Raw genomic sequence first — 112778 nt, 5'->3', positions numbered from 1 at the left:
CGGGCGCGGATCAGCGCGGCTGGTCGCGGCGCGAGGCCAGGCGGTCGGCCAGCCGGGTGGGTTCGGGCAGGCGATAGCCGGCGAGCCAGCGCATGACCAGTTCGGCGGCCGTGTCCAGCGAGACGCGATGGCCGGGCGAGACGATCAGCGGGTTGCAGCGCGGCTTGCTGCGCAGCGCCCAGCCGATCTGTTCGCCGCGGTGCAGGAGCGGGCTGCGGTCGCCGCGCTCCGGGCCGGGTTCCTCGCAGCGGCCGACCAGTACGCTCTTGCCCACGCCCAGGCTGGGCAGCCCGGTGGCCACGCCGAAATGGGCCGCGATGCCCAGCCGCCGCGGGTGGGCGATGCCCTGGCCGTCGATCACCGCCAGGTCGGGCGCGTGCGACAGCATCGCCAGTGCCCCCAGCAGCGCCGGCAACTCGCGGAAGCTGAGCAGGCCAGGCACGTAGGGCATCGCCGTGGGCACCCGCGCCACGTGCGACTCCAGCGGCTGCAGCGTCCGCGCATCCAGCAGCACCACGGCCGCACGGGTGACGGCGCCCTGGTCCTCGAAGCCGACGTCGAACCCGGCCAGGGTCCGCAGCGGCGTGACGAAGCCATCGTCCAGGTTCACCTGCGCGGCCAGTTGCGCCTGCAGGGTGCGGGCGCCGGCGAGGCTGCCGTCCCAGCCGGGGAAGGGGTCCGTTGCGTGATCCAGCGCCATGCACGGATTATGGACCCGGCGGGTGAAGCACGGGCGATTGCGCGGTCGCGAGGGACGGCCGCGGCCAAGCGCCGGCCAACCTTACGCCGGCACCATGCCGCTACAATCCCCGGCCCGTCCCTTCGTCCGCACCGGAGATCCCCACAGTGACCCGCAAGCTTGTCCTGCTGCGCCACGGCCAGAGCCAGTGGAACCTCGAAAACCGCTTCACCGGCTGGGTCGACGTCGACCTGACCGAGCAGGGCCGCCGCGAGGCCGCCGCCGCCGGCAAGCTGATCGGCGCGGAGGGCCTACGCTTCGACGTGGCGTTCACCTCGACGCTCAAGCGCGCCATCCGCACCCTCAACCTGGCTCTGGGCGAGATGGACCAGGACTGGCTGCCGGTGCATAAGAGCTGGCGCCTGAACGAGCGCCACTACGGCGCGCTGCAGGGCCTGGACAAGGCCGAGACCGCGGCCAAGCACGGCGAGGAGCAGGTCAAAGTGTGGCGCCGTTCCTACGACATCCCGCCGCCGCCGATGGCGCTGGACGACCCAGGCCACCCGGCCAACGACCCACGCTACGCCGGCCTGGACCGCAACGCGCTGCCGTCCACCGAATCGCTGGCCACCACCCTGGACCGGGTGCTGCCGTACTGGCACGACGCCATCGCCCCGCAGCTCAAGTCCGGCGCCACGGTGCTGGTGGCCGCGCACGGCAACTCGCTGCGCGCGCTGTACAAGTACCTCAACGGCGTGTCCAAGGAAGAGATCCTCGAACTCAACATCCCCACCGGCATCCCGCTGCTGTTCGAGCTGGACGACGAGCTGAAGGTGGTCGCGCACCGCTACCTGGGCGACCCGGAGGCGGCCAGGCGCGCGGCCGAGGCGGTGGCCAACCAGGGCAAGGCGAAGTAAGGCAGCCAGCCCAGCGTCGACGCAGAAGACACCCGGCTCCGGCCGGGTGTCTTCGTTTCGGCCCGCGGCGGGTAATGCGGCCGTGCAGACGGGTAAGGCCGGTGCGGCATGCGCGCGCTTGCTTGTAAAATGAGACCCATTCGCATTTAATTGCGGTGCAAATTCCCGGGGGCGCTCCCTTCGGCTCCCGTCCCGGCAATCGAAAAGGCATTCCCCCCATGTCCCCGAAGCATTCCCGCGGCCCGCGGTCCGCGCGCATCCTGGTTCCCCTCCCTCTGGCCAACGCCGCCCTCCACCTGGCGATCGGGCTGGCCCTCGCCGGCGCGCCGGCGGCCGCGATGGCGGCCGCCCCGGGCGCCGCGCAGGCCGGCGGCGACGCCCGCACCACCGACCTGGACGCGGTGCTGGTCGTCGCCCAGCGCGCCGAGCGCGTCAGCAGCGGCGCGACCAACCTCGACCTGGCGATCAAGGACACCCCGCAGTCGATCAGCGTGGTCAGCGGCGAGCAGATGCGCCAGTTCGGCGCCAGCAGCGTCAACGACGCGCTGCGCCTGGCCACCGGCGTGCAGGTCGACGAATGGGAAACCAACCGCACCAGCTACAGTGCGCGCGGCTTCGACATCCTCAACACCCAGATCGACGGCGTCGGCCTGCCCAACGGCTGGGGCATCGCCACCGGCGCGTTCGATACCTTCGGCTACGAGAAGGTGGAAGTGATCCGCGGCGCCAACGGCCTGCTCACCGGCGTCGGCAACGCCGCCGGCACCATCAACTACGTGCGCAAGCGCCCGACCAACGAGCGGCAGGGCTCGCTCGGCATCGGCTACGGCTCGTGGAACACGCTCCGCGCCGAAGCCGACTATTCGACCCCGTTCACCGACGACGGCCGCTGGGCCGGTCGCGTGGTGGCCGCGCACGAGGACGGCGAAAGCTGGCTGCGCGCCAACGAGAACAGCCGCAACTACCTGTACGGCGTGGTCGATGGCCAGATCGGCGAGAACGGCACCCTGGCCCTGGGCTATTCGTACCAGCGGGCCAAGTCCGACGGCATCATGTGGGGCGCACTGACCTTCATGAACAGCGACGGCACCCAGTCGCGGTGGCCGACCCGCGCCTCCACCACCCAGGACTGGACCTACTGGGACACCACGAATCAGTCCGTCTTCGCCGAATACAGCCACCGGCTCGGCGAGGACTGGCAGTTGAAGCTTTCGTACAACTACCGCCGTGCCACCGGCGACGAGAACATGTTCTACGCCTTCCTGCAGGACACCGACGGCGACGGTGTTGCCGAAGCCCTGGACCCGGCCACCGGCCTGGGCCTGTACGGCTATCCGTGGGGCGGCAAGGACGAGGCGACCGCCCACCTGGGCGCGGTCACGCTCAACGGCCGCTTCCGGCTGCTCGGCCGCGACCACGAGGCGATGCTGGGCGCAAGCGTCGCCAGGAGCGAATCGGACAGTTGGGAACGCAGCGCGGACTTCTCCTCGCCGGCCTGGGGCGCGCTGCCGCCGTTCCCGTACGCGGCCAACGCCATCCCCGAGCCGGCCTGGAGCGAGCTGTCGCTTTATTCGGTCCTGAACCAGCGCCTGAAGCGCGCCTTCGGCGCCACCCGGATCGCCCTGAGCGACCGCCTGAAGGCCATCGTCGGCGCCAACTACGCCGAGTACCGCCGCAACGGCAATTCGTACGCCCTGGCCTTCGACCAGACCACCCGCCATACCAGTCCCTATGGCGGCCTGACCTTCGACTTCAGCGACCACGTCCTCGGCTACGTCAGCTATTCGGACATCTACCAGCCACAGGACCAGACCGACGCGAACGACCGTTATCTGGACGCCAGCAAGGGCGTGAACTACGAAGCCGGCATCAAGGCCGACTGGCTGGACAAGCGCCTGCTGACCACGCTGGCCGTGTTCAAGGCCGACCAGGACGGGCTGGCCACGCCCACCGGCGAGTACAACGAATACGGCTCGACCATCTACGCGCCGGTGGACGTGCGCTCCAAGGGCGTGGAGCTGGAGGCGGTCGGCAAGATCGCCGACGGCCTCGACCTGGTGTTCGGCTACACCGCGCTGAAGCTGGACGGCCTGAATGGCGACGACACCTATTCGTGGGTGCCGCGCCGCACCGCCAACCTGTTGCTCAGCGGCCGCCTGCCCGGCTACAAGGCGCTGTCCTGGGGCGTCGGCGGCCGCTGGCAGAGCGACATCTTCAACGTCGAGTCCAGCGGCCATCCCGTGCGCCAGGGCGGCTACGCGGTGCTCAACGCGTTCGCCGCCTGGGACTTCCTGCCCAATGCCACGGTGCAGCTCAACGCCAACAACGTCGGCGACGAGAAGTACATCAACACCTTGCGCTACAGCGGCTACTACGGCGCCCCGCGCAACTACTCGCTGAGCCTGAACTGGCGGTTCTGATCCGCCGCCCGCCACCGCGCACAGACGCCAGCCCGACGCCATGTCCCGCACGCCCGCCCTCGCCAACGCCTGGTCCCCGCGCCTGCGGCTCGCCGCGCGGGTAGCCGCCGCCATACTCGGCGGCTACGTCCTTGCCTGGGGCTTCATCGCCGCGGCCATGGCCTTGCTGTTCAAGGCCGGGATGGAGTTCCACGACGCCGAGTTCCTGTCCAGCATGCTGGGGCTGCTGCTGTTCCTGGCCGCGTTCCTGTGGACGATCGCCACCCGCCGGCTGGCGGTGGCCTGGCTGGCGCTGCCCGGCGGCGGGGCGGCGATGGCCGCCATCGGTTCGCTGGTGCAGGCCAGCATGGTCTGACCCCGAAGCATGCAGCAGGGAGAGTCCATCGTGTTCCAGAGCTTCCGCCAGGCCATGGCCTGGCTGCATACGTGGTTCGGCCTGGTGCTGGGCTTCGTGCTGATGGCCGCGTTCTTCTTCGGCGCGCTGTCGGTGTTCGACCGCGAGATCGACCGCTGGGCCATTCCCGCCACCCGCATCGAGCCGCAGCCCATGCCCTCGTTCGAACGGGTGCTGCGGCCGGCGTTCGAGCGCATGCAGCCCACCCGCGCGGCCGTGGACGCCATGCGCCCGCGGGTCGATGGCGCCATGCCCGAGCGCTTCGACACCGTGGCCAACTGGAGCGCCTATACCACCCACCGCGACCCGGTGCTGGCGCTGTACGCCGGCTACGAGGTACCCGGCGCCAAGGACCCGGACGAGTGGATCTGGGCCTACGCCACCATCGATCCGCGCGATGGCGCCGCGCTGCCGGACGACCGGCTCAAGGTCGGCAGCGACTTCTTCTATCCCATGCACTACAGCCTGACCCTGGACTGGAAGAGCCTGGGCTACTGGATCGTCGGATTCTCGGCGCTGATGATGCTGGCCGCGCTGGTCAGCGGCGTGGTGATGCACCGCAAGCTGTTCCGCGAACTGTTCACCTTCCGCCCCGGCAAGGGCGGGCTGCGCAGCGTGCTGGACCTGCACAACCTCACCGGCGTGGTGGCGCTGCCGTTCCATTTCTTCTTCGCCTTCACCGGCCTGCTGATCTTCGCCGGCATCTACTTCCCGATCGGCCACACCCAGTTGCACGACCTGCACGACCTGCACGAGCAGGCGGAAGCGCGCGAGACCGGCCTGCCGCACGAGCGCGCCGGCGTGCCCGCGGGGCTGGCGAACGTCGATGCGATGGTCGCCGAGGCGCAGCGGCGCTGGGAGGCGCACGACAAGGCCGGCGAGGTCGGCTTCCTGGTGCTGCAGCACGTGGGCGACGCCAACGGCTACGTCAGCGTCTACCGCGCCGGCACCGACCGCATCGCCCTGGTGGGCGACGGCATCCACTTCGATGCCTCGACCGGCGAGCTGATCCGCGAGGACCCGCCGGCCACGCCGGTCGCCCGTGTCGCGGAGTTCCTCACCGGCCTGCACCTGCAGCATTTCCGCCACTGGCTGCTGCGCTGGCTGTACGTGCTGGGCGGGCTGGCGGGCGCGGTGTGCATCGCCACCGGCTTCGTGTTCTTCGTCGACAAGCGCAAGCGCCAGCACGCCCGTCAGGGCAGCCAGGGCGCGCGCCTGGTCGATGCGCTGGCGGTCGCCACCGTGACCGGCATGGTCGTGGCGGCCCTGGGCATCCTGGTGGCCAACCGGCTGCTGCCCGACGACCTGCCGGCGCGGGGCGGCTGGGAGCGCTGCGCGTTCTGGGCTGCCTGGGCGCTTGCGCTGCTGCACGCCGGCTGGCGCAGCGCGCCGGTGGCCCGCGGCCTCGCCAACCCGGCCTGGCGCGAGCAGTGCGGAGCCATCGCCGTGCTGGCGGTGGCCGCGGTGGCGCTGAACTGGGTCACCACCGGCGACCACCTGTTGCGCACGCTCGGCGCCGGCTACTGGCCGGTCGCCGGCATGGACCTGGCGCTGCTGGCCAGCGCCGCGCTCGCGGCCCTGGCCGCGCGCACGCTCTCACGCCGCGTGGCGGCCACGGCCGCCGGACCGGTGCGCAAGCGGGAGGCCGCGCATGCCTGAGCCCGCCCATGCCGCCTGGCTGCTGGGCGCGGCGCTGGCCGCCAGCGTGGCCGGCATGGGCTGGCTGGCCCTGGCGATGCGGGTCCACGCGCAGCAGGTGTGGGGCACGGCGGTGCCGCCGTCCACGGCCAAGGCCCTGCGAATCCTGGGCGTCCTTGGACTGCTGGCCGCCCTGGCGTTGTGCCTGGCGGCGGACCATGCCTCGATGGCCGTGCTGGTGTGGGTGATGACGCTGGCCGGCGCGGCGTTCACCGTGGCCTTCACCCTGGCCTGGCGGGCGCGATGGCTCGGCGTGCTGGCGCCGTGGGTGCGGGCATGCGGGGCGCGACGCTAGGGCCCGTGCAAAGCGGCGGCGCGGCAACGGGCCCCCGGACTTTTCCGGGGGCCTTCGCCCGGAGGGCTGGACACTCCGCCAGCCCCGCCGGATCGACGACCGGAAGCAGCCTCCTCAGGTCGGCATGAAGCCGCGCGTGGACTTCTTCTCGTTTTTCTCCGCCCGCTTCTCCTTCATCGTCTTGGCGGGTTTCTTCTTCTGTTCCTTCTTCTTGTCCAGGCCCTTGGCCATTGTCGTGTCCTCATGGTTTTCGCGACGCCGGCAGCATGGCACGTTCCAGGGCATGGAGGCGGCATCGCTCGCGAACGCAGGGAGGAAAGCGGCGGCCGATGCGCCCCGGGCGGCTGGCCTCGGGCCGGGCGGGCCATGCCCGGACGCTTGCCGGCGGCCACCGGGAGCGGCGGCAAGCGCAGGAGGCGCGCCCGGCCCGCGCCGGTCCGGCTTTCCCCTGCGCCTGGCGCCCTCGCGCCGCTCGCCTACAATCGCCCGCAGTGGGGGATGCCGGCGGGGCGGTGATGAAGAAGAAGGTGTTCAAGTGGATCGGCCTCGCCGCGGTCCTGTTCGTGGCCGCCTCGCTGCTGTCGCTTTACGCCTACGGCCGCTTCGCCGAACGCGCCCGCGGCCCCGCCTCGCACGCCCTCGACGTGCAGCCCGCCGGCACCCCGCTGGACCGCGCCATCGCGCCGCTGACCTCCGGCCGGCCCGACCAGACCGCCATGCTGATCCTGTCGGACAACCTCGACGCCTTCGCCGTGCGCGCGGCCACGGCCCGCGCCGCCGGACGCAGCCTGGACCTGCAGTACTACATCTGGCACGCCGACTTCACCGGCAACCTGATCTACAACGAACTGCTGCGCGCGGCCGATCGCGGCGTGCGCGTGCGCCTGCTGCTGGACGACCTGAACGTGCACGGCAGCCATTCGGTGCTGGCCGCGCTGGACAGCCATCCGCGGATCGAGGTGCGCCTGTTCAATCCGACCCGCGCGCGCGAGGGCACCGTCGCCCGCGGCGTGGAGCTGCTGCTGCGCTTCTTCAGCCTCAACCGGCGCATGCACAACAAGGCCTGGATCGCCGACGGACGGGTGGCCATCGTCGGCGGCCGCAACATCGGCGACGAGTATTTCGACGCGGCCTCGGACATCAACTTCATGGATACCGACGCGGCCGTGGTCGGCCCGGCGGTGAAGCAGTCCGAGGCGATCTTCGACGCCTACTGGAACAGCGCATCGGCCATCCCGCTGGAGGCGATGGTGCGGGCCGAGCCCGGTGCGCTGGAGCGCCTGCGCGACGGCATCGACGCCGGCCTGCAGTCGGTGCGCGCCGCGCCCTACATCGGGCGCCTGCGCCAGTCTCCGCGGGTGCGCGACCTGCTGGAGGGGCGCGCGCGCATGCACTGGACCGCGGACGCGGCGGTGGTGTCCGATCCGCCGCAGAAGGCCGAGGGCGCCGCTTCGCAGCCGGACTGGATGACCCCGGTGCTGCTGGAGCGCGCCTCGCGCGCGCAGCGCGAGCTGAAGATGGTCTCGCCGTACTTCGTGCCCGGGGCCGATGGCGTGGACTGGATCGCGGGGCTGCGCCAGCGCGGGGTGGAGGTGGGCATCCTCACCAACTCGCTGGCGGCCAACGACGTGATGGCCGTGCACGGCGGCTACGCCGGCTATCGCATCCCGCTGCTGGAGCGCGGCGTGGCGCTGTACGAACTCAAGCCGCACGGCAAGACCGAGGGCAGCCTGTTCGGCTCCAGCGGTGCCAGCCTGCACACCAAGGCCTTCATCGTCGATGGCCGCAGCGGTTTCATCGGGTCGTTCAACCTGGACCCGCGCTCGATCAACCTCAACACCGAGATGGGCCTGCTGTTCGACTGCCCCGACGCGGCGGCCGAACTGGAGGCGCTGTACCGGACCAAGACCGGCGCGCAGACCAGCTACCGGCTGGAACTGGCCGATGGCGCGCTGCGCTGGCACGACGACGCGGCACAGCCGCCGCGCACCTGGGAACGCGAGCCGGAGGCCGGCCTCTGGCGCCGCGCCGCCGCGCGCGCCATCGGCTGGCTGCCCGTGGAGTCGCAGTTGTAGCGGGGGCGGCGGGTGCGCTGGCCGTCGTAGGCGCCGGGGATGGCCGGCGCCCGCCGCCATGCGTGCGCATCGGCCGTTCTTGCTGCCTGCGCCTTCTGTCTGTGCCTTGTCGCCGACTGGAGTCGGCGCCCGCACGTACGGACGCGGCGGTTCCGGGTTGCGCAGGCGGTCGCCGGTGCCCCGGCTTCAGCCATTGGGTGCCAGCGCCGCCAGCAGGCCGCGCGCGGCGTTGAAGCGGTCGGCCGCCTGCGGCAGCGGCAGGCGCACGCGCAGCTTGTCCGGCCCGTCCATCGCGTAGAGCTTGGGTTGCTGCTGGATCAGGCGGATCACCGTCATCGGGTCGACGTCGGGCTTGGACGCGAACACGATGCGGCCGCCGCCCTCGCCCAGGTCCAGCTTGCGGATGCCCAGCGCGTCGGCCTGCAGCCTCAGTTCGGCCACCGCGAACATGTGCTTGACCGCATCCGGCAACAGGCCGAAGCGGTCGATCATCTCCACCTGCAGCTCGCGCAGCGCCTCGGCGTCGCGGGCGCTGGAGATGCGCTTGTACAGGGTCAGGCGGGTGTGCACGTCGGGCAGGTAGTCCTCCGGGATCAGCGCCGGCACGTGCAGCTCGACCTCGGCGCCGCGCGCCTGCTGGCCGGCGTCCAGGTCCGGCAGCTTGCCCTGGCGGATGCTGCGCACCGCCCGCTCCAGCAGCTCGGTGTAGAGGCTGAAGCCGACCTCGGCCATCTGCCCGCTCTGGTCCTCGCCCAGCAGCTCGCCGGCGCCGCGGATCTCCAGGTCGTGGGTGGCCAGGGTGAAGCCGGCGCCCAGTTCGTCCATCGAGGCGATCGCCTCCAGGCGCTTCTCCGCGTCGGGGGTCATCGCGCGCCGGTCAGGCGGCACCAGCAGGTAGGCGTAGGCGCGGTGGTGCGAGCGGCCCACGCGCCCGCGCAACTGGTGCAACTGGGCCAGGCCGAAGCGGTCGGCGCGGTTGATGACGATGGTGTTGGCGTTGGGGATGTCGATGCCCGACTCGATGATCGTGGTCGACAGCAGCACGTTGAAGCGCTGCTTCTGGAAGTCGAGCATCACCCGTTCCAGCTCGCGCTCGGGCATCTGCCCGTGGGCGATGCCGATACGCGCTTCCGGCACCATTTCGGCCAGTTGGCGCTGCATGCGGCCGATGCTCTCCACGTCGTTGTGCAGGAAGTACAACTGGCCGCCGCGCGCCAGCTCGCGCTGGAAGGCCTCGCGCAACTGGGCGTCGTCCCAGGGCACCACGAAGGTCTGCACCGCCAGCCGGTTGGGCGGCGCGGTGGCGATGATCGACAGGTCGCGCAGGCCGGCCATGGCCATGTTCAGCGTGCGCGGGATCGGCGTGGCGGTGAGGGTGAGCAGGTGCACGTTGGCGCGCAGCGCCTTCAGCGCCTCCTTCTGGCGCACGCCGAAGCGCTGCTCCTCGTCGACGATGACCAGGCCCAGGTCCTTGAACTTCACGTCGGCCTGCAGCAGGCGGTGGGTGCCGACGATCACGTCGATCTCGCCCTTGGCCACCTTTTCCAGCTCGGCGGCGATTTCCTTCTTGCTCTTGAAGCGCGACAGCACCTCGACCTTCATCGGCCAGTCGGCGAAGCGGTCGCGGAAGTTGCGGAAGTGCTGCTCGGCCAGCAGGGTGGTGGGCACCAGCACCGCCACCTGGCGGCCGCCGCTGGCCGCGGCGAAGGCCGCGCGCACGGCGACCTCGGTCTTGCCGAAGCCGACGTCGCCGCAGACCACCCGGTCCATCGGCTGGCTGGACTGCAGGTCGCGCAGCACCGCCTCGATGGCGGCGAGCTGGTCGGGCGTTTCCTCGAACGGGAAGCCGGCGGCGAAGCCCTCGTACATGGCGCGGTCGATGTCCAGGGCCAGGCCGGCGCGGGCCTGCCTGCGGGCCTGGATCTCCAGCAGCTCGGCGGCCACGTCGCGGACCTTCTCCTGGGCCTTGCGCTTGGCCTTGCTCCACTGCTCGCCGCCGAGCGAGTGCAGCGGGGCGGTCTCCGGCGAGGCGCCGGAGTAGCGGCTGACCAGGTGCAGTTGCGACACCGGCACGTACAGGCGGTCGCCCTTGGCGTACTCGATGTCGAGGAACTCGCCGGGCATGCCGCCGATGTCCATCGCCACCAGCCCGCGGTAGCGGCCCACGCCGTGGTCCTCGTGGACGATGGGCGCGCCCTCGGTCAGTTCGCCCAGGTCGCGGATGATCGCTTCCGGCTCGCGCCCGGCGCGGCGGCCGCGACGCGGCTGGGTGGCGCGCTCGGGGAACAACTGGCGCTCGGTGAGGACGGCCAGCCGCGGGTCGTCCAGGGCGAAACCGTCTTCCAGCGGCGCCACGGCCAGGGCGAGGCGCTCGCCGCCGGCGAGGAACGCGGGGAAGTCGGCCAGCACCTGCGGGTGCACGCCGGCCGCCTGCAGCACCTCCAGCAGCGCCTCGCGGCGGCCCGGCGAGTCGGCCGCCACCAGCACCCGGCCCGGATAGCCGCCCAGGAAGCCGCGAAGGGTCTCGCCGGCCGCCGGCTGGTCGCGGCCGGCCACCGGCAGCGCCGGCGCCGGCTGGTCGCCCAGGGGCACGGCCTCGGAGATGCGCGCGTGCCCGGGCCCGCAGACCTCGATGCGGATGACCTGGTTCAGGCGCTCGCGCAGCGTGTCCGGAGGCAGGTACAGCTCCTCGGGCGCCAGCACCGGGTGTTCGACGTCGTGCCGGCGCTGCTCGTGGCGCGCGCGGGTCTGCTGCCAGAAGGCGTCGGCGGCGGCGTTGGCGCCGTCGGCCAGCACCGGCAGCACGGACATGGGCAGGTAGTCGAACAGGGAGGCGGTGGCGTCCTGGCCGCCGTGCGGGGCCCTGCCGGCCTTGTGCGGGCCTTCGAAGAACAGCGGCAGGTAGTACTCGATGCCGGCCGGCGCCAGGCCGGCCTTCAGGTCCTGGTACAGCGCGCTGCGCCGGGTGTCCACGTCGAAGCGCTCGCGCAGGGCGTCGAGCACGCGGGCGATGCTGGCCTCGTCCATCGGCAGCTCGCGGCCGGGCAGCATGCGCACCGACTCGGTGCGCTCCAGCGAGCGCTGGCTCTCGGGGTCGAAGCGGCGGATGGAGTCGATCTCGTCGTCCAGCAGCTCGATCCGCAGCGGCGCGTCGGCGCCCATCGGGTACACGTCCAGCAGGCCGCCGCGCACGGCGAAGTCGCCCGGGTCCAGCACCTGCGGCACGTTGCGGTAGCCGGCCGCCTCCAGGCGGCGCTTCTCCGCGTCCAGGTCCAGGCGCTGGCCGGTGGCCAGGTCGAAGCTGCCGCCGGCGATGTAGCGCAGCGGCGGCAGGCGCTGCAGCAGGGTCTGCACCGGCACCACGACGATGCCCTGCTCCAGGTGCGGCATCCGCTGCAGCGCGGCCAGGCGCTGGCTGACGATGTCCGGATGCGGGCTGAAACGGTCGTAGGGCAGGGTTTCCCAGTCCGGGAAGGGCACCACCGGCAGGGAGGAGCCTTCGCCGAGCAGGGTGCGCAGGTCGGCTTCGACCTGGTGGGCGCTCTGGTTGTCGCGGGCCACGAACAGCAAGGGGCCGGGATGCGCCTGCGCGGCGCGCGCCAAGTGCCAGGCCAGCGCCGAGGGCGAGGCCGGCGCGCGCCACCAGGCACGGGCCTGGCCGCGCCGGGGCAGCGGAAGAGGGGTGGACACGGTGGGAGACGCCGACGACAGGGTGAACCGCGCATTGTAGCCGCGTGCCGGGACACGGCCCTGGCATGGCCGTGTCCCGGCACGCGGGGCCGGGTTCGCTTACGTGTCCTGCAGGTCCAGCACCAGCCGTATCAGCCCGGGCGGCACGCCGCTTTCCAGGCTGGGGCGGAAGCCCATCGAGGCGGCCAGGTCGAGCATCGGCGCGTTGTTCTCGGGCGTGTCGCCGTACAGGCGGTCCAGGTAGCGGCCGCGCGACCACTTCACCAGCTTCTGCATCAGGTGCCGGCCCAGGCCCAGGCCGGCGACGTAGCCGCCCAGCAGGATGGCGTACTCGGCCTGGCGCGTGCCGGGCACGATCCGCGCCCGGGCCAGGCCGGCGATCATGGCCTCGCCCGGCGGCAGCGGCTCGGCGCCGACCAGGACCAGCTCGATCCTCGGGTCCGGGCGCGCCAGGTGCGCGGCGGCGGCCTTGTCCAGCCCGTCCTGCCCGGCGAAGCGGGCACGGATCTCCCCGGGCCCGAGCAGGTCGAACGCACCCTGCAGCGGCGCCGCGTCCTCGGGGCGGATCGGGCGGATCAGGATCGCCCGCCGGTTGGGCAGCACGAACTCCTCGTGCCAGGGGGGAAGCCGATTGCGTGGCATGCGGCGATATTCCCACATTCGCGGCGCGGTGGTGGAGTGCGGCGGCTTGCTAGAATCCGCGCGGACACGGTGGAGGGCGCGGCGATGGCGGGCAACGGCGATTCCACCCGCGCGATCTTCTTCGCGCTGGGCGCCAATTTCGCCATCGCGGTGGCCAAGGGCGTGGCCGCCTTCGTCACCGGCTCGGGCGCGATGCTGGCCGAGACGGTCCACTCCCTGGCCGACTGCGGCAACCAGCTCCTGCTGCTGCTGGGCCTGCGCCAGGCGGCGCGGCCGGTCTCGCCCGAGTACCCGCTCGGCTACGGGCGGGCGATCTACTTCTGGTCGTTCCTGGTGGCGGTGATGCTGTTCAGCGTCGGCGGCATGTTCTCGGTGTACGAGGGCGTGCACAAGCTGCGACACCCCGAGCCGCTGCGGCAGTGGGGGTGGGCGGTGGGCGTGCTGGTGTTCGCCATCGTCGCCGAGGGCGTCTCGATGCGGGCCTGCCTGCACGAGGTGAATAAGGCGCGCGGCTCGCGCAGCCTGTGGCGGTGGTTCCGCGAGAGCCGCCAGGCCGAGCTGGTGGTGATCTTCGGCGAGGACCTGGCCGCGCTGCTGGGCCTGATGTTCGCGCTGGCCGCGGTGCTGCTGGCGGTGGCCACCGGCAACCCGCTGTGGGACGCGCTGGGCACCATCGTCATCGGCGCGCTGCTGATCGTGATCGCGGTGCTGGTGGCCATCGAGGTCAAGGCGATGCTGATCGGGCAGAGCGTGGACCCCTTGCTGCAGGCGCAGATCCGCCGGTTCCTGGACGGGCGCGAGGAGATCGCCGAGTTGCTGCACCTGATCACCCTGCAGCAGGGCAACGAGGTGCTGGTGTCGATCCATGCGCGGATGCGCCAGAGCCGGGACGGGGAGCGGATGCTGCGTGAAATCGACCAGGTCGAGCGGGCGCTGAAGCGGGAGTTCCCGGTGGTGCGCTGGAGCTTCTTCGAGCCGGAAGGGGCGGAGCCGAAGCCGGCCTGAGACGGGCGGCCGGGGCATCGCCGACAGCCACAGCGCATCCGGCCCGCCACGTCCGCGCGCGCCGCGTCCGCGCGCGCTGGGTCCGCGTTTCTTATGGGCGCGGCCGGGGCCGCCGGGATGAACCGGGTCGCGGTGGGACCCTCAGCGGGCCTCGCGCTTCAGCCACTCCAGCCGTGTCGAGGCGCCGGCTTCGCCCAGTTTCCGCTGCAGGAAGGGCAGGGCGGGTGCCAGTGCCTCGTCCAGCTTCCACGGCGGATTGAGGATCGCCATGCCGCTGCCGTTGAGGCGCAGGGGCGAGTCGTCGGGGCGGACCAGCAGCTCGGCCAGCAGCGCCGAGCGGGCCGGCATCGCCTCCAGCTTGCGGAAGAACGGCAGCAGGCTGCGGCGCTGCTTGACCGGGTACCAGGCCGCGCAGGTCGCCTGCGGCCAGCGCTCCAGCGCTTCGCGCAGGGCGTGCGCCACCAAGGGATATTCGGCGTCCTGCGCCTCGTAGGGCGGGTCGACCAGGACCAGGCCGCGGGCATAGCGCAGGCCGTCGACCCGGGGCGGCAGCAGGGCGCGCACCGCGCCATAGCCGTCGCGTGCGTGCACGGCCACGCGCGGGTCGTGCACGAACAGGGCCTTGAGTTCGGCGGCCTCTTCCGGCTGCAGTTCGCAGGCGGCCAGCCGGTCCTGGTCGCGCATCGCGCGGGCGGCCAGCAGCGGCGAGCCGGGATAGGCGAGCAGGGCGTCGACGGGGTTGTCGGCGGCCACCTCGTGCAGGTAGCGGGCCACGGCCGCTGGCGGGTCCTTCGCGCCGGCCAGCGCCAGGATCCCGGCGGCGGCCTCGCCGGTGCGCCCGGCGTCCTTGCCTTGCAGCAGGTAGCGGCCACGGCCCGCATGGGTGTCCAGGACGAAGAACGGGGCGTCCTTGCGCCGCAGGGCGTCGATCAGGGCCAGCAGGACGACGTGCTTGAGCACGTCGGCGTGGTTGCCGGCATGGAAGGCGTGGCGGTAGTTCATGCCGGCAGTGTAAGCCGGCATGTCCGGCCTCAGCGGATCAGGTCGCGCGCGGCGTGGTCGAAGCGCTCCAGCGCCGCGTGCGATTCGGGCGTGCGGCGCAGCGACTCCACTGCGTCGGCCAGGCGCGGCGCCCCGACCAGGCCGCAACTGGCCTGGAGGCGGTGCAGCCGCGCCCGCAGCGTCGCCGCATCGCCCTTGCGCGCGCTGTCCACCACCGCGGCGTGGGCGCCCGGCAGCTCGTCGAGGAACAGCCGGCGCAGGGCCTTGACGTTGGCCGGGTCGTGGTTGAGCGCGATCGCGGCGGCGGCGTTGTCCCAGTCGGGCAGGGCGACGCCGGCGGCCAGGGCGGTGCGCACGGCCGCGGCGAGGCCGGCACTGGACACCGGCTTGACCAGCAGGTCGCCGAAGCCGGCGCGCAGCGCTTCGGCGCGCGGGCCTGGGCCGGCCTCGGCGGTATGGGCCAGGGCCGGCGGCGGCTGCGGCCAGCGGTCGAGCAATTGCGCCAGCAGCTCCGTGCCGGTGCCGTCCGGCAGGCTCAGGTCGATCAGCCACAGGTCGTACCGGGTGGCCCTGGCCCGGGCCAGGGCGCAGGCCTGCGTGGCTGTCGCGTCGACCCGGGCGGGCAGGGATTCGAGCACGGCGCGGAAATAGGCCTGGCTGATCGTGTCGTCTTCGACCAGCAGGATATGGGGGAGCGTGGGCGGATCGCGCAGTTCCATATGGCTGACTCCTTGTCGGCTGGGCGCATCTTAGCCTTGCCGGGGGCGAAGAATGTCAACGCCGGTCACGGTTCGGGCACGGCGGGCGCCTTCGATCTGAGACAATGGCCGGCCTTGTCCGCCCCGCAGCCCGCGCCACGTGGCCCGATTCGACCGCACCCCCTTCCGGACCGACATCCTCGACCTCAGCCACGACGGGCGCGGCGTGGCCCGCCACGCCGACGGCAAGGCCGTGTTCGTCGACGGCGCGCTGCCCGGTGAGACGGTGCTGGCCGAGCCCACCGCGCGCAGCCGCCGCTTCGACCAGGCGCGCACGCTGGAAGTGCTGGAGGCCTCGCCGGAGCGGGTGGCGCCGCGCTGCCCCCACTTCGGCACCTGTGGCGGCTGCGTGCTGCAGCACCTGGCCGAGGACCGGCAGATCGTGGCCAAGCAGCGGGTGCTGCTGGAGAACCTGGAGCGGATCGGCAAGGTCGCGCCGGAGCGGGTGCTGCCGCCGCTGACCGCCGGCAGTTGGGGCTACCGGCGCAAGGGCCGGTTCTCGGTGCGCCGGGTCGACAAGAAGGACAAGACCCTGGTCGGCTTCCGCGAGCAGGACCCGCGCTTCGTGGCCGACCTGCGCGAGTGCCACACGGTCGTCCCGGAGATCGGGATGAAGATCCAGGCGCTATCGGCGCTGGTCGACGGCCTGCAGGCGCGCGCACACATCCCGCAGATCGAGTTCATCGCCGGCGATGACGCCATCGCCCTGACCGTGCGCCACCTGGTGCCGCTGGGCGAGGCCGACCGCGCCGCGCTGGGCGCGTTCGCGCGCGCGCAGGGTTTCGCCGTCTTCCTGCAGCCCAAGGGCATCGACAGCGTGCATCCGCTGGACGGGGAGGCGCCGGCGCTGTCGTTCCGGCTGCCGCAGTGGGACGTGGAGCTGGCGTTCGAGCCGCTGGACTTCATCCAGGTCAACGCCAAGCTCAACGAGAAGATGATCGCGCTTGCGCTGGAGATGCTCGACGCGCGGCCGGAACACCGGGTGCTGGACCTGTTCTGCGGGCTGGGCAACTTCACCCTGCCGCTGGCCCGGCAGGTGCGCGAGGCGGTGGGCGTGGAGGGCGACGCGGGCCTGGTGGCGCGGGCGCGGGCCAATGCGCAGCGCAACGGGCTGGACAACGCGCGGTTCTTCGCCGCGGACCTGACCCAGGACCAGCGTGGCACGCCGTGGATGCGCCAGGGCTTCGACCGGCTGCTGCTGGACCCGCCGCGCTCGGGCGCCGACGAAGTGCTCAAGCAACTGCCGCTGCGGGACATCGAGCGGATCGTCTACGTGAGCTGCCATCCCGGCTCGCTGGCGCGCGACGCGGGCTTCCTGGTGAACGAGCACGGCTACCGGCTGGTGTCGGCGGGGGTGATGGACATGTTCCCGCACACGGCGCACGTGGAGAGCATCGCGCTGTTCCAGCGCTGAGATTCGCCGCTGCGGGTGGCTTTTCACGATGCCCCCCGGCACCGTGCTTGGCGGGTCTGCGCCACCTTGCCTGCCAGCTTTTCGCCGTATTGCTTCACCGCGTCGATGACGGCGGAGTGGGGAACCGCCAGGATGACGATGTCCCCGGCCGGGGCGGCGCCGAGCGTCCCTGTTGTCAATGATGCCGATAGTGCTCATGCACGACCCATCAGTCGAACTTGACCAAGTCCTTGAAGATCAGTTGACCCCAGCTATTTCCACGTGCCTGCACAAGCAGTCCACCTTCCGAAAGCCCGCCGAGTTCGATCGGCGAGAAACCGAGGTTTTCCGCAAGCGCACCAATCTCCGCTGCGGCGCCGTCATCGTCGCTCGCCAGGAACACCACTCTCCTGCCACCCTGTATGGCCGGATCTTGGCCAAGGACCGCGGCGACCAGATGGTTGAAGCCCTTGACCAGTCTTGCGCCGGTGAATGCCTGCGCGACGACCTTGGAGGAAGGCTGTCCTCCCAGTTCCTCGGGAGGCACGCGGGTGTTGGTCACATCGACGACGATCTTCCCCTGCCAGGTGGGGAGTGCCTTGGCGACATCCGGGTGCGACTCGAAACGGACCGCCAAGAAGACGATGTCCGCCTTGACGGCTTCCGCCAGCGTTTGGGGGATGATCGTGGGCCCGATCGCGGCCGCATCGGCCGCAAAGCTTTCCGGGCCGCGCGTGGTCGCAACGGATACTTCGATGCCGCTTCGGGCAAACGCCTTGGCAAGAGCCTGGCCGATCTTGCCGAAGCCGATAATTGCGTAGCTCATAATGTTTTCCTTATGGTTTACCGTGCCCTAGGGGCTCCGAATGTCGAATGGAGCGACCGGCTGGGCGTGGTGCGTCAGATTTGCGCCAGGCCGCCGTCGGCAGCGACCTCGCTGGCGGTCATGAAACTGCTGTCCCGCGACGCGAGAAAGGCAGCCACGGCCCCGATCTCCGCCGGCTCGGCCATGCGCTGGAGCGGGTTCATCGAGGCGAATACCTTCATGCCCTCCTCGCCCAGCGCTTCCTTCGCGAGTTCGGTCGCCGTCGGCCCGGGCGACAGCACGTTTACCCGGATGCCGGTGCCCTTCAAGTCCTCCGCCCAGGTCCGCGCGAGGTTGCGCACTGCCGCCTTGCTCGCGCTGTAGGCGCTGAATGCCGGGGCGCCCGTGGTGCCGGCGCTCGATCCGGTCAGGATGATCGAACCGCCCTGGTCCATCAGAGGCAGCGCCTTCTGAACCGTGAAAATCGTACCCTTCACGTTTGTGTCGAAGGTTTTATCAATGTGCTCGGCGGTGATCTTGCCGAGCGGAAGCGGACTTCCGGTCCCGGCGTTGGCGAAAACGATGTCGAGGGTTCCGCGCTCGGCCTTCACCGCCGCGTAGAGCCGGTCGAGGTCGGCTGGATCGGAAACCGAGCCCCTCACCGCACGGGCATTGGGTCCGAGGTCGGCTACGGCGGCGTCGAGCGCTTCCTGCCGACGGCCGAAGATGAAGACGAAGGCGCCTTCCTCGATGAAGCGCTTCGCGGCGGCGCGGCCGATGCCGGTAGCGCCCCCCGTGATGACTGCAACCTTGCTTTCGAGCTTTCCCATGACGTTCACCTTTGATTGTATGGACAGCGCCGCTGTTCCCATGGGTGCAGGGAGGCGGTATCTTGTGGACCACCGATCCATATCCTGGACCTCACAAGTGGACCACTGATCCATTTATATGGATCAGTGGTCCACTTGTCAAGGAAATCATGCGAGCCGACGCAAAAAAAAATCGCAGCCAAATTCTCACGGTCGCACGTGACGTCGTCGCCGAGCATGGGGCCGATGCGTCGATGCGCGATATCGCCCGCCGGGCCGGCGTCGGGTTGGCCACACTGCTTCGACATTTCCCGACGCGAGAAGCCCTGTTCGAAGCGTTGCTGTGTACCCATCTCGACGCACTGACGCAGAAGGCGGACGAACTCGAAACGTCGACTTCGGCTGACCAAGCGCTCCTGTCCTGGTTTCGGGAACTGGTGGCATTCACCCAAGGCTATAGGGGCGTTGTCGCCATGATGGCGGCCGCCCACACGAACCCGGACTCCGCGCTTTATGCTTCGTGCGCAGCGGTGCACGAAGCGGGCGCGCGACTACTGCTCCGTGCTCAGGGCGAGGGAACGGCGCGCGCCGATATGAATGGCGACGACCTGTTCGCCCTGATAACGGCCCTCGGCTGGGCGGTCGACCAACCCTCATTCGCGTCACGGGCGGACCGTCTCGTTGACCTCGTTACGAGCGCCATCCTGACAAGCCGGCCTGGCAGCGATGCCAAGAAGACAATGGGTTGACCGCTTTCGTACCGGCCTCAAGGAGCCGCGCATGTCCACCGTCCTCTACGGCTCGCCGAGCACCGCTTCGCTGGTCGTCCACTGGCTGCTGATCGAGCTGGGCGTCGAGCACGAGCTGCGCCAACTGGACTTCGACCGGCGCGAGCAGAAGGCGCCGGACTACCTGGCGATCAATCCGACCGGGCGCGTGCCCACGCTGGTGATCGACGGCCAGGTGCTGACCGAGTCGGCGGCCATCGCCATGCACCTGGCCGACCTGCATCCGCAGGCGCGGCTGGCCCCGGCCCCGGGCACCCCGGCGCGCGGCGCCTACTACCGCTGGATGTGCTTCTGCGTGTACACGCTGATGCCGGCCTACCGGGGCTGGTTCTACCCGCACGAACCGGCGGGCGAGGCGAACGCCGACGCGGCCAGGGCGTGCGCCCGCGCGCAACTGGAGACGGCCTGGCAGCAGGTGGACGACCACCTGCAGGCGCATGGCCCATACCTGCTGGGCGAACGGCCCTCGGCCGCCGACTTCGTGCTGACCATGCTGATGCGCTGGTCGCGCAACATGCCGCGGCCCAGCGACGGCTGGCCGGCGCTGCATGCCCACGCGCGGCGCATGAAGGCGCGGCCGTCCTTCGCCGAGGTCTACCGGCGCGAAGGCATCGCCGACTGGACCTGATCCCCGGCGGAGGATTCCCGCCAGGGCGAGAGCGGCAGGTCGTCGATGTGCCGGATCAGCAGGTCGGCGATGCGCCGGTCGTCCGCCACCGAGGGATGCCAATGGCAGCCCTCCATGGCCAGGCCGCGCACCGGCAGGAAGCTCACCCGCGTTTCTCCGGAGCGGTGCAGCAGCGCCGTCGCTTCCGCCGCCTGGGCGATGATCTCGCCGTCGGCCAGGTCCGTGGCCCAGAGCACGAAATGCGCCCGTGGGTAGCGCGCGCGCAGCGCGCGCACGAAGCCGGCATAGGTGCGCTGGTAGTCGGCATGCAGGGCCTGGCGCGTCTCCCACTTCTCGCCGGGCCGCAGCGGGGTCGAGAAATCGTTGGTGCCCAGGGCGATGACCACGACCTCCGGCTGCCATGCGTCGTCGTTGGCCGCCGAACGGTCGAACAAGACATACGGATAGGCCTGCGGCAGGGTGTCGCCGGAAGCGCCGTCGTAGTTGCGCACGACGCCGCGCCCGGAGATCGCATGGACCCGGTAGTCGGCATCGTAGTGGCCGGCCACCCGCGGCGCGAAGGCGCGGGTAGTGTCGGTGCTGGCCCAGACATCGGCCTGGCTGCAATCGCGGCTGGCCGAGGTGTTGCCGTAGCCGACCGTGTGCGAGTCGCCAATGAATTCGATCCGGTGCGCTCGCGCGGGCAGGGGCCGCGCAGTGGCGCCGGCCGGCAGCAGGAAGCCGTCGAAGCGATTGGCGCCGGCCTGGCTCTCGGTGGCCACGTCGATGCGGACCGTGTGCTCGCCCCGGCCCAGGCCGGCGATGCGGTAGGCGCCGGCCGGCTCGACCAGCGTCTGCACGAGCCGCCCGTCGGCCTCGACGTGGACGATGACCTGGCCCGGGCCGATCTCGAACACGATGCCGTCGCCGTGGAAGGCCGTCTCGAAATACGCGCCGGGCCACTGGAAGGCCGCGCGCTTCACGCCGCCGGCCTCGTCCAGGACGACGCGGCCGCCGCTGGCCATGGGGGCCGGCACGGCGCCCGGGGGCGGGGCGTCGATGCGCGAGACCGTCGGCGATGCGGCGGGCGCGGCCGTGGACCACAGCAGGCAGGCGGCCAGGGCGGTTGCGTGGACGAGCGTCTTCATCGGTGCGGCTTCCCCTGGCGCAATGGGCGCCTATCGTACCGGCCGGGACGGGCCGTCCGCAGGAAAGGCCACGGATGCGCCACCGGCTGTTCCGCGCTGCCGGCCCGGGCCGGCGTCACCCGCCGGGCAGCAGTTCCAGCACCGTTTCCGGCGGCCGGCACAGGCGCGTGCCGCGCGCGGTGATGACCACCGGCCGGTTGATCAGCACCGGGTGGGCGAGCATGGCGTCCAGCAAGACCGCATCGTCGGCGCCGTCCAGGTCCAGTTCGCGGTAGATCGCTTCCTTGTCGCGCACCAGGCCGCGCAGGCCGACGCCGCTGTCGGCGGCCGCCCGCAGCAGCGCGGCGCGGTCCGGCGGCCGGGCCAGGTAGTCCACGATCCGCGGTTCGATCCCGTGCTCGCGCAACAGTTGCAGTGCGCCGCGCGAGTTGGAGCAGCGCGGGTTGTGCCAGATCGTCGCCTGCGCGCCGGCGGGCATCAGAACCACTCCAGCAGGGCGAAGCCCACGCCGACGTAGGTGGCCCGGTGATTGTAGTCGATCAGGCTCTCACCGTAGCCATCGAACACCTGCACGTGGCCGCGCAGCAGGTTGTTGATCGGGAAGCCCCAGTCGAACTGCAGCGCGCCGCGCGAATGTTCGCCGCCGCGCAGCGAATGGCGCGCGGTCAGGCTCAGCTCGTGGCCGTTGCGGTTGTAGACCAGCAGCGCGTCGCCGCGGCCGAGGTAGTCGTCGATGTCCGGGTTGTTGTCCTCGCGCGCGCTTTCCTCGATGCGGTACCACGGGCGCAGCACCAGTGCCCAGTTCTCGCGGTCCAGGCCGACACTGAGGATGACCCGGTTCCAGCTTCGCGAGAGCGGGTCGCCGCGGCCGTTGGACTGGTGGTTCAGGCTCAGGCCCATCATCCGCCCCTTCCAGCCGAACAGGCTGTAGTTGTTGCGGAACACCAGCATGGCCTCGGGCTCGTAGTTGGTCTCGCGGAACGGGCGCGACAACTCCGAGTTGTAGGCCTGCCAGCGCGAACTCTGGGTATAGCCCACCCACACGTCGCCGTTGTCGCCGAACAGGTCCTCGGCGACCTTGGTCTTGAAGCTGAGCTGGAACTTGGCCTCGACCGCTTCCAGGTCCTCCGGGGCGGTCGCGGTGTTGTTCGGGTTCGGCGAGGCGGGGCGCCGGTTGACGTGGCTGGTCCAGAACGCGGGCAGCGCGTAGACCGGCTTGTACGCGCGCAACTGGAAGAGGCCCAGCTTGGAGTCCTTGGCCAGTTCCCAGCGGCTGTCCAGCAGCGAGCCGCGGCCGGCGTTGGCGATGGTGGCCCGTGCGGCCGGCGCGGGGTCCAGGTCGTCGCGGCGGAACAGTTCGCCGGCACGCTGGCGCATGCGCGCGCGCGCGCCGGCGTCCTCTGCCGGTTCGGCGGCGGCGCGTTCGCGGAGGCGCTGCTCCTCCAGTTGCTGCACGGCTTCCTGCGCGGCATCGTCGGCCTGTTGCGGGGTCGAGGCGGCATAGCCGAGCGCGGTGTCGTAGCAGGCCAGGCGCTGCGCCCCGGAGACGATGGCCAGGCAGGCCTGCGCGGTGGCGGGGTGGGCGGTGATCTCCTGCGCGGCCGTGGGCGCGGCCACGCCCGCGGCCAGCGCGCACAAGGCGGGGACGAAGCGGCGGGTCCGGTTCAAGGCGTGCTCCAGGGACGTATGCGCTCGCGCGGGATCAGAAGAACCAGGCCAGGATGAACAGCCCGAGCATGGCGAAGGCCAGCGCCAGCTTCAAGACCGTGCCCAGCAGCAGGCCCAGCCAGGTGGCCAGGCCGACGTGGGCGGCGCGCAGCAAGGCGCGGCTGTGCCACAGCTCGCCGGCGAGGGCGCCGACGAACGGGCCCAGGAGCAGCCCCAGCGGCCTGAACCCCAGGCCGGCCAGGGTGCCCAGCGCCGCGCCCCAGACCGCCAGCGGCCCGGCGCCGACCCGCCGCGCGCCGAGCGCGGTGGCCAGCAGGTCCACCGCCACCGACAGCAGGGTCAGCGCGCCCAGCGCCGCCAGCGCCAGGGCGCCGATCCGCTCGAATCCGCCGGCCCAGGCGGCCAGCAGCATGCCGCCGAACATCAGCGGCAGGCCGGGCAGGGCCGGCAGGACGACCCCGGCCAGACCGGCAAGGATCAGCAGGGCGGCGAGCACGTACCACAGGGCGGAGAGGTCCATGGGAGAAGGCTCACGAGGGGTCTGTGGGGAGCATGGGGGTACGATTGCAATCCCCCTGAACGCGGGTTAAGTTTGGGGCCGCTGCGCTTGGCAAGGTCACCGTGGTCCGTGGCCTGGTGCGGCGGGACCCTCCCGGCGGTCCGCCACGTCTGTTGCACCTCGCGTACTCCTTGCAACCAGCCGCCGCGGCAGCGGCGTAACCACCACCCGCAAAGTTCGAGGAGTCAGCAGTAATGGCAGAGCGCGAGACGGGCACCGTGAAGTGGTTCAACGATGCCAAGGGATTCGGATTCATCAGTCGCGAGAACGGCGAGGACGTGTTCGTGCATTTCCGTGCCATCCAGATGCAGGGCTTCAAGAGCCTGAAGGAAGGCCAGAAAGTCAGCTTCACCGTCGTCCAGGGCCAGAAGGGCCTGCAGGCGGACGCAGTCCAGGCCGCCTGAGCCCGGTCCGGGCCCGCCGTACCGGAACGGCCCGCCTGTGCGGGCCGTTCCTTTTTCCGGGTCGTCCCCGCCGTCGACCGCGCGCTGCGGTCAGCGGATCACGACCTTGCCGTTGACCACGCGCACGTAGGTGTTCTCGCGCACGCCGTCCAGGTCGCGCTGGTTGACGACCACGGTGCGGCCATCGTCCATGCGTACGTGGATGTTGTAGGTGTCGGAGGTCGCGCGCTTCTGGATGGCGTTGCCGGCCACCGCGCCGGCGGCCGCGCCGGCGGCCGCGGAGATGTTCTGGTTGCCCTTGCTGCCGCCGGTCTTGTCGGAGATTTCGTGGCCGGCCACCGCGCCGACGATGCCGCCCAGGACCGCGCCGGTGGCCGACGGCGCGCTGCGGCCGGAGGCGATGGCGTCGATGCGGGTGACGATGCCGCAATCGGCGCAGCTCGTCTGCGAGGGATACGCGGGATAGCCGGAAGGCGACGAGCCGTAGCCGTAGTTGGGCGAGGTCGTGCTGCAGCCGGCCAGGGCCAGGGTGCCGATGGCGGCGAGGCAGAGCATGCGGGACTTCATGGCGCGTCTCCTTGTTGGGACCGAAGCGGCGGGCGCGGGAGGGCAATCCGCCGCGTCCATGCCGCGCATGCTCCGGCCGGCCGCGTGAACGCCGCGCCAACCCGGCCGCGCCGGCACCGCCGGCATCAGCGCCGGTTCAGCGGAAATCGCGATGGCAGGCCTTGCAGTCCTCGCCGATGCGCGCGACCGCCGCGGTCAACTGCGCGCAGTCCTGTGGCGGCGCCGCCAGGGTGGCGTCGAGCGTCGCGCGCAGGCCGCTGGCCGCGGCGGCGAAGCGCTGGTCGTCGCGCAGGCCGGGGAAGGCGGTCTCCACGTCGTTGGCCATGGCGCGCAGCGATTGCAGCCGCGGCAGGGCGTCGTTGGCGGTGCAGCGGTTGGCGGCGACGTTGGCGCGCAGCTCGCGGTCCTGCCTGGCCATCACCTGCATCAGCGCCTCGGGGAAAGGATCGCTCCTGGCCTTCAGCGCGCGCACCAGCATCACCGTGCAGATGGCGCCGATGACCAGCCCGGCGAGGAGCACGAACAGGTAGCGGGCGGCGGACGAGGGGCGGCGGGTTTCCTGGCTGGCCATCTGGCGGGCTCCGGGCGGGTGACGGCCGACATGATAGGCGCTGGGCTGCCCAGGGCGACAGGCGCGCGGCGACGGGCCGCCGCTAGAATGCGGACGATGGACGGGACCTTGCACGAGCGCTTCGCCGGTATCGACCGGCTGTACGGCCGCGGCGCGGTGGAACGGCTGGCGGCGCGGCGCGTGGCCGTGGTCGGCCTGGGCGGCGTGGGCTCCTGGGTGGCCGAGGCGCTGGCGCGCTCGGCGGTGGGCGCGCTGGACCTGATCGACGCCGACGACCTGTGCGTGTCCAACACCAACCGCCAGTTGCCCGCCATCGCCGGGCAGTACGGCCGCGGCAAGGCGGAGGCGATGGCCGAGCGCTGCCGGGCGATCAATCCGGCCATCGATGCGCGGCCGGTGCCGGCCTTCCTCACCGGCGGCAACCTGGAGCAGGTGCTGGGCGGGGGGTTCGACCTGGTGATCGACGCCTGCGACAGCTTCCGCTCCAAGGTGGAGGCCATCGCCTGGTGCCGGCGGCGCAAGCAGCCGGTGCTCACCGTCGGCTCCGCCGGCGGCCGCACCGACCCGACCCTGGTCCGGGTGCGCGACCTCTCGCGCACCGAGCACGACGCGATGCTGGCGCTGGTGCGCAAGAAGCTGCGCGGCGAGTTCAATTTCCCGAAGACGCCGAAGCGCTACTTCGGCGTGCCGGCGGTGTATTCGCTGGAGAACGTGAAGTATCCGCAGGCCGACGGCAGCGTCTGCGGGCTGCGCCCGGCGCTGGGCGCGGATGCGGCACTGAAGCTGGACTGCGGCGCGGGCCTGGGCGCGGCCACGCACGTCACCGGCGCCTTCGCCTTCGCCGCCGCCGGCAAGGCGCTGGAGATGCTGCTCAGGCCGCGTCCTTCCGCGTAGCCCGCCCTATACTGCGCCCATCATGGATCGGAGCGCGGGCGCATGCGGATGGCGACGGGCGGGAGCGGGACGGGGCTGGTGCGCGGGATGGCGGTGTTGCTCGTGCTGGCGGCGATGCTGGCCTCCGGCTGCCGGCGCGACCCGGGCGGGCAGTTGCCGCAGGCCGGCGGCGAGAAGCTCCAGGCCCAGCGCGAGGAAGTGACCGGTTTCGCACTGGTGCGCGCCTGGCCCGACCAGGCCGACGGGCGCCTGGCCCTGGCCCTGGAGTTCTCGCGGCCGCTGGTCGGCACCCAGGACTTCGACAGCCTGCTGAAGGTGGAGCCGGCCGGCACGGACGGCAGCGGCTGGTCGCTCTCGGACGATGGCCGCATCCTGCGCTATCCCTACGTCGAACCGGCGCGCGACTACACCGTGACCGTGGCCGCCGGCCTGGTCGCCGCCGACGGCAGCCGCCTGGAGCAGGCGCTGGAGAAGACCGTGCACACCGGCGAGCTGGACCCGGTGGCCGGCTTCGCCTCGCAGGGCAGCGTGCTGCCGGCGCGCGAGAGCCGGGGCCTGCCGGTGGTGTCGGTCAACGTGCCGGAAGTGGACGTGGAATTCCTGCGCGTGCGCGAGGACGAGCTGCCGCGCTTCTTCTCCGAGTACCAGCGCGGCGGCCAGCGCAGCGGCTGGGAGCTGGACCGCAGCTACGGCGAGCACGTGCCGCTGCGCAAGATGGCCGAGCCGGTCTACCTCAACCGCTTCGTCCTGGGCGGCGAGCGCAACGAGCGCGTGCTCAACTACCTGCCGGTGCAGGAGATCGCCGAGCTGCAGCAGCCGGGGCTGTACTTCGCGGTGCTGCGCCGGGTCGGGCAGTTCGCCGACCAGTACGACACCGCCTTCTTCACCGTCAGCGACATCGGCCTGCATGCGCGCGCCTACCGCGACACGCTGTACGTGCACGCCGCCTCCCTGCACGACGGCCAGCCGCTGAAAGGCGTGGAACTGCGGGTGCTGGACGCCGGAGGCGAGGCCACGCTGAAGTCGGCCACCGACGCCAACGGCAACGCCCTGCTGGACCATCGCCTCGACGCCGCCCAGGTGCTGGTGGCGCGGCGCGGCAAGGACGTGTCGCTGCTGCCGTTCAACCAGCCGGCGCTGGATCTTTCCGAGTTCGCGGTGGGCGGGCGCGCGCAGGCGGACTTCGACGTGTTCGCCTGGTCCGGCCGCGACCTGTACCGGCCGGGCGAGACCGTGCGCATCTTCGCGCTGCTGCGCGACGGCGACGGCCGCGCCCTGCCGGCACCCGCCCCGGGCAAGGACGGCGACGGCAAGGCCCAGCCGCTGTTCCTGCGGCTGAAGCGGCCGGACGGGCGGGTGTTCCTGGAGACCCGGCTGGAGGCGCGCGCGCAGGGCCAGTACGCGTTCGAGCAGGCGATCCCGGAGGACGCGCCGACCGGGCGCTGGCAAGTGGAGTTCCGCACCGACCCGGCCGGGCGCGATGCGGTGCAGGGCATGACCCTGCGGATCGAGGAGTTCCTGCCGGAGCGGATGAAGCTGGACCTGGCCGCGCCGAAGTCGCAGGACACGCTCCGGCCCGGGGAGCCGCTGCAGTTGCAGGCGCAGGCGGCCTACCTGTACGGCGCGCCGGCGGCGGGCAACCGCTTCACCGCGCGCATGGCCCTGGCGGTGGCGCGCCGGCCGCTGGAATCCCTGCCGGGCTATTTCTTCGGCGATCCCACCGTGGAGTTGCCGACCGACCCGCGCGATGTGCTGGACACCGAACTGGACGCGCAAGGCCGCGTCGATGCCAAGCTGGCGCTGCCCGAGGAAGCGGCCAAGGCCGCCACCCCGGTGACGGTGACCGTGGCCGGCAGCGTGCACGAGAGCGGCGGTCGCCCGGTCAACCGCAGCCTGCAGCGCGTGCTGTGGCCGGCGCCGGCGCTGGTGGGCGTGCGCCCGCTGTTCGACGCCGACGATGGCGCCGACGCCAACGCCCGTGCGCGCTTCGAGCTGGTGCGGGTGGACGCGCAGGGCGCGCCGCAGCCGGCGCAGGGACTGCAGGTCACGCTGGTGCGCGAACTGCGCGACTACCACTGGCGCTACGACGACGGCGGCGGCTGGGACTACGACTTCACCCGCCGCTTCGAGAACGTGGAAACGCGCAGCGTGGACGCCGGCGCCAGTGCCGCGCGCTTCGACTTCGCGGTGGAATGGGGCGAGTACCGGGTGGACGTGCTCGATCCGGCCACCGGCCTGACCATGCGCTACCCGTTCCGTGCCGGCTGGAGCTGGGGCGACGACAACCGCGGCCCCGACGCGCGCCCGGACAAGGTCAAGCTGGCCCTGGACCGCACCGGCTACCGTGCCGGCGACACGCTCAAGGTGACGGTGACCCCGCCGCACGCGGGGCGCGGCGTGCTGCTGGTGGAAACCGACCGCCTGCTGTACGTGCAGGACATCGAGCTGCGCGGCGCGCAGGGCAAGGTGGCCGGCACCTTCGAGATCCCGGTGACCCAGGACTGGGAACGGCACGACGTATACGTGACCGCGCTGGTGTTCCGCGGCGGCTCGGCCACCCGCCAGGTCACCCCGGCGCGGGCGGTGGGCGTGGTCCACGTGCCGATGCGGCGCGAGGACCGGCGCGTGGCGGTGGGCCTGAAGGCACCCGCGCAGACGCGCCCGCAGCAGGCACTGCCGGTGACGGTGAGCGTGCCGCAACTGGCCGGGCAGGAGGCGCATGTCACCGTCTCGGCGGTGGACGTGGGCATCCTCAACATCACCCGGTTCCCGGTGCCGGACGCGGCCGCGCATTTCTTCGCCCAGCGGCGCCTGGCCACCGACGCCTACGACGTCTACGGGCGGGTGATCGAGAGCTTCGCCGGCGGCAGCGCGCGGCTGCGCTTCGGCGGCGACATGGCGCTGGAGGCGCTGCCGCAGGCGCGGCGGCCGACCGCGCGGGTGCAGACCGTGGACCTGTTCTCCGGCCCGGTGGCGCTGGACGCGCAGGGCAACGCGCGGCTGAAGCTGCCCCTGCCGGACTTCAACGGGACCCTGCGCCTGTCGGCGCTGGTGTATTCGGGCGACCGCTACGGCAAGCGCGACGCCGAGGTGCTGGTGCGCGCGCCGGTGGTGGCCGAGGCCGGGATGCCGCGGGTGATGGCGCCGGGCGACCGCGCCACGGTCAGCCTGGACGTGCAGAACTTCAGCGGTTCGGCGGGCGGGTTCCGGGTGCGCGTGGAAGGCGAGGGGCCGCTGTCGGTAGGCGAGGGCGAGCGCGGCCTGCGCCTGGACGACGGCGCCAAGGCCACGCTCGAGTTCCCCCTTGCCGCATTGCCCGGCCACGCGGTGGCCAAGGTGCGCGTGCGCGTGGACGGCGGCGGCTACGCGGTGGACCGCCGCTACGAACTGCCGGTGCGCGCGGCCTGGCCGTCGGTGCTGCGCACGCAGACGCGGGTGCTGGAGGATGGCACGCCGCTGGTGCTGGACGCGGGGCTGGCCGAGGGCCTGATCGCGGACACGGTGAACGCGCACCTGCGGGTGACGGCCACGCCTCCGATTCCCTTCGCCAGCGCGCTGCGGGGCCTGCTCGACTATCCCTATGGCTGCGCCGAGCAGACCGCCAGCAAGGGCTACGCGGCACTGGTCCTGGACCCGCAGAACGCGCAGCGCCTGGGGGGGCCGGTGCTGGATCCGGCCGCGCGGCGGGCGCGGCTGGAAGGCGCGTTCGGCCGCCTGGCGGCGATGCAGTCCGGCAGCGGCCACTTCTCCATGTGGGGCGGCCAGGGCGGCGGCACCGAACCGGCGCTGACGCCGTACGTCGCCGACTTCCTGCTCGACGCGCGCGAGGCCGGCTTCGCCGTGCCCGAGGGCGTGCTGCAGAAGGCGCTGGACCGCCTGTCCGAGGATCTGCTTTCCGGCGGCCCGCAGTTCTACGGGCGCGACCGGCGCGAGCACCTGCGCTTCGCCAACCGCGCCTACGCCGGCTATGTGCTGGCGCGGGTCAACCGCGCGCCGCTGGGCACCCTGCGCGCCCTGTACGACCAGGAGAAGGACAACAGCCTGACCGGCCTGCCGCTGGTGCAACTGGGCCTGGCCCTGGCCATGCAGGGCGACGGCAAGCGCGGCGCGGCCGCGATCGCCGACGGCTTCGCCCGCGATCCGGACAAGCGGCCGGCCTACCTGGGCGACTACAGCAGCCGCATCCGCGACGACGCATTGATGATCGCCCTGCTGCACGAACGCGGCCATGCCGATGCCAAGTACGACGCGCGCGCCCTGGACCTGGCCCGCGCGCTGCAGGCGCGGCGCGACGGCGGCGACCGCCTGTGGCTGAGCACCCAGGAACAGATGGCGCTGGCGCGGCTGGGCAGGGCGCTGGAGGCGGGCGACGGCCGCAAGGTCGCCGGCCGCTACCTGGCCGGCGGGGAGGCACTGGCGGTGGAGCCGGCCGGCGCCTTCGCCCGCCGCCTGGACGCGGCCGCGCTGTCGGCCGGGGTGCGCTTCGAGCCGGAGGGCGGCCCGTTCTTCGCCAGCGTGGAGGTGGCCGGCATCCCGCGCCAGCCCCCGGCCGAGGACACGCGCCGGGTCGGCATCGTGCGCGACTGGTTCCTGCCCGACGGCAAGCCGTGGAAGGGCGGCACGCTCAAGGAAGGCCAGGTGCTGGTCGTGCGCCTGACCGTGCAGGCGGAGGCGTCGATGCCCGACGCCCTGGTCACCGACCTGCTGCCGGCGGGCCTGGAGGCGGAAAACCTCAACCTGGGCGATGGCGCGCAATGGGACGGCGTGGAGATCGAGGGCGTGTCGCTGTCCGAACGCTCGGGGGCGGCCGACCTGCGCCACGAGGAGTATCGTGACGACCGCTACGTGGCGGCGCTGTCGCTGCGCGCACGGGGGACCGCGCGCCTGTTCTACCTGGCGCGCGCGGTCACCCCGGGGACCTACGTGGTGCCGCCGCCGCAGGCCGAGGACATGTACCAGCCCACCCTGCGAGGCACCGGCGTATCGCGTCCGGCGCAGATCACGGTGGTCCAGCCCTGAGCGCCGGGCCGTCCGCGACGCGTGCCGCCGGCGCCCGGGCGCGCGCGCCGGGACCATCGATGCCCGCCCGCCTCGCGGCGGGCGGGCGAACACCAGGAGACCTGCCTTGACATCGACCTCCCTGCATCTCTACGTCGACTCCCGGTTCGTCAGCCCGTTCGCCATGCAGGCGTTCGTGGCCCTGCACGAGAAGGCACTGGCCTTCGGGCTGTCGACCCTGGACCTGGACGGCGGTGCGCAGCGCGCACCGGCGTACGCGGACCGGTCGTTGACCGGCCGCGTGCCCACCCTGGTGCACGACGGCTTCGCGCTGTCCGAATCCTCGGCCATCGCCGAGTACCTGGACGAGGTCTTCCCGGGCACGCCGCTGTACCCGCGCGACCCGCGCCAGCGCGCGCGCGCGCGCCAGGTCCAGGCATGGCTGCGGACCGACCTGATGCCGATCCGGCAGGAGCGCTCCACCGAGGTGGTGTTCTACGGGCCGGTCGCCGCGCCGCTCTCGGCGCAGGCGCGCGAGGCGGCGGACAAGCTGTTCTTCGTCGCGGGCCGGTTGCTGGCGAATGGCGACGAAGCGCTGTTCGGGCAATGGAGCATCGTCGACCTGGACCTGGCGATCATGCTCAACCGGCTCGTGCTCAACGACGACCCGGTGCCGCCGAAGCTGGCCGGCTACGCCCGGCGCCAATGGCAGCGGCCCACGGTGCGGGGGTGGGTGGAGATGGAGCGTCCGCCGCGTTGAGCCGGTCCGGTCCGGCGTGGCTGGCGCCACCTCACCGAGGCAAGCGGTGTTCGTTCGGCCGCGCCCGGCGGAACAAAAAAAACCCCGCCTCGCGGCGGGGTTCCCAAGCGCGACGGTCCGGGTGGGATCAGTCGAGCGGGGTGATGTTGGAAGCCTGTGCGCCCTTCGGGCCCTGGGTCACCTCGTAGCTCACACGCTGGCCTTCCTTCAACGACCGGAAACCCTTCGAGTTGATCGCGGAAAAGTGCGCGAACACGTCCGCGCTGCCGTCTTCCGGCGAGATGAAGCCGAATCCCTTGGCGTCGTTGAACCACTTGACGGTACCGTTGGCCATGATGCTGCGTAGTCCTTGCGTTTGACGGAAGTGCGGCGAGCCGCCGCGTCGCGAGTATGCAAAGCCAGACGGCGGCTGACAATGCGCGCCGCCGCATCGGTTTCCGGCGTTACCGGTAACCCGGCCGGCCCCGCCGCTCAGCCCCGGGCCAGCCGCTCCACCAGGTGCGGCAGGCCGGCCGATGCCGCGGCCACGTTGTCCAGCACTTCGGCCAGGGTGATCTCGCCGGCGTCGGCGCAGCCGGCGGCCCAGTTGGCCACGATCGCCAGGCAGGCGTAGTCCAGGCCCAACTCGCGGGCCAGCCCGGCCTCGGGCATGCCGGTCATGCCGACCAGGTCGCAGCCGTCGCGGCGCATGCGCGCGATCTCGGCGTTGGTCTCCAGGCGCGGGCCCTGGGTGGCGCCATAGCAGCCGCCATCGACCACGGGCACGCCGGCGGCCCGGGCGGCGGCCAGCACCGCCTGCCGGAACGCCGGGGCGTAGGGGTGGCCGAAATCCACGTGCAGCGGTTCGCCTTCGCCGTCCCAGAAGGTCGATTCGCGGCCCCAGGTGTAGTCGATCAACTGGTCCGGGCAGGCCAGCACGCGCGGGCCATAGGCTCCGGTGATGCCGCCGACGGTGTTCAGCGCCAGCACCCGGCGCGCGCCGGTGTCCTTCAGCGCACGCAGGTTGGCGCGGTAGTTGACCCGGTGCGGCGGCAGCGCGTGGCCCTCGCCGTGGCGGGCGAGGAAGGCCACCCGGGCATCGCCGATGCGGCCGATGCGCAGCGGCCCGGAGGGCGCGCCATAGGGGGTTTCGAGGTGGCGCGTCTCCACGTCCGCCAGCGCGGCCAGGCGGTAGACGCCGGTGCCGCCGATGACGGCCAGGTCGATGGAACTCATGCGGCGATGCTCCGGGAAGGCGACGAGGGAACGGGCGGGAAGCCGGCGCCGGTCATTCCCGCAGCGCGTAGATGGCCGGCAGGTTGCGGCCCTGCTCGTGGTAGTCCATGCCGAAGCCGAACACGTAGCGGTCGGGCACGTGCACGCCCACGTAGTCGGCGCGCACGCCTTCCACGCAGCGGTCGTGGTCCTTCACGGCGAGGGTGGCGATGCGCACGTCGGTGGCGCCCTGCTCGAGGCACCAGCGGCCCACCTCGGCCAGGGTGTGGCCCTCGTCGAGGATGTCGTCGGCGATCAGCACCCGGCGCCCGTACAGCGAGGTGGCGGGGCGGTGCTTCCATACCAGTTCGCCGCCCTGGTTCTGGCCGCGGTAGCGGGTGGCGTGCAGGTAGTCGAACTGCAGGTCCAGGCCGCGCGCGCCCAGTTCCAGCGCCAACTGCCCGGCGAACGGCAGGCCGCCGTGCATCACCGTCAGGAACACCGGCACGAAGCTGTCGCCGAGGCGGTCGGCCGGCACGTCGCCGATGTAGTCGCGGGCGATGGCGTCGGCGATGCGGGCGATGGCCGCGTCGAGGGCGGGGCGGTCGACCAGCAGGTCGGACTTTTCGAGGACTTCGGAAATCAGCAGGTTCGACATCGGGAGGAGGCTACCGGATAGGAGCGGGGCGGAACCGGCGCGGGCGGCCGGTCAGGCGGCGGATGCCGGCAGGCGCGACTGCGCGCCGGCATGGCGGGCGTCGGCCAGCAGGCCGTCCCAGCCCAGCGCGCCACGGCCGATCAGGCCGATCAGCGCAGCGGTGTTCAGGGCGCGGCCCGCGACCGCGCGCAGGGATTCGTCGACCCGTTCCGGGTGGCAGACCAGGACCACGTCGCAGCCGGCGTCCAGGTGCGCGTCGACCCGGGCCTTGATCCCGCCGGCGGAGAACGCGGCGGCCATGCCGATGTCGTCGGAGAAGACCACGCCGCGGAAGCCGAGCCCTCCGTTGGCGACGGGCTCGCGCAGGATCCGCTGGATCCAGAACGGCGAGTAGCCGGCCGGTTCCGGTGCCACCGCCGGGTAGGCCACGTGGGCCATCATCACCGCGTCGGCGCCGGCGTCGATGCCGGCCGCGAACGGGACCAGGTCCTGCGCGCGCAGCACCTCCAGCGGGCGCGGGTCCACCGCGTCGTCGAAGTGGGTGTCCTCCAGCACGGTGCCGTGGCCGGGGAAGTGCTTGAGCGTGGCGGCCATGCCCACGGCGTGCATGCCGCGCACGTAGGCGCGGGTGAAGGCCGCCACCACCTGCGGATCGTCGCTGAAGGCGCGGTCGCCGATGGCGCGGTTGCCGCGGGCCAGGTCCACCACAGGGGCGAAGCTCAGGTCCACGCCGCTGGCGCGCACCTCGCTGGCCATCAGCCAGGCATGTTCCTCGGCCAGGGCCAGGGCCGCGTCCGGGTCGCGCGCGTACAGCTCGCCGAAGCGCAGCAGCGGCGGCAGCGGGCTGTAGCCGTCGCGGAAGCGTTGCACGCGCCCGCCCTCCTGGTCCACGCAGACCAGTTGCGGGCGCGGCGCCGCTTCGCGGATGGCGGCCGCCAGTTCGGCGACCTGCGCGCGCGAGGCGAAGTTGCGCTTGAACAGGATCACCCCGGCCACCGCGTCGTGCTGCAGCCAGTCGCGCTCCTGCGCGGTCAGTTCGGTGCCGGCGACGCCGATCACGAGCATGCGTGGGAACTCCGGGTCGCGCGCGGTCCGCGCGCCTCGGGCATTGTGGCAGAAGCCGCTGGGACGGTCAGTCGGCCGTGGCCGGAATGGCCGTCCCGGCGGGGGCGGCTGCGGCCGCGACCGCCTTGGGCGCCTGGGATGGCCGGCATGCGGGTATGGCAGTCGCCGGCTGTGCCTGGCTCCTACAACGGCAAGGCATGCCGGTGCTTCGTGGAGGAGCCGGTTTCAGTCGGCGACGGGGCCGAAGCGGCCGGGATGCCCGGTATGCCGCTTGGCGGCCTCCGCTGGAATGGCCGGCCTCGTGTCGCCGCGCCCGCCCGCCCGCCATGCCGGTGCCTACGACAGGCAGCCTTCGCGCTCGGCGGCGCTCCACCGGGAGTACGGCCGCGCGGCCAGCGCCAGGTTGTAGTAGCGCGGCTGGTCGGTGACCTCCTCCCCGAGCCAGTCCGGGCGGGCGAAGCCCTCGTCGGGCGAGTCCAACTCGATCTCGGCCACCACCAGGCCGGCGTTGTCGCCGAGGAACTCGTCCACTTCCCAGAGGTGGCCGGCATGGCGCACGTAATGGCGGCGCTTCTCGACGCGGCCGCCGACGCAAAGCTCCAGGAGCTGGCGTGCGTCCTCCACCGGGACCGGGTAGTCGAACTCGTGCCGGGTACGGCCCAGTTGCCGCGACTTGAGGTTGAGGAAGGCGGACCCACCCTCGATGCGCACCCGTACCGAGGCGTTCTGCGTGCCTTGCTCGATCGCGTCCAGGCCGTTGAGATAGCCTTGGGCCATCGCCTGGACCCGCTCGGCGGCGGCCTTCCAGCCGTCGCCCCGCACCTTGAACTTGCGCTCGATCTCGATGGCCATGGCCCGTCGCGCTACGCTTTCCGAAGGCGGCATGCTAGCGGAGACCGGGCCGCCGGATGCGCCCGGCCCGCGGCGGATCATGGACGCTCCGGCGGCCTTCGTGTATTAAACCGACTCCCCCCGCAGGTTTCCCCGTTCCGGCCCAACGCATGCAGAAAGACTCAGCGATTCGCTTGCTCATCGTCGACGACAGCGTGGAAGACGCCGAGGCGATCGTCAGTGCCCTGCGCAATGGCGGCATCGCGGTGCGCCCGCTGCGCCCGCAGAACGCCGCCGAACTGGCGCAGATGGTCGCCAGCCAGCCGGTCGACCTGGTCATGGCCGCGGACTCGGCGGCCATGACGCTGGAGCAGGTGCGCACCCAGGTGGCGGCCAGCGGCAAGGACGTGCCGCTGCTGGCCCTGGTCGAGGCAGTCGACGAATCCGCCGTGCTCGACGCGCTGGGTAGCGGGGTCCGCGCGCTGGTGCTCAAGCATCGCCCCGAGCACGTGCTGGAGACGGTGCGCCGCGAGACCGCCGACCTGGACGCGCGTCGCAGCCTGCGCCGGCTGGAGGCGCAACTGCGCGAGACCGAGCGCCGCTGCGATTCGCTGATCGCTTCCTCGCGCGACCCGATCGCCTACATCCACGAGGGCATGCACATCCGCGCCAACGACGCCTACCTGGAGATGTTCGGGTTCGAGGAGTTCGAGGACGTGGAGGGCATGTCGCTGCTGGACCTGGTCGGTTCGCAGCACATCGAGGACTTCAAGCAACTGCTCAAGTCGCTGGCCAAGGGCGAGCCGCCGCCGCCGGAATACCTGATGGAGGCGCGCCACGCCGACGGCAGCACCTTCCCGGCGAAGATGGAGTTTGCCACCGCCACCTACGAGGGCGAGGCCTGCGTGCAGGTGGTGTTCCGCCGCCGCGAGGAACTGGACCCGGAGCTGGCGCGCGAGGTGGAGGAACTGCGCCAGCGCGACCAGGTCACCGGCCTGCTCAACCGGCCCACCTTCATGCACCTGCTGGAAGGGGCGGTGGCCCAGGTCGGCCGCGACGGCGGCCAGTACGGCTTCCTGCTGGTCGAGCCGGACCACTACGCGCGGCTGCTGCCGGACATCGGCCTGGACTCGGCCGATGCGCTGGTGGCCGCGCTGGCCGGGCGCGTGCGCGCCACGGTCGACGCGGACGTGAAGGCCGCGCGTTTCGGCGAGCACAACTTCGCCCTGCTGCTGGAAGGCAACCATGCCCGCACCAAGGCCGCGGCCGAGGCCCTGCGCGACGCCTTCGCCACTCACGTGTTCAGCGTGGGCGAGCGCTCGGTGGCGGTCACCGCAAGCATCGGCGGCGTGCAGATCGGTGAGAAGATCGCCAGCGTGCCGCAGATCCTGGCGCGGGCGAACCAGTGCCTGCACGCGGCCGTCGAGCTGGGCGGCAACACGGCCCAGGTGTTCGACCCGGGCGCGGTCGACCGCGCCGAGGAGGAACGCATCGCCCTGTGGGTGGCGCGTATCCGCCAGGCCCTGTCCGGCGAGGGCTTCGTCCTGTACTACCGGCCGGTGCTGAGCCTGCAGGGCGAGCCGGGCGAACTCTACGAGGCGCACCTGCGGGTGGACGCCAACGGCGAGCTGGTCACCCCGTCGGGCTTCCTGGGCATCGCCGAGGAACACGGCCTGCTGGGCGAAATCGACCAGTGGGTGGTGCGCCAGGCCATCGCCGTGCTGGGCGAGCGCGAGCGCGCCGGCCGGCAGACCCGGCTGCTGGTGCGGATCGGCCCGGCGTCGTTCGGCGGCGACGCGATGGCCGCGCTGATCCGCGACGAGCTGGCCGCGCACGGCGTGCCCGGCGAGCGCCTGTGGCTGGAGGCGCCGGAGGCCAAGGTCTTCACCCACTTGCGCAGCGCCCAGGAGTTCCTCGCCGCGGTGGCGCCGATGGGCTGCCGGGTGGGCCTGGAGGAATTCGGCTCGGGCCTGGATTCGTTCCAGTTGCTGGCGCACTTCAAGCCGGCCTTCGTCAAGGTCGACCCGGACCTCACCGAGGAGATGGGCAAGCCGGGCGAGGCGCAGGACAAGGTGCGCGAGATCACCGCGCGCGCGCAGCGCGAGCAGATCGTCACCCTGGCCGGCGAGGTGGGCGAGGCCCAGGCAATGAGCCAGTTGTTCAGCGCGGGCGTGGACTACGTGTGCGGCGACTTCGTCGCGCCGGTGGGCGCGGCGATGAACTTCGACTTCGGCTGAGCCGGCCGCGCGCCGCGGCGGCATGCGCGGCGCCGAGGGAGAACGGCATTCCCGGCTTCCGCCCGCCATGCCCCGGCGGTACCGGGACGATGGCGGCGGAGGGAGAACGCGGACAGCCGGTCAGGCCGCCACGCGCAGTGCCTCGCTCGCCGGCCGCGGCGAGGGTATCGAGGCCCGTGCCGCGGCGAGCGCGTCGGCCCGGTGCTGTGGCGAGTAGGCCACGCCCTCGGCGCGGACGAACTCGACGTCCTCGACCCCGAGGAAGGCGAACAACTGCCTCAGGTACGGCTCCTGGAAGTCGGTGGCCGCGCCGGTGTGCACGCCGCCGCGGCCGCTGGCGACGATCACCCGCTTGCCTCCGGCCAGCCCCTGCGGACCGTTTTCGGTGTAGCGGAAGGTGCGCCCGGCCACCGCGATGCGGTCGATCCAGGCCTTGAGCGTGGACGGGATGGTGAAGTTGTACATGGGCGCGCCGATCACCACGACGTCGGCCTGCAGGAACTGGTCCAGCGTGCGTTCGGCCTCGGCGGCCTGCTCCGGGTCGGCCTTGGCCAGGCTGCCGGCGGTCAGGTGGGGCAGGGGATCGCGGTCCAGGTCGCGGTATTCGAGCCGCAGCCCGTCCACGGACGCCGACCAATGGGCGACGATGGCCGCGCTCAGGTCGCGGGTCACGGATTGGGCGCCCAGGGCGCTGGAATCGATGTGCAGAAGCTTCATGTAGTGTTCCTCCAACCTGCTGGCGGCGGGTGCCGCGTCGGAGGCCACTATCCTTTGTTGCAATTATGGGATAAAGATGATTTTATATCACCGTACGTTCTAGATATGGAGTTAATTCCATGCAGGATCTCAATGACCTGTACTACTTCGCGATGGTGGTGGAACACGGCGGCTTTGCCGCCGCCGAGCGCGCCCTGGGCATTCCCAAGTCGCGCCTGAGCCGGCGCATCAGCCAACTGGAAACCGAGCTTGGCGTGCGCCTGCTGCAGCGCTCCACCCGCCGTTTCGCGGTGACCGACGTGGGCATGAGCGTCTATCGCCATACCCAGACCATGCTCGCCGAGGCCCAGGCCGCGCGCGAGGTGGTGGACCGCCTCAGCGCCGAGCCGCGCGGCGTGGTCCGGGTCAGCGTGCCGGTGGCGCTGGCCCAGCAGCAGTTGCCCAAGCTGCTGCCCAGGTTCCTCGACCAGTACCCGAAGGTGCGCCTGCAACTGCACATCGGCAACCGCCGCGTGGACCTGATCAACGAGGGGTTCGACGTGGCCCTGCGGGTGCGCTCGCGGCTGGACGACGACGGCAGCCTGGTGATGCGCAGCTTCGGCCACATCCAGGAATTGCTGGTGGCCAGCCCCAAGTACCTGAACCGCGCCGGCCGCCCGAAGGACCCGGCCGACCTGGCCTCGCACCTGACCCTGAGCATTCACGAGGACGACGCGCACCAGCGCTGGGAACTGCACGGTCCCGGCGGCGAAGTGCGCCGGGTGGACCTGCAGCCGCGCGTGGCCGGTTTCGATTTCCCGCTGCTGCAGTCCATGGTGAAGGACGGCTTCGGCATCACCATGCTGCCGGAGACGGTCTGCGCCGAGGCCGTGCGCCGCGGCGAGCTGGAAGTGGTGCTGCCGGAGTGGTCGCTGCCGCAGGGCATCTGCCACGCCGTGTTCGCCTCGCGCCGCGGCCTGCTGCCGGCGGTACGGGTGTTCATCGATTTCCTGGCCGAACACCTGCCGCGCCAGATCGAGTCCTCGCGCCTGGACTGCGGCAACTGCGGGCGCAAGGAGGACGCGCCGGCGGCGGAGGCCGCCCAGGCCGGCTGATCGGCGGCCGGGCGCATGCGACAATCGCCGGCGTCAACGAAACGGCGGTAACACAACGCGTTGGCCGTATCCGCTGTGTTGCCGGGGAGTGCCGCTTAGCAGATTCTTGGACGTCTCGATGGAAGCGTGGCCGAGCGGTTTAAGGCAGCGCACTTGAAATGCGCCGAACGCGCGAGCGTTCCGTGGGTTCGAATCCCACCGCTTCCTCCACTACCGCGCACGTTGCCGAATTGCTTGGGGGGACGGGCATGGGTTGCCCGTTCGCTTGGAAATTCAGGCGCAGTAGCCAGGCCGGTCGATGTCGGCGACAAGGCCGAGGCCGGCGGGTTCCCAGCCCAGGACCGAACGGGTTCGAGCACTGGGGGCGGACAATTGCGCGCCGGCAAAGTGGGCGAACCGCCAAAGTGGTCGCGGTCCCTCGGCTCGACCGGTACTCCAGGTCGGCGGCCGATCACTTCTGCGATCTCCTTAATCGGTGTTGGCTGCGTAGTCGCGATCGGTCAGGGGAGGGCCTCGTCGCGCTTCCAATAGCCGGCCGCAGGCAGGCGCGGCCGATCGGCGCTTCTTTCGAGATGGCCGGCCTGCGAAGCGCTGCCACGGCAGGCGATCGCTCAGCCCATCCGCATGGAAAGTTCCACGTCCTCTGCGAACGGCACGGACATGTAGCCCCCGCCCGGTGCGCGGACGCGCTCCAGATATTCCAGGCAGAAGTCGGCATTGTCTGCGACGATGAGCGCGCCGGGTTTCAGGCGGCTTTCCATGAGGCCCAGGATTTCGGGGTAAAGCGGCTTCGCTCCGTCGAGCAGCAGCAGGTCGACCGCCTCGGGAAGGTTGGCGCCCAGCGTTTTCAAGGCATCGCCCTCGCGAACCTCCACCAGGTCGGCAAGGCCGCCTTCGACCAGGTGCTCACGCGCCCGCGCCACCTTGGAGGGCTCGAATTCGCTGGTGATGATGCGTCCGCCGCCATTGTCGCGGAGCGCGGCCGCCAGGTGCAGGGTCGAAATGCCGAACGAGGTGCCGAACTCGACAATGCTTCGCGCGCGCGTGCTGCGTGCGAGCATGTAGAGCAACACGCCCGTCTCCCGCGAGACGGGCAGCCACAGGTCTTTCATCAGCCCATAGAGGTGGAGATATTCCGTCTTGCTGTGCATCAGCCGGTCCCGTTCTTCACGGGAGAGGGCGGACATTGCAGGGCTGGTTGCCGCGTCGGCCTCCGCGAACAAGCGCGCCAGGAGCGGGGCAAGCGGTGCGGTATTCAAGGTGGTCATAGAGAGGCTCCGTTCCGAGAAAAGGTTGCTTCGTCTTGCTCGGTAAAATACGATTGATCCATCGCGTTTTCTAATCGCATTCGTGCGAGCCCAGATGCCGGATCGTCCAGCCGCCCGGATTTCCTTGCGAAAGCAGCCCAAGCAGGCCCGCTCGACCGACCTTGTGGCGGCGATCCTGGAGGCGGCTGTTCAGGTTCTGGCGACGGAAGGCGCACCCCGCTTCACCACTGCGCGGGTGGCCGAGAAGGCCGGTGTCAGCGTGGGGTCGCTCTACCAGTATTTCCCGAACAAGGCGGCCATTCTGTTCCGGCTGCAAAGCGACGAGTGGCGACAGACAGGCCACCAGTGGAAGGCGATCCTTGGCGATACGGCCAGGCCTTCGCTTGAACGGCTGCGACACCTCGTCCATGCCTTCATCCGCTCGGAATGCGATGAGGCTAGCGTTCGCGTGGCGCTGGACGATGCCGCTCCGCTCTATCGCGATGCCCCGGAAGCGCGGGATGCACGGGCGGAGGGCGATTGGGCGATCGAGGCGTTCATGCGCGAGGCGCTCCCTGGCGCGACGGACGAGCTACGCGAACTTGCGGGCGACCTGATCTGCACGACGCTGAGCGCGGTGGGAAAGAGCTTTTCGGGAACGCCGCGAACGGTGCAGGAAATCGAAGGCTACGCCGAAGCCATGGCGGACATGTTCTGCGCCTATCTCAAGACCCTTGACCGCGATCTCTAGAATGGACTTGATCGCCGGAGGGGGGCGTAGGCATAGCGCTCATCGGCAGCCCGCACGTCCCGCTCCCGCGGCTACCCGGCAGCGCAGGCACGCCCCCGGCCCGGTCCCGCCGGCCTTAGGACAGCGGCCGCAGCCACTGGCAGGTGGCGATGCCGGCCACGGTCATCAGCACCGAGCCGCACACGTGGATGCCGATCATCCCGGCGGCCCAGCCCAGCGCGCCGCGCTGGAGCAGCGCCACCACTTCGACCGAGAAGGTGGAGAAGGTGGACAGCCCGCCGCAGAAGCCGGTGATCACCAGCAGGCGCCACTCGGGGGAGATGCCCGGCGCCAGCGCGAACCAGGCGATCGCGAACCCGACCACGTAGCCGGCGATCAGGTTGGACGAGAGCGTGCCCAGCGGCACGTTCGGCAGCACCGCGTTGAACTGCGTGCTCAGCAGCCAGCGCAGCAGTCCGCCGAGGGTCGAGCCGAGGGCGATGGCGAGGATCGGTTTCCACATGGCACTGTCCAGGTTGGGGGACAGGCGCACGGAAGCCCGCGCGGCCCGCCCGGGCCGGTTCGCAGGCATCATCAGCCGCGCGCGCGGCGGTTATCGGAGGAATGCCATCTCCGTCGACCGCACGATACAGAAGGACGCGGCCGTGGTCACCGGTACGGCCGCGAACGTCAGCGCGGGGTGCCGGCCGCGGCGTCCCAGGCGCGCAGCCCGGCTTCCAGCGCGCGCAGTGCCGCCGGCACGTGCCGCGAATCCAGTTGCGTGGCGTCGTCCTGCGGACTGTGGATCACCTGCGTCACCTTCGGCGCCTGCGCCGGCCGGCGCCCGGCGAACACGTCGAGGATGCCGGCGATCTCGTCGCCGCCCACCAGCGAGAACGACACCGCCGGCCATCCGGCCTGGAGGAAGGCGCGGTGGTCGGTGGGCGGATAGGCCTGGCCGGCCTGCAGGCCGATGCCTTCGGCCGCGCTGGACCGGCGCAGCGCCTCCACCAGGGGATCGCCGGCCTCGGGGGCCATCATCCACAGCGTGTCGCCCCAGCCGAACACGTCGAAGTTGACGTACAGCGCCGGGCGCTCCTGGCCGGGCGCGGCGACCCAGGCGCGCGAACCGAGCAGCCCGTGCTCCTCCAGGTCCCAGAACGCCAGCTTCACCCTGTGCGCCGCCAGCGGCCGGGCCTGCAGCGCCTGGGCCAGGGCCAGCACCGTGGCTACGCCCGAGGCGTTGTCGGTGGCGCCGTGACCGACGTCCACCCGGTCGTAGTGCGCGCCGACCAGCAGCAGCGGCGCATCGTCCGCGCCGCCGAGATCGGCCAGCAGGTTGCGGCCGCGCTTGCCGTCCAGTTCGAATTCCTCCGCCCGCCACGCGATGCCCATCGCATCCAGGCGCCGGGCGATCGCCGCTTCGCGCGCGGGCGTGTCGGCGCCGTCGCTGATGCTCGCCACCTGCGTGCGCCACGCCTGCACCAGGTCGGCGCGCGGCGCATCGGCCGCGGCCGGAGCGGCGGCGAATGCGCAAAGCGCCAGGCACAGCGCGAATGCGGCGCATGTGCGCGTGTCGTGCGCGCGCATGGCGCGCGCGTGTCGCGGGGCGATCGTGATCATGCAGAACATTCCGGAAGAGGTCAGGCGAAAGTATGCCCGCAAGCCGGCTTGCCCGGTGGCGGGGCGGGCGATAGGCTGCTTGAAGGGCATACCGAGGGAGCGGCATGACCATTCGTGTATTTCTGGTGGACGACCATGCGCTGGTCAGGACCGGCCTGCGCATGATCCTGTCGGCGGAAACCGGCATCGAGGTAATTGGCGAGGCCGAGAGCGGCGAGGAAGCGCTGCCGATGGTGCGCAGGCTCAAGCCGGACGTGATCCTGTGCGACCTGCACCTGCCCGGCATCAGCGGGCTGGAAGTGACCGAGCGCATCGTGCGCAGCGGTCTGCCGGGGCGGGTGCTGATCGTGTCAGTGCTGGAGGACGGTCCACTGCCCAGGCGCCTGCTGGACGTCGGCGCGTACGGCTACGTGGGCAAGGGCGGCGATGCGCGCGAACTGCTGCGCGCGGTGCGCGACGTGGCCAACGGCAAGCGTTGCCTGGGCAGCAGCATCGCCCAGAACATGGCGCTGGCCAGCGTCGACGGCGAGGGTTCGCCGTTCGACCATCTTTCCACGCGCGAACTGGAGGTGGCGATGCTGCTGGTGCAGGGGCTGCGCCAGGACACCATCGCGCGGCGCCTGAGCCTGAGCGCCAAGACCGTCAATACGCACAAGTCGCGTTTGTTCGAGAAGCTCGGCGTGCAGGACAACATCGCCCTGGCGCGCCTGGCCACCCGCTACGGGTTGATGGATCCGGGCAATTCGCTGTAGGCCATGGGCCGGCGCGTTGCCGGCCGGCCCTTCGATTCCGGCGTGTTGCGATCCGCCGCCGGCCGGCCCCGCTCTCGGCGGATTCCGGCTGGCGGGCGCGGCCCGTCAGGGAGACGGGCGCGGATGCGTGCCGCCTGCCGCCTCGGTTGCGGCCTCATCCTCTTCATCGCCTTCGCCGGCGGCCGCGGCCTGTGCGGTGGCCGCCTGCGCCTGCGCCTGCGCCGCGCCGGCGGCGTCAGCCTGCGCGGCAACCGTTGCGGGCGATGCCCGCTCGGGCTGCAACTGGTCGAACAGGCCGGCGCCGGTGAACGGTGCGGCGGTGGTCGGCGAGGCGTGTTGCTTCCCTGCGTCCGCGTCGGACGCCACGGACGCTTCAGCCGTTGCGCGCGGTTCCGGTTCCGGCGGCTGCACGCCGACGGAATCATCGCTGGAAGCGGTGGCGGCGAGGACGGCGGTCTCGGCTGGAGCGATCGCGGCTTCCGGCTGCGGATCGGCTTCCGCTGGCGTCGGGACGGCGTCTGCTTCCGGCTGCACGTCCGGTTGCGGGCGAGTCGCCGCTTCGACCGCGGCGACGCGCACCTCGGGACGTGGGCTGGCCGCCATCACCGGGCTGGCCTCCGTTTCCGGCTGCCGGTCCACCGTTTCGGTCGGGGTGGGCGCCTCCGGTTGTTGCGGGTGGATCGCCGCCTCGGTCGGAGCGATGTTCGCCCTGCGCCGGCGGCTGGCCGGTTCCCCAGTGGAGGGGCTGGCGTCTTCGGATTGCGGACTGCCTGCGTTCGTGGCCGGCTGCACGGGGGCCGCCTCGACCGGCGCCTGCGCATCGCTCGCATCGCCGGTCGCGGCGGGGGCGGGCGAGGGCCGGGCCGGAGCGGGTGGCGCGGCGGGCACGATGTCGTCGAAGTCGAATTCCGGCTGGCCGGCGATGGTGCTGGCGGCGTGGGCACGGGCCTCGTCGGCGTCGAAGCCGGTATCGGCCTCGTCGCGCGTCTCGTCCAGTTCCTCGGCCGATTCCTGGTCGTTGTCGGTCAGGGCGCCGGTGGCTTCGCCACGGCGGCGGCGGCGGCCACCGCGACGGCCACGGCGGCGACGGCCGCCCTCCGGCATCGTGCCTTCGGCCGTGGCCGGGGCTTCGCCATTCTGGACGGGCGCCGCGGCCTCGGCGGTGGGGGTCTCTTCAGGCGCGGCGGCGGCGGCGTGGATGGCCGGCGTGGCCACGGCGATGGCCGCCGCGGTGGTCAGGGTGGCGGCTTCATCGGGCGCAGGCTGCGCGGCGGTGGCCGGCACGGCGTCCTCGTTGCGCGGACGCGGCGCGGGCTGGGCCTGTGCGGGCCTGGCGGCGGCAGCCGGACTGGCGGCCTCGGCCGGCGCCGGCTTCTGCGGTCGGTTTTGCGGCTTCTGCGCGCCGGCGTTGCCGCCCTTGCCCGACGACTGGCCCGGCTGCGCCGACCTGGACGACTGCGGCTTGCGCTCCTGCTTCTGCGCCTGCTCGCCGTTGCCGGCCTTGCCGCGCTTCTGTGCCTGGCCGCGGTTGCCCTGGCTCTGCGGGATGCCGGCCTCGTTGCTGCGGCCGTCGCGGCGCGGGCGTTCGTTGCGGTTGCCGCCTCGGCCCGCCGGACGGGTGCGCTCCGGGGTGGAGGCGGCCGCGCTTTCGCCGGCACCGAACAGGCGCTTGAAGAAACCGACCACGCCGCCGGACGCCACGGCGGGCGCGGACGCCTGCGCGGCGGCGGCCACTGCGACGGGGGCGTCCTCGCGTTCCTCGCGTACCGGCGCCGGACGCGGCGGGGCCACCCGGGTGACCGCAGGCGGCGGCGGAATGTTGAGCTGGGCCTTGGTCAGGGCGTGCACCGGCAGCTTGCGCGGGGTGCCGCGCTGGTAGCTGGGCCTGCCGCTTTCCTCGCCCAGCTCGTTCTCGCGCAGGCGGGTGACCTCGTAGTGCGGGGTGTGCAACTGCTCGTCGGCGACGATGATGATCGGCGCGTCGTGGCGGTTCTCGATCTCGCGCAGGGCGCCGCGCTTCTCGTTGAGCAGGAAGTTGGCGATCTCCACCGGGGCCTGGACCAGCACCTGCCCGGTGTTCTCCTTCATCGCGTGCTCCTCGGCCACGCGGATGATCGACAGCGACAGCGACTCCACGCTGCGCATGCGGCCGTGGCCCTCGCAGCGCGGGCAGACGATCTGGCTGGACTCGCCCAGGCTGGCGCGCAGGCGCTGGCGGCTCATCTCCATCAGGCCGAAGCGGGAGATGCGGCCGAGCTGCACGCGGGCGCGGTCGTACTTGAGCGAGCCCTGCAGGCGGTTCTCGACCTCGCGCTGATGCTTGGACGAGGACATGTCGATGAAGTCGATCACTACCAGGCCGCCCAGGTCGCGCAGGCGCAACTGGCGGGCCACTTCCTCGGCCGCCTCCAGGTTGGTATGGAACGCGGTCTCCTCGATGTCGCCGCCCTTGGTGGCGCGCGCGGAGTTGACGTCGATCGCGGTCAGGGCCTCGGTCTGGTCGATCACCAGCGCGCCGCCGGAAGGCAGGCGCACGTTGCGCTCGTACGCGTTCTCGATCTGCGATTCGATCTGGAAGCGGTTGAACAGCGGGATGTCGTCCTTGTAGTGCTTGAGCTTGCGCAGGGTCTGGGGCATCACCTGCTCCATGAACTCCCGCGCGTCGTTGTACATCTCCTCGGTGTCGACCAGGATCTCGCCGACGTCGGCGCGCAGGTAGTCGCGCAGGGCGCGGATGATCAGCCGCGACTCCTGGTAGATCAGGAACGGGGCCGGCTTGCTCAGCGCGGCCTCGGCGATCGCGCGCCAGGCGGCCAGCAGGTAGTCCAGGTCCCACTGCAGCTCTTCGGCGTCGCGGCCGACGCCGGCGGTGCGGATGATCACGCCCATGTCGTCGGGGATGTTCAGCGCGTCCATGGCGCGCTTCAGTTCCGCCCGGTCCTCGCCCTCGATCCGGCGCGACACGCCGCCGGCCGACGGCGAGTTGGGCATCAGCACCATGTAGCGGCCGGCCAGGGAGATGAACGTGGTCAGGGCCGCGCCCTTGTTGCCGCGCTCGTCCTTGTCGATCTGGACCACCACTTCCTGGCCTTCGCGCAGCAGTTCGCGGATGCCGGCCTTGTTCGGGTCGACGCCGTTCTGGAAGTAGTCGCGGGAGATTTCCTTCAGCGGCAGGAAGCCGTGGCGCTCGGCGCCGTATTCGACGAAGGCCGCTTCGAGCGAGGGTTCGAGCCGGGTGATGCGGCCCTTGTAGATGTTGGACTTCTTCTGTTCCTTGGACGGCTGTTCGATGTCGATGTCGTACAGGTTCTGGCCATCGACGATGGCCACGCGCAGCTCTTCGGCCTGCGTGGCGTTGATCAGCATTCGCTTCATGGTGCGTTCCTCGCGCGCTCTACGCGCGGAACGCCGGGTGCTCGCGTCCTGGAATCCCGCGCGCTCCCTTCGCGTGTCTGCGGGGGAAGTGCGGGCTTTGCCATCCGTCGCGCAGGCGCGTCCGGAAGGATCGTTATTTCCAGCGCTGCAACACCACGGCGGGCCGCGGGAGCGCTTTTTTCTAATGGTGTTTTGAGTACAGCAGGCCGGCGGCGCGGGCGCCGCACGGGACGTGTTCAGCTACCGGTGCTCTGACCCACCGGGCCATGGCCGGATTTGCCTGCAAGCCGCTAACATGGCCGCCCCGAGGGCGGTGGCCGCGCACTTTGCCGGGATCGCGGGAAGCCGGGGCTTCTGGCCCGACAGCTTCTTCCAGCGGAATCAAACCCTTACATCGCCGGCCGAGTCTAGCAGAATTGACAAGTCAATGACCGACCCCCTTTCCGCCCGGTCCGGCGCCCGCACCGTGAAGGTGCCCGACGACCGCGATGGCCAGCGTTTGGACAATTTCCTGCTGGGCCAGCTCAAGGGCGCGCCGCGCAGCCTGGTGTACAAGCTGGTGCGCAGCGGCCAGGTGCGGGTGAACGGCGGCCGGGCCAAGGCCGAGCGCAAGCTGGCGGGCGGCGACGAGGTGCGCATCCCGCCGGTCCGGCTGGGCGAAGAGGCCGAGCGCGGCACGCCTGCGCCCGGCCTGTTGCAGCGGATCGAGGCGGCCATCGTGTTCGAGGATGCGCGCCTGCTGGTGCTGGACAAGCCCTCGGGCGTGGCCAGCCACGGCGGCAGCGGGATCAGCTTCGGCGCGATCGAGACCCTGCGCGCGCTGCGCCCCGGGCAGACCCTGGAACTGGTCCATCGCCTGGACCGGGATACCTCGGGGGTGCTGGTGGTGGCCAAGAAGCGCTCGGCCCTGTCCGAGCTGCAGGCGCTGATGCGCGAGGGCGGGGCGGGCGGCGGCATCCGCAAGCGCTACCTGGCCCTGCTGGCCGGGCGGATGCCGGACGGCACGATGAGCGTGGATGCGCCGCTGCACGTGGGCCTGCGCCAGGGCGGCGAGCGCCACGTGCAGGTCAATCCCGCGGGCAAGCCGTCGGTGAGCCACTTCAAGGTGCTGGAGCGGCGTGGCGGGCAGTCCTATTGCGAGGTGAGGATCGACACCGGGCGTACCCACCAGATCCGGGCGCATGCGCAGCACATCGGCCATGCCGTGGCCGGCGACGACAAGTACGGCGATCCGGAGGCCAACCGCCGCCTGCGCGACAAGGTGGGCCTGCGCCGGTTGTTCCTGCATGCGGCTTCGCTGGAGTTCGCCCTGGACGAGGGGCGGACGCCCTACACCGTCAGCGCGCCGTTGGCCCCGGAACTTCGAGAGGTACTGGACCGGTTGGAATGATGGCCGTCGGTGGCGGGTAGCCGGTGCGCGCCGGGGCCGGGGCCAGGCGCGCGCCGACGGGAATGCCGGCTTCGGAAGCGGCCCGCGGGACGGCGGGCTCTCGAACGCGGCGTCTTGCGCCTTCGGCGACCCGGGAGCAACCGTCGCCTGCTTTCGCCGGCCGGGACGGCAACCTCGAAGCGCGCGGTCCGGCGGCGCCTCTCACCACTTGAACATCACCAGGCTCACCGCCAGCACGCCCATGCCGCTGACCAGGCCATAGACCGTCTCGTGGCCCTTGGCGTAGCGCTTGGCCGCCGGCAGCAGTTCGTCGATGGCCAGGAACACCATCACCCCGGCGATGACCCCGAACACCGCGCCGAACACGGCTTCGGACAGCACGCTGGACAGCAGGGCGTAGCCGATCAGCGCGCCCACCGGTTCGGCCAGCCCCGACAGCAGGCTGGCGATGAAGGCGTAGTGCTTGCTGCCGGTGGCGTAGTACACCGGCACCGCGATGGCGATGCCCTCGGGAATGTTGTGGATGGCGATGGCGAAGGCCAGCGGCAGGCCCACGGCCGGGTTCTCCAGGGTGGCGAAGAACGTGGCCAGTCCTTCCGGGAAGTTGTGCGCGGTGATCGCCACCGCGGTCATCAGGCCGACCCGGCGCACGTAGTCGCGGTTGTGCTCGCGCAGCGAGGGGTCTTCGGTGGTCAGGCTGTCGTGCGGGTTGGGCACCAGCCGGTCGATCAGCATGATCAGCACCATTCCGGCCAGGAACGCGAAGGTGGCCAGGGCGAAGCCGATGCGCGCGTCGTAGGCGGCGGTGAACGAGGCGATGGACTTGTTGAGGATCTCCGACAGCGACACGTAGACCATCGCGCCGCCGGCGAAGGCCAGGCCGAAGGCCAGCAGGCGCGGGTTGGGCCCGCGCGCGAAGATCACCAGCAGGCTGCCCAGGCCGGTGGCCAGGCCGGCGGCGAGCGTGACCGCCAGCGCGGCGAGGACGGCGGAGGTGGGAATGTCGTGCATGGACCGGGATCTTCCTTGAAGAGGCGGCGTGGATCGGGCTGGGCGTGCGGCCGGGCGCGTCAGCGCGCGCGACCGGCATCCAGTGCGAAGCAGGCGTCCGGCCGCACCGCCGGCGGGGTGAAGTTGACCGGTACCTGGATGGTCTGCGCCACCGGCTCGCCGCCGCGGGTGGCGGCCCTGAACGTCCAGCCCTGAACCGCCTCGCGCGCCCGCAGGTCCAGGTCGTCGTTGCCGCTGCCGCGAACCATGTCGATCCGGGTGGGCGTGCCGGCCGGGCCGACCGTGACCTTGAGCACGCTCTGGCCGCCGATGCCGGCGCACGCCAGCGCCAGCGGGTATTCCGGCGGCGGCGTGCGGATGGCGGCGACCGGGGTCGAAGGCGGCGGCGGGGGCGGGGCGTCGCCGCCGCAACCGGCCAGCGATGCGGCGAGGATCGCGGCGGTCATCGCCAAGGCGGGACGTGCGGACATCGGGCTCATTCCTCCAGCAGTGCGGCGACGCGGGCCGCGCAGATGAAATCGTTCTCGCTCAGGCCAGCGGCGTCGTGGGTCGAGAAGCGCACCGCGCAGCGATCGTAGTGCACGCTCAGGTCCGGGTGATGGTCCTCGCGGTGGGCGATCCAGGCCAGCGCGTTAACGAAGGCCATCGTGCGGTGATAGTCCTTGAAGCGGAAGGTGCGCACCAGTGCGCGCCCTTCCTCGGCCAGCTCCCAGCCGGGAACCTGCGGCAGCAGTTCGGCGATGCGGGCCTGGCCGAGGCGATGCTCGTGGCCGGGCCGCGGCATGCAATGGGCCTGCGCAAGCGGGATGAGATCGGACATGGGCGCCTCCGTCGTGCCTTGCTGAACCGCCGGGCGGACCATCGCAGGGGGGCTGCGGACAGCCGCCGGGTCGGGGCTAGAATACCCGCATGATCAACATTTCCGACACCGCGCAGGCACACTTCCGCAAGCTGGTCGAGCGCGAGGCGATTCCGGGCCTGGGCGTGCGGCTGAGCGCCATGCATCCGGGCACCTCGCGTGCCGATGCGCGGCTGGAGTTCGCCGAGCCGGCCGAGCTGGCCGGCGACGAGTGGGCGGTGGACTGTGACGGCTTCACCCTGTACGTGGCCGCCGACAGCGTGGCCTGGCTGGACGGGGCGGAGATCGACTACGTCTACCAGGGCGCCAGTGCCCAACTGACCATCCGCGCGCCGAAGATCAAGGGCCAGGCCCCGGCCGACTCGGCCTCGCTGGTGGAGCGCGTGCGCTGGGTGATGGAGAACGAGATCAACCCGCAACTGGCCTCCCACGGCGGCCGCGCCACGGTGCAGGAGGTGTCGGCCGAGGGCGTGGTGCTGCTGCGCTTCGGCGGCGGCTGCCACGGTTGCGGCATGGCCGACGTGACCCTCAAGCAAGGAATCGAGAAGACCCTGATAGGCCGCGTGCCGGGCGTGACCGCCGTGCGCGACGCCACCGACCACGACACCGGCTCGGCGCCGTACATGCCGCGCGGCAGTTCAGCCTAGGACGGCGTGCTCCGGTGACGGGGGCGGCGGACATCATCCAGGCGCTGATCGCGCGCGCGCCGGCCCGTCCGTTGGTCGAGCGCAGCACCGGCATGCCCTATGGCTGGGCGCTGTGGATGAAGGCGGCCCCGCCGCTGCCGGGCACCGCCCGGGCCGGCGAGATGGCCGCCGCGCTGCTGCAGCGGCCGCGCACGGCACCCGTGCGCGAACCGGAACTAGGCCCCTGGCACGCATTTCTGGGGCTGTTCCGCCAGGGCTGGCTGCCGGCGCCGCGCGACGAACGGCCGATGCGCTGGGCCTCGGGAACCAGCAGCCTGCTCCTTCACCTGCTCTTCATCGTGGCGCTGGCCTGGATCGCCTGGCTGCAGGCGCGGCTGCCGCCTCCCCCGGCCGAGGCCGGAGGCGGCGGTGAACGAGTCGAGGTGGGATTCATCGGCCGTGGCGACCCCGGCACCCCGCAGGCGGGAGAGGGCGGCCAAGGCGATGCCGCGCCCGCGCCGCCCGCGGCCACCTCGCGGGAATCGGCGCAGGCCGCGCGGGCGGCGGCGGCCGACGCTGCGCCGCCGGCATCGCCCGAGGTGCAGGCCGCCGAGATCACGGCGCCGCCCATCGCGAGGGTCGAGATCGCCGCCGATGCGCCATCGGTGCCCGTGCCGCCCGAGATGCCCCTGGCGGTGCGCGAGGTGCCCGAGCCCGAGATCGCGCCCCCGGCCGCCGAGCAGCCGGTCCAGGTGACCGAGGTCGAGCGCCCCACCCGCGAATACGTGCTGCCGCCCACCACCACGCGCCAGGTGCCGGCCCGCCCGATGCCCGAGGTCCAGGTCAGGCAGCGCGAGGTGGCGGTGGTGGAGATTCCATCCTTGCAGCCGCCGCCGCGCGCCGTCGACCTGCAGGCGCCGCGGCCCGCCGAGCCGCAGTTGCGCCGGCGCGAGGTCGACGAGCCGCTGCCGGAACTGGCGGTGCGCCCGGTGGACTTGCCCGTACCGCGCAGGGATGCCGAATTGCGCGCGCCGGAGGCCGCCGTGCGCCAGCGCGAACTGTCCCTGCCGGCGGCGCCGGACCCGTCGGCCGATGCTTCGGCGGCGGCGCCCTCGTCCGCCTCCGGCCCCGCCTCTGCGTCGGTTGCGGCGGCCAGCGCCGCGCCCACTCCGGGTCGCGCACCGGGCAGCGCCGCACGGGATACGTCCAGCGGCAACGCACCGGCCGGGTCCCGCCCTGCCGCCAGCAGCGGCTGGGAGAGTGCGTTGCGCGGCGACGACTGGGGGCAGTCGTCCACGGGAGAGCGCCGCCCGGGCGGTGCACCGGGACTGTTCGACGGCCAGGGCCGGGTGCGCCTGCCCGGCGAAGGCCAGGGCGAAGGGCCGGGACAGGGGCCGGGGCAGGGGCCGGGCGAGGGCACGGCCGAGCGCGGCGCGCCCGGCGGCGAGAATGACGCCTGGACCCGCGAGCGCATCGAGCAGGCCGGCACCTGGCTCAAGCGCCCGCCGTACGACTACGAGCCGACCCGCTTCGACCGCTACTGGGTGCCGAACGAATCGCTGCTGGCCGAATGGGTGCGCAAGGGCATCCAGTCGGTCGCCATCCCGATCCCCGGCACCCGGGGCAAGAAGATCAACTGCGTGATCTCGCTGCTGCAACTGGGCGGCGGATGCGGCATCACCGACCCCAACCTCAACGAGCAGCCGGCCGTCGCCCGGCCGCCGCCGGACGTGCCGTTCAAGCCGGAACTGCAGGAAGCCGACGGCGCCACGCCGCCTGCGTAGGCTCCGGCCCGCCGGTGCCTGCAACACCGGTTTCCGGGGGCGCCGCCGTCCGGCGTCGCTTGCGCCCGCGCCGGCGGGCCGCCCGGGCCGTGGTGCCCGCACATGCGGGGGTACAGTGTCCAAGCTGCTAGAATTGGCGGCTGTTTTTCACGCCCGCACCGTCGCCATGATCGAACTCAATCCCGTCCGCCAGCGCATCGCCGACCTGACCGAGCGGGTGGTCTCGCTACGGGGGTATCTTTGACTACGACGCCAAGAAGGAGCGTCTGGAAGAGGTCAATCGCGAGCTTGAACTGCCCAACGTCTGGGACGACCCGGAACGGGCGCAGGCGCTGGGCCGCGAGCGCGCCTTCCTGGACAGGACCGTCGGCGGCATCGCCTCGGTGCTGGAGGGCCTGAGCGAATCGGCCGAACTGCTCGAACTGGCCGAAAGCGAGCAGGACGAGGACACCGCCAGCGCGGTGCTGGCCGACGTGGACCGCTATCAGGGCGACATCGAGAAGCTGGAATTCCAGCGCATGTTCTCCGGGCAGATGGACCCGGCCAATGCCTTCGTCGACATCCAGGCCGGCGCCGGCGGCACCGAGGCCCAGGACTGGGCCGAGATCCTGCTGCGCATGTACCTGCGCTGGGCCGAGTCGCGCGGCTGGAAGACCGAGCTGCTGGAGGTATCCGGCGGCGAAGTGGCCGGCATCAAGTCGGCCACCTTCCGTGTGGAGGGCGACTTCGCCTACGGCTGGCTGAAGACCGAGACCGGCGTGCACCGGCTGGTGCGCAAGAGCCCGTTCGACTCGGACAACCGCCGCCATACCAGCTTCACCTCGGTGTTCGTCGCGCCCGAGGTCGACGACAAGATCGACATCGAGATCAACCCGGCCGACCTGAAGACCGACGTGTACCGCTCCTCCGGCGCCGGCGGCCAGCACGTGAACAAGACCGAATCGGCGGTGCGCATCACCCACGTGCCCAGCGGCATTGTCGTGGCCTGCCAGACCGAGCGCAGCCAGCACGCCAACCGCGACCGCGCGATGAAGATGCTGGCGGCCAAGCTCTATGAGCTGGAGATCCAGAAGCGCAACGCCGAGAAGGACGCGGTGGAGGCCACCAAGTCCGACATCGGCTGGGGCAGCCAGATCCGCAACTACGTGCTCGACCAGAGCCGGATCAAGGACCTGCGCACCGGCATCGAGCGCAGCGACACCCAGAAGGTGCTGGACGGCGACCTGGACGAGTTCGTCCAGGCCAGCCTCAAGGCCGGCCTGCAGGTCGGCTCCAAGCGCACCGATGCCGCCTGATCGCCGCTCCCGCGCAGGCGCGAACGACGGCAAAAGACGAATCTGACTCCCGCTTCCGCGGGAGCGACGGGCAAGAGATGAACGAAGCGACCCAACCCCCCCAGCACGCCGACGAGAACCACCTGATCGCCGAGCGCCGCGCCAAGCTCGCCGCGCTGCGCGGCCAGGGCGTGGCCTTCCCCAACGACTTCCGGCGCACCGACTACGCCGGCGACCTGCAGGACCGGTATGCCGATGCGGAGCGGTGGACGGTGGAGACGCTGGAAGCCCTGCCCGTGCGGGTGGCGGTGGCCGGCCGGCTGATGGCCAAGCGGGTGATGGGCAAGGCCAGCTTCGCCCAGGTGATGGACGAGTCGGGGAGGATCCAGGCGTTCCTGCAGGCCAACGCGCTGGGCGAGGGCTACGAGGCGTTCAAGTCGTTCGACGTGGGCGACATCGTGGCGGTGGAGGGCGGGTTGACCCGCACCCGCACCGGCGAACTGTCGGTCAAGGCCGCCTGCGTGCGCCTGCTGACCAAGTCGCTGCGCCCGCTGCCGGACAAGTGGCACGGCCTGAGCGACGTGGAGCAGCGCTACCGCCAGCGCTACGTCGACCTCATCGTCACTCCCGAGGCGCGCGAGGTGTTCGTCAAGCGCAGCCGCATCATCCGCGCCCTCCGCGCCTGGCTGGACGAGCGCCGCTTCCTGGAAGTGGAGACGCCGATGATGCACTACATCCCCGGCGGCGCCACGGCCCGGCCCTTCGTCACCCACCACAACGCGCTGGATCTGCAACTGTACCTGCGGGTGGCGCCGGAGCTGTATCTCAAGCGGCTGGTGGTCGGCGGCCTGGAGCGGGTGTACGAGATCAACCGCAACTTCCGCAACGAGGGCGTGTCGACCCGGCACAACCCCGAATTCACCATGCTGGAGCTGTACGAGGCCTACGCCACCTACCACGAGGTCATGGACCTGACCGAGAACGTGATCCGCGACACCGCCCGGTCGGTGCTGGGCACCGTGCAGGTGGAATGGGACGGGGCGGCCATCGACCTGGAGCCGAAGTTCCGCCGCTGGCGCATGGACGAGGCGGTGCGCCATCACAACCCGGAGATCTCCGCGGCCGACTGCACCGACCGCGAGGCGCTGCTGCGCCATTGCGAGCGGCTGAAGATCCGGGTCAAGCCGGCGTACGGCTGGGGCAAGCTGCTGCTGGAGATCTTCGAGGCCACGGTCGAGCACACGCTGGTCCAGCCGACCTTCATCACCGACCACCCGGTGGAGGTCTCGCCGCTGGCCCGCGCCAGCGACACCGAGCCGGGCTACACCGACCGCTTCGAGCTGTTCATCCACGGCAAGGAAATCGCCAACGGTTTCTCGGAGCTGAACGATCCCGAGGACCAGGCCGCGCGCTTCAGGGCCCAGGTCGAGGCCAAGGAGGGCGGCGACGACGAGGCGATGCACTACGACGCCGACTACATCCGCGCCCTGGAGTACGGCATGGCGCCGACCGGCGGCCTGGGCATCGGCATCGATCGCCTGGTCATGCTGCTGACCGGCAGCACGTCCATCCGCGACGTGCTGCTGTTCCCGTACATGCGCCCGGAGCAGGCCGGCTGAGTCTTCGCGCAGGCGCAACCCTGCCGCCTGCCGTGCCGATGGCATGCTTCGTGCTTGCGCGCCGGCGCATCCCATCGCCCCGGAACGGATGCGGGCCGGAAGGCGCCTGCGCCGCGGCCAGGCGTGACATCGACCGCCGGCGCGCTATTCTGCGGGTCCGGATTCGGGTCGGGCAGGGACGGGCAGGAACGTGGACATCGTCATCGTCGACGACCAGGCATCGGCACGCACGATGCTGCGCCACATCATCGAGGACATCGCCTCGGAGCTGGCGGTGCACGACTTCGGCGACGCCCGCCAGGCGCTGGCCTGGTGCAGCGACAACCCGACCGACCTGCTGCTGCTGGACTACCGCATGCCGGGGATGGACGGGCTGGAGTTCGCGCGCCGCTTCCGCCGCCTGCCCAAGCACCGCGACATCCCGATCATTCTGGTGACCGTGGTCGGCGACGAACCGGTGCGCCAGGCCGCGCTGGAATCGGGCGTGATCGACTTCCTGGTCAAGCCGGTGCGCCCGCGCGAGCTGCGCGCGCGCTGCCACAACCTGCTGCAGTTGCGCCAGCAGTCGGAGACGGTGAAGCAGCGGGCGATGTCGCTGGAGCAGCACCTGCTGTCGAGCATGCACGAGGTCGAGGAGCGCGAGCGCGAGACCCTGTCGCGCCTGGCCCGCGCCATCGAGTACCGCGACGCGGGGACCAGCGCCTACCTGGAGCGGATGTCGCGGGTGGCCGGCCTGGTCGCCGAGGCCATGGGCCTGCCCGAGGATGAGGCGCGTACCATCGAGATGGCCGCGCCGCTGCACGATATCGGCAAGATCGCCATTCCCGACGCGGTGCTGATGAAGCCCGGGCGCCTGGACGAGGACGAGATGGCGATCATGCGCCGGCATCCGCGCATCGGCTACGAGCTGTTGTCCGGCAGCCGCAACCGCTTCATCCAGGCCGGCGCACTGATCGCGCTGCGCCACCACGAACGCTACGACGGCAGCGGCTATCCCGACGGCCTGGCCGGCGAGGCGATCCCGCTGGAGGCGCGGATCGTGGCCGTGGCCGACGTGTTCGACGCGCTGATCTCGCCGCGGCCGTACAAGGAGGCGTGGACGATGGACGCCGCGCTGGCCTACCTGTACGCGCAGCGCGGGCGCCTGTTCGACCCGCACTGCGTGGACGCGCTGGTGCGCAGCCGCGCACGCCTGCAACAGATCTGCGAGCAGTACTCCACCGCCTTCGCGCGGCCGGGAGGGCTGGGAGATGCGTGACGCCATCGCCTGGCTGAGGGAGCGGCTCTCGCAACGCGGGGACAGCGAGCATGGCCAGGCGCTGGTGCGGATCGCACTGATCGTGCTGATCCTGGCCTACGTGCTGCTGCCGTCCTCGCGCGGCGGGCTGGCGCCGGAGCAGTACCGCGACGTGCTGGCGATCGTGCTCGGCGGGCTGGTGCTGGGCCTGGGGCTGTTCGTTGCGTTGCTGGCCGACCCGGGCCGCTCGGACGCGCGCCGCATCGCCGGCATGCTCGCCGACTACGGGCTGATGGCCGCCGGCATGATCCGCATGGGCGAGCCGCTGGCCTGGGTCTACGTGGTGGTGATGTGGGTGACGGTCGGCAACGGCCTGCGCTACGGCAACCGCTACCTGCTGCTGGCCGTGGCGATGGCCCTGGCCAGCTTCGGCGCGGTGCTGGTGCTCAACGACTACTGGGCGCGCACCGGCGTGCTGGGCATCGGCCTGCTGGCCGGGCTGGCGGCGATACCGCTGTACCTGTCCAGCCTGTTGCGGCGGCTGACCCGCGCCACCGATGAGGCGCATCGCGCCAGCGAGGCCAAGAGCCGCTTCCTGGCGAACATGAGCCACGAGTTCCGCACCCCGCTCAACGGCCTGGCGGGCATGTCCGAGCTGCTGGGCACCACCCGCCTGGACGAGGAGCAGCGCGAGTGCGTGCGCACCATCCAGGCTTCCACCCGCAGCCTGCTGGCGCTGGTGGAGGACGTGCTGGACATCTCGGCCATCGAGGCGGGCAAGATCAAGCTCTACCCGGAGGATTTCTCCCCGCGCGCGCTGGTCGCCGGCATCGGCCTGATCCTGCAGCCGCAAGCCAAGGCCAAGAACCTGGACTACCTGGTGGTGATCGACGAGCAGGTGCCCGAACTGCTGCGCGGCGACGCCGGGCACCTGCGGCAGGTACTGCTCAACCTGGTCGGCAACGCGGTCAAGTTCACCGACCAGGGACGGGTGCGGGTGGACGTGGCGCCCACGCCCGCGCCGGCCGAGGACGGCCGCGCCTGCCTGCGCTTCGCCATCACCGATACCGGCATCGGCGTGCCCGTGGAGATGCGCGGGCGCCTGTTCGAGGCCTTCGAGCAGGCCGATGCCGGCCTGGCGCGGCGTTACGGCGGTTCCGGCCTGGGCACCACCATCGCCCGCGGGCTGACCGAGGCGATGGGCGGGCGGATCGGCTTCGAGAGCCCCGAAGAGCGGGGCAGCCGGTTCTGGATCGAGGTGCCCTTCGACATCCCGGCACCGCCCGTATCCGTGCCCGCCTTCGACGCGAGGGAAGCGGACGGGGTGGCGGCCGAGGGCGACAACGTCATCGCCTTCGCCGATCCGTTCCTGCGCCATCGCGCCCGGGTGCGCGCCATGCGGCTGCTGGTGGCGGACGATTACGAGGCCAACCGTGCCGTCCTGCAGCGGCTGCTGCAGAAGGCCGGGCACCGGGTCACCAGCGTCGATGGCGGCGAGCGGGCGCTGGACCTGCTGGCCGTGGCCGACTACGACGCGGTGATCGTGGACCTGCACATGCCCGGCGTCAGCGGGCTGGACCTGTTGCGGCAACTGCGGGCGATGCAGTCCGGCGCCGGTACGCGCACGCCCGTGGTGATGCTCAGCGCCGATGTCACCCCCGAGTCGATCCAGCGCTGCGAACAGGCCGGCGCCTACGCTTTCCTGGCCAAGCCGGTGGCGGCGGCGCGCCTGCTGGAGGTGCTGGCCGACATCGCGACCCAGCGCCAGCGCCGCAGTACCGACGCGGCGCCCGCACCCGCACGGGAACGTCGGCCCGGTGCCGATGCCGGCCCGCTGGACCCCTCGGTGCTGGACGAACTGGCCGCGCTGGGCCTGGGCGCCGAGTTCGAGCGCGAGTTCGTCGGCCACTGCCTGGCCGACGCCGCCGAATGCATCGGCGCGATGCGCCAGGCCGGCGATGCCTCCGACTGGGAGCGGCTGCGCGAGCACGCGCATGCGATCAAGGGCGTGGCGGCGAACATGGGGCTGGTTGGCCTGGCCGAGCGAGGCGGCCGGATCATGCGCCTGGCCGACTGGCAGATGCGCGACGAATGGCGCTCGCAGGTGGAAGCGCTGGACGCCGGCCTCGCCCAGGGCCGCGAGATCCTGGCCGTGCGCCTGCGCGGCCAGGGCACGGACGCGCGCGACGGCGGCGAGAGCTGACCGGGCGGCACGCGCAGGCGTGGCTGGAACCGCAGGAGCGGCTTCGGCCGGCGACGAACGCAGCGCCGCGATGGCCACCTCCGGCCATCGCGGCCTCCGGTCTTGCCGGCGCCAGGGCGCCGATACGTGGATATCCGCCGCCGCGGATATCGGCGGCGGGAAGTGTCCCACCCCGGGGGGAAGGACCGGTCAGCCGGCCTCCGCACCGGTCCTGCGGGTCTGCGCACGCACGATCCGCTCCATCGTCCGCAACGACTTCTCGTCCAGCGCCAGCGCGGTATCCACCCAGACCTCGGTGATGCGCATCAGCTCGTCCAGGGCCACCGGCTGGCCGATGGCCCGGACCGCGTTCATCGCCCGGTACGCGTGCGGCGCGCGCTGCTGCCGGCGGATCAGCTCCAGCACGGCGCTCTCGCCCCGGCCCTTGGGCACCAGCACGTCCACGATGCCCAGCCGGTACATCTCCTGGCTGTCGTAGATCTCGCCGCCGAGGATCATCCGCTCCGCCTGGCGCGGGGACACCCGCCTGCACAGGAACGAATAGGCGCCCATTCCCGGGAACAGGCCGAACAGCACCTCGGGCAGGCCCATGCCCACGCCCTCCTCGGCGACGATGGTGTGGCAGGCCAGCGCCATTTCCAGGCCGCCGCCGAGCGCGTCGCCCTGGACCAGGGCCACGGTGTGCATGTCGCCGCCGAAGCCGGTATGCAGGTGGTGCACGCCCTCCACGCAGTGGCGCGCATAGGCCAGCAGCCGCTCGCGGTCGCCGGCGCCGATCAGGCGCATGAACAGGTCCAGGTCGCCGCCCAGGTTGTAGGCCGTGGCGGCCGAGGCCAGGACGAAGTGGCGCAATCGGCCGGCCGCGCGTTGCGGCTGTGCGGTGATCGAGCGCATGTAGCGCCACATGTCCTCAAGCATCTCGAAGCGGCAGCAAGGGCGCACGCCGGGACCTGCATCGGCATGCATGTATAGCCAGTGGGCGCTGCCTTCCGATGGCTCGCGGACGCGGATGGTGGGAAACCGGTCGCTGTGCTGCAGCTTTTCCAGAATGCTCATGGCGTCTTCTCCGAGGGGCGTGAACCCGCCGGTGAGGTGCAGCGGGCTGGGCATTGCGCGGCCATGCTACACCCGGCGAAGCGTGCGAACGCTCTCCCGCGCCGCCGCCATGGGCCGCGGCGGAGCCGAGGAAGGGGGCCGGCCGGATCGGCGCCGCGCATTCCGGCAGGCGCCGTCGGGCGCGTGCCGGCGGCGGCCGGCTCTCAGTGGGCCGTCGTGCCGGATGCGGGCTGCGCGGCGGCCGGTGCGTCGCGCAGCTCCTTGCGCAGGATCTTGCCTACGTTGCTCTTGGGCAGCTCGTTGCGGAACTCGATGTGGCGCGGCTGCTTGTAGCCGGTCAGCGCCTGGCGGCAATAGGCCTTGACCTGCTCGGCCGTCAGCGAGGGGTCCTTGCGCACCACGAACAGCTTGACCGCCTCGCCCGAGTGCTCGTCCGGGACGCCGACCGCCGCCACTTCCAGCACGCCCGGCATCGCCGAGACCACGTCCTCCACCTCGTTGGGGTACACGTTGAAGCCGGAGACCAGGATCATGTCCTTCTTGCGGTCGACGATGTAGACGAAGCCCTGCTCGTCGATCCGGGCCATGTCGCCGGTGTGCAGCCAGCCGTCGGCGTCGACCACCTTGGCCGTCTCCTCCGGGCGCTGCCAGTAGCCCTTCATTACCTGCGGGCCCTTCACGCACAGCTCGCCGATCTCACCGCCGGCCAGCACCTGGCCGTCGTCGTCCTTGACGCACACGTCGGTGGAAGGAATGGGCAGGCCGATGGAACCGTTGAACTCCTTCAGGTCCAGCGGGTTGATGCATACCGCCGGCGAGGTCTCGGTCAGCCCGTAGGCCTCGATCAGGGTGACGCCGGTGACCTGCTTCCAGCGCTCGGCCACCGCGCGCTGCACGGCCATGCCGCCGCCGAGGGTGATCTTGAGCGCGGAGAAATCCACCTGGTCGAAGCCGGGCGTGTTGAGCAGGCCGTTGAACAGGGTGTTGACGCCGGTGATGGCGGTGAAGCGCGTGCCCTTGAGCTCCTTGACGAAGCCGGGCATGTCGCGCGGATTGGTGACCAGGTGGTTGAGCCCGCCCAGTTCCATGAAGACCAGGCCGTTGGCCGTCAGTGCGAAGATGTGGTACAGCGGCAGCGCGGTGATGATGACCTCCTCGCCGCGCTTGAGGTCGTTGGTCCCCAGCCAGGCCGAGGATTGCTGCATGTTTGCCACCAGGTTGCGGTGGGTGAGCATGGCGCCCTTGGCCACGCCGGTGGTGCCGCCGGTGTACTGCAGGAAGGCGATGTCGCCCGGGTCGATGTCCACCTGCGGCAGCGTGTGCCGCTTGCCGGCCGCCAGCGCGTCGCCAAAGCGCACGGCGCCGGGGATGTCGTAGTCGGGCACCATCTTCTTCACGTACTTGAGCACGAAGTTGACGAGGGCGCCCTTGGGGAAGCCGAGCATGTCGCCCAGGCCGGTGGCGATCACCTGCTTGAGCGGCGTCTGCGCCAGCACTTCCTGCACGGTATGGCCGAAGTTGTCGACCACCACGATCGCCGCGGCGCCGGAATCGACCAACTGGTGCTTGAGCTCGCGCGCGGTGTAGAGCGGGTTGACGTTCACCACGGTCAGGCCCGCGCGCAGGATGCCGAAGGTGGCGATCGGGTACTGCAGGCAGTTGGGCATCATCAGCGCCACCCGGTCGCCCTTCTTCAGGCCCAGCTCGCCCAGCAGGTAGGCGGCGAACTGGATGCTGAGCGCGTCGACCTGCGCGTAGGTGAGGGTCTTGCCGAAATTGCGGTAGGCCGGGCGCTGCGCGTAGCGGGAGGCCGAGGCGGCGAACACCGCCGCGACCGAGCGGTACTCGTCGGGGTCGACCGTGGAGGGAACGCCTTGCGGATAGCTCTGCAGCCAGGGACGATCCGTACTCATCTAGCGTCTCCCTCCGGGATGGTGTCGTGTTCTGTGCCGCCGGCCGGCTCGCGTCGCGGCGGTGTCGATGCGAGCATACCGTTACGGATGGAAAACGCGAAGCGGATAGGGAGGGATGCATGGCACGGCGATGGATAGGGCGCGTGGCCCTTGCGACGGCGGTGGCACTGCTGGCGGCGGCCTGCTCGCGGACGCCGCCGGAGCAGCGGCTGCGCGAGCGGATATCGCAGATGCAGGCGGCGCTGGAGGGGCGCGGCGCTGCCGCGTTCATGGATGGCGTGGCCGAGGATTTCAGCGGCAATGGCGGCATGGATCGTGCTGCGTTGCAGCAGGTCGTGCGCATGCAGGTGCTGGCCAACGCCAGCATCGGGCTGACCCTGGGACCGGCCGACGTGCAGCTCCAGGGAGACCGCGCCACGGTTCGCTTCAGCGCGATGTCCACCGGCGGCAGCGGGCGCTTCCTGCCGGAGCGTGCCGGTGCCTGGGAGATCACCAGCGGTTGGCGCGACGAGGGCGGGCAGTGGCGGCTGTACTACGCGCAGTGGAAGCCTCGCTAGTTATGCGATGGGCGCCGCCCGCCCACTGAAGCGGGCTCCCACGGAAGCCCAACCGCCCCGCGTGTTGCGCGGGGCGGGTCTTTCGCCCGTTCCGGCGCCTATGCCGCCTTCCTTGCGGCGAGCTGGCGGAGCACGTACTGCAGCAGGCCGCCGTGGTGGGTGAGCGACGACCGCTTGCGCGGCACTGCCGCGCGGTCGTGGCGAACGCCCCGCGTGTTGCGCGGGGCGGGTCTTCCGCCCGTTCCGGCGCCTATGCCGCCTTCCTCGCGGCGAGCTGGCGGAGCACGTACTGCAGCAGGCCGCCGTGGCGGAAGTACTCCACTTCCTTGGGCGTCAGCAGCAGCACGCTGGCCTGGAACTGGATGGCCGTCCCGCCGGCGCGGCGGGCCACGACCGTGGCGATCCGGGCGGTGCCGTCGGCCAGGCCCGCGATGTCGTAGACCTCGGTGCCGTCCAGGCCCAGCGATTGCGCGGTCTGGCCGTCCCGGAACTGCAGCGGCAGCACGCCCATGCCGACCAGGTTGGAGCGGTGGATGCGCTCGAAGCTCTCGGCGATCACCGCCTTCACCCCCAGCAGGTTGGCGCCCTTGGCCGCCCAGTCGCGCGAGGAGCCGGTGCCGTATTCCTTGCCGGCGATCACCACCAGCGGGACGCCGTCGGCCTTGTACTTCATCGCCGCGTCGTAGATCGACATCTTCTCCGGCGGCTGCGTGCCGAAGTACAGCGTGTTGCCGCCTTCCTCGCCGCCGAAGAACTGGTTCTTGATGCGGATGTTGGCAAAGGTGCCGCGGACCATCACGTCGTCGTTGCCGCGGCGGCTGCCGTAGCTGTTGAAGTCCGCCGGCTGCACGCCGCGCTCCTGCAGGAAGCGGCCAGCGGGCGAGTCCTGCTTGATGTTGCCGGCCGGGGAGATGTGGTCGGTGGTGATGGAGTCGCCGAACAGGCCCAGCACGCGCGCGCCGTGGATGTCCTCGATCGCGCCGACCTCCATCGTCATGCCGTCGAAGTAGGGCGGGTTCTTGATGTAGGTCGAGGCACCGTCCCAGGCGTACAGCTCGTCGTCGGGCGAGTCCATGGAGTTCCAGCGCGCATCGCCCTTGAACACGTCGGCGTAGTTCTGCGCGAACAGCTCGGGCCCGACGGTGGCGGCGATGGTGTCGCCGATCTCCTTGTTGCTCGGCCAGATGTCGCGCAGGTACACCGGCTCGCCGTCGCTGCCGTGGCCCAGCGGCTCGCGGGTCAGGTCGATGTCGATGGTGCCGGCGATGGCGTAGGCCACCACCAGCGGCGGCGAGGCCAGGTAGTTCATCTTGACCTCGGGGTGGATGCGGCCCTCGAAATTGCGGTTGCCGGACAGTACCGACGCCACTGCCAGGTCGTTCTCGGCGATGCCCCTGGACACCGCCTCCGGCAGCGGGCCGGAGTTGCCGATGCAGGTGGTGCAGCCGTAGCCGACCACGTAGAAGCCGAGCTTCTTGAGCTCGTCCAGCACGCCGGCCTTGCTCAGGTAGTCGGTGACCACCAGCGAGCCGGGAGCCAGCGAGGTCTTGACCCAGGGCGCGGCCTTCAGGCCCTTGGCCGCGGCGTTGCGCGCGAGCAGCCCGGCGCCGAGCATCACCGCCGGGTTGGAGGTGTTGGTGCACGAGGTGATGGCCGCGATCACCACCGAGCCGTCGCAGAGCTGGTGCTCGCCATCGTCCAGGCGGATGTTGGATACCGGCTTGGCGGCCAGGCGCTCGGCCTGCGGCTGGATCCCGCCCTCGGCGGCCAGTTCCTGCTCCGCGCAGCCGATCCTGCGGTTGGCGACCAGCCCGGCGACGTTGCTGTGGAAATTCTCCTTCATGTCGCCCAGCAGCACGCGGTCCTGGGGGCGCTTGGGGCCGGCCAGCGAAGGCTTCACCTCGCCCATGTCCAGGCGCAGGGTGGCCGAGTAGTCGGCCGGGGCCTGGCCCGGCTCGTGCCACAGTTGCTGGGCGCGGGCGTAGGCCTCCACCAGCGCGATCTGCTCCTCGCTGCGCCCGGACAGGCGCAGGTAGCGCAGCGCCTCGGCATCGATCGGGAAGATGCCGCAGGTCGCGCCGTATTCGGGCGCCATGTTGCCGATGGTGGCGCGGTCGGCCAGCGGCAGGTGCTGCAGGCCCTCGCCGAAGAACTCGACGAACTTGCCGACCACGCCGTGCTGGCGGAGCATCTGGGTGACGGTCAGCACCAGGTCGGTCGCGGTGGCGCCCTCGGGCATCCTGCCGGTGAGCTCGAAGCCCACCACCTGCGGGATCAGCATCGAGGAGGGCTGGCCGAGCATCGCCGCCTCGGCCTCGATCCCGCCCACGCCCCAGCCCAGCACGCCGATGCCGTTGATCATCGTGGTGTGGCTGTCGGTGCCGAACACGGTGTCCGGGAACGCCCACAGTTCGCCGTCCCCGCGTTCATCCGGCACGACGCGCTTCATCACCACCCGGGCGAGGTTTTCCAGGTTCACCTGGTGGACGATGCCGGTGCTGGGCGGCACCACCTTGAAGTTCTCGAAGGCGTTCTGGCCCCAGCGCAGGAAGCCGTAGCGCTCCTTGTTGCGCTCGAATTCGATCTTGCTGTTGAGGTCCAGCGCGTCGGGGCGGCCGAACACGTCGACCTGCACGGAGTGGTCGATCACCAGTTCCGAGGGGATCAGCGGGTTGATCTGCTCCGGGCGGCCGCCCAGCTTGACCACCGCGTCGCGCATCGCCGCCAGGTCGACCACGCAGGGCACGCCGGTGAAGTCCTGCAAGACCACGCGGGCGGGCATGAAGGCGATCTCGGTATCGGGCTCGCGCTGCGGGTCCCAGGTGGCCACCGCCTCGATGTGCTCGGGCAGCACGCTCACCCCGTCCTCGTGCCGCAGCAGGTTCTCCAGCAGGATCTTCATCGAGTAGGGCAGGCGGGCCAGGTCGAAGCGCTGGCCCAGCTTGGGCAGGCTGGCGTAGGTGTAGGACTGGCCGCCGACATCCAAGCGGCTGCGGGTGGCGAAGGAATCGCGCATGGCGGGCTCCTGTGGCTGAGGGTGCCGCTGGTCGGGGCGGCTGAAGGGTTCAGGGCATTATCGACCGCATTCGATGACAGGGCCGTCTTTGCCGGCGATGCGCCCTGGATCGCGGCGGGCCGGACGGCGGCGGGACGGAGACCATTGTCGCCCGGGATCGCCATGCAGGTTTGAGTATGCATGGAATGGTATGTATCATGATGGCATACCGTCCCTTGCGGAGAGGTCCCCCCATGGAAGCCACCGTCGCCGAACGCGGCCAGATCACCCTGCCCAAGGCGGTGCGCGACGCGCTGGGCCTGACCAAGGGCACCCTGCTCAAGGTCGAGCTGGAAGGCGGGCGCATCATCCTGCGCAAGGACGTCAGCAAGGCGCTGCGCGAGGTGCGTGGCAAGTACCGGCTGGTCGACGGCATGACCCGTACCGACGAGGCGATGCGCGCCATCCGTGGCCGCGCGCCCGGGGACCCGGTCGATGCGTGATGGCAAGGGTCCCGCCAGGGCCACGTCCCCGTCGCGGAAGCCCGGGCGATGATCGCGCTGGATTCCTCCGTCCTCATCGACATCCTGATCGGCGACGACAGATTCGCCGAGGCGTCCGAGGCCTGCGTGGGCGAGGCCCTGGTGCACGATGACGTGGTCGTCTGCGAGGCGGTGGTCGCCGAAGTGCAGGCCATGCTCGACACCTCGGTCAGCCTGATGGACCTGCTGGCGCCGCTGGGCATCCGCTACCAGCCGCTCGGCGAAGCGGCGGCGATGCGGGCCGGGCACATGAACAAGCGTTTCCGTACCCGCGGCGGCCGCCGCGAGCGCGTGGTCGCCGACTTCCTGGTCGGCGCCCACGCCATGCTCCAGTGCAACGCGATGATCACCCGCGACGACGCGTTCTTCCGCGACTACTTCAAGGGCCTGAAGCTGATCGTTCCCAAGGCCTGATCCCGTTTTTCAGATCCCCGTACGCAACTCCCCCGGAGAAACATCCCCATGCTGGAAGCCTACCGCCACCACGCCGCAGAGCGCGCCGCGCTCGGGATCCCGCCGCTGCCGCTGAGCGCGCAGCAGACCGCCGAGGTCGTCGAACTGCTGAAGGACCCGCCGGCCGGCGAGGCGCAGTTCCTGGTCGAGCTGATCGCCCACCGCGTCCCGGCGGGCGTGGACGACGCGGCCAAGGTCAAGGCCTCGTGGCTGGCGGCGCTGGCCTTCGGCAGCGAGCGGAACGCGCTGATCGACCGCGCGCGCGCCACCGAGTTGCTGGGCACCATGCTCGGCGGCTACAACGTCTCGCCGCTGATCGAGCTGCTGGACGACGCGCAGGTCGGCGCGATCGCCGCCGACGGGCTCAAGAACACCCTGCTGGTGTTCGACGCCTTCCATGACGTGGAAGAGAAGGCCAGGGCGGGCAACGCCAACGCCCAGGCCGTGCTGAAGAGCTGGGCCGAGGCCGAATGGTTCACCAGCAAGCCGGAAGTGCCGCAGAGCCTGACCGTCGCCGTGTTCAAGGTGCCCGGCGAGACCAACACCGACGACCTGTCGCCGGCCCCGGACGCGACCACCCGCCCGGACATCCCGCTGCACGCGCTCGCGATGCTGAAGAACAAGCGCGGCGACGCGCCGTTCGTGCCGGAGGAAGACGGCAAGCGCGGCCCTATCCAGGCCATCGCCGACCTCAAGGCCAAGGGCCACCTGGTCGCCTACGTCGGCGACGTGGTCGGCACCGGTTCCTCGCGCAAGTCGGCCACCAACAGCGTGCTGTGGTGGACCGGGCAGGACATCCCGTTCATCCCGAACAAGCGCTTCGGCGGCGTCTGCCTGGGCGGCAAGATCGCCCCGATCTTCTACAACACCATGGAGGACGCCGGCGCGCTGCCGATCGAGCTGGACGTGTCGAGGATGGAGCACGGCGACGTCGTCGAGCTGCGCCCGTACGAAGGCAGGGCGCTGAAGAATGGCGAGGTGATCGCGCAGTTCCAGGTCAAGAGCGAGGTGCTGTTCGACGAGGTGCGCGCCGGTGGCCGCATCCCGCTGATCGTCGGCCGCGGGCTGACGGCCAAGGCGCGCGAATCGCTGGGCCTGCCGGCCACCGATTTGTTCCGGCTGCCGGTGCAGCCGGCCGATACCGGCAAGGGCTTCTCGCTGGCGCAGAAGATGGTCGGCCGCGCCTGCGGCCTGCCGGAAGGGCAGGGCATGCGCCCGGGCACCTACTGCGAGCCGAAGATGACCTCGGTCGGTTCCCAGGACACCACCGGCCCGATGACCCGCGACGAGCTCAAGGACCTGGCCTGCCTGGGCTTCTCGGCCGACCTGGTGATGCAGTCGTTCTGCCACACCGCCGCATACCCGAAGCCGGTGGACGTGAAGACCCACCACACCCTGCCGGAGTTCATCTCCACCCGCGGCGGCATCTCGCTGCGCCCGGGCGACGGCGTGATCCACAGTTGGCTCAACCGCATGCTGCTGCCCGACACGGTCGGCACCGGCGGCGATTCCCACACCCGCTTCCCGGTGGGCATCTCGTTTCCGGCAGGCAGCGGCCTGGTCGCCTTCGCCGCGGCCACCGGGGTGATGCCGCTGGACATGCCCGAAAGCGTACTGGTGCGCTTCAAGGGCCAGATGCAGCCCGGCGTGACCCTGCGCGACCTGGTCAACGCGATCCCGCTGTACGCGATCAAGCAGGGCCTGCTGACCGTGGCCAAGGCCGGCAAGAAGAATATTTTCTCCGGCCGCATCCTCGAGATCGAGGGCCTGCCGCAACTGAAGGTGGAGCAGGCGTTCGAGCTGTCCGACGCCTCGGCCGAGCGTTCGGCCGCCGGCTGCACCGTGCGCCTGGACAAGGCGCCGATCGTCGAATACCTCAACAGCAACATCACCCTGTTGAAGTGGATGATCGCCGAGGGCTACCAGGACGCGCGCTCGCTGGCCCGCCGCATCCGCAAGATGGAGGAGTGGCTGGCCGATCCGCAGTTGCTGGAGCCCGATGCCGACGCCGAGTACGCGGCGGTGATCGAGATCGACCTGGCCGACGTGCACGAGCCGATCGTGGCCTGCCCGAACGACCCGGACGACGTGAAGACCCTGTCCGACGTGGCCGGCGCCGCCATCGACGAGGTGTTCATCGGTTCGTGCATGACCAACATCGGCCACTTCCGCGCCGCGGCCAAGCTGCTGGAAGGCAAGCGCGACATCCCCACCCGCCTGTGGGTGGCCCCGCCGACCAAGATGGACGCCAGCGAACTGACCAAGGAAGGCGTGTACGGCACCTTCGGCACCGCTGGCGCGCGCATGGAGATGCCCGGCTGCTCGCTGTGCATGGGCAATCAGGCGCAGGTGCGCGAGGGCGCGACCGTGTTCTCCACCTCGACCCGCAACTTCCCCAACCGCCTGGGCCGCAATTCCAACGTCTACCTGGGCTCGGCGGAACTGGCGGCGATCTGCTCGCGCCTGGGCCGGATCCCGACCAAGGCCGAGTACATGGCCGACATCGGCGTGATCAACGAGAAGGGCGCGGAGATCTACCGCTACATGAACTTCGACCAGATCCAGGACTACAAGGACGTGGCGGACACCGTGGCGGCCTGATCGCGTCCGCGGTGACGACGACAACGGCCCGGGGAAGCACTCCCCGGGCCGTTGCGTTTCGGGACAGGTGGCCGGCTCCGTCGTGGAGCCGGCCGCGTCGCTTCGCGCTCAGAACGCCAGCCGGTACTGCAGGTTCACCTGGCGGTCGTCGAAGCGGTCGCTGGCGCGGTGGTCGTAGTCCAGCCGCACGCGGTGGCGCGTGTGCGAAGCGCCCACGCCCAGCCGGTACAGGCGGCTGCGTTCGGCCAGGCCGATGCCGTACAGCGGCTGCCACTGCTCGATGCCCACGAAGCTGGCGTCGAACATCTCGCCCTCCGAATGCAGCCGGCGCTGCCACTCGCCGCCCGCGTCCACCGACAGCGATACCCCGTGGCCGAGCCGCCAGTGGCGTTCGCCGCGCAGGCCCAGGTAGCCCTGGGTGCGGGTGGTGTCCCGGTCGGCGGCGCGCAGCCCCAGGCCGCCGGCACCGGCTTCCTGGAAACCGTCGTTCTCCATCCGGGTGTGGTCCATGCCCAGGTACGGCGTCAGCATGCCGCCGGCCAGGTGCAGCCCGTGGCCGGCCTCGACGTTGAGGGTGGAGTAGCTGCCGGACAGTTGCGCGCCCACGCCGTCCACCCCGGTGCCCAGGCGCAGGTTGCGCTGCATCTGCCGCTCGAACTTGCCCACGCCCACGCGGCCCTGGACATAGCGGTCCCCATCCAGCCATCCCGCATACACCTGGCTCTCGTACTGGTAGCCCTGCACCCGGTCGCCCAGGGCCGACAGCCAGCCGTTCTGCTGCTGCCGGCTCATGGCCACGCCGAGCAGGGCATTCCGGCCGGAGGCGACGTCATGGCCGACCGCCTCGCCGCGCGCGGACATGCCCACCGAGTCGAAGCCGGCCAGCGACAGGCCGCCATCGCGGGCGATGTTCGTGGCCCAACTGCCGGCGTCCTCGCTCCCGCCGCGGAAGCGGTCGAAACGGCCGCTGGCCGCCCGGCGGCTGGCATCGATGCTCTCGAAGGTCATCGCCGCCGCCGCACCGTGCAACTGGCCGGACAGGCTGCGCAGGGACAGGGCCGCCGCCTCGGCGTTGGGGGCACCCTGGAAGCGTCCGGCCGCGTCGATGAACGCGCCGTCGATCCCGCCGCCGGGCTGCGCCAGCGCCAGTTGTCCGTCGATGGCGCGCATCGCCTGCTCCATGCGCCCGGCGGCCGCGAGCGTGGGCTGCGGCAGCCCCCAGGCGGTGGCCGCGGCGTTCACGTCCACGCGCGTGGTCAGCAGGTAGGCGTTGTTGGCGTCGTAGTCGAGGCTGTAGTTGACCAGCACGATGTCGGGTTCGGACAGGACCAGGTCCTTGAAGCGGCCATCCACGCCGCCAGTGGCATGTACCACCGCGTCCTTGCCGGTGGTGGCGTAGCCGTCGCGCACGCCTTCGATGTAGAGCGCGCCCTTGGGCTGCGTCAGGCCGTTGCCGAGGTAGGCCTTGCCTTCCACTTCCAGCGGTGCGCCCAGCCAGACGGAAAGAATTCCCCAGTCGGACGTGAGCGGCCAGTCCTGGTTGTAGAAATCGCCCAGTATCCGCATGCCGTCGGTACCGTCGCCGGCGATCAGCCAGCCGGTGTTGACGACCTTGCCGGCAATGTCGCCCACGCCGACGAACATGCCGTCATTGCCGATCCTCACGCCATTGCCCGACAACCCGTTGAACGCGATCAGCATGCCGTCCTCCACCACGGTGGCGCCCTTGTAGCCTCCGTGACCGGCCAGGCCCAGGGCGCCGGTGCCGCGCTTGACCAGGCCGCCGTTGCCCTCGATGTCGTTGAACCAGACCGAGACGTCGCCGTCGCCCAGCGTGACCTTCACATCGCCCCAGTCGAAGCGCGCCGGTCCGTCCACGGCCTTGCCGACATTGAGCAGGCCATAGCCGAAGACTTCATCCGGGCCGGGATCGCCGATGTCGATGGCGGTGCCCAGCAGGGTCTGGCGGACCAGGTCGTTGTCGAAGTAGGGGAAGGCCTCCCATACCAGCGCCGCGGCGCCGGACACCAGCGGCGCGGCGTACGAGGTGCCGCCGCCCCACATGTAGGCCGGGTCGCCAGCGGTGGCGTCCGGCCCGGGATAGACCACGTTGCCGGGCGCGGTCAGGCAGTAGTTCATCGCGATGCCGCAGGCTTGCGAGTAGTTGGTCAGGGTAGGGGTGGGCTCGGTGGGATTGAGCGCGGCCACGGTCAGCCAGCCGCGTTCCAGCGCGGCGGCGCCAAGCGACTTGCTGGGCAGCGCGGCGATGTCGCCGGGCTGCGAACGGTAGCGCGGGTCCTCCCCGGAATTGCCGTTGGCGAAGACCACCAGGCCGCCGCGGTCGATGACGAACTCGCGGTAGGCGTCGACGAACTCGCGGGTGACCAGGGGCGAATCCCAGTACAGCCCGCCCCAGGAGTTGTTGATGATGCGCGCGCCGGCGTCGGCCAGTTCCAGGTTGAGCTGCTTGAAGTAGTTGCCGTAGCCCCGGCCCGGCAGCACCTTGTTGCCCTGGCCGGAACCATCGTCTCCGCCGGGGGTATCGGCGACGCTGCGGGAGGAGACGATCCGCGCTTCCGGGGCCACGCCGCCCGGCCAGATGTCCACCGGGGCACCGGCGGCCAACTGGGCCACGGTGGTGCCGTGGCCGACCTTGTCGTCCACCGACAGGTCGTTGCCGGCGCCGACGTGGACGAAGCTGGCGTCGACCCTGCCGTCCAGGGCGGGGTGGTCGCGGCGCACGCCGCTGTCTATCAGGCCGATGGTGACTCCCTGGCCGGTGTAGCCCAGCGCGTGAGCCGCATCGGCGCCGGTCAGCACCAGGTGGGCATCGATCGCCGGCTGCCGGTTTTCCGGGCCCGTGGCCTGGCCCGGGTCCGGATCGGGGTCCGGGGTGGGGTCGGGGGTGGGATCCGGAGTCGGGTCCGGTGTGGGATCAGGGGTAGGCGTCGGCGTCTGGTTCCCGCCACCGGTCACCGGCGTCGAAGACGGTGGGGTGGGCCTGGCGTTGCCGCCGCCTCCACCGCCGCCGCCGCAGGCCGCAAGGCTGGTGGCCAGGATCGAAAAAATGGCCAGGGCAAGCGTCTTTTGTGTCATGGAAATGCGTCCTCGTGTCCTTGAGTTTGATGGCGTGCTCGCGCCGCCCGTTGCAGGCGGCGGTATCGCTCCGTGCGGGGGCGGCCGCCCTCACGCGCAGGCCCGCCGGTCTCCCGGCCCCGTGCATTTGGTCAATCGTTCCCCGGGGCCGATAATGACATCGCCGCCGATATTCGGCACCCCCCTCCCGCTCCCTTCGAAGGCCCATCCTCCATGTCCGACATCGTCATCGCCGGCGCCAAGCGCACCGCCATCGGCTCCTTCCTCGGCCAGTTCAACGGCGTGCCCACGCCGGTGCTGGGCTCGACCGCCATCGCCGCCGCCCTGGAGCAGTCCGGCGTCCCCGCCGCCGACGTGTCCGAAGTGATCATGGGCTGCGTGCTGCCGGCCAACCTGGGCCAGGCGCCGGCGCGCCAGGCCGCGCTGGGCGCGGGCCTGCCGGCCTCGGCCGGCGCCACCACCATCAACAAGGTGTGCGGCTCGGGCATGAAGGCGATCATGCTGGGGCACGACCTGATCAAGGCCGGCACCGCCACGGTGGTGGTCGCCGGCGGCATGGAGTCGATGAGCAACGCGCCGCACCTGATCCCCAATTCGCGCACCGGCAACCGCTACGGCGGCTTCCAGGCGGTGGACCACATGGCCTGGGACGGCCTGACCAACCCCTACGACGGCCAGGCCATGGGCGTGTTCGCCGAAGCCACCGTGGCCAAGTACGGCTTCAGCCGCCAGGACCAGGACGCGTTCGCCATCGAGTCGGTCCAGCGCGCCCAGGCGGCGCAGGCCTCGGGCGCGTTCGACGGCGAGATCGTCCCGGTCAAGGTCGCCACCCGCAAGGGCGAGGCCGAGTTCGCCAGCGACGAGCAGCCGGGCAAGTCGGACGTGGCCAAGATCCCGACCCTGCGCCCGGCGTTCAAGAAGGACGGCAGCGTCACCGCCGCCAGTTCCTCCTCCATTTCCGACGGCGCGGCGGCCACCGTGCTGCTCTCGGCTGAGGAGGCCGCCCGCCGCGGCCTGCAGCCGCTGGCCCGGATCGTTGGCCACCAGACCTTCTCGCACCAGCCGGAGTGGTTCACCACCGCCCCGGTCGGCGCCATCTCGACCCTGCTGGACAAGGCCGGCTGGAAGGTGGAGGACGTGGACCTGTTCGAGATCAACGAGGCCTTCGCCGTGGTGGCGATGGCGCCGATCAAGGAACTGGGCATCCCGCACGCCAAGGTCAACGTCAACGGCGGCGCCTGCGCCCTGGGCCACCCCATCGGCGCATCGGGCGCCCGGCTGGTGGTGACCCTGATCAATGCCCTGCGCAAGCGCGGCCTGAAGAAGGGCGTGGCCGCGCTGTGCATCGGCGGCGGCGAGGCTACCGCGATCGCGCTGGAAGTGGTTTAATCTTTTTCACGACCTCTTTACGAAAATGACCCCGTGGCCGCTTGACAGCGGATACGGGCTTGTCATCATGTTATTGGCGCGCAATGGCGCGTTGCCCAAACTAAACGACGAGGAATATTCAACATGAGCATCAACAAGCTGCTGATCGCCCTGGCTCTGGGTCTGGCCCTGGCCGCGTGCTCGAAGCAGGAACAGGCCCAGGACGCTGCGGCCGCTGCTGACGCCGCCGCCACCGAGGCCCAGGCCGCTGCCGACGCGGCTGCCGCTGCCGGTGCCGAGACCGCCGACGCCGCCCAGGTGGCCGCCGACGCCGCTGCTGCCGCCGCCGACACCGCCGCCGACGCCGCTGCCGCCACCGCTGGCGCTGCGACCGACGCCGCTGCCGACGCTGCCGCCGACGCCGCCGACGCCGCCCAGGACGTTGCCGAGCAGGCCAAGGACGCCGCCGAAGAGGCCAAGCACTAATACTGCTGGCGCTTCAGCCGTACACGGGGAGGCCGTCGGGAAACCGGCGGCCTTTTCGTTTGTGCGGCCGCCGGGCCGATGGGCCGGCCGGGCCGCGCACCGGGTTCAGCCCCGGCCCTCGAACAGCTCGCGCCCGATCAGCATGCGCCGGATCTCGTTGGTGCCCGCGCCGATGGCGTAGAGCTTGGCGTCGCGCAGCAGGCGGCCGGTGGCGAACTCGTTGATGTAGCCGTTGCCGCCCAGCGCCTGGATCGCCTCCAGCGCCACCTGCACCGCCGCCTCGGAGGCGTGCAGCAGGCAGCCGGCGGCGGCCGCGCGCGAAGCGTGGCCGGCGTCGAAGTCGCGCGCCACCTGGTAGGCGAAGGCGCGGGACGACTGCAGCGCGGTATACATGTCCGCCAGCTTGCCCTGCATCAGGCCGAAGCTGCCGACCGGCGCGTCGAACTGGCGCCGCTCGCGCACGTAGGGCAGGGCGATGTCCAGCGCCGCCTGCATCAGCCCGATGGGGCCGCCGCTGAGCACCAGGCGCTCGGTGTTCAGCCCGCTCATCAGCACGTGCACGCCGTGGTTCACCTCGCCCAGCACGTTCTCGGCCGGAATCCGGCAGTCCTCGAACACCAGCTCGCAGGTGTTGGAGCCGCGCATGCCCAGCTTGTCCAGCTTCTGCGCGGTGGAGAAGCCCGCCATCCCGCGCTCGACGATGAAGGCGGTCATGCAGCGGCTGCCCGCCTCCCTGCCGGCGGTGCGCATGTAGACGATCAGCACGTCGGCTTCGGGGCCGTTGGTGATCCACATCTTGTTGCCGTTGGCGACCCAGGCGCCGTCGCGCAGTTCGGCGCGGCAGGCCATCGAGCCGACCACGTCGGAACCGGCGCCGGGCTCGCTCATGGCCAGCGCCCCCTTCCACTCGCCGGTGCACAGCCGGGGCAGGTACCGGGCGCGCTGCGCGTCGCTGCCGTTGAGGTACAGGTTGGACAGGCACAGGTTGGAATGGGCGCCGTAGCTCAGGCCCACCGAGCCGGAGGCGCGCGAGATCTCCTCCATCGCCACCAGGTGGGCCAGGTAGCCCAGGCCGCTGCCGCCGTGCTCCGGGGCCACGGTCACGCCGAGCAGGCCCAGTTCGCCCAGCTTGGGCCACAGGTCCTGCGGGAACGCGTTGTCCTCGTCGATGCGGGCGGCGCGCGGCGCGATCTCGGCGTCGGCGAAGCGGCGCACCGCCTCGCGCAGGGCGTCGATGTCCTCTCCCAGCCGGAACGTTCGCATCGGACCTCCCCTTCTTGATGGTTTCATCTGTTTCTAGTGTAGCGACCCACCCCGGGCGCCACACGTGCGTTCGCACAACCGGGGTCCCGGCGCGGAAGGACACCCGCCAGGATGCGCCATCGCGATGCTGCGGGGGAATGCCTGCCGGCGGCGGGAAGGCCGGGAACAAGTGCGGGCGCCGGCGTGGCGCATTTCCGCCGAGGGCTGCCGCGGGACGGACCGGGCAGGGGCGGTGGGTCAGCGCTCGCCGCGCAGGTGCCGCATCCGCGGCGTGGCCCGGCCCATCGGCAGCTTGAGCCGGCCGACGGCGGCCAGCCGCGCCTCGGCGATGCGGTCGGCCGCGTACTGCGGGCTGATGTCCTCGCGCTCGGACAGGTCGAAGACCTTGCCGACGTTGTGGTAGATGCTGCGGATCAGGCGCATGGCGCGCTCGCGGTTGTAGCCGTCGATCTCCAGCGAGACGTTCATCACCCCGCCGGCATTGACCGCGTAGTCGGGCGCATAGAGGATGCCGCGGCGATGCAGTTCGTCGCCGATGGCGTGGCTGGCGAGCTGGTTGTTGGCCGAGCCGCACACGATCTTGGCCTTGAGCCGCTCCAGCGTGCGCTCGTCGATGCCGCCTTCCATCGCGCAGGGGGCGAACACGTCGGCCGGCACCTCGTGGATGTCGCCGCAGGCCACCGCCTCGGCGCCGAATTCGGTCACCGCGCGCTCGACCTTGGCCGGGTCCAGGTCGGCGACGAACAGCTTGGCGCCGCGCTCCTTGAGCAGCTTGGCCAGTTCCATGCCGATGTGGCCCAGGCCCTGGACGGCGATGCTGACCTTGCCCACCTCCTCGTGGCCGAACTTGCGCTGCAGCGACGCCATCAGGCCCTGCAGGGTGCCGTAGGCGGTGAACGGGGCCGGGTCGCCGGAGCCGCCGTGGACCTGGTGCACGCCGGTGACGTACTCGGTCTCCAGGTACAGCAGTTCCATGTCGTTGACGTCGGTGCCCACGTCCTCGGCGGTGATGTAGCGCCCGCCCAGCGCCTCCACCGCGCGGCCGAAGGCGCGCAGCAGGACCTCGCTCTTGTCCGTCTTCGGGTCGCCCAGGATCACCGCCTTGCCGCCGCCGATGTTGAGCCCGGCCAGCGCGTTCTTGTAGGTCATCGTCCGGCTCAGGCGCAGGACGTCGCGCACCGCGTCGGCCTCGTTGGCGTAGGGCCGCATGCGCACGCCGCCCAGCGCCGGGCCGAGGACCGTGTTGTGCACGGCGACGATGGCCTTCAGGCCGGCTTCTGGGTTGTTGCAGAAGACCACCTGCTCGTGGCCGGAAGTGGCGAGGGTCTCGAAAAGCATGTCTGGCTCCGCGTCGTGTCGCGTGCGTCGGCGGGCTGGGCGCGACTGTGGCCGTCGGTGGGGAGAGGCGGCGGGCGCCTTTCCCGGGAAACAAAAACGCGACGGGGCCGGGGAAGGGGCATGCGTCGCGGGGGGGCATTCTAACCCCAGTGGCCCGATCCCGGCTTGTCGCCGCTTTCACGGAACGAACGGTCGTGCTATAAATCGCGCCATGATGCCCGCTCCTGCCAGCCGCCGCGCCGCCGGCCCGGCCACCGCCAAGGGCGCCGGCACCCGCGACATGCTGCTGCAGCGCGCCGCCGCGATGGCCGCCCGGGTCGGCCTGGAAGGGGTGACCATCGGCGAGCTTGCCGGTGCGGCCGGCATGTCCAAGAGCGGGGTGTTCGCCCACTTCGGCTCGCGCGAGGACCTGGTGCGGCAGACCCTGGACTGGGTCGCCGCCCGCTTCGCCGAACAGGTGATGGAGCCGGCCCTGCGCCAGCCGCGCGGGATGCCGCGCCTGCGGGCGATCGTCGACGGCTGGATGCGCTGGATCGGCGCGCAGCGGGAAGGCTGCGTGTTCCTCGGCGCGGCGATGGAATACGACGGGCGTCCCGGGCCGATGCGCGACCACGTCTGCGCGCTGATGCAGCGCTGGCAGCAGGCGCTGGAGCGGGCCGTGGCGATGGCGGTGGAACAGGGCCAACTGCGCGCCGATGCCGATGCGGCCCTGGTCGCCTTCGAACTGCAGTCGCTGATGCTGGGCCTGCATCATGGCCGCCTCAACCGGCCGCAGCAGGCGCTGGCCCATGCCCGTCGCGCCGTCGATGGCCTGTTCGCGCGCCACGCGGCGGTGCCGGCCGACGGCATCGCCGCCGCCGCCGGCAATTCTTCTCTCCCCTGATCGAACAGGAGTCCGCCATGTCGACGGTTGCGCCCGCCGCTTCGCCACAAAAAAGAACGGCCGTTCGCCACCCATCCGTGCCGCTAATGCTGCGCTGGGCATTCGCCATCGGCGGCTGGGTGGCGCCGGGCGCGACCCTGCGCCAGGCGTCGCGGCTGTTCGCCACGCCGCTGCCGTCCTCGCGCGGCCGCGCGCTGGCCGCGGCCTGCGACGACGCCGGCATCGGCCGGGTCCACAGCCGCGGCGATGCGCTGACCACCTACGCGTGGGGCGATCCGGCCACGCAGCCCTACGTGCTGTTCTCGCACGGCTGGTCCAGCTTCGGCCTGCGCTGCCGGCCGTGGGTGGCGCCGCTGCGCCGGGCCGGCTACGCGGTGGTCGCGTTCGACCATCCCGGCCACGGCCGCAACGAGGGTGGCGCCGCCAACCTGCCCGCGTTCGCCGCCGCGCTGGCGGCGGTGGCGCGGGCGCATGGAGCGCCGGCGGCGGTGGTGGCCCATTCGATGGGCGGCGCCGCGGCGCTGCTGGCGCTGGTCGAGGGATTGCAGGCCGGCCGGGTGGTGCTGCTGGCGCCGGCCGCCGACCTGCGCGCGGCCGGCCGCCGCTTCGGCCGTGCCCTGGGATTGGCGCCGGCGCTGGTGGCGCGCATGTTCGAAGGCTTCGAGCGCCAGCTCGGCCTGCCGGTGGACAGCCTCGCCGCGCATCGGCACGCGCCGGCGCTGGGCCTGCCGGCGCTGGTGGTGCACGACCTGGAAGACGACGAGGTGCCGTGGGAGGAGGGCGAGCGCTACGCCCGCCTGTGGCCCGGCGCGCGCCTGCTGACCACCCGTGGCCTGGGCCACCACCGCATCGCCGGCGAGCCGGCGGTGATCGAGGCCGCGCTGGGGTTCCTGCGCGGCGAGGCGGTGGGCGAGCGCGTGGTGTCCTCGCCCAACCTGCCGTTCGGCATCGGCTGACCCCGCGGCACGCTCGCACCCCGACCGTTTCCGCCGAAAGGAATAGAATCGGACCAGGTTCCCGCAACCCCGGTGCATGCACGCATGAGCACGCCCGCCCGCGACATCCCCGCCGCCGTACGCGCGCAGCCCGTCCCGCTGCGCTTCGTCACCGCCGCCAGCCTGTTCGACGGCCACGACGCGGCGATCAACATCATGCGCCGGCTGATCCAGGCCCAGGGCGTGGAAGTCATCCACCTCGGCCACAACCGCGGCGTCGAGGAGGTGGTCCGCGCCGCCCTGCAGGAGGACGCCGATGCCATCGCCCTGTCCAGCTACCAGGGCGGCCACGTCGAATACTTCAAGTACATGATCGACATGCTGGCGGAGAAGGGCGCCGCGCACGTCCGCGTGTTCGGCGGCGGCGGCGGCACCATCGCCCCCGGGGAGATCGCCGAGCTGGAGGCCTACGGCGTCGAGCGCATCTACCACCCCGACGACGGCATGAAGATGGGCCTGGTGGAGATGATCGAGGACGTCGTCGCCCGCGCCACCGCCGCCCGCGACCGCCGCGCAGGTGACGACGGGAATGCGGATGCCGCCACTCCCACCGAGCGGACCCGCCCTTTCGCCGCTGTTCGCGGAACCTTAGCGAATGCCACGGCGGCCCCCGCGCCCGGACGCCTGCCCGGCGGTCATGTCGCCAGCCGGCAGGCGTCGAGACCGGCGGAAGCCACGGGCGCCGCCTTCGACGAGGCCGCCATCGGCCGCATGCTGAGCGCGATCGAGGACGGCCGATACGCCGAACCGGAGTTGTCGAAGTTGCGCCAGCAATGGCAGCGCGCCGCCGGCCGCACGCCCGTCGTCGGCATCGCCGGCACCGGCGGCGCGGGCAAGTCCTCGGTCACCGACGAACTGCTCAACCGGTTCCTGTCCAGCTTCCCGGCCATGCGCATCGCCGTGGTCTCGGTCGACCCCACCCGTCGCCGCAGCGGCGGCGCCCTGCTGGGCGACCGCATCCGCATGAACGCCCTGCGCAGCCGCCGCGTCTACATGCGTTCGATGGCCACCCGTCGGCGCAACGTGTCCACCAACGCCGTGCTCAAGGACTGCATCGCCTTCCTGCGCAGCCTGGGCTTCGACCTGGTGATGGTGGAGACCGCCGGCATCGGCCAATCGGATTCGGAGATCGTGGACCTGGTCGACCTGCCGGTCTACGTGATGACCTCCGACTACGGCGCGGCCAGCCAGTTGGAGAAGATCGACATGCTCGACTTCGCCGAGCTGGTCGTGCTGAACAAATACGACCGTCGCGGCGCCGAGGACGCCCTGCGCGACGTGCGCAAGCAGTGGCGGCGCAATCGCAACGCCTTCGCCGCGAAGGACGAGGACATCCCGGTCCATCCCACCATCGCCAGCCAGTTCAACGACCCCGGCATCACCTGGATGTTCGTCAACCTGTGCCGGCTGCTGCGGCAGAACCCCGGCCTGCCCCCCTCCGCGGCGGCCCCTTCTGCGGGCCGCTGCGACTTCGATCCGCGGATCGACACCACGTTGAAGGAGCCTCGCGCCACGGTGCTCATCCCGCCCGCGCGGGTACGCTACCTGGCCGAGATCGCCGAACAGGGCAGGGCGATCAACCGCCGCATCGAGAGCGAGGCGCAGGTGGCCAGCCGTGCCCAGCGCTATTGGGAAGTGCTGCGCGAGCTGGACGACCCGCACCTGCCCGAATTCCTGGAGCCGTACCCCGCTGCCGTGCTGCTGGAAGCGCGCGATTCCCTCCCTGCCGGCGCCCATGCCATGGGCGCTGGCCCCGACGAAACGGCGTCTTCCGGTGCGGCCGCCATGTCGGCCGACGAAGGTGCGGCGACGGGGCCGGGCATCGGGCCGCACACGGATGGGCTCCTGTGGTTGCGCCAGCGCTACGACGACGCGGTGCAATCGCTGTCCTCCGAATCGCTGGCCCTGCTGCGCGGGTGGCCCGCGCGCCTGGGCTCCATCACCGACGACACCGCCGAATACCGGGTCCGCGGCAAGCCGGTCCGCGTGGAGAACTACCGCCAGTCGCTCAGCCACCGGAAGATCCCCAAGATCGCCGCCCCCATCTACCGGGACTGGGGCGAACGGCTCGCCTTCCTCGGCAAGGAGAACCTGCCCGGCAGCTATCCGTATACCGGCGGCGTCTACCCCTACCGCCGCACCGCCGAGGACCCGATCCGCATGTTCGCCGGCGAGGGCACGCCCGAGCGCACCAACCGCCGCTTCCACTACCTGTCCGCCGGGCAGCCGGCCGTGCGCCTGTCCACCGCGTTCGATTCGGTCACCCTGTACGGCGAGGACCCGGCCCCGCGCCCGGACATCCACGGCAAGATCGGCAACTCAGGGGTCAACGTCCCGACCCTGGACGACATGAAGAAGCTGTATTCCGGCTTCGACCTGTGCGCGCCGACCACCAGCGTGTCGATGACCATCAACGGCCCGGCGCCGATGATCCTGGCGATGTTCATGAACACCGCCATCGACCAGCAGGTGGAGAAGCACCTCAAGGCCGACCCGCAGCGCTGGGCGCAGGCACGGCGAAGGATCGACGCCTTCTTCGAAGGCAGGGAACGCCCCCGCTACCACGGCCAGTTGCCGCCCGGGAACGACGGCCTCGGCCTGGCCCTGCTCGGCGTCACCGGCGAGCAACTGGTGGACGCCGGCACCTATGCCGCGATCGAGGCCGATACCCTCAGGACGGTGCGCGGCACCGTCCAGGCCGACATCCTCAAGGAGGACCAGGCCCAGAACACCTGCATCTTCAGCACCGAGTTCGCCCTGCGCATGATGGGCGACATCCAGCAGTACTTCGTCGACCACCAGGTCCGCAACTTCTACTCGGTGTCCATCTCCGGCTACCACATCGCCGAGGCCGGGGCGAACCCGATCAGCCAGCTCGCCTTCACCCTGTCCAATGGCTTCACCATCGTCGAGTACTACCTGGCGCGCGGCATGCACATCGACGACTTCGCGCCCAACCTGAGCTTCTTCTTCAGCAACGGCATGGACCCGGAGTACGCCGTCATCGGCCGCGTCGCCCGCCGCATCTGGGCCCGCGCGATGCGCGAGCGCTACGGCGGCAACGAGCGCAGCCAGATGATGAAGTACCACATCCAGACCAGCGGCCGCTCCCTGCACGCGCAGGAGATCCAGTTCAACGACATCCGCACCACGCTGCAGGCCTTGTACGCCCTGTTCGACAACTGCAACAGCCTGCATACCAACGCCTACGACGAGGCGGTCACCACGCCCACCGAGGACAGCGTGCGCCGCGCCGTGGCCATCCAGATGATCATCAACCAGGAGCTGGGCCTGAATTACTGCGAGAACCCCTGGCAGGGCAGCTTCGCCGTGGAGTACCTGACCGACCTGGTCGAGGAGGCGGTCTACAAGGAGTTCGAGGCCATCAGCGAGCGCGGCGGCGTGCTCGGCGCCATGGACACCATGTACCAGCGCGGCAAGATCCAGGAAGAGTCGATGTACTACGAGCACAAGAAGCACGATGGCTCGCTGCCGCTGGTGGGGGTCAACACCTTCCTGCCCAAGGAACATGCAGGCGAAGTCGCCACCGGGATCGAGCTGATCCGCTCCACCGAGGCCGAGAAGGCCCAGCAGATCGAGAACGTGCGCGGCTGGCAGGCTTCGCGCAACCGGCTGGCGCCGGAAGGGGAGACCGGTCACGGCCATCGGGTGGAGGAGGGCGAGGGCGCCGGCGAGGTGCACGACGGCCACGGCCTGGCGTATCTTCAGGATACGGCGCGCAGGCGGGGGAACGTCTTCGCGGCGCTGATGGAGGCGGTGAAGACGCATAGCCTGGGCCAGATCAGCCATGCGTTGTACGACGTGGGCGGGGAGTATCGGCGGAATATGTAGGCCCCTGCCTCCGTGGGAATATCCCAGCGCAAGCATCCAGCGCAGTCCGGGCAGGCGATGCCAAGTGCGATGAAGTCGGGATCGCATCCTCCAAGTTAGCGCGCAGGCTGGGGTCAAGACCGGCGAACGATTGGACAGACTCGTGGCTTCCGGCCATCTCGAACTCAGGGACGGCAACTACTGCCTGACCGACGCAGGCAAGCAGGCGGGCGGTGAGTTCCGGATGAGCCAGCGTTTCGGCCCGTACTTCCTGTGGTCCGAGACGTTCTCGATCTGACGAAGCAAAGGGATGGAGAAGCCGGCCCCCCGGCGTGGACTCCGCCGTCGGGCCACGGGCATGGCATCCTCGCCGGTATCGGTATCGGTATCGGTATCGGTATTTGGGAGTCGCGGAAAATGAATCTGCTGCAATCCCCGGCAGCAAGGATGGGCATGTCGATCGCCGTTGCCACCGGCCTCTACGGCGTGTCGTTCGGCGCCTTGGGCGTGGCGGCCGGGCTCGGCGTCTGGCAGACGATGGCGCTGAGCCTGCTGATGTTCACCGGCGGCTCGCAGTTCGCCTTCATCGGGGTGGTGGCCGGCGGTGGCGCGGGCCCGGCCGCGTTCGGCGCGGCCACGCTGCTGGGCGTGCGCAACGCGGTGTACGCCATGCAGTTGAACGCAATGCTGCGGCCGCGGGGCTGGCGCAGGCTGGTGGCCGCGCAGCTCACCATCGACGAATCGGCCGCCACCGCCGCCGGGCAGATCGATCCGGACGAACAGCGGCGCGGATTCTGGGCGGCGGGGCTGGGCATCTTCATCCTCTGGAACGTGTTCACCCTGGCCGGCGCCGTGCTGGGCGATGCGCTGGGCGATCCGCGCCGATGGGGGTTGGACGGAGCGGCGGTGGCGGCTTTCCTCGGCCTGCTGTGGCCGCGCCTGCGCCAGCGCGAGCCGGTGGCGCTGGCGGTGGTGTGCGCGATGGTCACGCTGCTGGCGATGCCCTGGGTGCCGTCCGGCATTCCCATCCTGCTCGCGGCGCTGGTGGCGGCGCTATGGGGCTGGTTCAGCCGGGGACCGGCGGACGAGGGGCTCGAACCGGACATCGAGCCGGGCCGCCGCGCGACCGGGCAGGAGCCGCGCCGATGCCGCTGACCGCATGGTTGTTGCTGGCCTGCGCCGCCGCGTATGCGACCAAGCTGGCCGGCTACCTGGTGCCGCCGCGCTGGCTGGAGAACGCGCGCACGACCCGCGTCGCCGGCACGCTGACCATCGGCCTGCTGGCCTCGCTGACCGCGATGAACGCTTTCGGCAGCGGCGCGGGGCTGGCCCTGGACGCGCGGCTCGGCGCGCTGCTGGTAGCGGGGGTTGCGCTGTGGCTGCGTGCGCCGTTCCTGCTGGTGGTGGCGGCGGGAGCGGCCGCGGCCGCGCTGTTGCGGTGGGCCGGCCTGGAGTGACGCGACGGTGCGGGGCGGCATCGGCCGCCCTGGGCCTGGACGGCTCGGATGAGCCGCGACGGCGGAAGGCGCCGGCATGGGTTGGCTACCCGCGTCGCCGTGACCTCGGCACGCATGGCGGCGGCACGCATGGCGGCGCGGCACAGGATGTCCCCGGCCGGCACCGGGCGGGCGTCGGCGTCCACCCGGATGCAGGCCGCCCGCGGCCCAGGGCCGCTCATTCCTGCGGGGGAGTCGTCCCGGTCTTGGACTCCTGCGCGGCGCGCTTCTTGGCGTCCTTTTCGTCCTGCTTCTTCTTCTTGGCAAGTTCGCGCTGTCTCTTTTCGAACGAATAGTTGGGCTTGGCCATGGATACTCTCGTGGTAGGGGAAGAGCAGTGTAAGTGCTGGGTTCGGGTCGTATCCAGGCCCGGGCGGAACGCGGACGGGCCGTTTTGCCGCGTTGCGCGGGCTCTTGGCGTCCTTGGAGCGGGCCAATCGGCGCCGTTCGGTGAAGTTGCCGCGCCCTGCGCAGCCGGCTAACGTGCCTACCCATTGGCCTGGAACGGTTGCCGCAAGAGGGGATTTCGATGTCCAGAACCGCAGGGGTGGCGGTTGCGATGTGGCTGGCGCTGGCGGCGATCGTGCCGCACGCCGCGGCCCAGGCTCCGGGAATCTCCGCCGCCGAGCAGGTCGCGCGGATGGGTGCCGGGGTCAACATCCTGGGATACGACCCCTATTGGCGCGACGGCGGCCAGGGCAACTACCGGGAGGAGCATTTCAAGGCCATCCACGACGCCGGCTTCCGGACCGTGCGCGTGGTGCTGTTCACTTTCCGGCACCTGGACGAGGCCGGGACGCTCGACCCGGCCTGGCTGGAGAAGCTCGATTGGGTCGTGGCGATGGGGAAGAGGCACGGCCTCGTCGTCGTCCTCGACGTGCACGACTTCGACGATTGCGCGAAGGACATGGCCGGTTGCGTCCCCCGGCTGGAGAAAGTCTGGTCGCAACTGGCCGCGCGGTATGCGGACGAGCCCGATTCCCTGGTCTTCGAACTGCTCAACGAGCCGCACGGCCAGCTCGACGCGGACGCGTGGAACGCGCTGTTCCCGCAATTGCTGCGCATCGTGCGTGCCAGCAACCCCACCCGCAACGTCGTCATCGGGCCGGTGGGCTGGAACGGCTTCCGCTACCTCGATCCGTTGGAACTGCCCGAGGACGACCGCCACCTGATCGCCACCTTCCACTACTACGAGCCCTTCGACTTCACCCACCAGGGCGCGGACTGGGTCGGTCCGGAAATCTCCGGCCTCAAGGACGTGCCGTTCGGCACGCCAGGGCAGATTGCCCAGATCGGCAAGGATTTCGACGCGGTGAAGGCCTGGTCGCTCAAGCACGACCGCCCGATCCTGCTGGGCGAGTTCGGCGCCTACGACCGGGCCCCGATGGAGGGGCGCGTGCTGTGGACCGCCACCGTGGCGCGCGCCGCCGAAGCGCGCGGCTTCGCCCATGCCTACTGGCAGTTCTCCAGCGATTTCGTGCTCTACGATTTCGAAAAGCAGGCCTGGGTGGAGCCGATCCTGCGCGCGATCATCCCCGATTCGAAGGTCTTGCCCGAGTGAGCGGCACTACGATCGGGTAAGCGCGCCAGTGGGCTGCACGGCGGGCCGGAAGCAGCCCGCCATGCCGGCCCGGGTGATCGACGTCCTCAGCGAGGGCGTCCTCATGGCCCTCGGCGGCCGCCCACGGTGTTCCCCATCGGGCCGTGGGCGGGTGCGCGGGTACGGTCGTCGACCGCCTCCTTCCCACCGGCATGGCCGACGGGGTGACACGCGCCGGGCACGAAGAACCCGACGGGCCGTGGTCTTCCTATTTCTTCTTCTGCAGCAGCCCGTGCATCTTCAGCCAGCTCACGTAGGCCTCGAACCAGCCGGTGCTGGTGGTGTCCTTCGGGTACATGCCGAAGCCGTGGCCGCCGCGCTCGTAGAAGTGGAACTCCACCGGGCGACCGGCTGCGCGCCAGCTTTCGATCAGGCCGAAGCCGCTGTTGGCGAACAGGCCGTCGTCGGCGGCCAGGGCGACGAACAGCGGCGGGGCGTCGGCGGGTACCTTCGCTGGCGAGAGCGGGCCGTAGATGTCGGCCACGAAGGCGGGCCTGGCATCCTCGCCGGCGAGCGTGGTGACCATCGTGAGCATGGCGCCGGCGGAAAAGCCGATCATGCCGATCCGGTCCGGATCCACGTGCCACTCGGCAGCGCGGCTGCGCACCAGCGCGAACGCGGCGCGCGAGTCGGCCAGTTGCGGGGCCAGGCCGGATGCCGCTTCGGCGGCGTCCGGCTGGCGCGCGGGGCGCGGGCCGGCAAGCATGTCCCGGATCGCCTGGCCGAAGCCTTCCAGGTCGGCCGGGGTCTGGTTGAGGCGGTACTTCAGGACGAAGGCGGCCACGCCGCGGTCGGCCAGCGCGCGTGCCACGTCCCAGCCCTCGTTCTCCATCGACAGCGAGCGGAAGCCGCCGCCCGGTGCCACGATCACGGCGGCGCCGGTGGCCTTGGCCGGGTCGGGAAGGAACGGCGTGAGCGTGGCCTCGATGACGTTGCGGGCGAAGACGCTGCCGTACTGGCTGTGCCAGGACTCGGGGACCTTGGCTTCCGGCAGCGGGCCGGTTCCGAGCGGGATGGCAGTGGGCTGGGCCGGCGTCGCGATCGGTGTCATCGCATCGTTCTGGGCACTTGCCGGCGCCAGGCCGGCGCAGAACAGTGCCAGCACCAGGGCCATGGGCGCGCTGCCCCGGACCGCTCGGCCGAACGCGTGCAGGAGGCGTGTTGTCCGAATCATTGCGTTTCTCCGGTTGGGAAGAGCGTGGCATGGGCGCCGCGCACGAGCGGGCCGTACCGGGATGTCGCGCCGGCTGTCGTGCCGATTCCCCGGCACGCGGCGCCTGGATGCAAAGCGGGCCGAGCATACGCCAGGGAAATCCCCTTCCTCGCCCGCACCCAAAAATAGACATGAGGCATAACCCTTTTGGAATCGCAGGGCGCGCCGGCACCGGATACGCTGCACCGTCGGCTTCGAACACCATCGAAACCGCGGGAGAATTGGGGAATGACGCATCCGCTGCTGCGCGCCGTCACGATCATGCTGGCGCTTGCGCTGTCCACCGCCATGCCGGCCATCGCCGTGGAGGGTTCGCAGGCTGCGGCCGATCCGGTGCAGCCGGCCGAGGCCATGGCCGCCACGCTGGTGGCACGCATGTCCACCGAGGAGAAGCTGGGGCAGTTGCTCAACACCGCGCCGTCCATCCCGCGCCTGCAGGTGCCCGCCTACAACTGGTGGACCGAGTCGCTGCACGGGGCGATGGGCACGGTGCCCACCACCAACTTCGCCGAGCCGATCGGGCTGGCCGCCACCTTCGACGACGCCCTGGTCCAGCGCGTCGGCGCGGTGATCGCCACCGAGGTCCGCGGCCTGCATGCGCTGGCGCGGCAGACCGGGCGCACTGGCCGCATCGGCACCGGGCTGAACACCTGGTCGCCCAACGTCAACATCTTCCGCGACCCGCGCTGGGGCCGTGGGCAGGAGACCTACGGCGAGGACCCGTTCCTGGCCGCGCGCATGGCGGTGGCCTACGTCAAGGGCGTGCAGGGCGAGCACCCGGACCGGTTCGACGTGGTGGCCACGCCCAAGCACTACGCCGTGCACAGCGGTCCCGAGTCGACCCGGCACCATGCCAACGTCTACGTCTCCAGGCACGACCTGGAGGACACCTATTTGCCGGCCTTCCGCGCGGCCATCGTCGAGGGCGGCGCGGGCTCGATCATGTGCGCCTACAACCGCGTCGACGGCCAGCCGGCCTGCGCCAACGACCTGCTGCTGAAGGACTACCTGCGCGATGCCTGGTCGTTCAAGGGCTACGTGGTGTCCGACTGCGACGCGGTCGCCGACATCCGCGTCCACCACCACTATGCGCCCGATGCCGCATCGGCGGTCGCGGCCGCGCTGCGCTCGGGCGTGGACAACGAGTGCAACGGCGCCACCCTGGTCGACACCGACGGCCTGACCACGCCCTACCGGCAGGCGCTGGAACGCGGGCTGGTCTCGATGACCGACATCGACCGTGCGCTGGTGCGGCTGTTCGCCGCGCGCTATCGCACGGGCGACCTGCCCGGCCTGCGCCCGCCGTCCACCGACACCGCCTCGCCGGCCGACATCGCCCGCCCGAACCATGCCGCCCTGGCGCTGGAGGCGGCGGAGAAGAGCCTGGTGCTGCTCAAGAACGAGGGCGTGCTGCCGTTGCGGCCCGGCGCGCGGATCGCGGTGATCGGGCCGCTGGCCGACGCGACCCGCGTGCTGCGCGGCAACTACTCCTCGCCGCAATCCGGCCCGCCGGTGTCGGTGGTGGAGGGATTGCGGCGCACCATGCCCGCCGCGCAGGTGCGCCACGTGCCGTTCGGCGCAAGCTTCACCGACGGCGATCCGGTACCGGGCAGCGCACTGCTCACGCCCGACGGCAAGCCGGGCCTGCTGGCGCGCTACTACAACGCCGCCGCGGTGCCGCCGGCCCGGTTCGCGCCGGGCGAACTGGATGCGTGGATCGCCAGGACCGGGTTCGAGGGCGCGCCGGTGGCGACCCGGGTCGAGCCGGACGTCAACTCCCGCAGCCTGGACCTGGCCCAGGTGCGCGACGTGCACCGGGTCCGGTGGACCGGCTACCTGGTGCCCCCGGAGACGGGTACCTACCGGCTCGGCATCGGCGGCTTCAATGGCGAGATGACCTTCGACGGGCAGCCGTTCGTCGACCTGAGCAAGGCCTCCTGGAACAGCCTGCCGACGATGAAGACCGTGCGCCTCGAAGCAGGCCGGCGCTATCCGATAACGGTCACCACCGAAGCCCGGATCCTGGCCGGCATCGGGCTGCTGTGGAAGCGGATCTCGGAAGCGCCCGAGGCGGAGATGCGCGCGGCGGCGGCCGACAGCGACGTGCTGGTGGCGGTGGTCGGCCTCACCTCGGACCTGGAGGCCGAGGAAGCGCCGATCGAGGTGCCCGGCTTCAAGGGCGGCGACAAGACCAGCCTGGACCTGCTCGCCGACCAGCAGGCGCTGCTGCAGGCGGCCAGGGCGACCGGCAAGCCGCTGGTGGTCGTGCTGATGAACGGCAGCCCGATCAACCTGGCCTGGGCCAAGCAGCATGCCGACGCGATCATCGAGGCCTGGTATCCGGGCCAGTCGGGCGGACTGGCCGTCGGCAACGTCATCGCCGGCCACGTCAATCCCGCCGGGCGCCTGCCGCTGACGTTCTACCGCTCGGTGGACGACCTGCCGCCGTTCGACGACTACGACATGCGTGGGCGCACGTATCGCTACTTCGAGGGCACGCCGGTGTACCCGTTCGGCCATGGCCTGAGCTACACCCGCTTCGCCTACGCGCCGCTGCGGCTGCAGGCGGCGCAGGGCGGCGCGGGCGAGGGCCTGCGGGTGACGACGGAGGTGCGCAACACCGGCGACCGCACCGGCGACGAGGTGGCCCAGCTCTACCTGGACTTCCCCGATGTCGAAGGCGTCCCGCGCATCGCGCTGCGGGGCTTCAAGCGCGTGCACCTTGCGCCGGGCGAGCGCCGCACGCTCCAGTTCGAGCTCGATTCCCGCGACCTGAGCGCGGTGACCGTCGAGGGCGGGCGCCAGGTGATGCCGGGACGCTACCGCGTGTTCGTCGGTTCGGGCCAGCCCGGCACCGGCGTGGCGGGGCAGGAGGCGGGCTTCGATGTCGACCGGGTGCGGCCGGTGGCGCGCTGAGGGACGCGGGCCGGTCGCGCGTGCGCTCCGGGCCGTGGCCCGGGGCCGGAAGCCCGCGCGGCGCGCGCGCGCCGCGGCGCCGGTTCACGCGTCGGGCGGCTGCACATACAGCCGCTGGCAGGCCCCGCACCAGAACGCGCGCCGCTTGGCCCTGCCCAGGTGTTTGCGGTAGCTCAGCCGGGTGCCGTCGCGCGGGCACAGCGTCCTGGTGTGCACCTGGTAGTGCTGCCTGAGCACGAAGGCCTTCTTCCAGCGGTAGAAGTCGAAGCTGTACTCGCGGGCCTGCTTCACCAGCTCCGCCAGCTTGCGCGGCGGCAGCGCGCCCACCCGGCTCTCGGGATGGACGCGGATGCGGTGCAGCACCTCGTTCTTGATGATGTTGCCCACGCCGGCGAACACGTCCTGGTCGAGCAGGGCGTCGGCGGCCAGCGCCTGCGGCTGCGCCCGCAGCTTGCGCCGCGCGGCGGCCGCGTCCCAGGCGTCGTTCATCACGTCGGCGCTCCAGTCGTAGGCGTCGTCCAGGTCGCCCTCGATGAAGCGCACCGAGCACGCGTAGAAGTTCAGCGCCCGGCCCTTGCCGAAGTCCAGGCCCAGCCGCGGCGGCGCGTCCTTGGCCTCGTCGATGCGGTAGCTGCCGAACAGCAGGAAGTGGATCCGCACGCTGAAGCCGTCGAACTCCAGCAGGAAGTGCTTGCCCCAACTGCGCACGCCCAGCAGCGTGCGGCCCGCCAGGCGGCCGATGTCCTGCGTGCTGTTGCCGCTCACGCGCAGGACCTTGCGTCCCGCGAAGTGCGCCGCCGCCTCGCGCAGGATGACGATGGAAGGGCCCTCGGGCCTGGGCCGAGTATCACCGTGGCCGGTGTAGCCGGCGTCAACCGGCCACGGCGGGGATCAGCCCTGCGTTCCCCGCCGCGCCGCCTCGATCGCCGCGATGTCGATCCTGCCCATTGTCATCATCGCCTCGAACGCGCGCTTGGCCGCCGCCGGGTCGGGATCGGCGATGGCCTCGGTCAGCGCGCGCGGGGTGATCTGCCACGATAGCCCCCACTTGTCCTTGCACCAGCCGCAGGCGCTTTCCTGGCCGCCGTTGCCGACGATGGCGTTCCAGTAGCGGTCGGTCTGGGCCTGGTCCTGGGTGGCGACCTGGAACGAGAACGCCTCGCTGTGCTTGAACGCCGGTCCGCCATTGAGGCCCAGGCAGGGGATGCCGAGCACGGTGAACTCCACCGTCAGCACGTCGCCCCGCCGGCCGGAGGGGTAGTCGCCCGGTGCGTGGTGCACGGCGGTCACCGCGCTGTCCGGGAAGGTGGCGGCATAGAAGGTGGCCGCGTCCAGCGCCGCGCCGTCGAACCACAGGCAGATCGTGTTCCTGGCGGTCATGTTCGTACTCCCGGGTCGGGGCAGGTCGGCGCAGAGCGTATAACGCCCCGGCTAAAGACGGGGTCAAGCCACAGCCCCGCCGGGTTGTTGCCTGCCGGGCAGGCGGCTACCTTGTCGGTTCCGGGCCGCGGATCCAGGACAATGGGGCCAGGTTCGCTTCCTGCTTTCTGGAGTCGGTGCTTTGAGCGCAGTTGCTTCGGTCGATCTTGCTTCCCAGGTGGTCCTCGTCACCGGAGGGGCCCGCGGCCTCGGTGCCGCCCTCAGCCGCGCCTTCGCCGGGCAGGGCGCCCGCGTGGTGGCGAACTACCGCCGCAGCCGCGACGCCGCACTGGCCCTGCAGCGGGAATTCGGCGCCGACCGCGTGCTGCCGGTGCAGGCCGACGTGACCGATCCGGCGCAGGTGGCCGCGATGATCGCCCAGGCGCGGGTGCACTTCGGCGCGCCGGTGACCACCGTGGTCAACAATGCCCTGGTCGACTTCGTCTTCGACGGCGATGCGCGCCCGTCCGGCGCGGAGATCGGCTGGGAGCGCTTCGCCGCGCAGTTCGAAGGCAGCGTGCGCGGCGCGCTCAACACGGTGCAGGCGGCGGTGCCGGGCATGCGCGAGGCGGGCTTCGGCCGGGTCGTCAACATCGGCACCAACCTGTTCCAGAACCCAGTGGTGCCGTACCACGATTACACCGCGTCCAAGGCGGCGCTGCTGTCGCTGACCCGTACCCTGGCCGCCGACCTGGGACCGGACGGGATCACGGTGAACATGGTCTCCGGCGGCCTGCTGCGCACCACCGATGCCAGCGCCGCCACGCCCGAGGCGGTGTTCGACCTGATCGCCGCCAGCACGCCGCTGCGCCGGGTCACCACCCCGGCCGAGTTCGCCGACGCGGTACTGTTCTTCGCTTCTCCCTGGTCGCGCGCCGTGACCGGCCAGAACCTGGTGGTGGATGGGGGGCTGGTGAAGGATTGAGGCCTAATGGATGGCCGAAGTAGGCAGGGGAGGGCCATCCCTTCCTACTTGTCTACGCTTGGATACTTCTGGGCGACGGCTTGCGCGATCAGGGTGCGTGTCGTCCCGTCGAGTATCTCCTCGCCAGACAGCAGGAACTCGGCGCCGCGCCCCATGGGCGTGAAAACCCTGATATCGCTCTTACGCGCCCCTTCGAGCCTCTCGACCCACCAGCCAGGGAGTGCGATCGCGGGAATCACCGGCACGTCCCGACCCAAGCTTTCCTTCAGGTAGCGCCCGAGCCACTGGGATTGGCGGCGCGCCTGCTCGATAACCTTGGTGCTGCGGAAGTCTGGGAACTGCAGCGAGTTGCCGTCAAAGGCAACCTTGTAGTGGGAGCTGTCGCTGGAGCCGGCCGGCTTCCGGAACGACTTGGTTTCTACGGCATAGACCGCGCGTGGGGCGATCACTATGTGATCGATATTGAAGTTCTCGCAGGGCATGTCGTGGGCGACGATGCACTTGGGGCCCATCAGCCGATTGAGCAGTTGCCCGGTGATCTGTTCAGCGATTTGGCCTTCCTTCGCCGCCATGTAGGCGCCGTAGCTACGGGCATACATCCAAAGTCCGTATCCGAACACGCCGATGCCGGCCGTCAGGAACAGCGCCTCGTCAAAGCCGAATCGGACGGACCTCCAGTCCACGTGATGGATCGACCAAGCACCCAACGTGAGCGGAAGCGAGAAGTACATGAGGATGAAGGCGAAGCTCAGGTTCTCGCCATGATCGATGGTCCGGGCCATGAGCTGCTGGCCGGGCAGGTTCGCAATCTTCTTTCCTCGTAGCGGTGATCGCCGATTGTTCCGGCGGCGTATGGCCTTGATGATCAAGACGCCGGAGAGCAACAGGATGGCCGAAACCAGCGAGGTGGCGAATAGCACAAGATTCGAGATCACATCGGTTCCTTCCGTGAATCAAAGAGTCACCCGCCTACACGGGCCGAATAGGTGATGGCGTCAAGTCGGCAATGCCCGGCGATGGCGCCATGCAGGTTGAACAGGCGCGGCCTGTCGCGAAAGTTGAACAGTCGATAGAGCCGGTAATGCGCGGCATCGGCCTCGGAGCGCGCCAATTCGTTGCGGCTGACGAAGAACGGGGTGAGTTCTCCAAACGCCGTTGTCTTCACCTCGATCAAGCGCTCGCGGCCGTCTTCCTCGAAGGACAGCACGTCGTAGCCCAGCCCATCGCCCTGCGTAGCGGCGACGTGTTCGACGCGCTCGCTCAGCGCCTTCCTGCCGGCTGCATGCAGTCGCCGTGCCTCCAGCTCCAGCACGAACAGTTCGCCGGCGCGGCCGAGGGACCGGTTGCGCGCTTCCTGGGCCAGGTAGTCGCGGCGGGCGGCGGAGAAATTCGGGGCATAGGGCGCGGGATCCTCGCGCACGTGCTGCTGCTTAGGGGCAGGCACCCAGATGCCGGCGGTGTCGGCGAGGGCGATTTCGGCGGCCGGGCGTAGTACGGCGGCCTGGGCGGCTTCTTGCACGGTAGCGCTGGCTTGCACTTGCGCTTCCACCACGTCCAGCAGCAGGGCCTGATAATTATGGCGCGGCTTGTAGCCTTTGATGCCGGGATAACCCAGTGCCAGCATCACCGCGCTGATGTTGCAGTGCTTGAACTCGATGGATGGGCGGCTGCGGCCATCCAGCCTCTGCAGCAGGATGTTGGCGTGCTCGGTCTTGCTGTAGCGCTGGCCGTTGAGCTCCAGGGTCAGCATGCGCAGGTAATCCGCTACGCAGGCTTCCACTTCGCTGCGTGACCAGTCGTCGCCGGTTGCCATGTGCCCGCTCCCCCAGCGGTATCCCGATTCTGGCCAGGATAACGCAGTCCGCTTTGCGGTACCGGCACGGACAAGTCGCCGGTGGCGACGGAGCGCCGGCAAGCGGTCGGCCAGATTCCCTGGGACCCGCCCCCCCGAAGCCACCAAAGCAAAACGCCCCATGCGGGGCGTTTTTCGTTCGGATCCGTGGCTGGCTGGCGCAGGCGGGCTGGCGCGGATTGCGTGGCTGGCGCGCGGACGCGCGGGCTACGTGGCGCGCAGTCTAGCCAGCCCGGGAAACCCGTGTTCGAACGGGAAACATTCTCAATTGCGTGGCGGCAGCGGCAGCTCGATGTCGAGGAAGCTGGCCACGCGGGTATGGCCGTGCGCGGCTTCGCCCTGGCGCGGTTGCGGGTAGTCCTCGCGGCGGTCGACCAGCACGGTCTGCAGCCCGGCCGCGCGCGCCGCGTCCAGTTCCTCGGTCACGTCGGACAGGAACAGGATGGCGTGCGGCGTCTCGCCGATGGCCTGGGCGATACGGGTGTAGCTGTCGGCCTCGCGCTTGCCGCCGACCTGGGTGTCGTACCAGCCGGAGAACAGCCCGGTCAGGTCGCCGGCGTCGCTGTGGCCGAAGAACAGCTTCTGCGCCGGCACCGAACCGGAGGAATACACGTACAACGGCAGGCCCAGGGCGTGCCAGCGCTGCAGGGTCTGCGCGGCGTCCGGATAGATCGGCGCGGTGAAGTCGGCATTGCGGTAGCCGGCCTCCCAGACCATGCCCTGCAGCGCCTTGAGCGCGGTGTGCTTGCGGTCCTGGTCGATCCAGCCCTGCAGGGTCTCCACGATCATCTCGTCCTGGCACAGGCCGCCGGCCTCCACCGCCACCTCGTCCAGCCAGCGGCGCACGTCGGGGTCGTGGCCGTGGTGGCGCACGAAGCCGGGCAGGGCGCGGCGTGCGTAGGGGAACAGCACGTCGCGGACGAAGGAGATGCCGCTGGTGGTGCCTTCGATGTCGGTGAGGATGGCGCGGGTCATGGCGGGGGCCTGGAAAAGAAGCGCCCCTCCATGGGGAGGGGCAGGGATGCGGCGAAGGAGCCGGTCAGGCGGTTTCCGGCACGTAGCGCGGGAATTTATGCGCGATGTCGGTACCGGTGAAGTGCCCGACCCAGCCGTCCGGCTCGGTGAAGAAGCGGATCGCCACGAAGCTGGGCTCCTCGCCCATGTCGAACCAGTGCCGGGTGCCGTCGGGCACGGCGATCAGGTCGTCCTTGACGCATTCGATCTCGTAGACCTTGCCGTCCACGTGCAGGGTGAACAGGCCCGAGCCGGCGACGAAGAAACGCACCTCGTCCTCCTTGTGGAAGTGCTCGTCCAGGAACTTCTTGCGCATCTCGGCGCGGCTGGGGTTGTCCGGGGCGATGCTGACCACGTCCACGGTCTTGAACCCGCGCTCGGCGACCAGGCGGTCGATGTCGGCGCGGTAGGCGTCCATGACCTCCTCGGGGCTGGCGCCGGGCGCGATGTCGCGGCTGGCCCGCCAGCGCTCGAAGGTCACGCCGATCTTTTCCAGCTCGGCGGCGATGGCCTGCCCGTCGCGGCTGGCGAACAGGGGCCGGCCCGGGTCGTTTTCGTCGAAGATGCGCAGTCGGCTCATGGGGGGTGTCACCTGCAGTGTGCGATGGCGCGTGGACGCCGCGTGGACTTCCAAGATTACCAGTTGCCGGCGCGCCGGCCGGCAGCGCCGGCGGAACGCTGGGTCAGCCCGGCGTTCCGAGCCTGCGCAGGTCCAGCTCGCAGCCGAGCAGGAACTCGAACGCCTCCAGGTGGCGGCGGGCCTCGGCCATGCTCCGGCCCCAGGCGTACAGCCCATGGCCGTCGATCAGGTAGCCCCACAGCGGCTGGCGGTCGAGCAGGGCATCGACCTGCGCGGCCAGCACGTTCATGTCCTGGGTGTTGGCCAGCACCGGCACGTCGAGCGCGGTCTCGTGGGTGGCGTTGCCCTCGAACGCCTTGAGCAACTCGTAGCCCTCCAGGCGGACGCGGCCCTGCCCGGCGTACAGGCGCGAGGCCACCGTCTGCACCCGCGAGTGGGTGTGCAGCACGCAGCCGATGTCCGGGAAGCGCCGGTACAACTGGGTGTGCAGCAGGGTCTCGGCCGAGGGGCGCAGCGGCCGGCCCACGGCGCGGCCGTCGAGGTCCACGACCATGATGTCGTCCTCGACCAGTCGCCCCTTGTCGCGGCCGGAAACCGTGATCGCGGCGTGGGCATCGTCCAGCCGCAGCGAGAAGTTGCTGCTGGTGGCCGGTGTCCAGCCCAACTGCGACAGCTCGCGCACGTTGGCGATGATCGATTCGGCGCGCTTGCGCAGCGCGGCCGGGTCGTAGGGAAGCTTCTGCTGGGTGGTCATGTCGCGCATTTTAGCGTGCGGCCGGTGGCGGCCGCCGCGTGAATCCCCGGTAGGCCGCCAGCGCCAGCAGCGCGATCACCAGCCCGCCGACCAGGGTCTTGCCGGGCGTGGAATACACCAGCAGGCCGCAGGCCACCAGCGCGCCCATGCCCAGCATCCGCTCGCGCTGGGTGGACGGGCGCTGCGGCGTGCCCAGCAGCAGGCTCAGGCCCGCGGCCACGTACGCCATCACCACCAGGATCACCACCATCTCGATCAGGATCTCGAACTGGTCGGCCACGGTCGGCGAGAGGGTGACCACGGCCAGCGCGGTCATCGACAGGGCGACCACGAACAGCCCGATGCCGGCCGAGCCGTTATGCCGCAGCCGGCCGAACAGCGCGGGCAGGAAGCCGCGCTGCGCCGCGCGCGCGCCGGATTCCCCGGTCACCAGCATCCAGCCGCCGAGCGTGCCAGTGGCCTTCAGCGCCGCGGCCGCGGCGATCAGCAGCACCGCCCACGGCCCGAACATGCGCCCGGCCACCAGGGCGAACGGCGCGCCGGACTCGGCCAACTCGGCCACCGGCACGATGCCCATCATCAGCACCGAGGAGACCAGGTAGACCACGCCGGCGATGGCGATGCCGCCCAGGGTCGCGCGCGGCACGTTGCGGTCCGGGTCGTCGACCACGCCGGCCACCATCGCGCCCGTCTCCAGGCCGATGAAGGCCCAGAAGATCGGCGCCAGCGAGCCCATCACCACCGACAGGTCCGAGCGCCCGGACACGTTCCACGCATCGCGGTACACCGCCGCGTCGAAATGGGCCCAGCCGGCGGTCAGGATCGCCGCCACCGGCAGCAGGCCCAGGACCACGCACATCGACTGGAAGCGGGCGATCGGCCGCGGGCCGAGCAGGTTGAGCGCGAACATCAGCCAGATCAGCGCGATCTGCCCGCCCAGGCGCACGCCGGGGCCGTCGCCGACCGGCAGCCACGCCTGCAGCACCACCACCAGGTAGCCGAACGCGGCCACCGCGATGGCGTTGTTGCCGATCCACGAGGACAGCCAGTACATGGTCGTGGCCAGGAAGCTCACGTCCCGGCCCAGCGAGGGGCGCACGTAGTCGTCGGGCGACTGCAGGTCGGGATGGTGCCTGGCCAGGCGGGCGAAGGCGCCGCCCAGCAGCATCGCCAGCAGCGTGCACAGCAGCCAGCTCAGCGCGGTCACCCCGCCGGACCTGGCCAGCGTGGACGGCAGCAGGAAGAAGCCCGAGCCGATCATGTTGTTGGCGACCACGAAGGTGGCCAGCACCGGGCCGATCTTGCGGGGGGCGATTGCGCTCATCTGCGCGGTTCCCGGAGGGTGGAAGCGGCGCGGCCGGCGCTGGGCCGGCCGCGCCGCGAGGAACGCGGGCTCACCCGCCGTTGCGCAGCTTGCTGTGCCGGTAGCCGTAGCCGAAGTAGATCACCTGGCCCAGCAGCGTCCACAGCACGAAGATCAGCCAGTGTTCCATGAACGACTGCAGGAACAGGAACAGGCAGGCGAGCAGCCCCAGCGGGCAGATCAGCCAGAACATCGGCACGCGGAACGGGCGCGGCAGGTCGGAGCGGGTGAAGCGCAGCACGAACACGCCGACGCAGACGGTGGCGAACGCCAGCAACGTGCCCATCGACACCAGTTCGCCGAGCACGCTCAGCGGCATGAACCCGGCCAGCAGGCAGGCCACCACACCGACGAAGATGGTGCCGACGTAGGGCGTCTGGAACTTCGGGTGGATCCTGCCGAACAGCCTGGGCAGCAGGCCGTCGCGCGACATCGAGTAGAAGATGCGCGGCTGCGCCATCAGCATCACCAGGATCACCGAGGAAAGGCCGGCGATGGCGCCGATCTCGACTGCCGTCTTCAGCCAGCCCACGTTGGCGCTGGGATCGGCCTTGAGCACCTCTTCCAGGGCGGTGGCGACCGGCTTGGCGGTGTCGAGCAGCGAATAGTGGGTCATGCCGGTGAGGACCGCGCAGACCGCGATGTAGATGATGGTGCAGACCACCAGCGAGCCGAGGATGCCGATGGGCATGTCGCGCTGCGGGTTCTTGGCCTCGCCGGCGGCGGTCGAAACCGCGTCGAAGCCGATGTAGGCGAAGAACACGATGGTCGCGGCGCGGTAGACGCCCTCCAGGCCGAACCTGCCCGGGCCGGTGTTCTCCGGGATGAAGGGGGTCCAGTTGGCCGGGTCCACGTACTGGATGCCGAAGCCGAGGAAGGCGGCGATGACCACGACCTTGATCGTCACGATGATCGCGTTGACGTAGGCCGACTGGGTGATGCCGACGTAGCACAGGCCGCTGACGGCGGCGACGATCAGCACCGCGGGCAGGTTGATGATGCCCGCGGTGGCGACGAACTGGCCGTTGTCCCAGGTGATGGGCGCCGACGCGAGCTCCGCCGGGAACGGCAGGCCGAGCGTGGAGGTCAGGAAGCTGACGAGGTAGCCGGACCAGCCGACGGCGACGGTGGAGGACGCGAACAGGTACTCCAGCACCAGGCACCAGCCGATGAACCACGCCACCGCCTCGCCGAGGGTCGCGTACGAATACGAGTAGGCGCTGCCGGAGACCGGCATCATCGAGGCGAACTCGGCGTAGCACAGGCCCGCCATCGCGCAGGCGAAGCCGGCCAGCACGAAGCTGAGCATGATCGCCGGGCCGGCATGGTTGGCCGCCGCCTGCCCGGTGAGGACGAAAATGCCGGCACCGATCACCGCGCCGACGCCGAGCAGGACCAGGTGGCGCGCGGTCAGGGTCCGCTTGAGCGTGGCCTCGCCGTGGATCGATCCCTCGACCGGCTCGCCGAAATCGACGTGCGGGGCCGGCTCGACCGGTTTGATGATGAAAAGACCCTTGGACATGCGTGTTCCCCGTGTCTGGCCGTCCGATGCGCCGGTCTGGTTGGGACGGCCCCGCCGGGACCGCACAAGCGTCGTACCTTGCCAAACGGCCGGAGCGATCACAAGCTGTTTCCAGCCGGCAGGTAGATGGCCTGCGGTTATATGGCAATGCAGCATGAAACGTGGAGGATCGATGCGTTACGCGCCGCTACGCCGGCAGTTGGCGGCCTACGCCGGGCGCTGGCCGCCGGAGGCGGGGACCACGGCGGCCTTCGTGGACCTGCTCGAGGATGCCGGCAACCCATTCGTGCGGGAGCGCCTGGCGGGGCACTTCACCGGCTCGGCGTGGGTGGTCGGCGCCGGTGGCGACCGCACCCTGCTGACCCACCACCGCAAGCTCGGCCGCTGGCTGCAGCCCGGCGGGCACGCGGACGGCGATGCCGACCTGGCCCGGGTCGCCCTGCGCGAGGCGGAGGAGGAGACGGGCGTGGCCGGCCTGCGCCTGGAGGCGGCCGCCATCTTCGACCTGGACCGGCACTGGATTCCCGAGCGGGACGGGCTGCCGGGGCACTGGCACTACGACGTCCGCTACGTGGTCCGCGCCGGGGCCGACGAACGCTTCGTGGTCGGCGAGGAATCCCATGCGCTGGCATGGCGGCCGGTCGCGGAGATCGCCGCCGACCCGGCCGCGGACGCCTCGCTGCGGCGCATGGCCGGCAAATGGCTGTCACGGCCCCGCGAACCGTAGCGGCCTTCCCCTCGCAGAGCCGGCGTCAGCCGGCGGCATGGTCCGGGAGTGGGGAACGGTCGGCTCGCATGCGCGGTGGTCGCCGGCCGTACCCGGCTCCTACTAAGGTCGCGGCACGACCGCTTGCGCGGGAGCCGGCTTTCAGTCGGCGGCCTGCCGCCGCGCCACGGGATCAATACAGCACGCGGGTCCGCAGCGTGCCTGGGATCGCCGACAGTTCTTCCTTCAGCGCCGCCACCTGCGCCTCGTCGGCGCCGACGTCGATCACCACGTAGCCCACCTTGGGGTTGGTGCGCAGGAACTGGCCGTCGATGTTGACCGCGTGGCGGCTGAAGATCTCGTTGACCTTGGACAGCACGCCCGGCACGTTGCGGTGGATGTGCAGCAGGCGCAGGCTGTCCTCGTGCTCGGGCAGGGTGACCTCGGGGAAGTTGACCGCCGACAGGGTGCTGCCGTTGTCGCTGTAGCGCACCAGCTTGGCCGCCACCTCCACGCCGATGTTCTCCTGCGCCTCCAGTGTGCTGCCGCCGATGTGCGGGGTCAGGATCACGTTGTCGAACGGGATCAGCGGCGAGACGAAGGCCTCGGCGTTGCCCTTGGGCTCGGCCGGGAACACGTCCACCGCCGCGCCGGCCACGTGGCCCGATTCCAGCGCCGCGGCCAGGGCGTCGATGTCGACCACGGTGCCGCGCGAGGCGTTGATCAGGTGCGCGCCGCGCTTCATCGCCGCGATCTGCGCGGCGCCGAACATGTTCTTGGTGGACGGGGTTTCCGGCACGTGCAGGGTGACCACGTCCGAGCGCGCCAGCAGGTCGTCCAGGCTCTGCGCCAGGCGCGCGTTGCCCAGCGAGAGCTTGGCCTCGATGTCGTGGAAGACCACGTTCATGCCCATCGCCTCGGCCAGCACGCCGACCTGGGTGCCGATGTGGCCGTAGCCGATGATGCCCAGGGTCTTGCCGCGCACCTCGTGGCTGCCGGTGGCCGACTTGGACCAGCCGCCGCGATGGCACTGCGCGTTCTTCTGCGGGATGCCGCGCATCAGCAGCACCGCCTGCGCCACCACCAGCTCGGCCACGCTGCGGGTGTTGGAGTAGGGCGCGTTGAACACCGGGACGCCGGCCAGCTCGGCCGCCTCCAGGTCCACCTGGTTGGTGCCGATGCAGAAGCAGCCGATGGCGATCAGGCGCTTGGCCTCGGCCAGCACCTCGGCGGTGAGGTGGCTGCGCGAGCGGATGCCGATGATGTGCGCCTCGGCGATGCGCTTGCGCAGCTCGTCCTCCGGCAGCGACTTCTCGTGGTATTCGATCTGGGTGTAGCCGGCGGCGCGGAAGGTCTCCACCGCGGTCTGGCTGACGCCCTCCAGCAGCAGTACGCGGATGTCCTGTTTCGGGAAAGAGGTCTTCTTGGGCGACATTCGCGTCGGCTTCCGGTAGGTGGGCGGGAGCCAATAACTATGCCAGATGCGCTGCCCGTTTGCCGCACTGCGGCATCGCGTTTTCGCACGGCTCGCGGAACACCGTGTGCGACGATCCGGCGCAATGGCGCCATGATGAATGTTGCCCATGAAACTGGCCCCTGGCGCGTGCTTCATGGAGGGGCATGCATCCTTCCGCCGCCGCGGTTAGGCTTCGCGCATCCCCCGACATCGATGGAATCCCGGATGGCTCCGATGAACCGCACGCTGCTCCTGGCCGGCCTGCTCCTGGCCGTCGCGCCGGCCGCCCAGGCCTCCAGTTTCGCCGGCACCTCGGCCGGTGCTTCCTCCGCCGGCAGCTCGGCGTCGTCCGGCAGCACGTCCGGCGACGACAAGCTGGTGATGCAGGCGCGCGAGGACGCGGCCGGCTTCGTCGCCAGCGATGGCCGCGTGCGCAGCGCCCACCTGGAAGCGGCGTTGCGGACCCTGCGCGAGCGCGATCCGCAGGCGCGCCGCGCCAGCGACCTGGAACTGGCGCGGCGGATCCTGGCAGGCACGGCCCTCGCCGGCACCGCCGTCGCCGGGGGATGATCCGCGGCGCGGCGCTGGCCGTGCTGCTGCTGGCCTGGGCGAAGGCATCCGCCGGGCCGGTGTTCGCGCTGCCGGCCACGCTGCCGCGCGAGGAAAGCGCTGCCACGCGCCAGTTGCTGGGCGAGGCGGCGCGGCGCCTGCCGCCGGCCTGGGCGGCGGCGCTGGCGCGGCCGATCGCGATGGAATGGCGCGACGACCTGCCCGATGGCGTGCACGGCCGCGCCCGCCGCTGGCGCCTGCAACTGGACCGGCGCCTGCTCGATGGCTGGATGGCGCGTACGGCGGATGCCGGCGGTGCCGATCCCGCCGCGCGCGCCGCGCTGGCCGCGGCGATCCACGAACTGGCGCACCTGTACGACCGCACGCCGGCCGGCGGCCTGTCGCGCGATCCGCGCCTGCTCGACCTGGCCGGCTGGCCGGTAGCGCCGCTGCGGCCCGGCCGGCGCGCGCGCAACGACTTGCGCGATCGCAGCCCGGATCCCTACGAGTTGCGCTCGCCGCGCGAGTACGTGGCGGTCAACCTGGAGCACTACCTGCTGGACCCGGACTACGCCTGCCGGCGCCCGGCGCTCAACGACCTGTTCGACGCGCATTTCGGCCAGCCGGCACGGACCGCGCCGGCCTGCGCCCCGGGTCTGGCGTTCGTACAGGACGCGGTGGATGCGCCCGACCCGGTGCGGCTGCTCGACCCGGAGCGCCTCTTCGCCGTGGACTACCTGCTGGCCGAGGGCAACGAGCGGCCGATGAGCCGCTGGGGCCATGGCATGCTGCGGTTGGTGGTGTGCGCGCCCGGCCGCCCGCGCGGCCCGGACTGCCGGCTGGACCTGCAGCACCACCTGGTGCTCTCGTTCCGCGCTTTCGTCGACGACCTGCAGATATCCAACTGGCGCGGGCTGACCGGCGCGTATCCCTCGCGATTGTTCGCGCTGCCGCTGGGGCAGGTGGTGGACGAGTACACGAAGGTGGAACTGCGCGGCCTGCGCTCGGTGCCACTGGCGCTGTCGCGCGGCGAGATCGAGGCGGTGGCCGGGCGCGCCGCGCAACTGCACTGGAACTACGACGGCCGCTATTTCTTCGTCGCCAACAATTGCGCGGTGGAGACCTGGCGCCTGCTGCACGACGCGCTGCCGCGGCTGGCGGCGCTGCCGCTGGCCAGCCTCACCCCGAACGGCTTGCTGCGGCGGCTCCGCGCCCACGGCATCGTCGACCGGGCGGCCATACCGGCCGATGCCGCCGAGAGGGTGCGCCAAGGGTTCTACTTCGAGCCGGCCGGCGCCCACTACGAGGCGATGTACGCGGTCGCGCGCCAGGCGCTGGAACTGGAACCGGCGGACGCCTCTGCCTGGCTGGCGCTGCCGCCGCCACGGCGCAGGCCCGCGCTGCACCGGGCGGGCCTGCGCGAGGCGGCGGCGCTGCTGGTGCTGGAATCGGCCGCGCTGCGCCGCGAGCAGGCGCACGCGCGCGATGAGTTGAAACGCCACTGGCTGGGTGGCCGCGTTCCGCACGCGGCGGTGGCCGGCGGGGATCTCGCCGCACGGCTGCGCGAGTACCTGAGCCTGGGAGGGGCGTTCAGCCGGCCGGCGTCGTGGCTGGAAGGCATCGAGGGCTATGGCTTGCCGCAGGCGGACGAGCGCATGGCACTGCAGGCGCGCGCGCATTCGGACGCCATGCGGCGCCGGGCCGGTGCACGGGCGCTGGAGTCGCGCCTGCGGGGCCTGCTGTCGCCCACGCGGCGCGAATCGCTGGCCGGCACCGAGGCCAACCTGGAACTGCTGGGCGAACGCCTGCGCGTGCTGGCGCCCGGGACGCAATAGCCGTTTGCAGGAGCCGATTCCAGCCGGCGAGGCGGCCCGACGGCACCGCCCGGGCCGCGTTCAATCCGCGCGGCCGCCGAACTCGCCGGTGGTGGTGTTGACCAGGATCCGCTCGCCGTTGGCGATGTACTCGGGAACCATGATCTCGATGCCGGTGCTGAGCGTGGCCGGCTTGGGCCGCTTGGTCGCGGTGCCGCCCTTCAGTTCCGGCGGCGTCTCCACCACTTCCAGGGTCACGTGCTGCGGCAACTGGATGGCCACCGGCTGGTCGTCGATCACCTGCACGTAGATGCCGGCCAGGCCGTCGGTGATGTAGCCGGCAGCCTCGCCGATGGCGTCCGGGTCCAGCGTGTACGGGGTGTAGTCCTCGTCGTCCATGAACACGAAGGCCTCGCCGTCCTTGTAGGAGAACGTGGCCTGGCGGCGCAGCAGCTCGACCTCGGTGAGGTTGTCGTCGGCGTCGAAGCTGGCGTCCAGCTTGGCGCCGCCGGGCACCGAATACATGATGAAGCGGAAGCGGACGTTGCCGCCGCGGCCCTGCGGGGAACTGCGCTCGATGTCGCGGACCTGGTAGACGCCGTTGTTGTACTCGACGACGTTGCCCTTCTTGATTTCGCTGGCTTTCATTGGATCGACCGGTGGGAGTCTGTGGATGTCAGGAAACGATGCGTGCGATGCGGGTGCGCGAGCCGGCCGGGCCGGGCGGTGGCTTGGGCCGCGGGCGGGCGGCGGCGCCGGTGGGGAGGGGCATCGCCGGTTTCACTTCGGTGCCAGCCGAGCGGCGCCGTCCAGGCGGATGGTCTCGCCGTTGAGGTAGCGGTTGCGCAGGATGAAGGCCACGGTTTCGGCGAATTCCTCCGGCCGGCCCAGGCGCGCCGGGAAGGGGATAGTCGCGGCCAGCGACTGCTGCACGGCCTCGGGCATGCCGTCGACCATCGGCGTCCAGAACACGCCGGGGGCCACCGTCATCACCCGGATGCCGAAGCGTGCCAGCTCGCGCGCCATCGGCAGGGTCATGCCGACCACGCCGCCCTTGGAGGCCGAGTAGGCGGCCTGGCCGATCTGTCCCTCGTAGGCGGCGACCGAGGCGGTGTTGACGATCACCCCGCGCTCGCCGTCCTCGCCGGCGTCGTTGTGCTGCATCAGCGCGGCGGCGGCCTTGGCCACGTTGAAGCTGCCGACCAGGTTGACCGTCACCGTGCGGGCGAAGCCGTCCAGCGGCATCGGCCCGTCCTTGCCCAGCACCCGGCCGGCGCCGAGGATGCCGGCGCAGTTGACCGCGGCGTTGAGGCCGCCGAGGAATTCGCGGGCCGCCTGCAGGGTGGCGGCCACCGCGTCCTCGCCGGCGACGTCGGTGCGGAAGTAGCGGGCATGGGCATCGCCCATTGCGGCGACGGCGGCGGCGCCCTTGCCGTCGTCGACGTCGAGCAGGGCGACCCTGCCGCCGTCGGCGACGAGCTTGCGGGCCACGGCCAGGCCGAGGCCGGAGACGCCGCCGGTGACGACGGCGCGGACGGTGTCGGGCTGCATGCGCAGGCTCCGGGAAAAGGGAATGGCGCCATTGTACGGGGCAGCCATGGGGGGGCGAACTCTAGGGGCCGCGAAAGGCGGCTGGCTACTTTCGGTTGCGGCAAGGGCGCCGGCTGTTTCGAGGTTGCGGCGGGAGTGCGGGCTTCGGAAGGGGCCGCCGTGCCCTGGGCATGGGGCGCACCCCTCGGGACGGCATCCTGCCTTTACTCGGGGCCGCGGCACATGCCCAGGACACGACGGCCTTCGCGGCATGGGGATCGCGGGCTTCGGTGGGTGAAAGGCAAACGGCACCCCGTCGACACTGAAGCCGACGGGCCGGCGACCCCGGACGGGTGTTGGCGAATGAAGTCGCTGGATCCCTGGCTTCGCGGGGATGACGGTATCGCCCCCCCGTCGCGGCGGTGTACAGCCCCCTGCGTGCCCGACCGGACAAGCGCCCGGCCAGGCAGTCCGGCCTACTCCGGGTCGTAGTCCAGGTTCGAGGCCAGCCAGCGCTCGGCCTGGGCCAGCGGCACGCCCTTGCGGCGGGCGTAGTCGGCCACCTGTTCCTTGCCCAGCCGGCCGACCACGAAGTACTGGCTCTTGGGGTGGCTGAAGTAGTAGCCGGACACCGCCGCGGTGGGCAGCATCGCGAAGCTCTCGGTCAGGGTCATGCCGGCGTTGTCGCCGGCGTCCAGCAGCCGGAACAGGGTCGCCTTCTCGCTGTGCTCCGGGCAGGCGGGGTAGCCGGGGGCCGGGCGGATGCCGCGGTACTTCTCGGCGATCAGCGCCTCGTTGTCCAGCCCCTCGTCCGCCGCGTAGCCCCAGAACTCGGTGCGCACGCGCTGGTGCAGGCGTTCGGCCAGGCCCTCGGCCAGGCGATCGGCCAGGGCCTTGAGCAGGATCGCGTTGTAGTCGTCGTGGTCGGCCTGGAAGCGGGCGATGTGCGGGTCGATGCCGATGCCGGCGGTCACCGCGAAGGCGCCGATCCAGTCCTGCACGCCGCTGTCCTTGGGGGCGATGAAATCGGCCAGGCAGAAGTCCGGGCGCTCCACCGGCTTGTCGACCTGCTGGCGCAGGAAATGCAGGGTGGCCTCGCCGCTTTCGTGGCGCAGCACCACGTCGTCGCCGATGGCGTGCGCCGGCCAGAGGCCGAACACCGCGCTGGCCTTGAGCCACTTCTCGGCGATGATCCGGTCCAGCATCGCGCGCGCGTCGCGGTACAGCTCGCTGGCCTGCTTGCCGACGATCTCGTCCTCCAGGATCGCCGGGAACTTGCCGGCCAGTTCCCACGCCTGGAAGAACGGCGTCCAGTCCAGGATGTCGACCAGCTCGGCCAGCGGATAGTCGTCGAACACGTGCAGTCCCGGCCGTTTCGGCGCCGGCGGCGCGTACGCGCTCCAGCCGCCGTCGAAGCGCTGCCCGCGCGCCTTCTCCAGCGAGACCAGGCGCTTGGTGTCGCCGCGGTTGCGGTGGCGGGTGCGGATCTCGGCATAGTCGGCGTCGTTGGCGGCGACGAACTTCCCGCGCAGGTCGGGGCTGATCAGCGACTGGGCCACGCCCACCGCGCGCGAGGCGTCCTTCACCCAGACGGTGGGCGCCTTGTAGTGCGGGTCGATCTTCAGCGCGGTGTGCGCGCGCGAGGTGGTGGCCCCGCCGATCAGCAGCGGGGTGGTGAAACCCTGGCGCTGCAGCTCTCGGGCCACGTGGCCCATCTCCTCCAGCGAGGGCGTGATCAGCCCGGACAGGCCGATCAGGTCGGCGTTCTCGGCGCGCGCGGCATCGAGGATCTTCTGCGCCGGCACCATCACCCCCAGGTCCACCACGTCGAAGTTGTTGCAGGCCAGGACCACGCCGACGATGTTCTTGCCGATGTCGTGCACGTCGCCCTTGACCGTGGCCATGACGATCTTGCCGTTGGACTTGCCGGCGTCGCCGGTCTTCAGCTTCTCCGCCTCGATGAAGGGCAGCAGGTAGGCCACCGCCTTCTTCATCACCCGCGCCGACTTGACCACCTGCGGCAGGAACATCTTGCCGGCGCCGAACAGGTCGCCGACGATGTTCATGCCGTCCATCAGCGGGCCCTCGATCACGTCCAGCGGGCGCGTGGACTGCCGCCGGGCTTCCTCGGCGTCCACCTCGGCGAAGGCGTCGATGCCATGCACCAGGGCATGGGCCAGGCGCTCGCGCACCGGCTTTTCGCGCCAGGCCAGGTCCTCGGCCTTCTTCTCGCCCTTCTTCCCCCTGTAGCGCTCGGCGATCTCCAGCAGGCGCTCGGTGCCGTCGGAGCGGCGGTTGAGGACCACGTCCTCCACCCGCTCGCGCAGCTCCGGGTCCAGCTCGTCGTAGACCGGCAGCGCGCCGGCGTTGACGATGCCCATGTCCATGCCGGCCTTGATGGCGTGGTACAGGAACACCGAGTGGATCGCCGCGCGCACAGGCTCGTTGCCGCGGAAGGAGAAACTGACGTTGGACACGCCGCCGGACACGTGGCAGTGCGGCAGGGTGTCGCGGATGATGCGGGTGGCCTGGATGAAGTCCACCGCGTAGTTGTCGTGCTCCTCGATGCCGGTGGCGATGGCGAAGATGTTGGGGTCGAAGATGATGTCTTCCGGCGGGAAGCCGACCTCGTCCACCAGGATGCGATAGGCGCGGGTGCAGATCTCCACCTTGCGCGCGCAGGTGTCGGCCTGGCCCTGCTCGTCGAAGGCCATCACCACCGTGGCCGCGCCGTAGCGCAGGATCTTGCGCGCCTGTTCGACGAAGGCGTCCTTGCCTTCCTTGAGCGAGATCGAGTTGACCACGCCCTTGCCCTGCAGGCACTTCAGCCCGGCCTCGATCACGCTCCACTTGGAGGAATCGACCATCACCGGGATCCTGGCGATGTCCGGCTCGGAGGCGATCAGGTTGAGGAACCTGACCATGGCCTTTTCCGAATCGATCAGGCCCTCGTCCATGTTCACGTCGAGGATCTGCGCGCCGCTGCCCACTTGCTGGCGCGCCACGTCCACCGCCTCGGCGTAGCGTCCGTCCTTGATCAGCTTGCGGAACTGCGCGCTGCCGGTGACGTTGGTGCGCTCGCCGACGTTGACGAACAGCAGCTCCGGCGTGATGACCAGGAGCTCCAGGCCGGACAGGCGGGTATGGCGGGGGGTGGGTGCGGGCATGGTCTTCGTATCAGCGGTTGCGCGGCCGGAAGGCCGCCGGACCCGCGCAGGCGGGAACGACGGCCACGGGGAATGGGAGGGTGGCGGGAGCGCTCATGCCGCCTGCTCCAGTGCCGCCGGCGGTACCCGTGGCGGCAATCCACGCACGGCCTCGGCGATGGCGCGGATGTGGTCCGGCGTGGTGCCGCAGCAGCCGCCGACCAGGTTGAGCAGGCCGGAGCGGGCGAATTCCTCCAGCATCCCGGCCATCTCCTCGGGGGTCTGGTCGTAGCCGCCGAAGGCGTTGGGCAGGCCTGCGTTGGGATGGGCGCTGACGTAGTACGGCGATGTCCCGGCAAGCGCCTCCACGTGCGGGCGCAGCTCCTGCGCGCCGAGCGCGCAGTTCAGGCCGATCGACAGCGGCCGCGCGTGGGCCAGCGAGGTGTGGAAGGCCTCGGCGGTCTGCCCGGACAGGGTGCGGCCGGAAGCGTCGGTGATGGTGCCGGAGATCATCACCGGCAGCCGCCCGCCGCGCGCGTCGAACACTTCCTCGATGGCGTAGAGGGCGGCCTTGGCGTTGAGGGTGTCGAAGATGGTCTCGACCATGAGGGCGTCGGCGCCGCCGTCGATCAGGCCTTCCACCGCCTGTGCGTACGTGGTGCGCAGCTCGTCGAAGCTGGTGTTGCGGAAGCCCGGGTCGTTGACGTCGGGGCTGATCGACGCGGTGCGGCTGGTCGGGCCGAGCACGCCGATCACGAAGCGGGGCTGCTGCGGGGTGGCGGCCTCGATCTCGTCGCACACCTGGCGCGCGACGTGGGCGCCGGCCTTGTTCAACTCGTACACCAGGTGTTCGAGGTGGTAGTCGGCCTGGCTGGCGGAGGTGGCGTTGAAGGTGTTGGTCTCCACCAGGTCGGCGCCGGCCTCCAGGTAGGCGCGGTGGATGCCGGCGATCAGCTCGGGCCGGGTCAGCAGCAGCAGGTCGTTGTTGCCCTTGAGATCGTGGCCCTGCGGCGCGTGGTCGCAGCCCGGGCCGTGCGCGTGGGCCGGGTCCTGCGCAGCGGATCGGTGCGCGGAATCGTAGCCGGCGGCGAAGCGTTCGCCGCGGTAGTCGGCCTCTTCCAGGGCGTGCTGCTGGATCATCGTGCCCATGGCCCCGTCGATGATGAGGATGCGCTCGCGCAGGGACGCCTCCAGCAAGGCCACGCGCCGCGGGTGCAGCCAGGGCAGCGTGCGCGCGAATCCGGCGCCGGGGGGCGCAGGTTCCTGCGCGGGGTTCGCACTTGCGGTCATGGCTTGTTCCCGATCAAAGAAAGCACCTCGAAGTGCGGCGGGCGGCGCTCGCGGGTGACGCTCTCCAGGCTGGCGGTCTCCAGCCCGGCCTTCTCCACGAAGCGGCGCAGCTCCTTGGCGGCGAAGCCGAGGTTGACGTGGCCGTAGGTCTCCACCACCGCGCGATGCTCGTGCCGGGCCAGGCTGGTCAGCAGCAGGCGGCCGCCACGGCGCAGCACGCGCGCGGCCTCGGCCACGGCCTGCGCCGGCAGCGTCGAGTAGGTCAGGGCGTGCATCAGCACCACCAGGTCGAAGCTGCCGTCCTCGAAAGGCAGGGCGTGCATGTCGCCCTCGCGCACTTCCACGTTGCGCAGCCGGCGCAGGCGCTCGGCGGCGGCGGCGACCACGCGCGCGCTGGTGTCGATGCAGACGTAGCGATGCGAGTGCGGGGCCAGCAGCTCGGCCAGCACGCCGTCGCCGGAGGCGATGTCGAGCACGTCGCCGGTCTCCAGCAGCGGCAGCGCGCTGCGCGCCAGCGCCTCCCAGGTGCGGCCGGGGGAATAGTGGCGCTCCATGTCCCCGGCCACGCTGTCGGCCCAGTTCTGGCCGGCGGCGCGCGCGGCCAGCACGCCCGGCAGGCGCTCGGCGTCCTGGCGCAGCAGCGGATCGTCGCTGCCGGTGCTCAGGGTCTGCCAGAGGATGCGCTGGGCCGGGTCCAGCGCGTCCTCGTCGAAGCGGTAGTAGGCCGACACGCCGGCGCGGCGGTCGCGCACCAGCCCGGCCTCCTTCAGCTTGGCCAGGTGGGTGGACACGCGCGGCTGGGCCAGGCGGGTGACCGAGGACAGCTCGGCCACGGTCAGTTCCTCCAGCTCCAGCAGCGCCAGCAAGCGCACGCGGGTGGCGTCGGCGAAGACCTTCAACCGGACCGACCAGTCTTCCAGGTCCATAGATATCTTCCTATCGCGATATAGAGATGATTGTCTCGCCGCGGGCAGGGCGGGTCAACCACATACGCATGCGAATGGTGGGGCGGTTACAATCGGGACCATCGACCGGAACGGAGGGGTTCCCCGTGGATTTCAGCTTCACCGAAGAACAGCTCATGCTGCAGGACGTGGCGCGCCGCATCGCCCAGGACGTGGTCGCGCCCAGTGCCGAGCGCTTCGACCGCAGCGGCGAGTTCCCGCTGGACAACATCCGCCTGCTCGGCGAGAACGGGCTGATGGGCATCGAGGTGCCCGCCGAGTACGGCGGCGCCGGCATGGACCCGGTGAGCTACGTGTTGGCGATGATCGAGATCGCCGCTGGCGACGCGGCCCACTCGACCATCATGTCGGTCAACAACTCGCTGTTCTGCAGTGGCATCCTCACGCATGGCAGCGAGGAGCAGAAGCAGACCCACGTGCGCGCGATCGCTGAGGGCCGCCATATCGGCGCCTTCGCCCTGACCGAGCCGCAGTCCGGCTCCGACGCCACGGCCATGCGCTGCCGTGCGGCGAAGCAGGCCGACGGCACGTTCGTGATCAACGGCAAGAAGAGCTGGATCACCTCCGGCCCGGTGGCCAGGTACATCGTGCTGTTCGCGATGACCGAGCCGGACAAGGGCTCGCGCGGCATCACCGCCTTCATCGTCGACACCGAGCGGCCGGGCTTCCACCGCGGCAAGACCGAGCCCAAGCTGGGCATCCGCGCATCGGCGACCTGCGAGATCGAGTTCGCCGACTACGTGGCCGGGCCGGCCGACGTGCTGGGCAAGGAAGGCGAGGGCTTCAAGGTCGCCATGGGCGTGCTGGATGCGGGCCGCATCGGCATCGCCTCGCAGGCCGTCGGCATCGCCCGCGCGGCGTACGAGAAGACCCTGGAATACGCGAGGGAGCGCAAGGCGTTCGGCGCGGCCATCGGCACCTTCCAGATGACCCAGGCCAAGATCGCCGACATGAAGTGCAAGCTGGACGCCTCGCTGCTGCTGACGCTGCGCGCGGCGTGGCTGAAGGCGCAGGGCAGGCCGTTCTCGGCCGAGGCGGCCATCGCCAAGCTCACCGCCTCGGAGGCGGCGATGTGGATCGCCCACCAGGCGGTGCAGATCCACGGCGGCATGGGCTACTCCAAGGAGATGCCGCTGGAACGCTATTTCCGCGACGCCAAGATCACCGAGATCTACGAGGGCACCTCGGAGATCCAGCGCCTGGTGATCGCGCGGTCGGAGACGGGGCTGCGCTGAGCTGAGCGCCGCGAGGCATCTCTCCGGCGCGACTTCGCAGTGAGGCGGCGGGAGGCTCGACGGTAACGTCCAACGGCAATGGCAAGAGCGCCGTTTGTCGTGGGCCTCGGCGGGAGCCGCGGCGGTCGGGGGATGGCGCTGCCCCCTCGGGACGGCGGGCCCTTCCGAAGCTGGCGTTTTCCGTGACGGTGCGGCTCGCCCGAAGCCAGCTTTGAAGGCATCGCCCTGCTGGACCGGACCGTCACCGGGCATCCAGGAGATCGCGCCCGGATTTTCCGGTGCTTTCGCCAGGGCTTCCTCTGCCGGGCATGGATCGCGTCCAATGGGCGGGCGGCGCCAGGCCGCGGCACGTTGTCGGCGCATGCGTTCGGAGCCAGCAGGACCACGACCGATTCGACGTTTCTCCCCGCGCCGGCTGCTGCTGTGGCTGCGCTGGGGGACCGTGGCCGTGCTCGTCGCGGCGCTGGCCCTGGACCTGGCCTTCCCGCCGCCGTTGCCCGGCAGCGACGCCGGCATCGCCACGGTGGTCACCGCCCGCGACGGCACGCCGTTGCGGGCCTTCGCCGATGCTCAGGGCGTCTGGCGCTATCCGGCCACGCCGGAATCGGTCTCGCCGCTGTACCTGGAGGCGCTGCTCAACTACGAGGACCGCTGGTTTCACCGCCATCCCGGGGTAAATCCGGCCGCACTGCTGCGCGCGGCCTGGCAATGGCTGCGCAGCGGCGGCATCGTCTCCGGCGGCTCGACCCTGAGCATGCAGGTGGCGCGCATCCTCGACGGGCACGACACCCGCAGCCTCGCCGGCAAGCTGAGGCAGATGGCGCGCGCGCTGCAACTGGAAGCGCGCCTGTCCAAGGACCAGATCCTGCAGGTGTACCTGGAGCGGGCGCCGTTCGGCGGCACCATCGAGGGCGTGGAGGCCGCCAGTTGGGCCTACCTGGGCAAGCCGGCCGCGCGCCTGTCGCACGCCGAGGCCGCGTTGCT

Annotated in this window: 92 protein-coding genes, 1 tRNA gene, 2 pseudogenes and 1 riboswitch (1 of these 96 cut by a window edge); of the genes and pseudogenes, 46 read left to right on the top strand and 49 right to left on the bottom strand. The window is 70.9% G+C overall.

What is annotated here, in order from left to right; genetic code table 11:
- Nucleotides 1-10 precede the first annotated feature (10 nt).
- The gene (nfi, locus tag HNR76_RS08480; protein ID WP_162309667.1) at nt 11-700 is read right to left on the bottom strand and encodes a deoxyribonuclease V; all 690 of its coding nucleotides are present in this window, start codon (nt 698-700) and stop codon (nt 11-13) included.
- 146 nt (nt 701-846) lie between these two features.
- Between nfi and gpmA the strand changes: the two genes are divergently transcribed.
- The 6 genes from gpmA to HNR76_RS08450 all read left to right on the top strand — a co-directional run bounded on the left by gpmA (nt 847) and on the right by HNR76_RS08450 (nt 8478).
- On the top strand, nt 847-1596 hold the full coding sequence (gene gpmA / locus HNR76_RS08475; protein ID WP_162309666.1) for a 2,3-diphosphoglycerate-dependent phosphoglycerate mutase: 750 nt from the start codon (nt 847-849) through the stop codon (nt 1594-1596).
- 218 nt (nt 1597-1814) lie between these two features.
- Nucleotides 1815-4016, top strand: coding sequence for a TonB-dependent siderophore receptor (locus tag HNR76_RS08470; protein WP_211373152.1), 2202 nt, complete (start codon nt 1815-1817; stop codon nt 4014-4016).
- A 40-nt stretch (nt 4017-4056) separates the two neighbouring features.
- On the top strand, nt 4057-4371 hold the full coding sequence (locus HNR76_RS08465) for an iron uptake protein (protein WP_162309665.1): 315 nt from the start codon (nt 4057-4059) through the stop codon (nt 4369-4371).
- Between the two features lie 9 nt (nt 4372-4380).
- Nucleotides 4381-6069, top strand: a complete 1689-nt coding sequence (locus HNR76_RS08460; protein ID WP_221301393.1) for a PepSY-associated TM helix domain-containing protein — start codon at nt 4381-4383, stop codon at nt 6067-6069.
- The gene (locus HNR76_RS08455) at nt 6062-6403 is read left to right on the top strand and encodes a DUF3325 domain-containing protein (protein ID WP_162309664.1); all 342 of its coding nucleotides are present in this window, start codon (nt 6062-6064) and stop codon (nt 6401-6403) included. The genes HNR76_RS08460 and HNR76_RS08455 overlap by 8 nt, the downstream gene beginning before the upstream one ends.
- 512 nt (nt 6404-6915) lie before the next feature.
- Nucleotides 6916-8478: a phospholipase D family protein gene (locus HNR76_RS08450; protein ID WP_183982192.1), complete on the top strand. Its 1563-nt coding sequence runs from the start codon at nt 6916-6918 to the stop codon at nt 8476-8478.
- A gap of 186 nt (nt 8479-8664) precedes the next feature.
- On the opposite strand, the gene mfd is transcribed toward HNR76_RS08450, so the two are convergent.
- Both mfd and HNR76_RS08440 read right to left on the bottom strand, forming a co-directional pair.
- Entirely contained in the window at nt 8665-12189 is a 3525-nt protein-coding gene (mfd, locus tag HNR76_RS08445; protein ID WP_162309773.1) for a transcription-repair coupling factor, read from the bottom strand.
- Between the two features lie 78 nt (nt 12190-12267).
- Nucleotides 12268-12810, bottom strand: coding sequence for a GNAT family N-acetyltransferase (locus tag HNR76_RS08440; protein WP_162309663.1), 543 nt, complete (start codon nt 12808-12810; stop codon nt 12268-12270).
- Nucleotides 12811-12894: 84 nt separating this feature from the next.
- Here HNR76_RS08440 and HNR76_RS08435 point away from each other — a divergent pair, with 84 nt between their 5' ends.
- Nucleotides 12895-13815 carry a cation diffusion facilitator family transporter gene (locus HNR76_RS08435; RefSeq protein ID WP_162309662.1) on the top strand — a complete coding sequence of 307 codons (921 nt, stop codon included), beginning with the start codon at nt 12895-12897 and terminating at the stop codon, nt 13813-13815.
- A gap of 141 nt (nt 13816-13956) precedes the next feature.
- Here the strand turns inward: HNR76_RS08435 and HNR76_RS08430 are convergent, their stop codons facing one another.
- Both HNR76_RS08430 and HNR76_RS08425 read right to left on the bottom strand, forming a co-directional pair.
- Complete coding sequence (locus tag HNR76_RS08430) at nt 13957-14817, bottom strand: 23S rRNA (adenine(2030)-N(6))-methyltransferase RlmJ (protein WP_162309772.1); 861 nt, start codon at nt 14815-14817, stop codon at nt 13957-13959.
- 29 nt (nt 14818-14846) lie between these two features.
- Nucleotides 14847-15536: an Hpt domain-containing response regulator gene (locus HNR76_RS08425; protein WP_183982190.1), complete on the bottom strand. Its 690-nt coding sequence runs from the start codon at nt 15534-15536 to the stop codon at nt 14847-14849.
- 139 nt (nt 15537-15675) lie between these two features.
- On the opposite strand from HNR76_RS08425, the gene rlmD reads away from it, so the two are divergent.
- Nucleotides 15676-16989 (top strand): 23S rRNA (uracil(1939)-C(5))-methyltransferase RlmD, encoded by a 1314-nt coding sequence (gene rlmD, locus HNR76_RS08420; RefSeq protein WP_162309660.1) that lies wholly within the window; start codon nt 15676-15678, stop codon nt 16987-16989.
- A 208-nt stretch (nt 16990-17197) separates the two neighbouring features.
- On the opposite strand, the gene HNR76_RS08415 is transcribed toward rlmD, so the two are convergent.
- Both HNR76_RS08415 and HNR76_RS08410 read right to left on the bottom strand, forming a co-directional pair.
- Nucleotides 17198-17794 carry an NADPH-dependent F420 reductase gene (locus HNR76_RS08415; RefSeq protein ID WP_162309659.1) on the bottom strand — a complete coding sequence of 199 codons (597 nt, stop codon included), beginning with the start codon at nt 17792-17794 and terminating at the stop codon, nt 17198-17200.
- 74 nt (nt 17795-17868) lie between these two features.
- Nucleotides 17869-18603: an SDR family NAD(P)-dependent oxidoreductase gene (locus tag HNR76_RS08410; protein WP_162309658.1), complete on the bottom strand. Its 735-nt coding sequence runs from the start codon at nt 18601-18603 to the stop codon at nt 17869-17871.
- Nucleotides 18604-18752: 149 nt separating this feature from the next.
- Here HNR76_RS08410 and HNR76_RS08405 point away from each other — a divergent pair, with 149 nt between their 5' ends.
- Nucleotides 18753-19331, top strand: coding sequence for a TetR/AcrR family transcriptional regulator (locus HNR76_RS08405; RefSeq protein WP_162309657.1), 579 nt, complete (start codon nt 18753-18755; stop codon nt 19329-19331).
- A 31-nt stretch (nt 19332-19362) separates the two neighbouring features.
- Nucleotides 19363-19998, top strand: coding sequence for a glutathione S-transferase family protein (locus HNR76_RS08400; protein ID WP_162309656.1), 636 nt, complete (start codon nt 19363-19365; stop codon nt 19996-19998).
- On the opposite strand, the gene HNR76_RS08395 is transcribed toward HNR76_RS08400, so the two are convergent.
- From HNR76_RS08395 to HNR76_RS08380, 4 genes are all read right to left on the bottom strand, one after another.
- Nucleotides 19965-21125: an SGNH/GDSL hydrolase family protein gene (locus HNR76_RS08395; protein ID WP_162309655.1), complete on the bottom strand. Its 1161-nt coding sequence runs from the start codon at nt 21123-21125 to the stop codon at nt 19965-19967. The two genes, HNR76_RS08400 and HNR76_RS08395, sit on opposite strands and share 34 nt — an antisense overlap.
- Before the next feature lie 115 nt (nt 21126-21240).
- Nucleotides 21241-21603 carry an arsenate reductase (glutaredoxin) gene (gene arsC, locus HNR76_RS08390; protein WP_162309654.1) on the bottom strand — a complete coding sequence of 121 codons (363 nt, stop codon included), beginning with the start codon at nt 21601-21603 and terminating at the stop codon, nt 21241-21243.
- Nucleotides 21603-22793, bottom strand: a complete 1191-nt coding sequence (locus HNR76_RS08385) for a phospholipase A (RefSeq protein WP_211373151.1) — start codon at nt 22791-22793, stop codon at nt 21603-21605. Before HNR76_RS08385 ends, arsC begins: the two co-directional genes overlap by 1 nt.
- Nucleotides 22794-22827: 34 nt before the next feature.
- On the bottom strand, nt 22828-23313 hold the full coding sequence (locus HNR76_RS08380; protein WP_162309653.1) for a DUF456 domain-containing protein: 486 nt from the start codon (nt 23311-23313) through the stop codon (nt 22828-22830).
- A gap of 233 nt (nt 23314-23546) precedes the next feature.
- Here HNR76_RS08380 and HNR76_RS08375 point away from each other — a divergent pair, with 233 nt between their 5' ends.
- Nucleotides 23547-23756: a cold-shock protein gene (locus HNR76_RS08375; protein WP_162309652.1), complete on the top strand. Its 210-nt coding sequence runs from the start codon at nt 23547-23549 to the stop codon at nt 23754-23756.
- Between the two features lie 90 nt (nt 23757-23846).
- Here HNR76_RS08375 and HNR76_RS08370 read toward each other — a convergent pair whose 3' ends face one another.
- Both HNR76_RS08370 and HNR76_RS08365 read right to left on the bottom strand, forming a co-directional pair.
- Nucleotides 23847-24323 carry a glycine zipper 2TM domain-containing protein gene (locus HNR76_RS08370; RefSeq protein ID WP_162309651.1) on the bottom strand — a complete coding sequence of 159 codons (477 nt, stop codon included), beginning with the start codon at nt 24321-24323 and terminating at the stop codon, nt 23847-23849.
- A 136-nt stretch (nt 24324-24459) separates the two neighbouring features.
- On the bottom strand, nt 24460-24894 hold the full coding sequence (locus tag HNR76_RS08365) for a cytochrome c (protein ID WP_162309650.1): 435 nt from the start codon (nt 24892-24894) through the stop codon (nt 24460-24462).
- Between the two features lie 96 nt (nt 24895-24990).
- On the opposite strand from HNR76_RS08365, the gene HNR76_RS08360 reads away from it, so the two are divergent.
- The 3 genes from HNR76_RS08360 to yfcF all read left to right on the top strand — a co-directional run bounded on the left by HNR76_RS08360 (nt 24991) and on the right by yfcF (nt 31546).
- On the top strand, nt 24991-25788 hold the full coding sequence (locus HNR76_RS08360) for a tRNA threonylcarbamoyladenosine dehydratase (protein WP_162309649.1): 798 nt from the start codon (nt 24991-24993) through the stop codon (nt 25786-25788).
- 42 nt (nt 25789-25830) lie between these two features.
- On the top strand, nt 25831-30807 hold the full coding sequence (locus HNR76_RS08355; RefSeq protein ID WP_425503967.1) for an alpha-2-macroglobulin family protein: 4977 nt from the start codon (nt 25831-25833) through the stop codon (nt 30805-30807).
- Nucleotides 30808-30913: 106 nt separating this feature from the next.
- Nucleotides 30914-31546 carry a glutathione transferase gene (gene yfcF / locus HNR76_RS08350; RefSeq protein WP_162309647.1) on the top strand — a complete coding sequence of 211 codons (633 nt, stop codon included), beginning with the start codon at nt 30914-30916 and terminating at the stop codon, nt 31544-31546.
- Between the two features lie 127 nt (nt 31547-31673).
- Here yfcF and cspE read toward each other — a convergent pair whose 3' ends face one another.
- The 5 genes from cspE to HNR76_RS08325 form a co-directional block, all read right to left on the bottom strand.
- A complete protein-coding gene (cspE, locus tag HNR76_RS08345; protein ID WP_162309646.1) occupies nt 31674-31880 on the bottom strand; it encodes a transcription antiterminator/RNA stability regulator CspE in 207 nt (68 codons plus the stop codon).
- 137 nt (nt 31881-32017) lie between these two features.
- A complete protein-coding gene (locus HNR76_RS08340) occupies nt 32018-32761 on the bottom strand; it encodes an S-methyl-5'-thioinosine phosphorylase (protein WP_162309645.1) in 744 nt (247 codons plus the stop codon).
- Nucleotides 32762-32813: 52 nt separating this feature from the next.
- Complete coding sequence (locus HNR76_RS08335) at nt 32814-33398, bottom strand: hypoxanthine-guanine phosphoribosyltransferase (protein WP_162309644.1); 585 nt, start codon at nt 33396-33398, stop codon at nt 32814-32816.
- A gap of 51 nt (nt 33399-33449) precedes the next feature.
- Nucleotides 33450-34463, bottom strand: coding sequence for a beta-N-acetylhexosaminidase (gene nagZ, locus HNR76_RS08330; protein ID WP_162309643.1), 1014 nt, complete (start codon nt 34461-34463; stop codon nt 33450-33452).
- A 336-nt stretch (nt 34464-34799) separates the two neighbouring features.
- A complete protein-coding gene (locus HNR76_RS08325; RefSeq protein WP_162309642.1) occupies nt 34800-35315 on the bottom strand; it encodes a CYTH domain-containing protein in 516 nt (171 codons plus the stop codon).
- Nucleotides 35316-35464: 149 nt separating this feature from the next.
- Between HNR76_RS08325 and HNR76_RS08320 the strand changes: the two genes are divergently transcribed.
- Complete coding sequence (locus HNR76_RS08320; RefSeq protein WP_162309641.1) at nt 35465-37531, top strand: EAL domain-containing response regulator; 2067 nt, start codon at nt 35465-35467, stop codon at nt 37529-37531.
- Between the two features lie 120 nt (nt 37532-37651).
- Here the strand turns inward: HNR76_RS08320 and HNR76_RS08315 are convergent, their stop codons facing one another.
- Nucleotides 37652-38248, bottom strand: coding sequence for an FMN-dependent NADH-azoreductase (locus HNR76_RS08315; protein ID WP_162309640.1), 597 nt, complete (start codon nt 38246-38248; stop codon nt 37652-37654).
- Between the two features lie 119 nt (nt 38249-38367).
- On the opposite strand from HNR76_RS08315, the gene HNR76_RS08310 reads away from it, so the two are divergent.
- Together HNR76_RS08310 and HNR76_RS08305 are read left to right on the top strand one after the other, a co-directional pair.
- Nucleotides 38368-39342, top strand: coding sequence for a LysR family transcriptional regulator (locus HNR76_RS08310; RefSeq protein WP_162309639.1), 975 nt, complete (start codon nt 38368-38370; stop codon nt 39340-39342).
- Nucleotides 39343-39462: 120 nt separating this feature from the next.
- Nucleotides 39463-39552 (top strand) — tRNA-Ser (locus tag HNR76_RS08305).
- A gap of 401 nt (nt 39553-39953) precedes the next feature.
- Here the strand turns inward: HNR76_RS08305 and HNR76_RS08300 are convergent.
- Nucleotides 39954-40610, bottom strand: coding sequence for an O-methyltransferase (locus HNR76_RS08300; RefSeq protein WP_162309638.1), 657 nt, complete (start codon nt 40608-40610; stop codon nt 39954-39956).
- A 94-nt stretch (nt 40611-40704) separates the two neighbouring features.
- Here HNR76_RS08300 and HNR76_RS08295 point away from each other — a divergent pair, with 94 nt between their 5' ends.
- Nucleotides 40705-41340 carry a TetR/AcrR family transcriptional regulator gene (locus HNR76_RS08295; RefSeq protein ID WP_162309637.1) on the top strand — a complete coding sequence of 212 codons (636 nt, stop codon included), beginning with the start codon at nt 40705-40707 and terminating at the stop codon, nt 41338-41340.
- 115 nt (nt 41341-41455) lie between these two features.
- Here the strand turns inward: HNR76_RS08295 and crcB are convergent, their stop codons facing one another.
- Both crcB and HNR76_RS08285 read right to left on the bottom strand, forming a co-directional pair.
- Nucleotides 41456-41842, bottom strand: a complete 387-nt coding sequence (gene crcB / locus HNR76_RS08290) for a fluoride efflux transporter CrcB (protein ID WP_162309636.1) — start codon at nt 41840-41842, stop codon at nt 41456-41458.
- A 55-nt stretch (nt 41843-41897) separates the two neighbouring features.
- Nucleotides 41898-41963: riboswitch (Fluoride riboswitch) on the bottom strand.
- A 46-nt stretch (nt 41964-42009) separates the two neighbouring features.
- Nucleotides 42010-42942, bottom strand: a complete 933-nt coding sequence (locus HNR76_RS08285; RefSeq protein ID WP_162309635.1) for a M28 family metallopeptidase — start codon at nt 42940-42942, stop codon at nt 42010-42012.
- Nucleotides 42943-43046: 104 nt separating this feature from the next.
- Between HNR76_RS08285 and HNR76_RS08280 the strand changes: the two genes are divergently transcribed.
- The gene (locus tag HNR76_RS08280; RefSeq protein WP_162309634.1) at nt 43047-43694 is read left to right on the top strand and encodes a response regulator; all 648 of its coding nucleotides are present in this window, start codon (nt 43047-43049) and stop codon (nt 43692-43694) included.
- Nucleotides 43695-43799: 105 nt separating this feature from the next.
- Here the strand turns inward: HNR76_RS08280 and HNR76_RS08275 are convergent, their stop codons facing one another.
- On the bottom strand, nt 43800-47069 hold the full coding sequence (locus HNR76_RS08275; RefSeq protein WP_162309633.1) for an Rne/Rng family ribonuclease: 3270 nt from the start codon (nt 47067-47069) through the stop codon (nt 43800-43802).
- Between the two features lie 427 nt (nt 47070-47496).
- Between HNR76_RS08275 and HNR76_RS08270 the strand changes: the two genes are divergently transcribed.
- Complete coding sequence (locus HNR76_RS08270; RefSeq protein WP_162309632.1) at nt 47497-48459, top strand: RluA family pseudouridine synthase; 963 nt, start codon at nt 47497-47499, stop codon at nt 48457-48459.
- Between the two features lie 201 nt (nt 48460-48660).
- Here HNR76_RS08270 and zupT read toward each other — a convergent pair whose 3' ends face one another.
- Genes zupT through HNR76_RS08255 form a run of 3 tightly spaced genes read right to left on the bottom strand, consistent with a single transcriptional unit; the run spans nt 48661 to nt 50290 of the window.
- A complete protein-coding gene (gene zupT / locus HNR76_RS08265) occupies nt 48661-49470 on the bottom strand; it encodes a zinc transporter ZupT (protein ID WP_162309631.1) in 810 nt (269 codons plus the stop codon).
- A 59-nt stretch (nt 49471-49529) separates the two neighbouring features.
- Nucleotides 49530-49940, bottom strand: a complete 411-nt coding sequence (locus HNR76_RS08260; protein ID WP_162309630.1) for an energy transducer TonB — start codon at nt 49938-49940, stop codon at nt 49530-49532.
- 5 nt (nt 49941-49945) lie between these two features.
- Entirely contained in the window at nt 49946-50290 is a 345-nt protein-coding gene (locus HNR76_RS08255; RefSeq protein WP_162309629.1) for a 4a-hydroxytetrahydrobiopterin dehydratase, read from the bottom strand.
- A gap of 89 nt (nt 50291-50379) precedes the next feature.
- Here HNR76_RS08255 and HNR76_RS08250 point away from each other — a divergent pair, with 89 nt between their 5' ends.
- The 6 genes from HNR76_RS08250 (at nt 50380) to HNR76_RS08225 (ending at nt 59072) form a co-directional block, all read left to right on the top strand.
- Entirely contained in the window at nt 50380-50976 is a 597-nt protein-coding gene (locus HNR76_RS08250) for an NfuA family Fe-S biogenesis protein (RefSeq protein ID WP_162309628.1), read from the top strand.
- Between the two features lie 14 nt (nt 50977-50990).
- Nucleotides 50991-52739 (top strand): hypothetical protein, encoded by a 1749-nt coding sequence (locus HNR76_RS08245; protein WP_162309627.1) that lies wholly within the window; start codon nt 50991-50993, stop codon nt 52737-52739.
- A 166-nt stretch (nt 52740-52905) separates the two neighbouring features.
- A protein-coding gene (gene prfB / locus HNR76_RS08240) for a peptide chain release factor 2 (protein ID WP_162309626.1) occupies nt 52906-54034 on the top strand; the annotation gives its coding sequence in 2 pieces (ribosomal slippage) (nt 52906-52980 and nt 52982-54034; 1128 coding nt in all).
- Between the two features lie 77 nt (nt 54035-54111).
- Nucleotides 54112-55632 carry a lysine--tRNA ligase gene (lysS, locus tag HNR76_RS08235; protein ID WP_162309625.1) on the top strand — a complete coding sequence of 507 codons (1521 nt, stop codon included), beginning with the start codon at nt 54112-54114 and terminating at the stop codon, nt 55630-55632.
- A gap of 190 nt (nt 55633-55822) precedes the next feature.
- Entirely contained in the window at nt 55823-56890 is a 1068-nt protein-coding gene (rpfG, locus tag HNR76_RS08230; RefSeq protein ID WP_162309624.1) for a cyclic di-GMP phosphodiesterase response regulator RpfG, read from the top strand.
- Nucleotides 56883-59072 (top strand): ATP-binding protein, encoded by a 2190-nt coding sequence (locus tag HNR76_RS08225; protein WP_162309623.1) that lies wholly within the window; start codon nt 56883-56885, stop codon nt 59070-59072. Before rpfG ends, HNR76_RS08225 begins: the two co-directional genes overlap by 8 nt.
- 189 nt (nt 59073-59261) lie before the next feature.
- Here the strand turns inward: HNR76_RS08225 and HNR76_RS08220 are convergent, their stop codons facing one another.
- Together HNR76_RS08220 and HNR76_RS08215 are read right to left on the bottom strand one after the other, a co-directional pair.
- Complete coding sequence (locus tag HNR76_RS08220) at nt 59262-60128, bottom strand: crotonase/enoyl-CoA hydratase family protein (protein WP_162309622.1); 867 nt, start codon at nt 60126-60128, stop codon at nt 59262-59264.
- A gap of 203 nt (nt 60129-60331) precedes the next feature.
- A complete protein-coding gene (locus tag HNR76_RS08215; protein ID WP_162309621.1) occupies nt 60332-62041 on the bottom strand; it encodes a long-chain fatty acid--CoA ligase in 1710 nt (569 codons plus the stop codon).
- A gap of 143 nt (nt 62042-62184) precedes the next feature.
- Here HNR76_RS08215 and HNR76_RS08210 point away from each other — a divergent pair, with 143 nt between their 5' ends.
- Nucleotides 62185-62598: a nuclear transport factor 2 family protein gene (locus HNR76_RS08210; RefSeq protein ID WP_249065565.1), complete on the top strand. Its 414-nt coding sequence runs from the start codon at nt 62185-62187 to the stop codon at nt 62596-62598.
- A gap of 325 nt (nt 62599-62923) precedes the next feature.
- On the opposite strand, the pseudogene acnA reads toward HNR76_RS08210, so the two are convergent.
- A pseudogene (gene acnA, locus HNR76_RS08205) lies at nt 62924-65614 on the bottom strand (aconitate hydratase AcnA); the annotation flags it as partial.
- Between the two features lie 233 nt (nt 65615-65847).
- On the opposite strand from acnA, the gene HNR76_RS08200 reads away from it, so the two are divergent.
- Genes HNR76_RS08200 through acnB form a run of 3 tightly spaced genes read left to right on the top strand, consistent with a single transcriptional unit; the run spans nt 65848 to nt 69189 of the window.
- On the top strand, nt 65848-66096 hold the full coding sequence (locus tag HNR76_RS08200; RefSeq protein WP_162309619.1) for an AbrB/MazE/SpoVT family DNA-binding domain-containing protein: 249 nt from the start codon (nt 65848-65850) through the stop codon (nt 66094-66096).
- Nucleotides 66097-66144: 48 nt separating this feature from the next.
- Nucleotides 66145-66549, top strand: a complete 405-nt coding sequence (locus HNR76_RS08195; protein WP_162309618.1) for a type II toxin-antitoxin system VapC family toxin — start codon at nt 66145-66147, stop codon at nt 66547-66549.
- A 48-nt stretch (nt 66550-66597) separates the two neighbouring features.
- A complete protein-coding gene (acnB, locus tag HNR76_RS08190; protein WP_162309617.1) occupies nt 66598-69189 on the top strand; it encodes a bifunctional aconitate hydratase 2/2-methylisocitrate dehydratase in 2592 nt (863 codons plus the stop codon).
- A 108-nt stretch (nt 69190-69297) separates the two neighbouring features.
- On the opposite strand, the gene HNR76_RS08185 is transcribed toward acnB, so the two are convergent.
- Entirely contained in the window at nt 69298-72285 is a 2988-nt protein-coding gene (locus HNR76_RS08185; RefSeq protein ID WP_162309616.1) for an autotransporter serine protease, read from the bottom strand.
- 213 nt (nt 72286-72498) lie between these two features.
- Here HNR76_RS08185 and HNR76_RS08180 point away from each other — a divergent pair, with 213 nt between their 5' ends.
- Together HNR76_RS08180 and HNR76_RS08175 are read left to right on the top strand one after the other, a co-directional pair.
- The gene (locus HNR76_RS08180; protein ID WP_162309615.1) at nt 72499-73674 is read left to right on the top strand and encodes a thiolase family protein; all 1176 of its coding nucleotides are present in this window, start codon (nt 72499-72501) and stop codon (nt 73672-73674) included.
- 123 nt (nt 73675-73797) lie between these two features.
- A complete protein-coding gene (locus tag HNR76_RS08175; protein ID WP_162309614.1) occupies nt 73798-74139 on the top strand; it encodes a hypothetical protein in 342 nt (113 codons plus the stop codon).
- A gap of 105 nt (nt 74140-74244) precedes the next feature.
- On the opposite strand, the gene HNR76_RS08170 is transcribed toward HNR76_RS08175, so the two are convergent.
- Entirely contained in the window at nt 74245-75402 is a 1158-nt protein-coding gene (locus HNR76_RS08170; protein ID WP_162309613.1) for an acyl-CoA dehydrogenase family protein, read from the bottom strand.
- Nucleotides 75403-75639: 237 nt separating this feature from the next.
- On the bottom strand, nt 75640-76740 hold the full coding sequence (locus HNR76_RS08165; protein ID WP_162309612.1) for a Glu/Leu/Phe/Val family dehydrogenase: 1101 nt from the start codon (nt 76738-76740) through the stop codon (nt 75640-75642).
- 211 nt (nt 76741-76951) lie between these two features.
- On the opposite strand from HNR76_RS08165, the gene HNR76_RS08160 reads away from it, so the two are divergent.
- The 6 genes from HNR76_RS08160 (at nt 76952) to HNR76_RS08135 (ending at nt 83906) form a co-directional block, all read left to right on the top strand.
- Entirely contained in the window at nt 76952-77623 is a 672-nt protein-coding gene (locus tag HNR76_RS08160) for a TetR/AcrR family transcriptional regulator (protein ID WP_246429060.1), read from the top strand.
- Nucleotides 77624-77709: 86 nt separating this feature from the next.
- Entirely contained in the window at nt 77710-78579 is an 870-nt protein-coding gene (locus HNR76_RS08155; RefSeq protein ID WP_162309611.1) for an alpha/beta hydrolase, read from the top strand.
- A gap of 84 nt (nt 78580-78663) precedes the next feature.
- Nucleotides 78664-82470, top strand: a complete 3807-nt coding sequence (locus HNR76_RS08145) for a methylmalonyl-CoA mutase family protein (RefSeq protein WP_246429059.1) — start codon at nt 78664-78666, stop codon at nt 82468-82470.
- A 142-nt stretch (nt 82471-82612) separates the two neighbouring features.
- Entirely contained in the window at nt 82613-82747 is a 135-nt protein-coding gene (locus HNR76_RS15590) for a hypothetical protein (protein WP_281383375.1), read from the top strand.
- A gap of 155 nt (nt 82748-82902) precedes the next feature.
- The gene (locus HNR76_RS08140) at nt 82903-83604 is read left to right on the top strand and encodes an AzlC family ABC transporter permease (protein ID WP_246429058.1); all 702 of its coding nucleotides are present in this window, start codon (nt 82903-82905) and stop codon (nt 83602-83604) included.
- Nucleotides 83595-83906 (top strand): AzlD domain-containing protein, encoded by a 312-nt coding sequence (locus HNR76_RS08135; protein ID WP_162309609.1) that lies wholly within the window; start codon nt 83595-83597, stop codon nt 83904-83906. Before HNR76_RS08140 ends, HNR76_RS08135 begins: the two co-directional genes overlap by 10 nt.
- A gap of 217 nt (nt 83907-84123) precedes the next feature.
- Here HNR76_RS08135 and HNR76_RS15585 read toward each other — a convergent pair whose 3' ends face one another.
- Nucleotides 84124-84255, bottom strand: a complete 132-nt coding sequence (locus tag HNR76_RS15585; RefSeq protein ID WP_281383374.1) for a hypothetical protein — start codon at nt 84253-84255, stop codon at nt 84124-84126.
- A gap of 219 nt (nt 84256-84474) precedes the next feature.
- Here HNR76_RS15585 and HNR76_RS08130 point away from each other — a divergent pair, with 219 nt between their 5' ends.
- On the top strand, nt 84475-85506 hold the full coding sequence (locus HNR76_RS08130; protein WP_162309608.1) for a glycoside hydrolase family 5 protein: 1032 nt from the start codon (nt 84475-84477) through the stop codon (nt 85504-85506).
- Between the two features lie 247 nt (nt 85507-85753).
- Here the strand turns inward: HNR76_RS08130 and HNR76_RS08125 are convergent, their stop codons facing one another.
- On the bottom strand, nt 85754-86659 hold the full coding sequence (locus HNR76_RS08125; RefSeq protein WP_246429057.1) for an alpha/beta hydrolase: 906 nt from the start codon (nt 86657-86659) through the stop codon (nt 85754-85756).
- Between the two features lie 327 nt (nt 86660-86986).
- Here HNR76_RS08125 and HNR76_RS08120 point away from each other — a divergent pair, with 327 nt between their 5' ends.
- A complete protein-coding gene (locus HNR76_RS08120) occupies nt 86987-89674 on the top strand; it encodes a glycoside hydrolase family 3 C-terminal domain-containing protein (protein WP_162309606.1) in 2688 nt (895 codons plus the stop codon).
- Between the two features lie 84 nt (nt 89675-89758).
- Here the strand turns inward: HNR76_RS08120 and HNR76_RS08115 are convergent.
- Nucleotides 89759-90523: pseudogene (locus HNR76_RS08115) on the bottom strand (DNA-formamidopyrimidine glycosylase family protein); the annotation flags it as partial.
- 42 nt (nt 90524-90565) lie between these two features.
- Nucleotides 90566-91054, bottom strand: coding sequence for a VOC family protein (locus HNR76_RS08110; protein ID WP_162309605.1), 489 nt, complete (start codon nt 91052-91054; stop codon nt 90566-90568).
- A gap of 181 nt (nt 91055-91235) precedes the next feature.
- Here HNR76_RS08110 and HNR76_RS08105 point away from each other — a divergent pair, with 181 nt between their 5' ends.
- Complete coding sequence (locus tag HNR76_RS08105) at nt 91236-92018, top strand: 3-oxoacyl-ACP reductase (protein WP_162309604.1); 783 nt, start codon at nt 91236-91238, stop codon at nt 92016-92018.
- A gap of 44 nt (nt 92019-92062) precedes the next feature.
- Here HNR76_RS08105 and HNR76_RS15675 read toward each other — a convergent pair whose 3' ends face one another.
- The 7 genes from HNR76_RS15675 to HNR76_RS08070 all read right to left on the bottom strand — a co-directional run bounded on the left by HNR76_RS15675 (nt 92063) and on the right by HNR76_RS08070 (nt 99103).
- Entirely contained in the window at nt 92063-92953 is an 891-nt protein-coding gene (locus HNR76_RS15675) for a nuclease-related domain-containing protein (protein WP_162309603.1), read from the bottom strand.
- A gap of 26 nt (nt 92954-92979) precedes the next feature.
- The gene (locus HNR76_RS08095) at nt 92980-93831 is read right to left on the bottom strand and encodes a protein NO VEIN domain-containing protein (protein WP_183982188.1); all 852 of its coding nucleotides are present in this window, start codon (nt 93829-93831) and stop codon (nt 92980-92982) included.
- 303 nt (nt 93832-94134) lie between these two features.
- Nucleotides 94135-94845, bottom strand: a complete 711-nt coding sequence (gene mtnC / locus HNR76_RS08090; RefSeq protein ID WP_162309602.1) for an acireductone synthase — start codon at nt 94843-94845, stop codon at nt 94135-94137.
- Nucleotides 94846-94909: 64 nt separating this feature from the next.
- Nucleotides 94910-95464, bottom strand: a complete 555-nt coding sequence (locus tag HNR76_RS08085) for a 1,2-dihydroxy-3-keto-5-methylthiopentene dioxygenase (RefSeq protein ID WP_162309601.1) — start codon at nt 95462-95464, stop codon at nt 94910-94912.
- A gap of 103 nt (nt 95465-95567) precedes the next feature.
- Nucleotides 95568-96218 (bottom strand): methylthioribulose 1-phosphate dehydratase, encoded by a 651-nt coding sequence (locus tag HNR76_RS08080; protein ID WP_162309600.1) that lies wholly within the window; start codon nt 96216-96218, stop codon nt 95568-95570.
- 10 nt (nt 96219-96228) lie between these two features.
- On the bottom strand, nt 96229-97542 hold the full coding sequence (locus HNR76_RS08075; RefSeq protein ID WP_162309599.1) for an amino acid permease: 1314 nt from the start codon (nt 97540-97542) through the stop codon (nt 96229-96231).
- A gap of 70 nt (nt 97543-97612) precedes the next feature.
- Nucleotides 97613-99103: an amino acid permease gene (locus tag HNR76_RS08070; RefSeq protein WP_162309598.1), complete on the bottom strand. Its 1491-nt coding sequence runs from the start codon at nt 99101-99103 to the stop codon at nt 97613-97615.
- Between the two features lie 154 nt (nt 99104-99257).
- Here HNR76_RS08070 and HNR76_RS08065 point away from each other — a divergent pair, with 154 nt between their 5' ends.
- Complete coding sequence (locus HNR76_RS08065) at nt 99258-99830, top strand: NUDIX hydrolase (protein ID WP_246429056.1); 573 nt, start codon at nt 99258-99260, stop codon at nt 99828-99830.
- A gap of 172 nt (nt 99831-100002) precedes the next feature.
- On the opposite strand, the gene serA is transcribed toward HNR76_RS08065, so the two are convergent.
- Nucleotides 100003-101244, bottom strand: coding sequence for a phosphoglycerate dehydrogenase (gene serA, locus HNR76_RS08060; RefSeq protein ID WP_162309597.1), 1242 nt, complete (start codon nt 101242-101244; stop codon nt 100003-100005).
- 255 nt (nt 101245-101499) lie between these two features.
- Here serA and HNR76_RS08055 point away from each other — a divergent pair, with 255 nt between their 5' ends.
- Together HNR76_RS08055 and HNR76_RS08050 are read left to right on the top strand one after the other, a co-directional pair.
- The gene (locus HNR76_RS08055; protein ID WP_162309596.1) at nt 101500-101835 is read left to right on the top strand and encodes a DUF2388 domain-containing protein; all 336 of its coding nucleotides are present in this window, start codon (nt 101500-101502) and stop codon (nt 101833-101835) included.
- On the top strand, nt 101832-103649 hold the full coding sequence (locus tag HNR76_RS08050; protein WP_162309595.1) for a DUF7844 domain-containing protein: 1818 nt from the start codon (nt 101832-101834) through the stop codon (nt 103647-103649). Before HNR76_RS08055 ends, HNR76_RS08050 begins: the two co-directional genes overlap by 4 nt.
- Before the next feature lie 60 nt (nt 103650-103709).
- Here the strand turns inward: HNR76_RS08050 and yeiP are convergent, their stop codons facing one another.
- The 5 genes from yeiP to HNR76_RS08025 all read right to left on the bottom strand — a co-directional run bounded on the left by yeiP (nt 103710) and on the right by HNR76_RS08025 (nt 110520).
- Nucleotides 103710-104276, bottom strand: a complete 567-nt coding sequence (gene yeiP / locus HNR76_RS08045; protein WP_162309594.1) for an elongation factor P-like protein YeiP — start codon at nt 104274-104276, stop codon at nt 103710-103712.
- Between the two features lie 132 nt (nt 104277-104408).
- The gene (locus HNR76_RS08040) at nt 104409-105179 is read right to left on the bottom strand and encodes an SDR family oxidoreductase (RefSeq protein WP_162309593.1); all 771 of its coding nucleotides are present in this window, start codon (nt 105177-105179) and stop codon (nt 104409-104411) included.
- A gap of 455 nt (nt 105180-105634) precedes the next feature.
- Nucleotides 105635-108325, bottom strand: a complete 2691-nt coding sequence (gene metH, locus HNR76_RS08035) for a methionine synthase (protein WP_162309592.1) — start codon at nt 108323-108325, stop codon at nt 105635-105637.
- Nucleotides 108326-108418: 93 nt separating this feature from the next.
- Nucleotides 108419-109594, bottom strand: a complete 1176-nt coding sequence (locus HNR76_RS08030) for a homocysteine S-methyltransferase family protein (RefSeq protein ID WP_162309591.1) — start codon at nt 109592-109594, stop codon at nt 108419-108421.
- Nucleotides 109591-110520, bottom strand: a complete 930-nt coding sequence (locus tag HNR76_RS08025) for an ArsR/SmtB family transcription factor (protein WP_162309590.1) — start codon at nt 110518-110520, stop codon at nt 109591-109593. The genes HNR76_RS08030 and HNR76_RS08025 overlap by 4 nt, the downstream gene beginning before the upstream one ends.
- Before the next feature lie 125 nt (nt 110521-110645).
- On the opposite strand from HNR76_RS08025, the gene HNR76_RS08020 reads away from it, so the two are divergent.
- Both HNR76_RS08020 and pbpC read left to right on the top strand, forming a co-directional pair.
- Complete coding sequence (locus tag HNR76_RS08020; RefSeq protein ID WP_162309589.1) at nt 110646-111794, top strand: acyl-CoA dehydrogenase family protein; 1149 nt, start codon at nt 110646-110648, stop codon at nt 111792-111794.
- Between the two features lie 361 nt (nt 111795-112155).
- Nucleotides 112156-112778, top strand: the start of a protein-coding gene (pbpC, locus tag HNR76_RS08015; protein ID WP_162309588.1) for a penicillin-binding protein 1C. It continues 1882 nt past the right edge of the window; the window shows 623 of its 2505 coding nt (coding positions 1-623); its start codon is at nt 112156-112158; its stop codon lies beyond the right edge, outside the window.

The organism is Pseudoxanthomonas broegbernensis (assembly GCF_014202435.1).
In the GTDB taxonomy this organism is placed as follows: Bacteria; Pseudomonadota; Gammaproteobacteria; order Xanthomonadales; family Xanthomonadaceae; genus Pseudoxanthomonas; species Pseudoxanthomonas broegbernensis.
This window is presented reverse-complemented; position numbering and strand designations above follow the sequence as displayed.

What these genes read in the sequence shown, in the direction of transcription:
- HNR76_RS08025 (WP_162309590.1), bottom strand. Translation starts at nt 110,520, where the DNA reads ATGGACCTGGAAGACTGGTCGGTCCGGTTGAAGGTCTTCGCCGACGCC.
- HNR76_RS08365 (WP_162309650.1), bottom strand. Translation starts at nt 24,894, where the DNA reads ATGGCCAGCCAGGAAACCCGCCGCCCCTCGTCCGCCGCCCGCTACCTG.
- HNR76_RS08375 (WP_162309652.1), top strand. Translation starts at nt 23,547, where the DNA reads ATGGCAGAGCGCGAGACGGGCACCGTGAAGTGGTTCAACGATGCCAAG.
- HNR76_RS08320 (WP_162309641.1), top strand. Translation starts at nt 35,465, where the DNA reads ATGCAGAAAGACTCAGCGATTCGCTTGCTCATCGTCGACGACAGCGTG.
- HNR76_RS08165 (WP_162309612.1), bottom strand. Translation starts at nt 76,740, where the DNA reads ATGCTTTTCGAGACCCTCGCCACTTCCGGCCACGAGCAGGTGGTCTTC.
- HNR76_RS08270 (WP_162309632.1), top strand. Translation starts at nt 47,497, where the DNA reads ATGACCGACCCCCTTTCCGCCCGGTCCGGCGCCCGCACCGTGAAGGTG.
- HNR76_RS08180 (WP_162309615.1), top strand. Translation starts at nt 72,499, where the DNA reads ATGTCCGACATCGTCATCGCCGGCGCCAAGCGCACCGCCATCGGCTCC.
- HNR76_RS08135 (WP_162309609.1), top strand. Translation starts at nt 83,595, where the DNA reads ATGCCGCTGACCGCATGGTTGTTGCTGGCCTGCGCCGCCGCGTATGCG.
- mtnC (WP_162309602.1), bottom strand. Translation starts at nt 94,845, where the DNA reads ATGACCCGCGCCATCCTCACCGACATCGAAGGCACCACCAGCGGCATC.
- HNR76_RS08425 (WP_183982190.1), bottom strand. Translation starts at nt 15,536, where the DNA reads ATGGAACTGCGCGATCCGCCCACGCTCCCCCATATCCTGCTGGTCGAA.
- HNR76_RS08280 (WP_162309634.1), top strand. Translation starts at nt 43,047, where the DNA reads ATGACCATTCGTGTATTTCTGGTGGACGACCATGCGCTGGTCAGGACC.
- HNR76_RS08070 (WP_162309598.1), bottom strand. Translation starts at nt 99,103, where the DNA reads ATGTCCAAGGGTCTTTTCATCATCAAACCGGTCGAGCCGGCCCCGCAC.
- HNR76_RS08220 (WP_162309622.1), bottom strand. Translation starts at nt 60,128, where the DNA reads ATGAGCATTCTGGAAAAGCTGCAGCACAGCGACCGGTTTCCCACCATC.
- HNR76_RS08200 (WP_162309619.1), top strand. Translation starts at nt 65,848, where the DNA reads ATGGAAGCCACCGTCGCCGAACGCGGCCAGATCACCCTGCCCAAGGCG.
- HNR76_RS08470 (WP_211373152.1), top strand. Translation starts at nt 1,815, where the DNA reads ATGTCCCCGAAGCATTCCCGCGGCCCGCGGTCCGCGCGCATCCTGGTT.
- lysS (WP_162309625.1), top strand. Translation starts at nt 54,112, where the DNA reads ATGAACGAAGCGACCCAACCCCCCCAGCACGCCGACGAGAACCACCTG.
- HNR76_RS08055 (WP_162309596.1), top strand. Translation starts at nt 101,500, where the DNA reads ATGAACCGCACGCTGCTCCTGGCCGGCCTGCTCCTGGCCGTCGCGCCG.
- yeiP (WP_162309594.1), bottom strand. Translation starts at nt 104,276, where the DNA reads ATGAAAGCCAGCGAAATCAAGAAGGGCAACGTCGTCGAGTACAACAAC.
- acnB (WP_162309617.1), top strand. Translation starts at nt 66,598, where the DNA reads ATGCTGGAAGCCTACCGCCACCACGCCGCAGAGCGCGCCGCGCTCGGG.
- HNR76_RS08325 (WP_162309642.1), bottom strand. Translation starts at nt 35,315, where the DNA reads ATGGCCATCGAGATCGAGCGCAAGTTCAAGGTGCGGGGCGACGGCTGG.
- HNR76_RS08030 (WP_162309591.1), bottom strand. Translation starts at nt 109,594, where the DNA reads ATGACCGCAAGTGCGAACCCCGCGCAGGAACCTGCGCCCCCCGGCGCC.
- HNR76_RS08080 (WP_162309600.1), bottom strand. Translation starts at nt 96,218, where the DNA reads ATGACCACCCAGCAGAAGCTTCCCTACGACCCGGCCGCGCTGCGCAAG.
- HNR76_RS08145 (WP_246429059.1), top strand. Translation starts at nt 78,664, where the DNA reads ATGAGCACGCCCGCCCGCGACATCCCCGCCGCCGTACGCGCGCAGCCC.
- nfi (WP_162309667.1), bottom strand. Translation starts at nt 700, where the DNA reads ATGGCGCTGGATCACGCAACGGACCCCTTCCCCGGCTGGGACGGCAGC.
- serA (WP_162309597.1), bottom strand. Translation starts at nt 101,244, where the DNA reads ATGTCGCCCAAGAAGACCTCTTTCCCGAAACAGGACATCCGCGTACTG.
- HNR76_RS08125 (WP_246429057.1), bottom strand. Translation starts at nt 86,659, where the DNA reads ATGGCCCTGGTGCTGGCACTGTTCTGCGCCGGCCTGGCGCCGGCAAGT.
- HNR76_RS08455 (WP_162309664.1), top strand. Translation starts at nt 6,062, where the DNA reads ATGCCTGAGCCCGCCCATGCCGCCTGGCTGCTGGGCGCGGCGCTGGCC.
- HNR76_RS08335 (WP_162309644.1), bottom strand. Translation starts at nt 33,398, where the DNA reads ATGTCGAACCTGCTGATTTCCGAAGTCCTCGAAAAGTCCGACCTGCTG.
- HNR76_RS08260 (WP_162309630.1), bottom strand. Translation starts at nt 49,940, where the DNA reads ATGTCCGCACGTCCCGCCTTGGCGATGACCGCCGCGATCCTCGCCGCA.
- HNR76_RS08095 (WP_183982188.1), bottom strand. Translation starts at nt 93,831, where the DNA reads ATGGCAACCGGCGACGACTGGTCACGCAGCGAAGTGGAAGCCTGCGTA.
- HNR76_RS08310 (WP_162309639.1), top strand. Translation starts at nt 38,368, where the DNA reads ATGCAGGATCTCAATGACCTGTACTACTTCGCGATGGTGGTGGAACAC.
- nagZ (WP_162309643.1), bottom strand. Translation starts at nt 34,463, where the DNA reads ATGCTCGTGATCGGCGTCGCCGGCACCGAACTGACCGCGCAGGAGCGC.
- HNR76_RS08465 (WP_162309665.1), top strand. Translation starts at nt 4,057, where the DNA reads ATGTCCCGCACGCCCGCCCTCGCCAACGCCTGGTCCCCGCGCCTGCGG.
- HNR76_RS08340 (WP_162309645.1), bottom strand. Translation starts at nt 32,761, where the DNA reads ATGAGTTCCATCGACCTGGCCGTCATCGGCGGCACCGGCGTCTACCGC.
- HNR76_RS08075 (WP_162309599.1), bottom strand. Translation starts at nt 97,542, where the DNA reads ATGAGCGCAATCGCCCCCCGCAAGATCGGCCCGGTGCTGGCCACCTTC.
- HNR76_RS08430 (WP_162309772.1), bottom strand. Translation starts at nt 14,817, where the DNA reads ATGAACTACCGCCACGCCTTCCATGCCGGCAACCACGCCGACGTGCTC.
- HNR76_RS08355 (WP_425503967.1), top strand. Translation starts at nt 25,831, where the DNA reads ATGCGGATGGCGACGGGCGGGAGCGGGACGGGGCTGGTGCGCGGGATG.
- HNR76_RS08380 (WP_162309653.1), bottom strand. Translation starts at nt 23,313, where the DNA reads ATGGACCTCTCCGCCCTGTGGTACGTGCTCGCCGCCCTGCTGATCCTT.
- crcB (WP_162309636.1), bottom strand. Translation starts at nt 41,842, where the DNA reads ATGTGGAAACCGATCCTCGCCATCGCCCTCGGCTCGACCCTCGGCGGA.
- HNR76_RS08215 (WP_162309621.1), bottom strand. Translation starts at nt 62,041, where the DNA reads ATGAGTACGGATCGTCCCTGGCTGCAGAGCTATCCGCAAGGCGTTCCC.
- HNR76_RS15585 (WP_281383374.1), bottom strand. Translation starts at nt 84,255, where the DNA reads ATGGCCAAGCCCAACTATTCGTTCGAAAAGAGACAGCGCGAACTTGCC.
- HNR76_RS08065 (WP_246429056.1), top strand. Translation starts at nt 99,258, where the DNA reads ATGAAACGTGGAGGATCGATGCGTTACGCGCCGCTACGCCGGCAGTTG.
- HNR76_RS08400 (WP_162309656.1), top strand. Translation starts at nt 19,363, where the DNA reads ATGTCCACCGTCCTCTACGGCTCGCCGAGCACCGCTTCGCTGGTCGTC.
- HNR76_RS08285 (WP_162309635.1), bottom strand. Translation starts at nt 42,942, where the DNA reads ATGATCACGATCGCCCCGCGACACGCGCGCGCCATGCGCGCGCACGAC.
- HNR76_RS08360 (WP_162309649.1), top strand. Translation starts at nt 24,991, where the DNA reads ATGGACGGGACCTTGCACGAGCGCTTCGCCGGTATCGACCGGCTGTAC.
- HNR76_RS08040 (WP_162309593.1), bottom strand. Translation starts at nt 105,179, where the DNA reads ATGCAGCCCGACACCGTCCGCGCCGTCGTCACCGGCGGCGTCTCCGGC.
- metH (WP_162309592.1), bottom strand. Translation starts at nt 108,325, where the DNA reads ATGCCCGCACCCACCCCCCGCCATACCCGCCTGTCCGGCCTGGAGCTC.
- HNR76_RS08295 (WP_162309637.1), top strand. Translation starts at nt 40,705, where the DNA reads ATGCCGGATCGTCCAGCCGCCCGGATTTCCTTGCGAAAGCAGCCCAAG.
- zupT (WP_162309631.1), bottom strand. Translation starts at nt 49,470, where the DNA reads ATGCACGACATTCCCACCTCCGCCGTCCTCGCCGCGCTGGCGGTCACG.
- HNR76_RS08050 (WP_162309595.1), top strand. Translation starts at nt 101,832, where the DNA reads ATGATCCGCGGCGCGGCGCTGGCCGTGCTGCTGCTGGCCTGGGCGAAG.
- HNR76_RS08410 (WP_162309658.1), bottom strand. Translation starts at nt 18,603, where the DNA reads ATGGGAAAGCTCGAAAGCAAGGTTGCAGTCATCACGGGGGGCGCTACC.
- HNR76_RS08140 (WP_246429058.1), top strand. Translation starts at nt 82,903, where the DNA reads ATGTCGATCGCCGTTGCCACCGGCCTCTACGGCGTGTCGTTCGGCGCC.
- HNR76_RS08130 (WP_162309608.1), top strand. Translation starts at nt 84,475, where the DNA reads ATGTCCAGAACCGCAGGGGTGGCGGTTGCGATGTGGCTGGCGCTGGCG.
- HNR76_RS08395 (WP_162309655.1), bottom strand. Translation starts at nt 21,125, where the DNA reads ATGAAGACGCTCGTCCACGCAACCGCCCTGGCCGCCTGCCTGCTGTGG.
- HNR76_RS08405 (WP_162309657.1), top strand. Translation starts at nt 18,753, where the DNA reads ATGCGAGCCGACGCAAAAAAAAATCGCAGCCAAATTCTCACGGTCGCA.
- HNR76_RS08160 (WP_246429060.1), top strand. Translation starts at nt 76,952, where the DNA reads ATGATGCCCGCTCCTGCCAGCCGCCGCGCCGCCGGCCCGGCCACCGCC.
- HNR76_RS08435 (WP_162309662.1), top strand. Translation starts at nt 12,895, where the DNA reads ATGGCGGGCAACGGCGATTCCACCCGCGCGATCTTCTTCGCGCTGGGC.
- HNR76_RS08170 (WP_162309613.1), bottom strand. Translation starts at nt 75,402, where the DNA reads ATGCGAACGTTCCGGCTGGGAGAGGACATCGACGCCCTGCGCGAGGCG.
- HNR76_RS08255 (WP_162309629.1), bottom strand. Translation starts at nt 50,290, where the DNA reads ATGTCCGATCTCATCCCGCTTGCGCAGGCCCATTGCATGCCGCGGCCC.
- HNR76_RS08370 (WP_162309651.1), bottom strand. Translation starts at nt 24,323, where the DNA reads ATGAAGTCCCGCATGCTCTGCCTCGCCGCCATCGGCACCCTGGCCCTG.
- HNR76_RS08110 (WP_162309605.1), bottom strand. Translation starts at nt 91,054, where the DNA reads ATGACCGCCAGGAACACGATCTGCCTGTGGTTCGACGGCGCGGCGCTG.
- HNR76_RS08250 (WP_162309628.1), top strand. Translation starts at nt 50,380, where the DNA reads ATGATCAACATTTCCGACACCGCGCAGGCACACTTCCGCAAGCTGGTC.
- HNR76_RS08460 (WP_221301393.1), top strand. Translation starts at nt 4,381, where the DNA reads ATGCAGCAGGGAGAGTCCATCGTGTTCCAGAGCTTCCGCCAGGCCATG.
- arsC (WP_162309654.1), bottom strand. Translation starts at nt 21,603, where the DNA reads ATGCCCGCCGGCGCGCAGGCGACGATCTGGCACAACCCGCGCTGCTCC.
- HNR76_RS08155 (WP_162309611.1), top strand. Translation starts at nt 77,710, where the DNA reads ATGCTGCGCTGGGCATTCGCCATCGGCGGCTGGGTGGCGCCGGGCGCG.
- cspE (WP_162309646.1), bottom strand. Translation starts at nt 31,880, where the DNA reads ATGGCCAACGGTACCGTCAAGTGGTTCAACGACGCCAAGGGATTCGGC.
- HNR76_RS08300 (WP_162309638.1), bottom strand. Translation starts at nt 40,610, where the DNA reads ATGACCACCTTGAATACCGCACCGCTTGCCCCGCTCCTGGCGCGCTTG.
- HNR76_RS08175 (WP_162309614.1), top strand. Translation starts at nt 73,798, where the DNA reads ATGAGCATCAACAAGCTGCTGATCGCCCTGGCTCTGGGTCTGGCCCTG.
- HNR76_RS08315 (WP_162309640.1), bottom strand. Translation starts at nt 38,248, where the DNA reads ATGAAGCTTCTGCACATCGATTCCAGCGCCCTGGGCGCCCAATCCGTG.
- HNR76_RS08195 (WP_162309618.1), top strand. Translation starts at nt 66,145, where the DNA reads ATGATCGCGCTGGATTCCTCCGTCCTCATCGACATCCTGATCGGCGAC.
- HNR76_RS08225 (WP_162309623.1), top strand. Translation starts at nt 56,883, where the DNA reads ATGCGTGACGCCATCGCCTGGCTGAGGGAGCGGCTCTCGCAACGCGGG.
- HNR76_RS08415 (WP_162309659.1), bottom strand. Translation starts at nt 17,794, where the DNA reads ATGAGCTACGCAATTATCGGCTTCGGCAAGATCGGCCAGGCTCTTGCC.
- HNR76_RS08120 (WP_162309606.1), top strand. Translation starts at nt 86,987, where the DNA reads ATGACGCATCCGCTGCTGCGCGCCGTCACGATCATGCTGGCGCTTGCG.
- HNR76_RS08185 (WP_162309616.1), bottom strand. Translation starts at nt 72,285, where the DNA reads ATGACACAAAAGACGCTTGCCCTGGCCATTTTTTCGATCCTGGCCACC.
- HNR76_RS08275 (WP_162309633.1), bottom strand. Translation starts at nt 47,069, where the DNA reads ATGAAGCGAATGCTGATCAACGCCACGCAGGCCGAAGAGCTGCGCGTG.
- HNR76_RS08085 (WP_162309601.1), bottom strand. Translation starts at nt 95,464, where the DNA reads ATGAGCCGACTGCGCATCTTCGACGAAAACGACCCGGGCCGGCCCCTG.
- HNR76_RS08440 (WP_162309663.1), bottom strand. Translation starts at nt 12,810, where the DNA reads ATGCCACGCAATCGGCTTCCCCCCTGGCACGAGGAGTTCGTGCTGCCC.